General features: G+C 59.8%; 83 protein-coding genes, 2 tRNA genes and 3 rRNA genes (2 of these 88 only partly in view). 50 read left to right on the top strand and 38 right to left on the bottom strand.

What is annotated here, in order from left to right; genetic code table 11:
* Positions 1–206, top strand: the end of a protein-coding gene (locus tag AUC43_RS06095) for a DUF6503 family protein (RefSeq protein ID WP_068191042.1). The gene continues 616 nt to the left of window position 1, outside the view; the window shows 206 of its 822 coding nt (coding positions 617–822); its start codon lies beyond the left edge, outside the window; the stop codon is at positions 204–206.
* A gap of 41 nt (positions 207–247) precedes the next feature.
* Here the strand turns inward: AUC43_RS06095 and AUC43_RS06090 are convergent, their stop codons facing one another.
* Positions 248–988: a DUF3891 family protein gene (locus tag AUC43_RS06090; protein WP_068191040.1), complete on the bottom strand. Its 741-nt coding sequence runs from the start codon at positions 986–988 to the stop codon at positions 248–250.
* Between the two features lie 193 nt (positions 989–1181).
* Between AUC43_RS06090 and AUC43_RS06085 the strand changes: the two genes are divergently transcribed.
* Entirely contained in the window at positions 1182–2108 is a 927-nt protein-coding gene (locus AUC43_RS06085) for an alpha/beta fold hydrolase (protein ID WP_068191038.1), read from the top strand.
* Here AUC43_RS06085 and AUC43_RS06080 read toward each other — a convergent pair.
* Complete coding sequence (locus AUC43_RS06080) at positions 2105–3382, bottom strand: sensor histidine kinase (RefSeq protein WP_068191035.1); 1278 nt, start codon at positions 3380–3382, stop codon at positions 2105–2107. The two genes, AUC43_RS06085 and AUC43_RS06080, sit on opposite strands and share 4 nt — an antisense overlap.
* Before the next feature lie 236 nt (positions 3383–3618).
* Positions 3619–4305 (bottom strand): response regulator transcription factor, encoded by a 687-nt coding sequence (locus AUC43_RS06075; RefSeq protein WP_068191034.1) that lies wholly within the window; start codon positions 4303–4305, stop codon positions 3619–3621.
* Positions 4306–4501: 196 nt separating this feature from the next.
* Between AUC43_RS06075 and AUC43_RS06070 the strand changes: the two genes are divergently transcribed.
* The 3 genes from AUC43_RS06070 to AUC43_RS06060 all read left to right on the top strand — a co-directional run bounded on the left by AUC43_RS06070 (position 4502) and on the right by AUC43_RS06060 (position 9758).
* Positions 4502–7213 (top strand): TonB-dependent receptor, encoded by a 2712-nt coding sequence (locus AUC43_RS06070; protein WP_068191032.1) that lies wholly within the window; start codon positions 4502–4504, stop codon positions 7211–7213.
* Between the two features lie 275 nt (positions 7214–7488).
* A complete protein-coding gene (locus tag AUC43_RS06065; RefSeq protein ID WP_068191030.1) occupies positions 7489–8850 on the top strand; it encodes a CitMHS family transporter in 1362 nt (453 codons plus the stop codon).
* 101 nt (positions 8851–8951) lie between these two features.
* Positions 8952–9758: a DUF475 domain-containing protein gene (locus tag AUC43_RS06060; protein ID WP_068191029.1), complete on the top strand. Its 807-nt coding sequence runs from the start codon at positions 8952–8954 to the stop codon at positions 9756–9758.
* A 151-nt stretch (positions 9759–9909) separates the two neighbouring features.
* On the opposite strand, the gene AUC43_RS06055 is transcribed toward AUC43_RS06060, so the two are convergent.
* Complete coding sequence (locus AUC43_RS06055; protein WP_068191026.1) at positions 9910–10902, bottom strand: NAD-dependent epimerase/dehydratase family protein; 993 nt, start codon at positions 10900–10902, stop codon at positions 9910–9912.
* Positions 10903–11015: 113 nt separating this feature from the next.
* On the opposite strand from AUC43_RS06055, the gene AUC43_RS06050 reads away from it, so the two are divergent.
* From AUC43_RS06050 to kbl, 3 genes are read left to right on the top strand one after another with little or no spacing between them, the layout of a single operon-like run.
* Positions 11016–12104: a patatin-like phospholipase family protein gene (locus tag AUC43_RS06050; RefSeq protein ID WP_082684943.1), complete on the top strand. Its 1089-nt coding sequence runs from the start codon at positions 11016–11018 to the stop codon at positions 12102–12104.
* A gap of 15 nt (positions 12105–12119) precedes the next feature.
* The gene (locus AUC43_RS06045; RefSeq protein WP_068191021.1) at positions 12120–12776 is read left to right on the top strand and encodes a PH domain-containing protein; all 657 of its coding nucleotides are present in this window, start codon (positions 12120–12122) and stop codon (positions 12774–12776) included.
* A 13-nt stretch (positions 12777–12789) separates the two neighbouring features.
* A complete protein-coding gene (gene kbl / locus AUC43_RS06040) occupies positions 12790–14037 on the top strand; it encodes a glycine C-acetyltransferase (protein WP_068191018.1) in 1248 nt (415 codons plus the stop codon).
* Between the two features lie 145 nt (positions 14038–14182).
* On the opposite strand, the gene AUC43_RS06035 is transcribed toward kbl, so the two are convergent.
* The 3 genes from AUC43_RS06035 to folP all read right to left on the bottom strand — a co-directional run bounded on the left by AUC43_RS06035 (position 14183) and on the right by folP (position 16493).
* Positions 14183–14545, bottom strand: coding sequence for a hypothetical protein (locus AUC43_RS06035; RefSeq protein WP_068191016.1), 363 nt, complete (start codon positions 14543–14545; stop codon positions 14183–14185).
* A 137-nt stretch (positions 14546–14682) separates the two neighbouring features.
* Positions 14683–15519: a diadenylate cyclase CdaA gene (gene cdaA, locus AUC43_RS06030; protein ID WP_068191014.1), complete on the bottom strand. Its 837-nt coding sequence runs from the start codon at positions 15517–15519 to the stop codon at positions 14683–14685.
* A gap of 107 nt (positions 15520–15626) precedes the next feature.
* Entirely contained in the window at positions 15627–16493 is an 867-nt protein-coding gene (gene folP, locus AUC43_RS06025; protein ID WP_233254120.1) for a dihydropteroate synthase, read from the bottom strand.
* A gap of 123 nt (positions 16494–16616) precedes the next feature.
* Here folP and AUC43_RS06020 point away from each other — a divergent pair, with 123 nt between their 5' ends.
* From AUC43_RS06020 to AUC43_RS06000, 5 genes are all read left to right on the top strand, one after another.
* Positions 16617–17162 (top strand): DUF1599 domain-containing protein, encoded by a 546-nt coding sequence (locus tag AUC43_RS06020; protein ID WP_233254119.1) that lies wholly within the window; start codon positions 16617–16619, stop codon positions 17160–17162.
* Positions 17163–17430: 268 nt separating this feature from the next.
* Positions 17431–18579 (top strand): BT_3928 family protein, encoded by a 1149-nt coding sequence (locus AUC43_RS06015; protein WP_233254118.1) that lies wholly within the window; start codon positions 17431–17433, stop codon positions 18577–18579.
* A 138-nt stretch (positions 18580–18717) separates the two neighbouring features.
* Entirely contained in the window at positions 18718–19776 is a 1059-nt protein-coding gene (locus AUC43_RS06010) for an ABC transporter permease (RefSeq protein ID WP_068191007.1), read from the top strand.
* Between the two features lie 102 nt (positions 19777–19878).
* A complete protein-coding gene (locus AUC43_RS06005; RefSeq protein ID WP_068191005.1) occupies positions 19879–20406 on the top strand; it encodes a shikimate kinase in 528 nt (175 codons plus the stop codon).
* 58 nt (positions 20407–20464) lie between these two features.
* A complete protein-coding gene (locus tag AUC43_RS06000) occupies positions 20465–21139 on the top strand; it encodes a sterol desaturase family protein (RefSeq protein WP_082684942.1) in 675 nt (224 codons plus the stop codon).
* Between the two features lie 83 nt (positions 21140–21222).
* Here AUC43_RS06000 and AUC43_RS05995 read toward each other — a convergent pair whose 3' ends face one another.
* The 4 genes from AUC43_RS05995 to AUC43_RS05980 form a co-directional block, all read right to left on the bottom strand.
* On the bottom strand, positions 21223–21402 hold the full coding sequence (locus AUC43_RS05995) for a hypothetical protein (protein WP_068191003.1): 180 nt from the start codon (positions 21400–21402) through the stop codon (positions 21223–21225).
* Between the two features lie 227 nt (positions 21403–21629).
* Complete coding sequence (locus AUC43_RS05990; RefSeq protein WP_082684941.1) at positions 21630–22490, bottom strand: TPM domain-containing protein; 861 nt, start codon at positions 22488–22490, stop codon at positions 21630–21632.
* Positions 22487–22945: a TPM domain-containing protein gene (locus AUC43_RS05985; protein ID WP_068191001.1), complete on the bottom strand. Its 459-nt coding sequence runs from the start codon at positions 22943–22945 to the stop codon at positions 22487–22489. The genes AUC43_RS05990 and AUC43_RS05985 overlap by 4 nt, the downstream gene beginning before the upstream one ends.
* A gap of 93 nt (positions 22946–23038) precedes the next feature.
* On the bottom strand, positions 23039–23617 hold the full coding sequence (locus AUC43_RS05980) for a LemA family protein (protein WP_068190999.1): 579 nt from the start codon (positions 23615–23617) through the stop codon (positions 23039–23041).
* Positions 23618–23801: 184 nt separating this feature from the next.
* Between AUC43_RS05980 and AUC43_RS05975 the strand changes: the two genes are divergently transcribed.
* The 4 genes from AUC43_RS05975 (at position 23802) to AUC43_RS05960 (ending at position 29417) form a co-directional block, all read left to right on the top strand.
* Positions 23802–24803: a sugar phosphate nucleotidyltransferase gene (locus tag AUC43_RS05975; protein ID WP_068190997.1), complete on the top strand. Its 1002-nt coding sequence runs from the start codon at positions 23802–23804 to the stop codon at positions 24801–24803.
* A 59-nt stretch (positions 24804–24862) separates the two neighbouring features.
* Positions 24863–25951, top strand: coding sequence for a hypothetical protein (locus AUC43_RS05970; protein WP_068190996.1), 1089 nt, complete (start codon positions 24863–24865; stop codon positions 25949–25951).
* A gap of 74 nt (positions 25952–26025) precedes the next feature.
* On the top strand, positions 26026–28257 hold the full coding sequence (locus AUC43_RS05965; protein ID WP_082684940.1) for a prolyl oligopeptidase family serine peptidase: 2232 nt from the start codon (positions 26026–26028) through the stop codon (positions 28255–28257).
* Between the two features lie 86 nt (positions 28258–28343).
* On the top strand, positions 28344–29417 hold the full coding sequence (locus AUC43_RS05960; protein WP_068190992.1) for an LLM class flavin-dependent oxidoreductase: 1074 nt from the start codon (positions 28344–28346) through the stop codon (positions 29415–29417).
* Positions 29418–29486: 69 nt separating this feature from the next.
* Here AUC43_RS05960 and ahcY read toward each other — a convergent pair whose 3' ends face one another.
* Complete coding sequence (gene ahcY, locus AUC43_RS05955) at positions 29487–30803, bottom strand: adenosylhomocysteinase (protein ID WP_257721724.1); 1317 nt, start codon at positions 30801–30803, stop codon at positions 29487–29489.
* Positions 30804–30943: 140 nt separating this feature from the next.
* Positions 30944–31699, bottom strand: coding sequence for a DUF4397 domain-containing protein (locus tag AUC43_RS05950; protein WP_068190990.1), 756 nt, complete (start codon positions 31697–31699; stop codon positions 30944–30946).
* Between the two features lie 155 nt (positions 31700–31854).
* On the opposite strand from AUC43_RS05950, the gene AUC43_RS05945 reads away from it, so the two are divergent.
* The 3 genes from AUC43_RS05945 to metK all read left to right on the top strand — a co-directional run bounded on the left by AUC43_RS05945 (position 31855) and on the right by metK (position 35170).
* The gene (locus tag AUC43_RS05945; RefSeq protein WP_068190988.1) at positions 31855–32466 is read left to right on the top strand and encodes a hypothetical protein; all 612 of its coding nucleotides are present in this window, start codon (positions 31855–31857) and stop codon (positions 32464–32466) included.
* A 29-nt stretch (positions 32467–32495) separates the two neighbouring features.
* Positions 32496–33707: a class I SAM-dependent methyltransferase gene (locus AUC43_RS05940; RefSeq protein ID WP_068190985.1), complete on the top strand. Its 1212-nt coding sequence runs from the start codon at positions 32496–32498 to the stop codon at positions 33705–33707.
* Between the two features lie 200 nt (positions 33708–33907).
* Positions 33908–35170, top strand: a complete 1263-nt coding sequence (gene metK, locus AUC43_RS05935) for a methionine adenosyltransferase (RefSeq protein ID WP_068198281.1) — start codon at positions 33908–33910, stop codon at positions 35168–35170.
* Positions 35171–35256: 86 nt separating this feature from the next.
* On the opposite strand, the gene hpf is transcribed toward metK, so the two are convergent.
* The 4 genes from hpf to AUC43_RS05915 form a co-directional block, all read right to left on the bottom strand.
* Complete coding sequence (gene hpf, locus AUC43_RS05930) at positions 35257–35556, bottom strand: ribosome hibernation-promoting factor, HPF/YfiA family (protein WP_068190984.1); 300 nt, start codon at positions 35554–35556, stop codon at positions 35257–35259.
* Positions 35557–35594: 38 nt separating this feature from the next.
* On the bottom strand, positions 35595–36473 hold the full coding sequence (locus AUC43_RS05925; RefSeq protein ID WP_068190981.1) for a tyrosine-type recombinase/integrase: 879 nt from the start codon (positions 36471–36473) through the stop codon (positions 35595–35597).
* 165 nt (positions 36474–36638) lie between these two features.
* Positions 36639–36833 (bottom strand): 30S ribosomal protein S21, encoded by a 195-nt coding sequence (rpsU, locus tag AUC43_RS05920; protein WP_035564799.1) that lies wholly within the window; start codon positions 36831–36833, stop codon positions 36639–36641.
* A gap of 120 nt (positions 36834–36953) precedes the next feature.
* Positions 36954–38099, bottom strand: a complete 1146-nt coding sequence (locus AUC43_RS05915) for an acyl-CoA dehydrogenase family protein (protein ID WP_068190980.1) — start codon at positions 38097–38099, stop codon at positions 36954–36956.
* A 247-nt stretch (positions 38100–38346) separates the two neighbouring features.
* On the opposite strand from AUC43_RS05915, the gene AUC43_RS05910 reads away from it, so the two are divergent.
* From AUC43_RS05910 to AUC43_RS05885, 6 genes are all read left to right on the top strand, one after another.
* Complete coding sequence (locus AUC43_RS05910; protein WP_071886044.1) at positions 38347–39285, top strand: polysaccharide biosynthesis/export family protein; 939 nt, start codon at positions 38347–38349, stop codon at positions 39283–39285.
* A gap of 77 nt (positions 39286–39362) precedes the next feature.
* On the top strand, positions 39363–41870 hold the full coding sequence (locus AUC43_RS05905) for a GumC family protein (RefSeq protein WP_068190976.1): 2508 nt from the start codon (positions 39363–39365) through the stop codon (positions 41868–41870).
* 12 nt (positions 41871–41882) lie between these two features.
* A complete protein-coding gene (locus tag AUC43_RS05900) occupies positions 41883–42653 on the top strand; it encodes a tyrosine-protein phosphatase (protein ID WP_068190973.1) in 771 nt (256 codons plus the stop codon).
* Positions 42654–42741: 88 nt separating this feature from the next.
* Positions 42742–43764, top strand: a complete 1023-nt coding sequence (locus tag AUC43_RS05895) for an NAD-dependent epimerase/dehydratase family protein (RefSeq protein ID WP_068190972.1) — start codon at positions 42742–42744, stop codon at positions 43762–43764.
* Positions 43765–43932: 168 nt separating this feature from the next.
* A complete protein-coding gene (locus AUC43_RS05890) occupies positions 43933–45330 on the top strand; it encodes a tetratricopeptide repeat protein (RefSeq protein WP_068198278.1) in 1398 nt (465 codons plus the stop codon).
* A gap of 120 nt (positions 45331–45450) precedes the next feature.
* On the top strand, positions 45451–46281 hold the full coding sequence (locus AUC43_RS05885) for a phosphosulfolactate synthase (protein ID WP_068190971.1): 831 nt from the start codon (positions 45451–45453) through the stop codon (positions 46279–46281).
* A 109-nt stretch (positions 46282–46390) separates the two neighbouring features.
* Here AUC43_RS05885 and AUC43_RS20340 read toward each other — a convergent pair whose 3' ends face one another.
* Entirely contained in the window at positions 46391–48718 is a 2328-nt protein-coding gene (locus AUC43_RS20340) for a T9SS type A sorting domain-containing protein (RefSeq protein ID WP_082684939.1), read from the bottom strand.
* Positions 48719–48913: 195 nt separating this feature from the next.
* Between AUC43_RS20340 and AUC43_RS21700 the strand changes: the two genes are divergently transcribed.
* Positions 48914–49042, top strand: a complete 129-nt coding sequence (locus tag AUC43_RS21700) for a hypothetical protein (protein WP_257721717.1) — start codon at positions 48914–48916, stop codon at positions 49040–49042.
* Between the two features lie 109 nt (positions 49043–49151).
* Here AUC43_RS21700 and AUC43_RS20335 read toward each other — a convergent pair whose 3' ends face one another.
* Together AUC43_RS20335 and AUC43_RS05870 are read right to left on the bottom strand one after the other, a co-directional pair.
* Positions 49152–52562: a T9SS type A sorting domain-containing protein gene (locus AUC43_RS20335; RefSeq protein WP_082684938.1), complete on the bottom strand. Its 3411-nt coding sequence runs from the start codon at positions 52560–52562 to the stop codon at positions 49152–49154.
* Positions 52563–52732: 170 nt separating this feature from the next.
* The gene (locus AUC43_RS05870) at positions 52733–53656 is read right to left on the bottom strand and encodes a bestrophin family protein (protein WP_071885827.1); all 924 of its coding nucleotides are present in this window, start codon (positions 53654–53656) and stop codon (positions 52733–52735) included.
* 489 nt (positions 53657–54145) lie between these two features.
* Between AUC43_RS05870 and AUC43_RS05865 the strand changes: the two genes are divergently transcribed.
* From AUC43_RS05865 to AUC43_RS05840, 6 genes are all read left to right on the top strand, one after another.
* Positions 54146–54808, top strand: a complete 663-nt coding sequence (locus AUC43_RS05865; protein ID WP_068190966.1) for a DedA family protein — start codon at positions 54146–54148, stop codon at positions 54806–54808.
* A gap of 117 nt (positions 54809–54925) precedes the next feature.
* Complete coding sequence (locus tag AUC43_RS05860; protein ID WP_068190964.1) at positions 54926–55684, top strand: shikimate dehydrogenase family protein; 759 nt, start codon at positions 54926–54928, stop codon at positions 55682–55684.
* A gap of 244 nt (positions 55685–55928) precedes the next feature.
* Complete coding sequence (locus AUC43_RS05855; protein WP_082684937.1) at positions 55929–56579, top strand: RNA polymerase sigma factor; 651 nt, start codon at positions 55929–55931, stop codon at positions 56577–56579.
* Positions 56569–58281 (top strand): porin family protein, encoded by a 1713-nt coding sequence (locus AUC43_RS05850; RefSeq protein WP_157780954.1) that lies wholly within the window; start codon positions 56569–56571, stop codon positions 58279–58281. Before AUC43_RS05855 ends, AUC43_RS05850 begins: the two co-directional genes overlap by 11 nt.
* A gap of 98 nt (positions 58282–58379) precedes the next feature.
* Positions 58380–60422 carry an excinuclease ABC subunit UvrB gene (uvrB, locus tag AUC43_RS05845; RefSeq protein ID WP_068190960.1) on the top strand — a complete coding sequence of 681 codons (2043 nt, stop codon included), beginning with the start codon at positions 58380–58382 and terminating at the stop codon, positions 60420–60422.
* A gap of 79 nt (positions 60423–60501) precedes the next feature.
* On the top strand, positions 60502–60972 hold the full coding sequence (locus tag AUC43_RS05840) for a hypothetical protein (RefSeq protein ID WP_068190958.1): 471 nt from the start codon (positions 60502–60504) through the stop codon (positions 60970–60972).
* A 135-nt stretch (positions 60973–61107) separates the two neighbouring features.
* Here AUC43_RS05840 and AUC43_RS05835 read toward each other — a convergent pair whose 3' ends face one another.
* The gene (locus AUC43_RS05835) at positions 61108–61656 is read right to left on the bottom strand and encodes a hypothetical protein (protein ID WP_157780953.1); all 549 of its coding nucleotides are present in this window, start codon (positions 61654–61656) and stop codon (positions 61108–61110) included.
* A 325-nt stretch (positions 61657–61981) separates the two neighbouring features.
* On the opposite strand from AUC43_RS05835, the gene AUC43_RS05830 reads away from it, so the two are divergent.
* The gene (locus tag AUC43_RS05830; RefSeq protein WP_071885826.1) at positions 61982–62695 is read left to right on the top strand and encodes a head GIN domain-containing protein; all 714 of its coding nucleotides are present in this window, start codon (positions 61982–61984) and stop codon (positions 62693–62695) included.
* A 23-nt stretch (positions 62696–62718) separates the two neighbouring features.
* On the opposite strand, the gene AUC43_RS05825 is transcribed toward AUC43_RS05830, so the two are convergent.
* The 3 genes from AUC43_RS05825 to AUC43_RS05815 all read right to left on the bottom strand — a co-directional run bounded on the left by AUC43_RS05825 (position 62719) and on the right by AUC43_RS05815 (position 66459).
* The gene (locus tag AUC43_RS05825; RefSeq protein WP_068190954.1) at positions 62719–64830 is read right to left on the bottom strand and encodes a tetratricopeptide repeat-containing sensor histidine kinase; all 2112 of its coding nucleotides are present in this window, start codon (positions 64828–64830) and stop codon (positions 62719–62721) included.
* Positions 64831–65038: 208 nt separating this feature from the next.
* Entirely contained in the window at positions 65039–65308 is a 270-nt protein-coding gene (locus AUC43_RS05820) for an amidohydrolase family protein (RefSeq protein ID WP_068190953.1), read from the bottom strand.
* Between the two features lie 158 nt (positions 65309–65466).
* Positions 65467–66459 carry an IS3 family transposase gene (locus AUC43_RS05815; RefSeq protein ID WP_068190952.1) on the bottom strand — a complete coding sequence of 331 codons (993 nt, stop codon included), beginning with the start codon at positions 66457–66459 and terminating at the stop codon, positions 65467–65469.
* Between the two features lie 357 nt (positions 66460–66816).
* On the opposite strand from AUC43_RS05815, the gene AUC43_RS20330 reads away from it, so the two are divergent.
* A complete protein-coding gene (locus AUC43_RS20330) occupies positions 66817–68058 on the top strand; it encodes a T9SS type A sorting domain-containing protein (protein WP_157780952.1) in 1242 nt (413 codons plus the stop codon).
* A 422-nt stretch (positions 68059–68480) separates the two neighbouring features.
* On the opposite strand, the gene AUC43_RS05810 is transcribed toward AUC43_RS20330, so the two are convergent.
* Entirely contained in the window at positions 68481–69821 is a 1341-nt protein-coding gene (locus AUC43_RS05810; protein WP_082684934.1) for a metal-dependent hydrolase family protein, read from the bottom strand.
* A 148-nt stretch (positions 69822–69969) separates the two neighbouring features.
* Between AUC43_RS05810 and AUC43_RS05805 the strand changes: the two genes are divergently transcribed.
* Positions 69970–71088 carry a mandelate racemase/muconate lactonizing enzyme family protein gene (locus AUC43_RS05805; RefSeq protein WP_068190951.1) on the top strand — a complete coding sequence of 373 codons (1119 nt, stop codon included), beginning with the start codon at positions 69970–69972 and terminating at the stop codon, positions 71086–71088.
* Positions 71089–71253: 165 nt separating this feature from the next.
* Here AUC43_RS05805 and AUC43_RS05800 read toward each other — a convergent pair whose 3' ends face one another.
* Positions 71254–83970, bottom strand: coding sequence for an MBG domain-containing protein (locus tag AUC43_RS05800; RefSeq protein WP_199243502.1), 12717 nt, complete (start codon positions 83968–83970; stop codon positions 71254–71256).
* 1637 nt (positions 83971–85607) lie between these two features.
* Here AUC43_RS05800 and AUC43_RS05790 point away from each other — a divergent pair.
* Together AUC43_RS05790 and AUC43_RS05785 are read left to right on the top strand one after the other, a co-directional pair.
* Positions 85608–86036 carry a LytR/AlgR family response regulator transcription factor gene (locus tag AUC43_RS05790; protein WP_157780950.1) on the top strand — a complete coding sequence of 143 codons (429 nt, stop codon included), beginning with the start codon at positions 85608–85610 and terminating at the stop codon, positions 86034–86036.
* Positions 86017–86346, top strand: a complete 330-nt coding sequence (locus AUC43_RS05785) for a LytR/AlgR family response regulator transcription factor (RefSeq protein WP_068190943.1) — start codon at positions 86017–86019, stop codon at positions 86344–86346. Before AUC43_RS05790 ends, AUC43_RS05785 begins: the two co-directional genes overlap by 20 nt.
* 439 nt (positions 86347–86785) lie before the next feature.
* Here AUC43_RS05785 and AUC43_RS05780 read toward each other — a convergent pair whose 3' ends face one another.
* The gene (locus AUC43_RS05780) at positions 86786–88327 is read right to left on the bottom strand and encodes a response regulator (RefSeq protein WP_082684933.1); all 1542 of its coding nucleotides are present in this window, start codon (positions 88325–88327) and stop codon (positions 86786–86788) included.
* 282 nt (positions 88328–88609) lie between these two features.
* Here AUC43_RS05780 and AUC43_RS05775 point away from each other — a divergent pair, with 282 nt between their 5' ends.
* From AUC43_RS05775 to AUC43_RS05765, 3 genes are all read left to right on the top strand, one after another.
* Positions 88610–89107: a carboxypeptidase regulatory-like domain-containing protein gene (locus tag AUC43_RS05775; RefSeq protein ID WP_157780949.1), complete on the top strand. Its 498-nt coding sequence runs from the start codon at positions 88610–88612 to the stop codon at positions 89105–89107.
* Positions 89108–89290: 183 nt separating this feature from the next.
* Complete coding sequence (locus AUC43_RS05770) at positions 89291–90742, top strand: amidohydrolase (RefSeq protein ID WP_068190938.1); 1452 nt, start codon at positions 89291–89293, stop codon at positions 90740–90742.
* Positions 90743–90777: 35 nt separating this feature from the next.
* On the top strand, positions 90778–91632 hold the full coding sequence (locus AUC43_RS05765; protein ID WP_068190935.1) for a DNA/RNA non-specific endonuclease: 855 nt from the start codon (positions 90778–90780) through the stop codon (positions 91630–91632).
* Positions 91633–91816: 184 nt separating this feature from the next.
* Here the strand turns inward: AUC43_RS05765 and AUC43_RS05760 are convergent, their stop codons facing one another.
* The 3 genes from AUC43_RS05760 to AUC43_RS05750 all read right to left on the bottom strand — a co-directional run bounded on the left by AUC43_RS05760 (position 91817) and on the right by AUC43_RS05750 (position 95207).
* On the bottom strand, positions 91817–93310 hold the full coding sequence (locus AUC43_RS05760) for a TSUP family transporter (protein WP_068190933.1): 1494 nt from the start codon (positions 93308–93310) through the stop codon (positions 91817–91819).
* A gap of 126 nt (positions 93311–93436) precedes the next feature.
* Entirely contained in the window at positions 93437–94489 is a 1053-nt protein-coding gene (locus AUC43_RS05755) for a ferredoxin--NADP reductase (protein ID WP_068190931.1), read from the bottom strand.
* A gap of 421 nt (positions 94490–94910) precedes the next feature.
* Positions 94911–95207, bottom strand: a complete 297-nt coding sequence (locus AUC43_RS05750) for an integrase core domain-containing protein (protein ID WP_068190930.1) — start codon at positions 95205–95207, stop codon at positions 94911–94913.
* 71 nt (positions 95208–95278) lie between these two features.
* On the opposite strand from AUC43_RS05750, the gene AUC43_RS05745 reads away from it, so the two are divergent.
* Together AUC43_RS05745 and AUC43_RS05740 are read left to right on the top strand one after the other, a co-directional pair.
* Positions 95279–95539, top strand: coding sequence for a transposase (locus tag AUC43_RS05745; protein WP_068190928.1), 261 nt, complete (start codon positions 95279–95281; stop codon positions 95537–95539).
* A gap of 114 nt (positions 95540–95653) precedes the next feature.
* On the top strand, positions 95654–96451 hold the full coding sequence (locus tag AUC43_RS05740) for an IS3 family transposase (protein WP_068190926.1): 798 nt from the start codon (positions 95654–95656) through the stop codon (positions 96449–96451).
* Between the two features lie 129 nt (positions 96452–96580).
* On the opposite strand, the gene rrf is transcribed toward AUC43_RS05740, so the two are convergent.
* The 4 genes from rrf to AUC43_RS05720 all read right to left on the bottom strand — a co-directional run bounded on the left by rrf (position 96581) and on the right by AUC43_RS05720 (position 101582).
* Positions 96581–96692 (bottom strand): 5S ribosomal RNA (gene rrf / locus AUC43_RS05735).
* A gap of 105 nt (positions 96693–96797) precedes the next feature.
* Positions 96798–99720, bottom strand: a 23S ribosomal RNA gene (locus AUC43_RS05730).
* 179 nt (positions 99721–99899) lie between these two features.
* Positions 99900–99973, bottom strand: a tRNA-Ile gene (locus AUC43_RS05725).
* Positions 99974–100066: 93 nt separating this feature from the next.
* Positions 100067–101582: ribosomal RNA gene (locus AUC43_RS05720) — 16S ribosomal RNA — on the bottom strand.
* The 16S, 23S and 5S rRNA genes sit together here with 1 tRNA gene alongside, the layout of an rRNA operon.
* Before the next feature lie 873 nt (positions 101583–102455).
* Here AUC43_RS05720 and AUC43_RS05715 point away from each other — a divergent pair.
* From AUC43_RS05715 to AUC43_RS21465, 4 genes are all read left to right on the top strand, one after another.
* Entirely contained in the window at positions 102456–103514 is a 1059-nt protein-coding gene (locus AUC43_RS05715; RefSeq protein WP_068190924.1) for a LacI family DNA-binding transcriptional regulator, read from the top strand.
* Between the two features lie 143 nt (positions 103515–103657).
* Positions 103658–106120, top strand: coding sequence for a glycoside hydrolase family 31 protein (locus AUC43_RS05710; protein WP_157780948.1), 2463 nt, complete (start codon positions 103658–103660; stop codon positions 106118–106120).
* 145 nt (positions 106121–106265) lie between these two features.
* Complete coding sequence (locus AUC43_RS21470; protein WP_233254117.1) at positions 106266–107345, top strand: hypothetical protein; 1080 nt, start codon at positions 106266–106268, stop codon at positions 107343–107345.
* 9 nt (positions 107346–107354) lie between these two features.
* Positions 107355–109031 carry an MGH1-like glycoside hydrolase domain-containing protein gene (locus tag AUC43_RS21465; protein WP_233254116.1) on the top strand — a complete coding sequence of 559 codons (1677 nt, stop codon included), beginning with the start codon at positions 107355–107357 and terminating at the stop codon, positions 109029–109031.
* Positions 109032–109254: 223 nt separating this feature from the next.
* On the opposite strand, the gene AUC43_RS05700 is transcribed toward AUC43_RS21465, so the two are convergent.
* Together AUC43_RS05700 and AUC43_RS05695 are read right to left on the bottom strand one after the other, a co-directional pair.
* Complete coding sequence (locus tag AUC43_RS05700) at positions 109255–109791, bottom strand: 2'-5' RNA ligase family protein (RefSeq protein ID WP_071885824.1); 537 nt, start codon at positions 109789–109791, stop codon at positions 109255–109257.
* 142 nt (positions 109792–109933) lie between these two features.
* Positions 109934–110009: transfer RNA gene (locus tag AUC43_RS05695), tRNA-Gly, on the bottom strand.
* 102 nt (positions 110010–110111) lie between these two features.
* Between AUC43_RS05695 and AUC43_RS05690 the strand changes: the two genes are divergently transcribed.
* The 3 genes from AUC43_RS05690 to AUC43_RS05680 are packed head-to-tail and all read left to right on the top strand — an operon-like array spanning position 110112 to position 112038.
* Positions 110112–110381, top strand: coding sequence for a hypothetical protein (locus AUC43_RS05690; protein WP_068190918.1), 270 nt, complete (start codon positions 110112–110114; stop codon positions 110379–110381).
* Between the two features lie 29 nt (positions 110382–110410).
* Positions 110411–110956, top strand: a complete 546-nt coding sequence (locus tag AUC43_RS05685; protein ID WP_068190916.1) for a GNAT family N-acetyltransferase — start codon at positions 110411–110413, stop codon at positions 110954–110956.
* Positions 110957–110979: 23 nt separating this feature from the next.
* The gene (locus AUC43_RS05680) at positions 110980–112038 is read left to right on the top strand and encodes a hypothetical protein (protein ID WP_068190914.1); all 1059 of its coding nucleotides are present in this window, start codon (positions 110980–110982) and stop codon (positions 112036–112038) included.
* 29 nt (positions 112039–112067) lie between these two features.
* Here the strand turns inward: AUC43_RS05680 and AUC43_RS21460 are convergent, their stop codons facing one another.
* Positions 112068–114476, bottom strand: coding sequence for a B12-binding domain-containing radical SAM protein (locus tag AUC43_RS21460; protein ID WP_068190913.1), 2409 nt, complete (start codon positions 114474–114476; stop codon positions 112068–112070).
* Positions 114477–114544: 68 nt separating this feature from the next.
* Positions 114545–115343, bottom strand: partial view of a hypothetical protein gene (locus tag AUC43_RS05670; RefSeq protein WP_099092879.1) — the final stretch only. 893 nt of this gene lie beyond the right edge of the window; only the last 799 of its 1692 coding nucleotides appear in the window; its start codon lies beyond the right edge, outside the window; the stop codon is at positions 114545–114547.

The following is a 115343-nucleotide window of genomic DNA, read 5'->3' as shown; positions in this document are numbered from 1 at the left end:
ACGAGTGGGCGTATTTCGCCACTGCCACCGACGCGCAACCGGCCTTCCGCCGCCGCTGGAACGAGTACGGGAAGCACGGCAGCATCCTGCTGGCCGCCGGCCGCAGCGAGGCCGCCAAGCCCGGCCGCCTCGACAACATTGCCGCCACCCAGACCCTGCCCGCCGACGTGATGACGAGCAAAACGCCGGTGGCCAAACTCAAGTAGCCGGTACCGGCCAGCCGCCCGGCGGTTTTCTAGCCGTGGCCTTAGGGCCGGCGCAGCGTCCAGCGCAGGGTTTCGATAGGTGCCTCGCGCAAGGCAGCCGCTAGCTCGGCATCGTCGCGGTATTGCAGCTGCGTCAGCAGGCTGGCTTCTACGGTTACCTCTACTTCGTCGAGTACAAAGGGCCAGGGCTCCACGTGGATGGGGCCGCCGGGGTGGGGCTGGCGCACGTCGTAGCGCTGCCCGTCGGGCCCGCGGCTGATTTCGAGGGAGCGGCCCATTTCCGGCAGTTCGCCCCGGCATAGGATAAGTGATAGCCGGTCGGCCCAGTGCAGCAGGTCGTAGGCCGATTGGGCTTCTTCCTTCTTCACCTTCAAGGCGCGGCGCCACTGCTGCTGCCCGGTGCGCAGCTCGTCGAGAAAGTCCGTGATGGCTGGGGTGCTGCCCCGCAGGCTCTCGTACAGGCAGCTCAGGTGCATGCTGGTGAGCAGACTGCGCCACTGCCCCTGGTAGCGGGCGGCGGCCATCACGCCGCGGGCCTGGGCCATGGAGAATTCCTTTTGGGTGAAGTTGGCGGGGGCGCCGGCGGGCGTCAGGCCGTGGTGGCCGCCGCGCTTGTGCCATTCTTCCTGCTCGTCGTCGTGCTGAGCGGCCGCGGCCAGCAGGCCCATCCAGCGGTCGGGGGCGAGGGTGGGCGGCCACAGCCAGGCGAGCTGCGCCGCGAGCAGGGCATGGGCCTGCTGGTAAATAATTTGCCAGCCGGCAGGAGTGGAATTAACTATCATAGAATGCAAAAAGGCTTGAGCAGCCACCTTTCAACTGGAAAGGCCGCCGGGGGGTTGCCGTAGTGCCGGGGGCCGCTCCAGCTTGGCCCATTTTAGCTCAACTACCCTGGCTAGCGACCGCAGCGGCATTGCCAAGTATCACCGAAGAAAAAGGCCGTTGCCAACCCGCCCGCTCGCCCACCGTATCCCGGCCATGCCCGACGCCCATGGAGCCAGCCCCACCCAAGCCCTGTTTACGCCCCTCACCGTGAAGCTGCCCGATGGCCGCACCCTGGGCCTGACGCGCTACGGCAACCCGGCGCACCAAGTCGCGGTGTTTCACCACGGCTTTGGCTCCTCCAGCCTGGAGCTGCCGCCCACCGTGGCCCTGCTCGACCGCCTGCAGCTGCAGATCCTCGCCCCCGACCGGCCAGGAGTGGGGGCTTCCAGTGTGTACCGCCCGCTCACGTTCCCCTCTTTTGCCGACGACGTGGTGGCCATGCTCGACACGTTGGGCGTGGCGGGGCCGGTGGCTGCCCTGGGCTGGTCGGTGGGTGGGGTGCATGCCCTGGCCCTGGCGGCCCGCTACCCGGAGCGGGTGGCGGCCGTGCAGCTGCTCAGCACCTGCCTGCCGCTGGGCGAGCCCGCGGCATACCGCCAGCTTACCCCAACCTGGAAAGCCCTGCGCTGGGGCCAGACCGGTTTTCCCTGGCTAAATCGGGCCTCTTTTCTTTGGCTCAGCCGGCAGTGGGCCCGCAATCCGGACCGGGCCATCGACTGGTGTATCCGCCTGATGCGCCAGGCCGAGCAAGACGTTACGTCCAAGCCCGGGTTCCGAGAGTTGCTGCGCGATGCGGCCGTGCAAGGCTTCGCGCACCACGGCCGCGGCGTGTTCGACGATGCCCAGGCATGGTGCCGGCGGCCCGGCTTTGCCATTGAGGATGTGCGTGCACCCACTACCCTTTGGCACGGCACCGCCGATGGCGTATGGGACCCCATCAACATTCCCTACCTGGCCAGCCGCATTGCCGGAGCGCGGGTGCACTTGCTGCCCGGCCAAGGCCACATGATGTATCTGGAAAATTGGGCTGAAATTCTGGAAGAAACACGCCGCTTGCTGGGCCCGCTCCGGCCGGCTTAATGAATGCGCACCCGCATGGAATGCCGACCCGGCGCCTCGTAGTGGTAGCTCAATAAAAAGCCGTAGGTCTCGCAAATCTGGCGGGCAATGGCCAGCCCCAGCCCCACGCTGCCGGGCGGCCGCTCGGGGCCGGGCCGGAAGCGCACAAAGAGCTGGTCGGCGGGCAGGGCCTGCGGGCGGCCGGTATTTTCCACCGTAAGCGCCTCCGGCGTGAGCTGGACGCGCAGCTCACCGCCGGGCACGTTGTGCCGAATGGCATTGCTGAGCAGGTTGCTCACCAGGATTTCGATAAGCGACCGGTTGGCGGCCACGGTGAGCGTGGGCGCCAGGCCCTCGGTTACCAGCGTGAGGTTGGCCGCTTCGAGCTGCTCGCGCAGCTGCCCCAGCTGGGTACGGACGACGGCGGCGAGGTCCACCGTTTCGGAAGGAAAAAACAGCTGCTGGTCGAGGTGGGCCAGCAGCAGCAGGCTGCGGCTGAGGTGGGTGAGGCGCTGCGTCACGTCCAGCAGGGGCTCGATGTGACTGGCCTGCTCCTCGGTGAGGCCCGGCTCCTGCACCAGCAGGTCGAGCTTGGTGCGCAGGATGGCCAGGGGCGTTTGCAGCTCGTGAGCCGCGTTTTCGGTGAATTCTTTCTGGCGGTGGTAGATGCGCTGGTTGCGGTTCAGCACCCGGCTCAGGGCCGAATTGAGCTCTTTGAACTCGGGAATGCGCGTGGGGGCCAGGTGCACGGGCTGGTGCTGGTCGAGCTTGTATTGCTGCAGCTGGCCCAGCGTGTGGTAGAACGGCGCCCAGAGCCGGCGGGCCAGGAAGTGCTGCAACACCAGCAGCCCCACCAGCAACACGCCAAACAGCAGCGCGCCGGCCATTACGATGCGCGCCAGCAGCTCCTGGCTATCGAGCATGGTGGTGCGCAGCTCCAGCCGGTAGGGCCGGCCCTGAAACTGCACCGGCGCCGCCAGTTGCCGATAGGGCACCACTTGGCCGGTCAGCTCATTATACATCATGCGCTGGCTAAACCGCGTGGGCGGGCCGGGTGCCGGCAGCGGCACAAACTCCACGTTGTGGTCGAGCTTGTGCCAGAAGGTGAGGTCGGAGGGCGTGCGCAGGTGCAGGCGCAAGGCCTTGTCGACGCGCAGCTTGCGCCGGCTCAGCGTGCGGTCAACGTAGGCGTAGTAGATTTTGCGGATGAACTCATAGTACACGAACGTGCCCGCTGCCGCCACCACGCTGGCGTAAATCAGGAAGATGACGGTGGTGCGGGCCAGGAGCTTCATGCGGGAGCGATGGAGTAAATGCAACTCCCCTCCTTGGATAAGGAGGGGATGTTCGAACCGCAGGTTCGGACGGGGGTGGTTGGATTCGTTGCACGACACCCGAACGATACCCGAACGATGCTACCGCCAGATGTTCCAGCACAAGTCGTTCTACTATCGTTCAACGATTCAACCACCCCAGCTGGCGCGTTGCGCCAGCGTCCCCTCCTTGGTAAGGAGGGGAGTGTGAGGGTCGGCTAGGTAGCTGGGTTGGGGTCGAAGCGGTAGCCCAACCCGTACACCATTCGAATATAATTCGGCGCGCCCGCCTCGGTCAGCTTGCGCTTGAGGTTTTTGACGTGGGCGTAGACTTTTTCGTACGTATCGAACTGCTCGGCCACGTCGCCGGAGAGGTGCTCGGCGATGGCGCCTTTGGTGATAACGCGGCCCTGGTTGGCCAGCAGCAACAGCAGCAAATCGAATTCCGTGCGGGTGAGGGTGAGGGGCTGGGCGGCTACGCTGGCGCGGCGGGCCGATACGTCCACGCTCAATAGGCCCACCTGCAGCAGGTTGGTGCCCTGGTAGTGGCGGCGGCGTACCAGCGCAGCAATGCGGGCGCTGAGCTCGGGCAGGTAGAAGGGCTTGGGCAGGTAGTCGTCGGCGCCCAGCTCCAGGCCGGTGATGCGGTCATCCACGGCGGCGCGGGCGCTGGTGATAATGACGCCGGCCGCCTTCTGGTGGCGCTGCAGCTCGCGCAGCAAATCGAGGCCGTCGCCGCCGGGCAGGGTTAGGTCGAGCACGATGCACTCGTAGTCGTGCAGCAGCATTTTCTCCTGGGCTTGGTCGTAGGTGGTGGCCACTTCGCACACGTAGTGCTGCGCCTGCAGGTAGCTCACCACGCTGGCCAGCAGCTCGGGTTCGTCTTCGACGAGAAGCAGTTTCATGCCGGAGTGGGAAGGGAGTTAAATAAGGACCGGCAAGGTAGCAGCATTTGCCCGGGGCGGGCCGCGGCTCTCCGCAGCTCAATTTTTCCGCAAACGATTTTTTGAGCAAAGCGGGCATTATTCTAAATGTATTCTAAATCGACGGGCACCTTCGCCATCCAATTCTCACAATCATTCCCACCTCACCACTACTTCCATGAACGCACGCCTACCTTACCTGAACTGGACCAAAGGCGCCGGGCTGCTGCTGGCCGCGCAACTGGTCGTTGGGCCGGCGCCCGCGGCTACGGCAGCCATGAGCGCCACGGCGCTGGAGCACCCCGCCGCCCGCCGCCCCCTCACCGGCCGCATCCTCGACGGCACCGACCAATCGCCGCTGGCCTTCGCCTCGGTGGCCGTGAAAGGCACCAACCGCGGCACCACCACCGATGCCAACGGCGCCTTCACGCTCGACGTGGAAGACGGTGACGTGCTGGTGGTATCCTACGTAGGCTACGAACTGCGCGAAATCGAGGTGCCCGCCGGCGCTACCACGCTCAACGTACCCATGAAAACCACCACCCACACCATCGCCGACGTGATAGTAGTGGGCAACCGGGCTTCCGAAGCCCGCACCAACGTGGACCTGCCCGTGCCCGTGGACGTGCTCACGGCCAAGGAAATCACCAAAACCGGCCAGACCGAACTGGGCCAGATGATTCACTTCACGGCCCCTTCCTTTAACTCTACTAAGCACGCCATCAGCAACGTGACGAGCTACGTGGACCCGGCCACCCTGCGCGGCCTCGGCCCCGACCAGACGCTGGTGCTCGTAAACGGCAAGCGCCGCCACCAGTCCTCGGCCCTGAACGTGAACAACGTGGTGGGCCGCGGCTCGGTGGGCACCGACCTGAACGCCATTCCCACGGCCGCCATCGAGCGGGTGGAGATTCTGCGCGACGGCGCAGCCGCCCAGTACGGCTCCGACGCCATTGCGGGCATCGTAAACATTGTGCTCAAGAAAAACCCGCGCGGCGGCGTGGTCACCGGCAACTACGGCATCACCCAGAAGGGCGACGGCGCTACTTATGATACAGGCATCAACTTCGGCCTGCCCGTGGGCAAGCGCGACGGCTTCCTGAACCTCACGGCCCAAGGCCACCACAACGACCCCACCGACCGCTCGGGCAACTACACCGGCCGCGTGTACAACTCTAACCAGCGCAAAGACGACTCGCTGGTGGCCGTGAAAGGCTTCAACCGCGACGTGACCACCTACGGCACGGCCAAAAACACCATGGGCCAGTTTTTCTACAACGGCGAGGTGGCCCTGGGCGAAAAATGGCGCCTGTATTCCTTCGGCGGGTATTCCTACAAGGACATGACGGCCTACGGCTTCTTCCGCAACCCCAGCAACAAGGCGCGCGCAGTGCTCTCGCTGTTCCCGAACGGCTACAACCCCGTGTTTCCGGCCACGGTGCAGGACGTGGCCTCTACGGTGGGCGTGCGCAGCAAAACGGCGGGCGGCTGGAACGTGGATTTGAGCGCCGGCTTCGGCCAGAACGTCATCAAGACCTACGCCAACCACACGGTAAACCCCTCGTACGGCAGCAATTCGCCCACCAGTTTCTACACCGGTACCAACAAATTCGGCCAGGTCCTGGCCGATGTGAACGTGTCGAAATCCTTTGAGGTAAGCGGCCTGAAATCGCTGAGCTTGGCTTACGGCAGCGAGTTCCGCGTGGAGCAGTACCAGCTGCTGGCCGGCGACGAAGCTTCCTGGAAAAAGGGCACGGTGAACCCCGGCGTGGCCGACGTGGGCAGCAGCGGCCGCGAAGGCATCGGGGCGGCCAACGCCGTGAAGCGCACCCGCAACAACGTGGGCGTGTACGTGGACGTGCTCAGCGACATTAGCGACAAATTCCTGGTGGGCGTGGCCGGCCGCTTCGAAAACTACTCCGATTTCGGGGCCAACGTGAGCGGCAAGGTCTCGACCCGCTACAAGTTCACGGAGCTGTTTTCGGTGCGTGGCTCCATCAACCGCGGCTTCCGAGCCCCGTCGATGCACCAGCTCTACTACTCTAACTACGCCGACGCTCAGTGGCTGACTCTCAACGGCGTGTTTGACTCCTACCCCATCGCCCACCTGCGCAACGACAACCCCTACGTGCAGCAGCTGGGCGTAGGCAAGCTCAAGGCCGAAACCACGCTCGACTACAACCTCGGCCTGACAGCCCAGGTCACGCCCGACCTCGTGTTCACGGCCGACGCCTACCAGATTGACATCACCGACCGGGTGGTGATTTCGGGCCAGCTCGACGCCACCAAGCCGGCCCTGGCGCCCACGTTTGCCGGCTCCGGCTTTGCCCAGGTACAGTTCTTCTCCAACGCCCTGGATACCCGCACCCGCGGCCTCGACGTGGTGGCCAGCTACCGCAAGCGCATGGACCGCGACCAGGAAGCGGGCCTGAACCTGGCCATGGCCCTGAACGAAACCAAGGTACAGGGCGAAGTACGCAGCCCCGCCAAGCTCTCCAGCCTGGGCACCCCGCTGGTGGACCGCGTGATGATTGGGCTGATTGAGAAGGCCCAGCCGCGCTCTAAGTTCATCGGCTCGGCCAACTACCGCTACAAGAAAATTGAAGGCCTCGTGCGCGCCACCCGCTTCGGCGAAGTAACCGCCATCCAGACCACGCCCGAGTTGGACCAGACGTTCTCCGCCAAAATCATCACCGACGCTTCGGTTACCTACGGCTTCACGCCGCGCATCGGCCTCACGCTCGGCGCCAACAACCTGTTCAACGTGTACCCCGACCAGATTGCGTTCCCCCAGCTCACGGCCTCGGGCCAAACGCCCTACACGCGCTTCACCTCGCAGTTCGGCTTCATGGGCGCGTATTACTTCACGTCCCTGCGCTTAAGCTTCTAGTAGCTGCTTGAGCTAACGGCTGAACACTAGCCGATGAAAAAAGAACGTCATGCTGAGCTTGTCGAAGCATCTCTACCACGAGAGTAAATCATTCGCTGCAACGAATGAGGCAAATAACTCGCAGTGGTCTGGTTGGTGAGCATCCCCGCAAAGAAGCGGTAGAGATGCTTCGACAAGCTCAGCATGACGTTCTTTTTGGCATAGAGTCATTTTTGGCTTAACAACGCCTTAGCGGCACCCTTTCTACCCTCCCACACCCAAATCCCACCCACGTCATGCTCGCACTTGCTGGCTTTGCCATGATTCTCACCTTCATGGTGCTGATTATGACGAACCGTCTTTCGGCCATCACGGCGCTCCTGCTGGTGCCGGTGGCGTTTGCGGTGGCCACCGGCTTCGGCGCCACGATGGGGCCGATGATGCTCGACGGCATCAAGAACATTGCCCCTACCGGCATCATGCTGGTGTTTGCCATCCTGTACTTTGGGCTGATGACGGACGCGGGGCTGTTCGACCCGGTAATCAACCGCATTCAGCGCGTGGCCCACGGCGACCCGCTCAAAATCATTGTGGGCACGGCCTTGCTGGCTCTGCTAGTATCGCTGGACGGCGACGGTGCCACTACCTACATCATCGTGGTCACGGCCATGCTGCCGCTATACCGGCGCCTGGGCATCAACCCGCTGATACTAACATGCATGAACATGCTGGTGGGCGGCGTGATGAACATCCTGCCCTGGGGCGGCCCCACGGCCCGCGCCATGAGCGCGCTGCACCTCGACAGCACCCAGCTCTTCAACCCCCTGATTCCGGCTATGGGCGCGGGGCTGGTGTGGGTGTTTTACGTGGCCTGGCGCTTCGGGCAGCAGGAGCGCAAGCGCCTGGGCCTGCACCAGGCCGCCGCTTCCGATTCCAAAAAGAAAACCGCTGTGCTGGGCCTGGCGGCGGGCCTGCCCACCCCAGTGGGCGAGCCCGCCGAAGCCCTGGACCTGACGCTTTCGCCCGAGGAAAAAGCCCTGCGCCGGCCCCGCCTGCTGTGGATAAATGCCCTGCTCACCATTGGGCTGATGGTGGCGCTGGTACGCGAGCTGCTGCCGCTGCCGGTGCTGTTTATGCTGGCGTTTGCGCTGGCCGCGGTGCTCAACTACCCCAACCTGAGCCAGCAGCGGCAGCGGTTTGCGGCCCACGCCAGCAACGCGCTGTCGGTGGCGGCGATGGTGTTTGCGGCGGGCATTTTCACGGGCATTCTCAGCGGCACCCACATGGTCGATGCCATGGCCCAGACGTTTGTCCAGCTGGTGCCCGCTGAGCTGGGGCCGCACTTCCCGGTGCTGACCGGGGTGGTGAGTGCGCCGCTCACGTTCTTTATGTCGAACGACGCGTTTTACTTCGGTATCCTGCCGTTTTTTACCAAAGCGGCCGCCCAATTCGGGATACCGGCCGCTACCATGGGCAAGGCCTCGCTGGTGGGGCAGCCAGTGCACCTGCTCAGCCCGTTGGTGCCGAGCACCTACCTGCTGGTGGGGCTGGCCGGCGTCGAATTTGCGGCTCACCAGCGCTTCACGCTGAAATGGGCCTGCGGTACGGTTCTGGTAATGCTGATAACTTCGCTGCTGCTGGGCATCATCTCCTGGTAGCCGGCCAAGTTCAGTTGCGCCCCTGAACAATATTTGTCGGTGGCTTTTTAAGCCTTTACCTCCTCTGTGAGGTAGCCGGCCCCCGTCTCTACCTGTTGCCCATGAACCAATACATCCAGCAAATTCTTGACAACCCGATGGCCTCGGCGGCCATTGTGGGCAACCTGGTCATCATCGAAAGCCTGCTGTCGGTGGATAATGCCGCGGTGCTGGCCACCATGGTGGGCGACCTGCCCCGCGAGCAGCGCCAGAAGGCCTTGCGCTACGGCATCATCGGGGCCTACGTGTTTCGGGGGGTCTGCATCGTGTTTGCCTCCTTCCTCATCAAGTTCTGGTTTCTGAAACCCCTCGGCGGCCTGTACCTGCTGTACCTGGTGTACGACCATTTCAAGGCCCGCCCTTCCCACGACGATGAAACCGTAGACAAGGAAAAAAGCTGGATTTACAAGCGCACACTGGGCTTGTTCGGCAAGTTCTGGGCGACCGTGGCCCTGATTGAGCTGATGGATTTGGCCTTTTCCATCGACAACGTGTTTGCCGTGGTCGCCTTCACCAACAACCTGATACTGGTAGTGGTGGGCGTGTTTATCGGCATTCTGGCCATGCGGCTGGTGGCGCAGGCGTTCGTGCTGCTCATGGGCCGCTACCCGTTTCTGGAAACCGCCGCTTTCGTGGTTATCGGCATTCTGGGGCTGAAGCTAATGCTTTCGCTGGTGGCCCACTTCCTGCCGGGCCACCCGCTGAGCGAGGCGCTGGAAAGCGAAACCGCCGATGTGGCCCTCACCGTGCTTACGGTGGCCGTGTTCCTGGTACCGTGGGCGACGTCGATGCTGTTCAACGTGCCCCAGCGGCCCGGCGGCAACCGCGCCGCCGAGGCCAAAGAAGCTGAAAAAGCCAAAGCTGCTTAACGCGCAGCTACAGCCCATAAAGCCGGTAAAAAAAACGGTCATGCTGAGCGCAGTCGAAGCATCTCTACCGCGGAAGTAATCTATTTACTATTGCAGTAGAGATGCTTCGGCTGCGCTCAGCATGACCGTTCAGAATGTATCCTAACCAGCCCTACGCCGGCTGCAGTTCCTTTAAGTGCACCAGCATGTCCTGGGTCATCTTGTCGAGGTCGAACTCCGGCTGCCAGCCCCAATCCTGACGGGCCTTCGAATCGTCGATGCTAGCGGGCCAGGAGTTGGCGATTTGCTGGCGGCCGTCGGGCTTGTAGGTTACCTGGAAATCGGGGATGTGCTTCTGTATGCTGGCCGTGATTTCGGCCGGCGAGAAGCTCATGGCGCCTAGGTTGTAGCTGGTGCGCACCTTGATTTGGTCGGCCGGGGCGTGCATCAAATCCAAGGTGGCCTTGAGCGCGTCGGGCATGTACATCATCGGCAGGTAGGTGTCTTCTTCGAGGAAGCACTCGTAGTTCTCGCCGGCAATGGCCTTGTGATAGATGTCGACGGCGTAGTCGGTGGTGCCGCCGCCGGGCAGGCTCTTGTAGCCGATGAGGCCGGGGTAGCGCAGGCTGCGTACATCGAGGCCGTGCTTGCGGTGGTACCACTCGCACCACTGCTCGCCGGCCAGCTTACTGATGCCGTACACCGTATTGGGGTTCATGATGGTGACCTGCGGCGTGTTTTCGCGCGGCGTGTCGGGGCCAAATACGGCAATGGAACTGGGCCAGTACACCTGGGCCACGCCGTGGGCCACGGCGGCTTCGAGCACGATGAGCAGGCCGTCCATATTGAGCTGCCAGCCGAACAGCGGATTCTTTTCTGCCGTGGCCGAAAGCAGCGCGGCCAGGTGATAAATCTGCTTGGGGCGGTACTGGCGGATGAGCTTGTCGAGGCGCGAGCGGTCGAGTACGTCGAGCAGCTCGAAGGGGCCGCCGGCGAGCATGTCGGGATTTTTCGGGGGCCGCACGTCGGCCGCTACCACGAGGTTGGGGGCGTAGCGCTGGCGCAGGGCGGCCACCAGCTCCAGGCCGAGCTGGCCGCAGGCGCCAATTACCAGCACGGAGCCGGGTAAAACAGTGGTTTCGGTGTCGCCGGGAGTGGAGGACATGCTAGGAAGTGGTGGGGTGGGACGGTGGGATTGATTCTGGGCTGCAAAGATACCGGGACGGCCGTGGCCCGCGCGCCATCGGCTGCGTCCGGCTCTACGGTATCTTTGGCGGCATGTTTACACAGAATGCTTTGCTTCGCTTGGGCCTCGGCGTGCTGCTGTGCTTGAGCGGAGCCGCCGCGCGGGCCCAGGCCCCGGCCCCGCGCTACCGCAACCTGGTGATGGAAGGCGGCGGCATCCGCGGCATTGCCTACGGCGGTGCGCTGCAGGAGCTCGAAACCCAAGGCCTGCTGCGCGGCATCGAGCGGGTGGGCGGCACCTCGGCGGGGGCCATTCAAGCGGCGCTGCTGGCGGTGGGCTATTCGGCCAGCGAAATTATTGAGGTGGTAAACGCCACGCCCGTGCAGCGGCTCAACGACGGCCGCTTCATCTTTTTCGGAGGCAGCCACCGGCTGGTGAAGCAGTACGGCTGGTACCGCGGCGATGAATTCGCCACCTACCTCAGTGAACTGGTGGCCCGCAAAACCAAGCAGCCCAACCTCACCCTCGGCGAGCTGCACCACCTAGCCCAACAACAGCCCACTCGCTTCCGCGACCTCTACACCACCGGCACCAACCTCACCACCCAGCGCGTGCAGGTGTTCAGCTACGAAACCACGCCCACTATGCGGGTGGCCGATGCCGTGCGCATCAGCATGAGCATCCCGCTGTATTTCCGGGCGGTGCTGCTCGATGCCCAGAACCACGTGATTACGGGCACTCCCGCACCGGGCCAGCCCGTGCAGGTACTGGTAGATGGCGGCTTGCTGGCTAACTACCCCATCGATTTGTTTGACAAGCCGCGCTACCTGCCCGCTGGGGCCACCGGCGAGCCCGATACGCGCGGCAACGTCTTCAACCCCGAAACCCTGGGCCTGCGCCTCGACCGCGCCGAGCAGATTCCGCTCGACACCGCGGCGGCCGGCCGCCAGCAGCTCGCGCCCTACGACATCCAGGATTTTAACACCTACATGGGCGCCCTCTACACGGTGGCCCTCGAAAACCTCAACCCCATCCAGCCCGCCGATTGGAAGCGTACGGTGAGCATCAATTTTCTGGGTTTCAGCCCCAAAATCAAGCGGGTTTCCAATGCCCAGAAGCAGCAGCTGATGGACAGCGGCCGGCAAGGCGTGCAGGCGTTTCTGGCCCGGCAGCCCAAATAGAAAGGTCTGCAACTTATGATTTACTGGTTGCTCACACCTTTCATCCTATTGCTTTTGGCGTGGCCTTATATGCTTTTTCTGGAAGCAAGAAGGCTTGACACGCCTGTAAAAGCGTTTGCTTATCGGTTTGGCCGCGAGGATATTTCAATATTGCTGACGCTCCTGCTTTACAATGGAGCTGCGGCTTTTGCTCTATACATGGCCTTCACCAAGATTATCCCGCTCGAATCCGCTCAAGAGGGTGTATCCTTAAAGGTACAATTCGTCTTTTGCTTGATTGTCATGCCTTGGCTGGCAATAGCCTTTATTGTGAATCGTCTACACTATAGCTACTGGCGCCAGGACCGCCACACACGGCTTGAAGTCGACAAGCTACAGCAGCGGGTGGTGTATACGAACCAAGACCAACAGCTAACTTTCGCCGTGTCGGAGGTGGTGAGTATAGTGCAGTATTCTGCCCGGTACTACAGCCGGGCGCCCTGGAACGCGTATGAGTACGAGGTGTATACTTTACAGGACGGCACGGAGATTATCATCACATGCTTGCTTTATTATTCAACTAGTCCAACAGCGCTGTTTCCGGCCGCGCAGCGCGAAACGGTGCGACGCCGTATCTGCTGGCTGCCTAAAAGCCGCTCCTTGAACCATACTTCTTTAATTCAAAATTCTTAATTCCCACCAACTCATGTACGCCACCCTCCAGCCCGACCTCGAACAGCAGCTTCAGGAAATCAAGGATGCCGGCCTTTTCAAAAAGGAACGCATCATCACCTCGCCCCAAGGCGCCGAAATTGAAACCGACGAAGCCGGCGAGGTGCTGAACTTCTGCGCCAACAACTACCTGGGCTTGTCGTCGCACCCCGAGGTGATTAAAGCCGCCAAAGAAGCTATTGATTCGCACGGCTACGGCATGTCGTCGGTACGCTTTATCTGCGGCACGCAGGACATTCACAAACAGCTGGAAAAGAAGCTGGCCGAGTTTCTGGGCACCGAGGACACCATTCTCTACGCCGCCGCTTTCGACGCCAACGGCGGGGTGTTTGAGCCGCTGTTCAACGAGCAGGACGCCATTATTTCCGATGCGCTGAACCACGCCAGCATCATCGACGGCGTGCGCCTGTGCAAAGCCCAGCGCTACCGCTACCAGCACAACGACATGGCCGACCTGGAAAAGCAGCTCCAGGACGCCCAGGCCAAGGGCACGCGCCACCGCATCATCGTCACCGACGGCTCATTTTCCATGGACGGCACCATCGCGCAGCTCGATAAAATCTGCGACCTCGCCGACAAGTACCAGGCCCTGGTAATGGTGGACGAATGCCACTCCTCGGGCTTCCTGGGCAAGACCGGCCGCGGCACCCACGAACTGCGCGACGTGATGGGCCGTATCGACATCATCACCGGCACGCTGGGCAAGGCGCTGGGCGGCGCCATGGGCGGCTTCACCTCGGGCCGCAAGGAAATCATCGATATGCTGCGCCAGCGCAGCCGGCCGTACCTGTTTTCCAACACGCTGGCCCCTGCCATCGTGGGTGCTTCGCTGCGCGTGCTGGAGCTGCTCACCGAAAGCACCCAGCTGCGCGACCAGTTGGAGGAAAATACCCAGTACTTCCGCGAGAAGATGACCGAAGCCGGTTTCGACATCCGGCCCGGCCAGCACCCCATTGTGCCCGTCATGCTCTACGACGCCAAGCTGGCCCAGGAATTCGCCGCTAAAATGCTCGACAAGGGTATTTACGTTGTGGGCTTCTACTACCCCGTGGTACCGCAGGGCCAGGCCCGCATCCGGGTGCAGCTCAGCGCCGGCCACACCCGCGCGCATCTGGACAAGGCCATTGCGGCCTTTATAGAAGTGGGCAAAGAGCTGGGCACGCTCAAGGAGCCGGGCGCCGCGCAGTCGGCCATGGGCCAGGTAGTGACGAACACGCCGTGAGGTGATGTAGCGCGGAATGTGTAGTCCGCGTTGGCGCGAACAATACGCGGACTACAGAGTCCCTTCCGGGCACGGCCGCGCTACATAAAAACACCCGCGGACCATCTGGTCCGCGGGTGTTTTTATTGCTGGGGTTAGGGGCTGCTTACGCGGCCCGGAAGCCGGTGGCTTGGCGCAGGGTGCGCTCGTTGCCAGTGGCCGGGTCGGCATAGGAATGGTCGCTGACTTCTACCGACAGGCGCTTGCCAATGAGCTGCTTGGTATCGAGGCTTTTGCCTTCTTCGGGCTTGATGCCCACCGCCGAGTAGAGCTGCAGAATGATGGGGTGGCCGGCTTCCGAATTATAAAAGCGCTGGCTCACGAAACCGTCCTCGTTTTCCATGCGGGCCGCGAAGAAGGGCACTTGCTGGTGCTCGCTGATGCCTTCTTCGATGTCGGTAATCTCGACCGTGTGGCGGCCGTCGGGCAGAAACCCTTTGTCCTGTCCTTTTGCAACTTCGATTTTCATAACGCTAACTTTATTAGAATGAATAAACTAACTTTTTTAGTTTAAACGAGCCAGGAGCGTCAGGGTTGTGCAAATACGCCGTCGCTTTTAGCAACAGCATGAATTGCAGTGTTCAACAATCTAAATCGCGGGGCGAATCAGGCGGCCGCTTCAGCGGATAAGGCGGCTGGGGAGGAAGAAGCGCTGGGGGCTTTCAGCAGCCACTCGTTGAGCCGGATGCGTAGCTCGGCCGTGGCCAGGTTGCGGTACACTTCGCCGTGGTACACGAGGCTCATGGCGCCGGTTTCTTCGCTTACAACCAACACCACGGCGTCGGTGACTTCGCTCAGGCCGATGGCAGCGCGGTGGCGCAGGCCGAGCGAGGCGGGCACGTCGGGGTTCTCGCTTACTGGCAGAATGCAGCGGGCAGCCAGCAGGCGGCCGTTGGCCACAATCACGGCGCCGTCGTGCAGGGGGCTGGTTTTATTAAAGATGGAAAGCAGCAGGCGCTTGCTGATTTCGGCATCGAGGCGGTCGCCGGATTCGGCAAAAGCCGTCAGGTCCGATGCCTGGGCGAAGCAGATGAGGGCGCCCGTGTACTTATTCGACAAACTTTTGGCCGCCTCCACGAACGGGCCCACCGACATGGGCTCCACTTCCAGCGAGCGGCCCCGGGCCCAGCCGCGCACCCGCTCCAGGGTCGTGGCCTTGCCCACGCTCAGCAAAAACCGCCGGATTTCCTGCTGAAACAAAATGATGCTGGCCAGCACGCCCACGCTCATAAACTGGCCCAGAATCTTGGTGAGCAGCTCCATGCCCGTGGCTTTCACCACCAGGTACAGCAGGTAGAAAGACACCAGGCCCAGGGCTACGTTCAGCGCCACCGAGCCGCGCAACAGCTTGTATAGCTGGTACAACAGCACCGTTACCAAAAGCACATCGGCCGCGTCAATCCAGCCAAAATGCAGGAAGTTGATGGGGAAAGGGCCGGACATGGAGTGGGGCTGAAAGAGGAAGCGGAAGACAAAGCACCGCCAACAAAAGAGACGCGCTAACGCGCGGCCGTTGCACGGCTAGCTTTCCATTTCTCAAATTACGGCCTTTATTCCGCCATTGAAAAGGTATTGGCAAATAATTGTATGGTTTGACGAGCTTCGGGCACGTCGTGGGCGCGCAAGAGCCGGGCGCCGCCCTGCAGGGCCACCATGTGCAGGGCCGTGGTGCCGTTGAGCGCGGCCTCGGGGCCCAGGCCCAGCGGGCCGTACACCATCTTTTTGCGCGACAGCCCGGCCAGCACAGGCAGGCCCAGCACGTGCAGCTCGGGCAGGCGGCGCAGCAGCTCGTGGTTTTGGGCCGCGTTTTTGGCAAAGCCGAAGCCGGGGTCGAGCAGCACGTCGACCGCGCCGGCGTGGCGCAGGGCGGCCAGGCGGTCGCGGAAGTAGCGCAGCAGCGTGAGCACCAGGTCGTCCTCGTAATGGGTGAGGTGGGCCATGGTTTGGGGCGTGCCGCGCAGGTGCATCAGCACGTAGGGCACGCGCAGCTGGCCCACGGTGGCAAACATGGTGGGGTCGAGCAGGCCCCCGCCCACGTCGTTTACCAGGTCGGCCCCAGCGGCCACGGCGGCTTGGGCTACCCGGGCCCGAAACGTATCAACGGAGAGAAAGGCGTGGGGAAACGCGCGGCGCAGCAGCTGTAGCGCCGGGAGCAAGCGCTGCGTTTCTTCCGCTTCCGGGATGTCTTCGGCGCCGGGGCGGGTGCTGTAGGCGCCCAGGTCCAGCACGGCCGCGCCAGCAGCGAGCATGGCTTCGGCACGGGCCAGCAGGTCGCGTTCGGACGACACCCGGCTGCCGGCAAAAAACGAATCGGGCGTGAGGTTGAGGATGCCCATCACCTGCGGCTGGCGCAGGCTGAGCACGCGGCCGTGGGGCGAAAGCAGCGTGGCGGGGGCGGGGAACAAAGTATCTTGCACGTTGTAGGGGCGGGGCTCGCCCCCGCCTGGCTGGTGAAACGCCCCGAAAGGTACTCGCCGGCCTAAAGAAACTTTCCGCAACCCCGTTCAACGACGGGCGGGGGCAAGCCCCGCCCCTACTCTGTGCCCGACCTGTCCACTCCCGAACACTACGACCTGCTGCTGGCCCGCTGCCGCACCTTATTCCTAGCCAAAACCCACGACTACGGCACGGCTTGGCGCATTCTCCGCCTGCCCTCGGTGACGGACCAGATTTTTATCAAGGCCAACCGCATTCGCACCATTCAGGAAACCGGCGTGCAGCTCGTGGCCGACGACGTGAACGAGGAGTTTGTGGCCATCATCAACTACTGCCTCATTGCCCTGATGCAGCTGCACTTGCCGCCCGACACCCCGCTCGACATGAGCCTGGAAGCCGTGGCCGTCGCCTACGACCACGAAGCCGCCGAAAACCGCCGCCTGCTGCTGGCCAAAAACCACGACTACGGCGAGGCCTGGCGCCAGATGCGCGTGGCCAGCATCACCGACCTGATTCTGATGAAGCTGCACCGCGTAAAGCAGCTCGAGGACATCGGCGGCGATGCCTGGGTGAGCGAAAGCGTGGAAGGCAGCTACCGCGACATGCTAAACTACGCCGTGTTTGCGTTGATTTTGCGCGGAGAAAAGTAGCCCACCCAGCAGAACAACCACTCCCCTCCTTAGCAAGGAGGGGATGTTCGAACCAACGGCGAGAACGGGGGTGGTTGGAGTCGTTGCACGATAGGCGAACGATTCCAGCCCAACTCGTTCTACTATCGTGCAACGATTCAACCACCCCAGCTGGCGCGTCGCGCCAGCGTCCCCTCCTTGGTAAGGAGGGGAGCTTATTGGGCTATGATTCTGTTTCTGCCCAACCCAGGGCGTTGCCTGGCCGTTTGCCACGGGCTTACTTTGTCTTATGTCAATACCCAGCTCCATTACCGCAACTGCTCCTGCACCCCACCCCTTGCGCACGGTCACCCGGGTGTCGTGGTTTTTGCTGGGAGCCTTGTTCATTTTCTCCGGCCTCATCAAGCTGAACGACCCGGTGGGCACGGCCTACAAGCTGGAGGAATACTTTGAGGTGTTTGCCGCCGACTTTGGCTCGTTCTTCCTCTTTTTTAAGAGCAGCGCCCGCACGCTTTCCATCATTCTGTGCTCTTTGGAGGTGATTCTGGGCGTGGCGCTGCTCCTGCGCTGGCACCTGCGCATTACGCTGTGGCTACTGTTTGGCCTGCTGCTGTTCTTCACCTTTCTCACCTTCTACTCGGCGGCTTTCAATAAGGTGACCGACTGCGGCTGCTTCGGCGATTTTATCAAGCTCTCGCCCTGGACTTCGTTTATCAAAGACCTGTTTTTGATGGCGCTGTGGGGCATTGTGTTTTTCCATCAGCGGTTTTTGCGCCACGCCTTTGTACAGGGCACCACGGGCGTCATGGTCATGACCTTCGCCTCGGCCATTGCCATCGGCATTGGGGTGCGGGCCCTGGGCCACTTGCCGTATTTCGACTTTCTGCCCTATAAAGTGGGCAACGACATCGGCAAGTTGATGAAGCCCAGCGAGCCAATCCGCTACAAGTACATCATGGAGAAAAACGGGAAAACCCAGGAGTTCACCACCTACCCCGATTCCACCTGGACCTACAAGAGCATGGTGGCCCTCAACCCCGAAGCCGCGCCCAAAATCACCGATTTCCGGGTGTGGAACGACGAAGGCGACTACACCCCCGAGCTGCTGCGCGGCAACAAGCTGGTGCTCGTGGTGCAGAACACCGACAAAACCGACCGCGACCGCTACGAACAAATCAACAAGCTGTTTGAAGACGCCAAGCAGTCGCGCCGCAACATCACGCCGCTCATCATCACGAGCAGCAGCCCCGAAGAGTTCGACGTGTTCCGCCACAACGCCAACTTCGCCGTGCCCTTCTACTACGCCGATGCCACGGTGCTCAAATCCATAATTCGCTCCAACCCCGGCTTTGTCCTGCTGAAAGACGGCGTGGTGAAGGGCAAGTACCACTACCACGACATCCCGAGCATCGGGAAGGTGGAGGAGAAGCTGCAGTAAGTAAAAAGAACGTTATGCTGAGCTGGTCGAAGCATCTCGCGGGCAGCAATAACTCAATCGTTCAACGAGGCGAGCGAAATGCCTCGGCTGCGCTCGGCATGACGTTCTTTGTTTAATACGCCTGTTCCTTCCCAATTAATGCTCTCTTTTATCCTCCGTCGCTTGGCCCAGGGCCTGCTGGTCCTTGTGGGCGTGGCGTGCACGGTGTTTCTGCTGTTCAATGTGCTGCCCGGCGACCCGGCCGCCCTGCTGGCTGGCCAACGCACCGACCTGGCCACCAAAGCCGCCATCACCGCCGACCTCGGCCTCGACCAGCCCCTGCCCACCCGCCTGGCGGGCTACCTCAACGACGTGTCGCCGCTCGGGCTGCACCCGCGCGATTCGGCCGGCCAGGCCCGCTACGGGGGCGTGGCGCTGCTGCCGCTGGGCAGCCGGGTCCTGGTGCTGAAAAAGCCGTACCTGCGCCGCTCCTTCCAAAGCAATAAGGATGTGCTGCGCATCCTGCTCGACTACTTCCCCGGCACCATGTGGCTGGCGCTGGCGGCCATGGTCATTGCCAGCATCGGGGGCGTGGCATTTGGCGTGGCGGCGGCGCTGCGGCCCCACTCGGCGCTGGACCGCTCGCTGGTCACCACGTCGGTGCTGGGCATCTCGGTGCCGTCGTTTGTGGCGGCCATTGCCATTGCCGTCACGTTTGGCTTCTACTGGAGCCGCTGGACCGGCCTGAGCCTCACCGGGCAGCTCTACGAAACCGACCCCTTCACAGGCGAACGCCACCTGGTGCTGCGCAACCTGCTGCTGCCGGCCATTGCGCTGGGCATCCGGCCGCTGGCCATCATCACGCAGCTTACCCGCTCGAGCATGCTCGACGTGTTGAGCCAGGACTACATCCGCACGGCCCGGGCCAAGGGCCTAAGCAAAACGGCCACCGTGCTGCACCACGCCCTGCGCAATGCCCTCAACCCCGTGGTGACGGCTGTATCCGGCTGGCTCGCTTCGCTCATGGCGGGCGCGTTTTTCATCGAATACATCTTCAACTGGAAAGGCCTGGGCACCGTGACGCTACGTGCAGTAGAAAACCTGGACTTCCCGGTAGTAATGGGCGCCACGCTGTTTGTGGCCGCCCTATTTGTGTTGATAAACATCGTGGTAGACGTGCTCTACGCCGTGCTCGACCCCCGGGTAAAGCTCAGCTAGTCATTTATCAATTAACACTTAACAGTTGTTCTGATGGCGCCAAGATGCGCGGCAGTGAGCTTTCGAGTGTTAACTGATAAATGTTAATTGTTAAATGAAAAAATGAAGCTTTACCTCATTGGCATGCCGGGCTCGGGCAAAACCACGTTGGGCCGCGCCCTGGCCGCTCACTACGCGCTGCCCTTTCTGGACCTCGATGCCGAAATCGTGGCCCGGGCCGGGCAGGTGATTCCGGCCATTTTCCTGCAGCACGGCGAAGCCCATTTCCGGCAGCTGGAAGCTGATGTGCTGCGCGAAATAGCGGCTCGGCCGGGGCCACTGGTGCTGGCCACCGGCGGCGGCACGCCCTGCTTCCACAACAACCTGGCGGTGCTCAACGCCGCCGGAATCACGCTGTGGCTGGATGTGTCGGTGGATACCCTGGCTGCCCGCCTGGCCGCCGCGGCCGAAACCGCCAGCCGCCCCCTGCTGGCCACCGCGGGCCCCACCGAAGCGTGGCTCCGCAAAACCCTGGACGCGCGAAAGCAGTTTTACGAGCAGGCCCGGCTGCGCTGCACCGAAGCTGCCTGCTCGGCCTCTGCCGTCGCGGCCCAATTCGCAACAGCGGGGGTTGCTTTACCTCCGGCATAAGAATTGCCGCGGGAAGCGTAATTTTGTTAATTCCTATAGTTCGAAGTTCGCTACCCTTATGCAACCAGTATCCACCAAAGAACCAGCTGCTACGCCTGCCCAACCCACCGCCACGGCCCCCGTGCGGCCCAAGCACAAAGGCTCAGCCCAACTGTTCCAGAACCCGGTATTGGAGCGGCTTTCGCATACCCACATTGCCCTGCCGGTGGGCATTTTTGTGCTGACTGCGGTGATGAGCCTGTACTACGGCCTGACCCACGGCTTCATGTCGGGCGCCTCGGCGCTGGGGCTGTTTTTGGTGGGCTTGTTCGCATTCACCTACGCTGAATACGCGGTGCACCGCTACCTCTATCACATTCCGGCCACCACGCCGGGCCGGGCCAAGTTTCAGTACACCTTCCACGGCGTGCACCACGAGTATCCCAAGGACAAGACGCGCCTGGCCATGCCGCCCATCGTCACGGTGTTTGTGGCCTCGCTGCTGTTTTTCATCTTCCGGCTCAGCTTTGGGTCTTATGCGTTTGGCCTGCTGTCGGGCTTCACGTTTGGCTACGCCATGTACCTGTTCGTGCACTACGCCATCCACGCGTACTCGCCCCCCAAGAACTTCCTGAAAGTGTGGTGGACGCACCACAGCCAGCACCACTACCGGCAAGATGAGGTGGCGTTTGGCGTATCCAGCACGCTCTGGGACCACATCATCGGCACCATGCCCAGCAAGAAAGCCAGCTAGCTTTTATTGAGCTGATAAGCAACCAAAAAAGGCGGCCCTGTTCTGGGGGCCGCCTTTTTTTATGATGATATCCAAACGTCCGATTAACTCCGTGGGCCGCGCATCTTGCTCACGATAAACCACAGCAGCGCGATGACGATGAACACGGCAATGATGCCCGTGTACGCGCCAGCCTTGAAGATGCTGCCGATGGCTTCGCAACCGGTGAGCGAGGTAGCCAACACGCAGAGAAACAGGAACAGGGAATAGCGGGAAAGAGTCATGGCTGAGAAAGGAAGGGAGTGAAAGAAGTGCCAGCAGCATTAGCACCGCTGAATATTTGCTAATACTGAGGCAGCGGCAAAAAGGTTGAGTTCGAGCACCTAGCACCGGCTCAACGGTGGCTGGGCTGACTGGCCGCCTGCCTTCGCGGCGTGCACAGCAAGTAGCTGGCGTTTGCAGGGGCTACCGATACAAACGAAGAAGAAAACAAATTGAGCTAAAGGTCGGCTTACCAGCTGCCGCTGGCGCCGCCGCCGCCGCTGCTGCCGCCGCCAAAGCCGCCGAAGCCCCCACCGCCTCCACCACCAAAACCGCCGCCTCCGCCACCGCCGAAGCCGCCCCCGCCGAAGATAATGGGCGGCACAAAGCCCCCACCAAAGCCACGGTTGCCGCGCCCGCCCCGGCCACCGCCGCGGTTACGCAGCATGATGAACACCAGCACCAGAATACCGATGATGAGCCAGAAAGGGGGGCCGGAGCCCCCGCCGCTGCGCCCGCCTTGCTGCTCCATGTCGGCTGGGTCGGCCTTGTACTCGCCTTTGGCCAGGGCAATGAGCTGGTCGGTGGCACGGTTGAGCCCGGCGTAGTATTGGTTCTGGCGAAAAGCCGGCACCAGCGTGTTGCTGATGATGCGCTTGGCAAGGGCATCGGGCACGGCGCCTTCCAGGCCGTAGCCGGTTTGGATGCGGGCCAGATGCTCCTGCTTCGCCACCAGGATGAGGATGCCGTTGTTGGTGCCTTTCTGGCCGATGCCCCAGCTTTCGTAGAGCTTCTGGGCGTAGTCGGCAATGTCGTCGCCGTCGAGGTCGGGCACGGTCACCACCGCGATTTGCGAGGACGTGCTGTCGTTGTAGGCCACCAGTTTCTGCTCCAGCGCCTCGGCTTCGCCGGGCTGCATCAGGTTGGCCAAGTCGTTCACCAGGCGCGGCGGGTTGGGCCGCGGCGGAATGGCCTGGGCCGATACCCAAGCGGGCAGGAGCCACAGCAGCGCCAGTAAGAGCAACCCGGCCCGGTGCGCCCGGCCAGCCCACGCGCTGGCTCCCGAGCGAAGTGGCTTTAACAACTGGGCGTCAGCCACAGGATTTTTCATGCGTCGGAAGACGGTTTAGAACCGCCAAAAGAAATGGAATCGTCCAGCTCGTTCTGGTCGGTGGTGGCGTTGTAGGGAAAGTAGCGCTTAAGCTGCTCGCCCACCATGGTGATGCCGCGCTCGAGGCCCAGCACGTACCGCTCGTGCCGGAATTGCTCCAGCACGGCCTCTTTGGTGGTTTCCCAAAAATCATCGGGCACGGCCGCGTTGATGGCCGCATCGCCGATGACGGCAAACTGCCGGCTTTCCCAGGCCAGGTAAAACAGCACCCCGTTGCGGGCGGCGGTTTTGTGCATGTCGAGCTCAGCAAACACCTGGGCGGCCCGGTCGAGGGGCTCGGGCGTGGGGCAGGTGTCTTCCAGGTGCACCCGGATTTCGCCCGAAGTCATCACCTCGGCTTTGCGAATGGCCGCCACCAAGGCCGCGTCCTGCTCGGGGGTAAGGGGAGATGTCATGTTTGAATGAAGAATGAGGAATGAAGCGTGATGAATTAAGAAGAGGCTAGTTGAGCCAATTCTCCATTCATCACGCTTCATTCCTCATTGAGACTAGAACTGAACGACAGGTGCCTTGCTGGCAGCCGGGTCGGCCTCGAAGTACGGCTTGGGCTGGAAGCCGAACATGCCCGCAAACAGGTTGTTCGGGAACGAGCGGGTGAACGTGTTGTAGTCGTTGGTGACGGCGTTGAACTTGTTTCGCTCCACGTTGATGCGGTTTTCGGTGCCTTCAATCTGGGCCTGCAGCTCCTGGAAGTTGGCGTTGGCTTTCAGGTCGGGGTAGTTTTCCGACACGGCCAGCAAGCGGCCGAGGCCCGCCGAAACCTGGCTTTGGGCTGCCTGGAACTTCTGGATGTTTTCGGGCGTGAGGTCGTTGGGGTTCAGCTGCACGCTGGTGGCCTTGGCCCGGGCCTCGATAACGGCCGTGAGCGTGCCCTGCTCAAATTTGGCGGCGCCCTTCACCGTATTCACCAGGTTGCCGATGAGGTCGTTGCGGCGCTGGTAGGCGCTTTGCACGTTGCCGGCCTGGGCTTTCACGGCTTGGTCGCGCTGCACCATGCCGTTGTAGCCGCACGATGACTGGGTGAGCAACAGGGCCAGGCCCGCGAAATAAAGAAGAAAGCGTTTCATGGTGGTACTAAGGTGAAAGAGAAAGTGGTAAGAGGATGGTTTATTAGCAGCGGCAAAACTTGCCGTTGCTGGGCCGGTTTGGGTGCCGGCTCGGCGCAAAGTACGCAGCTTGGCCCTAGTAGTTGTAGCTTGCTTCGTAGCTGGGCTTGCCTCAACCATAACTCTTCGCGCTTCCCCGTCTGAAATGAAAGCAGTAATTCCCGTTGCCGGCATTGGCTCGCGCCTGCGCCCCCACACCCACACCCAGCCCAAAAGCCTGGTGCCGGTGGCCGGTAACACCATTCTGGGCCACATCATCGACCGCCTGCAGGGCGCGGGGCTCACCGAGTTTGTGTTCATCGTGGGCTATCTGGGTGATAAAATCGTGCGCTACGTGCGCCGCCACTACCCCAACCTGCAGGCCACTTTTGTGGTGCAGGAGCCCCGCGAGGGCCTCGGCCACGCCCTGTGGCTGGCCCGCGAGGAGTTTCGCCACGACCCCGACGGCGTGCTCATCCTGCTCGGCGACACCATCGTGGACGTGGACCTGCCCGCCCTGCTCGCCACGCCCGGCTCGGTATTGGCCGTGAAGGAAGTGAAGACGCCCAGCATGTTTGGGCTGGTGGAAACCGGCGCCGGCGGCCGCGTGAGCAAGGTGGTCGAAAAACCGAAGATTCCGAAGTCGAACTACGCCATGGTGGGCCTCTACAAGCTGGCCTACCCCGAGAAGCTGGCCCAGGCCCTGGAGTGGCTGCACGATACCGACGTGCGCACCCACGGCGAGCTGCAACTCACCGACGCGCTGATGCACCTCATCGAGGAAGGCGAGGCGATGACGACCTGCCCGGTCGACAACTGGTTTGACTGCGGCCGCAAGGAAACCCTGCTCGAAGCCAACGCCCGCCTGCTCAACCGGCCCGAGTTCCTGGAAGACCGCGACTACTCCGAATTTCCCGACACCGTAATCATTCCACCGGTCAGCATTGGGCGCGGCTGCCAGATTTCGCATTCCATCATCGGGCCTAACGTGGCCATTGGCGACAAAACCATCATCAAGAGCACCATCCTTAGCGACTCAATTATCGGGTCGTATTCGGAGTTGAGCTCGGCGGTGCTGCACGACTGCATCGTGGGTTCCGACGCTTCGTTCCGGGGCATGAACCACTCCCTGAACATCGGGGACAATACCGAGATTGATTATAGCTAAGTGCGACGGTAGTGGGCGGCCCTTTCGTACTTTTCGGTCTCCAACTTCTTTCGTTGCGTATGATGTTCCGCCGTTTGCTATTTGCCTGCGCTGCCGCGCTGCCCCTGCTGGCCTCGGCCCAAACGCCCCTGGGCCAGCCTTCCATCGACGAGGCAAAGGTCCAAATCTGGTGCGCCACCGTGCGCTTTGTGTATGACGACGCCGGCCGGCCCAACCTCAAAAGCACGGTGCGCTGCGAAGGCGCCAACCTCGACGCGCTGGCCGCCAGTATCCGGCCCGACAGCCTGCGCGTGTACAGCCTGCTTTATCAGCCCATTGAGGGCCGGGGCAGCATTTATCAGGGCAAGAAAGACAACCCGGCCCGGCTCGCGGCCCTGGCCAAAGCCATTATCGGCAAGCTGAAAGCCTCGCCGGCGCGCCGGCGTGACCCGGCCCGCATGGTCCGCGTGGCCGCCCTCGAAACCGCCCTGACCAACTACGTGGTGAGCGGCACCCCACCCGGCGATGTGCCCGAGGCCATGACGCCCCAGGCCCCCGATACCACGGCCAGCGCCGGCGCCTCCATGGGCGCAGCCGAAGCCGCCGAAGCTCAAGTAGCCGCCGAACGCGCCGCCGGGGCGGGTACCCCCTCGGCCGCGCTGCCCGCCACGGGGCCGGGCAGCCTGCTCAACCGCTTTGCTGCGCCCCTGGCGCTCATTCTGGGCATTCTGAGTTTGGTGCTCTACATCATGTTGCGCGTCACGCTGGGCCAGTGGCGCCGCCAGCAGCGCCGCGAAACCCTCACGGCCAAGCAAGCCGCCACCGCCGCCCAGGCTGCAGCCGCCGAAACCAACGCCGCCGTGGCTGACTCCGTAGCCCGGGTGAAGCGAGCCGAAGCGCTGGTGCTGGCCGCCGCGCCCGACCCCAACGCGCCCACTGCCACTTCTACTGCCACCGCCAACCTTTCGCCGGCCCAGCGCCTGGAAGTAGAACGCTTGGTGAGCCAGCGCGTAGACGAGGAGCTGCGCTGGCTGCGGGCCAACCTGCCGGAACTTATCGCGGCCGCCGTAGCGCAGCCTGTGGGGGCCGATGACCGGGCGCCCACTACCCCGGCGCCGGCCACGGCCGGCTCCACCGGGCCCGTTGCCGATGACGTTCAATTAGATTAACTTACGTTGGTCTAACCGACAAGGTCCCGAGGCCGCTGCTAGCCCGCCTCGGGCATCATTTATTCTTGTTTCTTATGAAAGCTGCCATTCCCCTGTTTGCCGCGTTGGCAGCTTTGGCAGCCTGCCGGGCCACCACGGGGCTCGACCGCAACACGCTCCCCAGCAAACGGGCCCTTACCGAAATGACCAGCCCCGAAAAAGGCGAGCCCAGCCGCCTCGACGGCCTCGCCCTCATCGTTCCGCCCCCCGTGAAATACCCCGCAACCCGCAAAGCCGACGTGGCCGACACCTACTTCGGCACCGTCGTACCCGACCCCTACCGCTGGCTCGAAGACCTCGACTCGCCCGAAACCAAGGCCTGGGTCACGGCCCAGAACGAAGTCACGTTTGCCTACCTGAGCCAGATTCCGTTCCGGGACAAAATCCGGGAACGGCTTACCAAAATCTGGAACTACGAGCGCTACGGCGTACCCGGGCAGGTGGGCCAGGACCTGGTGTTCAGCAAGAACGACGGCCTGCAAAACCAGGCCGTGCTCTACCGCCAGCGCGGCCCCGGCGAGCCCCAGGTACTGCTCGACCCCAATAAGTTCTCGGCCGATGGCACCACGGCGCTGGCCAGCACCGAGTTCAGCAACGACCACCGCTACCTGGCCTACGCCACCAGCAGCGGCGGCTCCGACTGGAACAAGGTGCGCATCCTGGACCTGACCACCAACCAACTGCTGCCCGAGGAATTGAGCTGGGTAAAAGTATCGAGCACCTCCTGGACCAAGAAGGGCTTCTACTACAGCCGCTACGATGCGCCCAAAGCCGGCGAAAACGACCTAGCCGGCATGAACGAGTACCACAAGGTGTACTTCCACCAGCTCAACACGCCGCAGAGCGCCGACCGGCTGGTGTACGAAAACCCGAAAATGCCCCTGGGCTTCCGCATCGCCAGCGCCACCGAAGACGAGCGGTTTTTGAGCCTCTACCTCACCGATGGCAAGTCGGACGGCAACCGCCTGCAGGTGCGCGACCTCACCGACCCCAAACAGGCCGCTACCTGGACCACGCTCATTGCTTCCTACGAGTTCAATAACACCGTCGTCGGCAACGTGGGCGGCGAGGTGCTGGTGCACACCAACTACAAGGCCCCGCGCTACCGCGTGGTGCGCATCGACCCCAAAAAACCGCAGGAAGCCAACTGGCACGACGTGCTGCCCGAAGGCCCCAACAAGCTGGAGAGCGTGAGCCAGGTGGGCGGCCACCTCATTGCCGATTACCTGCACGATGCCAGCTCGCAGGTGAAGGTGTATTCGGAGTTGGGCCAGTTTCAGCACGAGGTGCAGCTGCCGGCCATTGGCACGGCCAGCGGCTTTGGGGGCCGGCGCACCGATAAGGTGGTATACTACGCCTTCACGTCGTTTACCTACCCCACCACCATTTACAAGTACGACCTGGCCACCAACACCAGCACCGTGTTTCGGGCCCCGAAAGTGGACGTGAACCCGCAGGACTACGTGACCACGCAGGTGTTTTACCCGAGCAAAGACGGCACGAAAATCCCCATGTTCATCGTGCACCGCAAAGGTGTGGCGCTGACCGGCAAGAACCCCACCTACCTCTACGCCTACGGCGGCTTCAACGTGTCGCTCACGCCGGGCTTCTCGGTGGCGCGCCTGCTGTGGCTGGAAAATGGCGGCGTACTGGCCATTCCCAACCTGCGCGGCGGCGGCGAGTACGGCGAGGCCTGGCATCAGGCCGGCATGACCCCACACAAGCAGAACGTGTTCGACGACTTCATTGCCGCCGCCGAGTACCTGAAAGACAATAAGTACACCGACTACGACCACCTGGCCATTGCGGGCGGCTCCAACGGCGGCCTGCTGGTGGGCGCCACCATGAACCAGCGCCCCGACCTGTGCCGGGTGGCCCTGCCCGCCGTGGGCGTGATGGACATGCTGCGCTACCAGAAGTTCACCATTGGCTGGAACTGGGCGCCCGAGTACGGCACCTCCGACAATCCAGCTCAATTTCAGAACCTGCTGGCCTTTTCGCCCCTGCACAACCTCCGACCCGGCACCAGCTACCCCGCCACGCTCATCACCACCGCCGACCACGACGACCGGGTGGTGCCCGCGCACTCCTTCAAGTTTGCCGCGGCCCTGCAAGCCGCCAACGACGGCCCCAACCCCACCCTCATCCGCGTGGACGTGAACGCCGGCCACGGCGCCGGCAAAAGCACCAAGCTGCAGATTGACGAGTGGGCCGACGTGTGGAGCTTCTGCTACGCCAACATGGGCGTGACACCCACGCTGCAGTAGCTCCGGGCACGTTTTAGCTCAACTGGGCGCAAACAATTGCCAGCTTCCAGGATTCTCAGTTTTCCATAAACTGAATTGTACATCTCATGCAATTAGGAATTAGCTCTTTTGGGGAAGTAGCCCCGGCCCACGTAGCGGGCAGCGACCACACCGCCGGCAAGCGAATGCAGGAGCTGCTGGCCCTGGCCCGGCTCGCCGACGAAGTTGGGCTGGACGTGCTGGCCCTGGGCGAGCACCACCGGCCAGATTTTATCATCTCCGCGCCCGAAGTCATTCTGGCGGCGGTGGCGGCCGTTACCCGGCGCATCCGCCTGTCCAGTGCCGTCACCGTGCTCAGCTCTGCCGACCCGGTGCGGGTGTTTCAGAACTTCGCCACGGTGGACCTGATTTCCGGCGGCCGGGCCGAGATTATCGCCGGCCGCGGCTCATTTATTGAGTCCTACCCGCTGTTTGGCTACGACCTCAACAACTACGACGAGCTATTTGTCGAGAAGCTCAACCTACTGCTCAAAATCAATGGCAGCGAAGTGGTTTCGTGGCAGGGCAAGCACCGCCCCGGCATCGCGGCGCAGGGCGTATACCCGCGCCCAGCGCAGCCCAAGCTACCCGTCTGGATTGGCATCGGCGGCACGCCCGAGTCAGCGGTGCGGGCCGGAAAATTGGGCTTGCCCCTGACCATTGCCATCCTGGGTGGCGCGCCTGCCCGCTACGTGCCGTTTGCGGAGCTCTACCGCGAATCCGCCCAACAAGCCGGCCACGACGCCGGTCAACTTCCGCTGGCCCTCAACTGCCACTTCCACCTAGCCGATACTTCCGAGCAGGCCGCCGACGAGTTTTTCCCGCCTTACTCGCAGCTCATGAACCGCATCGGCCGCGAGCGGGGCTGGTCGCCCATGGACCGCCGCCACTTCGATTTTCTGCGCGGCCCCGAGGGCCCGCTGTTCGTTGGCACGGCCCAGGAAATCACGGAGAAGCTGCTGTACCTGCACGGGCTATTCAACCACACCCGCTTTCTGGCTCAACTGGTGCTGGAGGGGATTTCGCACCAAAGCGTGATGCATTCCATCAACCTGTTTGGCACGCAGGTAGCCCCAGCCGTGCGCGAAGCCCTGGCCCGCCAAAAGGAGCAGCGACCTGCTTCCAGCCCAACAGGAGCTTAACATTGGCCTAAAGCAAACGGCCGCTGGAGCAATGCTCCAGCGGCCGTTTCTGTTAATGCCTTCCGGCTACTAGTAACGGTACAAATCCGATTTGAACGGACCTTCTACCGGCACCTTAATGTAGTCGGCTTGCTTGGGGGTCAGCTCGTCGAGCTCCACGCCGATTTTGGCGAGGTGCAGGCGGGCTACTTTCTCGTCCAAATGCTTGGGCAGGGTGTATACCTGGTTTTCGTACTGGTCGCCACGCTCCCACAACTCAAGTTGAGCCAGGGTTTGGTTGGTGAACGAGTTCGACATCACAAACGAGGGGTGGCCGGTGGCGCAGCCCAGGTTCACGAGGCGGCCTTCGGCCAGGATGATGACCTCTTTGCCATCGATGGTGTAGATGTCCACCTGGGGCTTCACCGTGTCCTTGGTGTGGCCGTAGTTGCCGTTGAGCCACGCCATGTCGATTTCATCGTCGAAGTGGCCGATGTTGCAGACAATGGCTTTATCCTTCAGGCTGCGGAAGTGCTGCTCGGTGAGGATGTCGCAGTTGCCGGTAGCCGTCACCACGATGTCGGCTTCCTTCACGGCGTTGGTCAGCTTCTTCACAGCGTAGCCGTCCATGGCCGCCTGCAGGGCGCAGATGGGGTCAATTTCGGTCACGATAACGCGGGCACCGGCACCGGCCAACGAGGCAGCCGTGCCTTTTCCTACATCACCGTAGCCAGCTACCACGGCCACTTTTCCGGCCATCATCACGTCGGTTGCGCGACGGATAGCGTCCACGGCCGACTCTTTGCAACCGTATTTGTTATCAAACTTCGACTTTGTTACCGAGTCGTTTACGTTGATGGCGGGGAAGGGCAGCGAGCCGTTTTTCACCCGCTCATAGAGGCGCAGCACACCGGTGGTCGTCTCTTCCGAAACGCCTTTGATTCCGGCCGCCAGCTCGGAGTACTGGTTCAGCACCATGTTGGTCAGGTCGCCGCCGTCGTCCAAAATCATGTTTAGGGGCTGGCGGTCTTCGCCGAAATACAGCGTCTGCTCGATGCACCAGTTGAATTCTTCCTCGTTCATGCCTTTCCAGGCATAGACCGGAATGCCGGCAGCGGCAATGGCTGCCGCGGCATGGTCCTGGGTCGAGAAGATGTTGCACGACGACCACGTCACCTCAGCGCCCAGCGCCTTGAGGGTTTCGATGAGCACCGCCGTTTGGATAGTCATGTGCAGGCAGCCGGCAATGCGGGCCCCTTTGAAGGGCTGGGCCGCGCCAAACTCCTCGCGCAGGCTCATCAAACCGGGCATTTCGGCTTCGGCGAGACGGATTTCCTTGCGGCCCCACTCGGCCAGGCTCATGTCCTTTACTTTGTACGGAACGTACGTTTTCGTCGTGGTTTCCAACGTAATGTGGGTTAGTTTGTAGTATTCGGGGTTCAACTGCAAAGATACGATATTTGTTCAGGGCCAAACGCGGAAAAGCCCGCACCACAACGGTACGGGCCTTTCGGAATAAACGAGCGAAAGTGTCCGGCCAGGCCGGCTTAGTTGTTCTGCGACAGGAAGGCCTTAACCTTCTGGTCCTGGTTGAGGCTGCCTTTGGTTCCGCTCACCACCACGGTGTAAATTTTACCGGCTTCGTAGGTTTTGGTACCCGAGCCCGAGCCCGAGCCATCGCCTACTTGCGCAATCGGCGTGGCGCCGGCAGTAGCCGAGTTATCCAGAATGGACAAGGCGTAGGTGCCGGGCGCAAACTCGGTAAAGGCCGACGCCGAATTGACGCCCACGTTGGTCACCACATCGGCCACCACGGGGCCCGTCACGGTGCTGGTCACCTGGGAGAGACGTAGTGGAGTACCCACGCTCTGCGCCAGGTTGATGAGGCGGATGCGCGCTTTGCCCGTGGCTGGGGCCGTCAAGTCGTCGGGAAAGAGCAGGCCGTTAACCGTCGAGGGAGAAGTAGCGGGCGTAGCGACAAAAGTGTACGTCTTATCTTTTTCCGGCGCCAACGTCATTGTAAAGGCCGCTTGCGTACCGGCCGTTACCTGCAGCGAATGGCTGCCGGTTTGAATGCCCTGATAGCCACTGCTGGCCCCGTAGGCGAGCGACGCTTTTTCCGTGTTATCCACCAGGAATTTCAGCGTGGTGGGGGCGATGTGCGACGCGGCGTTTACAAAGGCTACTTTTCCCTGGTCGACAGGTGCAGGAGCGGGCGTGTCGCTTTTGCTGCACGAGGCCAGCAGCAAGGTAGCCGGCAGAAGGGCCTGGCAGGCGCGGCGTAGGATGAAAGAGGTCTCCATAAGAAATAGCAACTATTTAAGTGAAGCAGGCCGCCCGGAATTGCCCGGCCGGCCCGGCCTGAACGTACAAGTACCCAGCTTTGTTGAGTTGGGCTGCAGAAATAAGAGGCGCTGGGCCCAAAACTCAACCTTAACTGCGCTATTATCTTTGTTATATGCACGAAATAAACCGACTAGCCGCGCTGCCGTGGCGGCTACGCGGCGTGGCTACGGTAGCATTGTCTATTAGCCTGTTGGGTACCGCCCAGGCCCAAAAAGCCCCCGCCACCATTCGCTTGCCCCCCCAGGATGCCGAACGCGGCCTGAACGGCCCGCAGCACAACTTCGACTTCCTGCCTCCCGGCGAGACGGGCAATCATTACCAGTCGGCCGGCTTCTTTGGCCAAAAGCTGCGGCCCTACCTGGCCGGCAACCCCGAGGCGCTGGCCCACCTCGACGACTACCGCCGCCAAAAAACCATCTTCCTGATTGACCGGCTGGTGGCGATTGGCGCGTTTGGCCTGTACGGGCAGCAGATTTTTGCCCACGGCGAAGCCGTTTATTTCAACGATACCCAAAAAGCGGCCATTGGCGTGTTTGCCACCAGCGTCCTGGCCACTGTTCTCATCAACCGTAACACCAATACGCACCTGCTCCGCGCCGTCACGGCCTACAACGCCGGAGTGGCCCACATTAGAGGATGGCAACGCCTGCAGCCCACCACCGTGGGCCTGGGCACCGCGCCCACAGGGCATCCGCTGCTGGCTTTGCGCTGGGCCTTGCGCTAAAGGTCTCGTTTATCCGTATAGGTTTCTTCATGGACTACCCCTTGCCCGAAGCGGCCAGGCGCTACGTGGCCGCGCACCTGCACGACGACCCCGCCCACCTGGCCCTCCAAGCCCGCCGCCACCCCGGCCTGCCCGTACCCGAACTGGTGCGCCAGATTCAGGCCCGCCAAAAAGCCCGCGCCAAACTGCCGGCCTGGGCCGATAACCCCGAACTGATTTTCCCACCGGCGCTCTCCGTCGAGCAGGCCTCCTCGGCCCGCACGGCTGCCTTCAAAGCCAGTCTGGTAGAAGGCCAGCGGATAGCCGACCTGACCGGCGGCTTTGGCGCCGACACGGCCCATTTCGCGGCCCGTGTCGCCCAAGTAGATTATGTGGAGCGCGACCCCAAGCTGGCGGCTATAGTGCGCTACAACATGGCCCAACTGGGCATAGCCAACGTGGCAGTGCACGCGACCGATGCGCTGGAGTTCCTCAAAAGCACGCCCAAGCACTTCGATTGGCTCTACCTCGACCCGGCCCGGCGCGACACGGCGGCGCGCAAGATTTTCCTGCTGCGCGATTGCGAGCCCGACGTCGTCAAGCTCTTGCCCTTGCTGCTGCACAAGGCCGACAAAGTCCTGCTCAAGACCTCGCCCATGCTTGATATAGAGCACGCCGTGCAGGGCCTGGCCCACGTGCGTCGCCTCTGGGTGGTAGCCGTGGATAATGAGGTGAAAGAGGTGTTGTACGAATTGGGCCAGGAGCCCGCCGTGGACCCCGAGCGCTACGCCCTCAACCTGCGCCGCGACGGTACCCAGCAGGAATTCCGCCTCAACCGGGCCCGCGAAGCCCGCGCCATTCCCCGCTACGCCGAAGCCCAGCAGTACCTCTACGAGCCCAACGCGGCGGTGCTCAAAGCGGGGGCTTTCCGCAGCATTGGCACCGCCTTCGAACTATTGAAACTGCACCAGCACAGCCACCTCTACACGTCCGATGTGTTACGGGCCGATTTCCCGGGCCGCATCTTTCGCGTTTTAGCAGTCGAAAAGGCCGACGGAGCCGCTCTCAAGGCGCACCTGGGTCCGGAAGCGCGCGCCCACGTCACCACCCGCAATTTCCCGGACTCTGTGGCCGACTTCCGGCGGCGGACGGGCATCCGCGAGGGCGGCGAGGTATATCTCTTTGCGACTACCGACCTGCGGGGCCGGCCCGTGGTGCTGGTGTGTGAAAAGGTGCACGCTCAGCCGCCGGAACACGCCTAAGGGCAGGCTGTTTTGTTTCTCCTCTGCTATCAGGATTCAGAGTATCGGGCCGTATTCGGCTGCTGCGCATTACCATGTTCACAAGGACCACGCGCAAGGGCTAATAGCCCGGATTTCCGTAGTTTTGTTCTGTGCCTGCCCATTGGCTCTTGCCCGGCAACCACACTGCTTTGTTCTTTTTCGCCCTTTTCGCGCTTTCAATGCCCTATCTGTTCACTTCCGAGTCAGTTTCGGAAGGCCATCCCGATAAAGTTGCCGACCAGATTTCCGACGCCATCCTCGACGAGTATTTGCGCCAGGACCCTACTGCCAAAGTCGCCTGCGAAACGCTTGTTACCACCGACTTTGCCCTAGTTGCCGGCGAAATCAAGTCCACCGCTCATGTGGATGCGGAGCCCATTGTGCGCGAAACCATCCGCCGCATCGGCTACAACAAGGCCGAGTACCTCTTCAACGCGGATACCTGCGAGGTGATGAACCGCCTGCACGAGCAGTCGCCCGACATCAACCAGGGCGTGGAGCGGGCCAAGGACGAAGACCAGGGCGCCGGCGACCAGGGCATGATGTTCGGCTACGCCAGCCACGAGACGGCCAACTACATGCCCCTCGCGCTGGACCTCTCGCACCGCTTGCTGCAGGAACTGGCGGCCATCCGCCGCGAAAACCGCGACATGACCTACCTGCGCCCCGACGCCAAAAGCCAGGTCACCATCCGCTATTCCGACGACCACCGTCCCGAGGCCATCGACACCATCGTTATCAGCACCCAGCACGACGAGTTCGACCCTTCGGAAAGCGCTATGCTGGAAAAGATTAAGGCCGACGTGCTGTCGGTGCTCATCCCGCGCGTGCAAGCCGGGCTCAGCGCCGATGTGCAGGCCCTGTTCACCGACCAGATTACCTACCACATCAACCCCACCGGTAAGTTTGTCATCGGCGGTCCGCACGGCGATTCTGGCCTCACTGGCCGTAAAATCATCGTCGATACCTACGGGGGCAAGGGAGCCCACGGCGGCGGCGCCTTCTCGGGCAAAGACTCTTCCAAGGTAGACCGCTCGGCCGCTTATGCCGCCCGCCACATCGCCAAAAACCTGGTGGCCGCCGGCGTGGCCGACCAAGTGCTGGTGCAGGTGGCCTACGCCATCGGCGTGGCTCAACCCGTGGGCGTATTCGTGACCACTTACGGTACCACCAAAGCCAAAAACGAAGCGGGTGCCGCCCTCACCGATGGGGAAATTGCCGAAAAGGTAAACAAGCTGTTCGACCTGCGCCCCTACGCCATTGTGCAACGCTTCGGCCTCCAAAACCCCATTTTCGCCCAAACGGCGGCATACGGCCATATGGGCCGCCAGCCCGGCACCGTGCAAGCTACCATGAAGGACGGCAGCGTGAAAACCTTTGAAACCTTTACCTGGGAAAAGCTAGACTACGTGCCCCAGATTAAAGCGGAGTTTGGCTTGTAATACTTGCCGAACCTAGTTTTTAAACAAGCAGCCCTGCCAGATGCATCTGGCAGGGCTGCTTGTTTAAACGTAATATACAGTTATGCTTAGTGGGCCAGCGTCTTCTCCTTGTGCCGCGTGATTTGGCGGCGCAGGTTTTCCGTAGCTGCATCTGCGGCAGCTTCAAACGACGCGGCATCTTCTTGACTGAACAGCGTAGTACCAGGTACCAGTAGCTTTATTTCAACAGTTTTGTTATCGATTCCGTCCTTATTGTTAAGGCGCAGAATAACTTCGCCGCCGGTTACTTTATCGTAAAAAGTCTCGAGCTTATTGAGACGTTGCTGCACGAAATCAAGCAGTTTTTTGTCGGCGTCGAAGTGCACCGAATGCATCTGTACTTTCATAAAGCAGTTGATTAAGAAGGTAAAAGGGTAAAAGAAGCTTACGCCCGTGGATGGGCTTGTTCAAATACGGATTTTAGCCTATCGACGGACAGGTGCGTGTAAACTTGCGTGGCGGCCAGGCTGGCGTGGCCCAGCAGCTCTTTAATGGAATTGAGGTCGGCTCCCTTGCCCAACAAATGGGTTGCGAAGGCGTGCCGCAGCGCGTGCGGGTGCTGCTGGGCTGCCGATGTGGTAATCTGGCTCAGGTACTGCTTCACCGTCCGATACACAAACTTTTCGTACATCGGCTCGCCCTTGTCCGTGAGCAGCAACGGGCCCGCTACCGGGCCGAACTCATGCGCCCGGCGCGCCTGATAGTGCTCAATCACCAGCTTCAGCGACGGATTCAACGGCACCAAGCGCTGCTTATTGCCCTTGCCGGTCACGCGCACGGTACTGGCGCCCAGGCTCACGTCGTCGGCATGAATGCCGATGAGCTCCGACAGGCGAATGCCCGTGCCGTACAGCATTTCGAGCACCAGCTGGTCGCGCTGCCCGGCAAAGTCGTCGCCAAATTGAAACGAATTCAGTAGGCCATTCAATGCCTCCTCGGGCACGAACTCGGGCAGCTTTTTGGCCATCTTCGGGGCTTTGATGCGCAGCATCGGGTTGGCCTCGATGCGCCCGGCCCGCAACAAGAACTTATAGTAGGAGCGCAAACACGCCACCTTGCGATTCACGGTGCGGGGGTCCAGGTTTTGCTGCATTAGCTCCACTACCCAGCCGCGGATAAGCGGGTGCGTCGCTTGAGCTGGCTCGGCCAGGTCATAAGCCGATTTGAGGTAGGCGGCAAACTGGCCCAAGTCTGTTTGGTACGAGGTGACCGTGTGGGGACTATAGCGCCGTTCAAACCGCAAAAAATCTAGAAAAGCATCCATACCAACACCAAAAATGCCCGGCGGTTGGGCCGGGCATCCAAATTACATTTTTTTTATTCTCCAGCAAGAAATGCCTGCCGGTACAGACGCGAAAAAACCGGCCGGCTTGCCACACGGGGCAAACCAGCCGGTTTTAGCACTGCTAACGCGACTTGAAACGTCCGACTATTCGTTGGGCTGGCCGTAGGTGGCGAGCTTGTAAACAGCCTTCTGCTTCATTTTGCGCTCCGTGATGCTGGGCTTCTGGAAGAAGGTGCGACGACGCAGCTCTTTCAGCACGCCGGTGCGCTCAAACTTCTTTTTGAAGCGCTTCAGGGCGCGGTCAACCGATTCGTTGTCTTTGATTTGAATGATAATCATATCAGGGAATGAGGGAGATTTTCAGGAGGGGAGCCGAGTAAATCGGGCCGCAAAGATAATAACAATTGTTAGGCTAAACAAGAAATTACCCGCGCAACTCGGTTGAAGCCACGACAATTACTACTTCAGCAGCGCCCGGGCAATGACCAGTTTCTGGATTTCGCTGGTGCCTTCGCCGATGGTGCACAGCTTGGCATCGCGGTAGTATTTCTCGGCCGGATAGTCCTTGGTATAGCCGTAGCCGCCGAAAATCTGCACGCCTTCGTTGGCCACGCGCACGCTTACCTCCGAGGCATAGAGCTTGGCCATGGCCGATTCTAAGTTCACGTTCAGGCCGCGGTCTTTCATGTCGGCGGCGCGGTAGGTAAGCAGGCTGGCCGCTTCTATTTCGGTGGCCATATCGGCCAGCTTGAAGGCAATGCCTTGGAAGCTGCTGATGGGCTGGTTGAACTGGTGGCGCTCCTTGCTGTACTGGGTAGCCGCCTCGAACGCCCCTTGGGCAATGCCCAAGCTAAGGGCCGCAATGCTGATACGGCCACCATCGAGCACCTTGAGCGACTGCACGAAGCCGTCGCCCACTTTGCCAATGACGTTCTCCTTGGGCACCTTGCAATCGGTTAAAATCAACTCCGTGGTCTCGGAAGCGCGCATGCCCAGCTTGTCTTCCTTGCGGCCGGCTTCAAAACCCGGCGTGCCGCGCTCGATGATAAACGCCGTCATGCCGTGCGAGTCGCCCACCTCGCCGGTGCGGGTAATCACGACCGCCACGTTGCCGGATTTGCCGTGGGTAATGAAATTTTTGGCGCCGTTAATAATATAATAGTCGCCGCTCTCGTCGAGCACCGCCGTGGTGCGCATGTTGCCGGCGTCGGAACCGGTGTTGGGCTCGGTAAGGCCCCAGGCCCCAATCCATTCCCCCGAGGCAAGCTTGGGCAGGTACTTCAACTTTTGCTCTTCGGAGGCGTGCTGCAGGATGTGGCCGGTGCACAAAGAATTGTGCGCCGCCATGCTCAGGCCAATGCTTCCGTCAATCTTAGCCAACTCGGCAATGGCCGTAACGTATTCCATGTACCCGAAGCCGGAACCGCCGTATTGCTGCGGCACCAGCACGCCCATCAGGCCCAGCTCGCCTAGCTTATGAAATACCTCAATAGGAAACTCTTGGCTCTCATCCCACTTCATCATGTTGGGTTTGATGTGCTGAGCGCCAAAATCGCGCACCATTTGCGCAATCATGGTTTGGTTTTCGGTGGCTACGGCTTCCATGGAAGAGGAACTAGGGGTGGGATTTAAAAGAATGTCAGGTCAACGTTACCCACAACCCACAACTCGGGGGTTTGGGTACGCGAAAGTACGATTCAAGTGGCTTCGAAATCTAACCTGGCTTCACGCCGTAACGACCTGTAGTTGAATGGGCACGGCAAAAGCGTTACTTTTGAGGCTTTTTGGAGATAATCTGACTTTGGGGGTCGTTTTTCATTTTCTCCTTTTGTTTTCGTACTAATTGGCCTTCATGCCTTCATTCTCTTTTCGTCGCCTTGGGCGCCTGTGGCTGCTGACGCTTCCTGCCCTGCTGCTTTTCTCGTCGTGCGCGACGACCAAATACTACAACCAACGCACCCTGTTCCGGCTCACCGACCGCCAGGGCCGCCAGCTCGACAGCACGAAGTTGCGGATTGCCGTGAACCGGTCGGAGCGCAATTATGTCATTCAACCCAATGACTTTCTGGAAGTGCGGGTGAATACGAATAGAGGCGAACGAATCCTGGACCCCAACGGGGAGTTGCAGTTTGGCCAGCCCAGCGGCGGATTACCCAGCCGGGGCGGGGCGACTGCGCCCACCTCAGGCCGCGGGACAAGCACCCCGACGCGTAATACGAACCAGGGCGGCACATCCACTGGCGGGTCAGAGTTTCTAGTACAAGCCGATGGTACGGTGGTGCTGCCTATGGTGAACCGGATTCGGGTGAGTGGCCTCACGCTACTGGAAGCGGATAGCACGCTGGCTATACGCTACAATGAGTTTTACAAAGAGGCATTTGTTACCACTCGTGTTACCAATAACCGCGTAATCGTGCTGGGCGCTACCGGTGGCCAGGTAATTGCTCTCAACAATGATAATATGAACTTGCTAGAGGTACTGGCCCTAGCAGGTGGGGTTGATGGAGGTGGTGGCGGAACTGGAAGCGGGAATCTATACCGAAATGGCGGCAAGGCGAACAATATCCGTATTATTCGAGGCGACTTGAAAAACCCTCGTGTGCAGCAAATTGATTTATCCACCTTGGATGGAATGCGGCGGGCCAACCTACAAATCGAACCCAACGATGTAATCTATGTGGAGCCAATACGGCGCCCACTCTTAGATGCTTTAGTTGATGCTGGCCCTATTCTAAGCTTGTCTTCACTACTGCTTACTACCACATTCTTTCTTATCAGTCAGTTTAAATAGCAAAATCGGTTAATTAGACGCTATGCCTGGTATCAGCGTATATTATAACATGTTGCCTTAGCTGCACTATCAATACAATGGCCATAAACGAGAATACGGAACTAGAGGAACTTATCCGCAACGCCACTGGCGGCACGGCCTCTCCTCCAGAAGCGCCCTCAGCTAGCGGAGGTGATGCAGATGACGACGCTCCCGGGCTGGACATAGCGACGCTCGTGCTGGTAGCGCGGCGCAGTCTGCTGTGGATGCTTTTGCTCGTGGGACTAGGGGTAACGGCTTCGTGGCTGTATTTGCGCTATACCAAGCCCGTGTATAAATCAGCCTCTCTCCTTAAAATAGATGAACGAAACGAAGGAAGCGCCCTTGGGTTAGCAGGCCAGGCGGCGGCCCCAGCCGTGATGGATAAAGGCCGCACCAAGCTTGCTGGGGAGGTTGAGCTGATTAAATCTAATATCATTTATCGCCGACTCAAGGACTCGCTAGCTCTGGACATAAATTACTATGTTCAAGGTACAGTTCTGGAATCAGAGCTTTATGGAATAGCTCCATTTCGTGTCAAATACCATATTACAGACCCCAGTTTATACAATCACAAGTTCGATTTAAAGTTTGTGGGCCCGCAACGTTTTGCGCTCGAGTTTACGGGGCAAGGACGCCCACTCGGTGGAGAATACAGCTTAGGGCAGGAAATCAAATTGCCGGGCATAACCCTTGCGGTCCTGGGAACAAATGAGTTGACAAACGCGGCGCAGGATGCAAGCTACCATTTCACGATTCTTGACGACAGGACCGTTAACGAATACTTAGACAAGAACCTTACGGTTGAAATTGTCAACCCTGAAGCCAGTACCATTCAGATTTCTTTTAATGACTTTAACCCGAGCAAAGCCCAGGACATTGTCAACAAAATCGACTCCGTGTACTTGGCGGAAAAGCTAGCTCAGAAATCAGAAACCACCACGCGAAAGCTCCGTTTTCTAGATCAGATTCTGGACCAAAACGGTCAAAACCTGGAACGTGCGGAAGACCGGCTGCAAAACTTTGTGCAGCAAACGGGCACCTACGACAGCAAAGGAGAATTCTCGGCAATAACGGAGAAACTTGAAAAACTGGAGGCTGACCGGCTCAAGCTTACAGACAAGATTAACATGTTGGGCGAAATCGCTCAGATGGCTAGCCAGGGCAGCCTAACTCGTGACGAGACGCAAACCGTGGAGCAGAGCATACCGGCGCTCGCGGGCATAGAAGACCCTCAACTAGCGCAGCAACTCAACGAGTTGAATGATTTGCAATGGCAATTGCGCCGCGCCTCCCGTTCTTATACAGATAAAACCGAAGCCATTCAGAGCAAACAGGCCAACATTGAGTATACACGGGCTTCAATCAAGCGCTTGCTCCAGCAAAACCAAAAACTGCTCCGCAACGAGCTCAGCCGGCTCGACCAACAGCGCAGCAAACTCACTGGTGCCTTACAAAGCCTGCCCGCCAAAAGCACCCAACTAGAGCGCCTCAAGCGCCCACTTGACTTATATGTCACCTCCTACTTGCAGTTGATGGACCGCAAGGTTCAATTCAACATCGAGAAAGCAGGTGCTACGGCCGACTTCCAGATTTTATCTCCTGCTTCGCCCCCAGCAGCCCCCATTTCCCCTAATCGACTAATTGTGTATGCAATAGGATTAGCAGGAGGCTTGTTTATGGGGCTGGGGCTAATTGCGGTTCGCTATTTCATGCACAATACCGTCTCGAACGTGCGGGAATTGGAACGCAATACCAAAGCATCCGTTCTGGGCATTATCCCGACCTACGACAAGGAGAAGATGGAAGTGTCGCGGCTGGTGGTTGACAAGAATCCCAAATCAGCTATTTCCGAATCCATCCGCTCAATTCGAACGAACCTGGACTTTATTAGCTCTGCTAAAAAGAAGCGCCTGATTTCAGTAACGTCCACTATCTCAGGTGAGGGCAAGACCTTTGTGACGGTAAACTTGGGTGGCATCATTGCCTTATCCGGGCAGCGGGTTATCATTCTGGACTTGGACATGCGGAAGCCCAAGGTCAACTTGGCTTTTGGCGCCGAAAACGTGAAAGGCGTGAGCACCATCCTGATTGAGCGACACAGCATTCAGGAGTGCATCCAGCCCACGTCCATCGAATCAATGCAGTTTATCTCGGCTGGACCGACCCCGCCTAACCCTTCGGAGCTGATTCTTAGCGATAAGTTCGACCAGATGATTCAGGAGTTGTTTCAATCCTATGATGTAATCCTGATTGATACTCCGCCAGTAGGCTTGGTGACTGACGGTATCCTTATCATGCGCAAGGCGGATATTCCACTTTACATCGTACGGGCCGACTATTCCCGGAAGGCGTTCATTAAAAACATGAACCGGCTCATGCGAAGCAACAATTTCACGCGCATGTGTACTATTCTCAACGATGCCAACTCGCGCGGTTCCGGCTACGGCTATGGATATGGCTACGGGTATGGCTACGGGTATGGTGCTTACGGACAAGGGTATTACGAAGAGCCAGAAACCAAGGCGCTTACCTTTGGCGAGAAGATCAAGAAGTTCTTCAACTAGCTCGTTTTCTGAATGGCTACATTCCTGCAGCGGCTCTTTGGAAATAAGCCGGCGGAAGGGGCAGCGGTGCCCACGTTGTCGGAGTTGGGAGCGGATATGCACTCGCACCTGCTTCCCGGCCTTGACGATGGCGCCGAAACCCTTGAGCACGCGCTTGACCTGATACGGGCGCTGAGTGGGCTGGGCTTTCGCAAGCTGATAATGACGCCCCACATCATGGGCGACTTTTATAAGAACACGCCGGAGAGCATCCGGGTGGCGCTGCAATTGCTGCGAGATGCCGCGGCCCAGGCCGGCTTGGAGGAAATAGCCCTTGAATGCGCAGCAGAATATTACCTCGACGAGTTTTTAGGCCAAAAGTTGGCCGATGGCACTGAGATGCTCACCTTCGGCGGAGACAAGAAATACCTGCTGTTCGAGACGTCGTACATGAACGAGCCGCTCAACTTGTTCGACATCATCTTTGAGCTAAAAGCTCAGGGCTATACCCCGGTTTTGGCTCACCCCGAGCGCTACACCTACCTCTACGGCCGATTTGCTGAGATTGAAAAGCTTCGCCGCGACCACGGCGTGCTGCTTCAGCTCAACCTCAATTCTTTGGCGGGCTACTACTCGCCGGCCGCCCAAAAAGTGGCCGAACAACTGATTGACGGCGGTCTGGTGGATTTTGTGGGCACCGATACCCACCACCTGCGCCATACCGAAACTCTGCTACGTCGGGCACTCCTGCAGCCGTACATGCAGAAGCTGCTTCAGCTGCCGTTATTAAACAAAACGCTTTAATGGCTGGTCATTGGTTTCTAGCTGCGTGATGGGCACATTGGCGTAGTTTAGACAAGAATAAGGCATCCCGAAACCAGCAAGCTCGTTCATGATTTTTGTTACCGGTGGCACGGGCCTCATTGGCTCCTTTCTGTTGCACACATTGCGAGAGTTGGGGCTGGCCGTGCGGGCCCTGCACCGGGGTGCAATACCTGACAACGCGGCGCCGGGAGTGGAGTGGCTCGCGGGCGAATTGCTGGACACTGATTTGCTGCGGTCGGCGATTACTCCCGATGTCACGCATGTTTTTCATTGCGCCGGCTTGGTTTCCTACGCTCCTCAAGACGAAGATTTATTACTCAGAGTGAACGTGCAGGGCACTGCTGCAATAGTGGATGCCTGCCTGGAACATCCCGGCGTGCGGCTGGCGCACGTGTCGTCGGTGGCAGCGCTGGGCGGCCCGGCAGCAGGGAGCTTGGCAGACTCTACCCATGCCGCGGTTGTAACGGAAGCGAGCACCTGGGACCTGGGAGCAGCGCATCCGGCGTATGCCACCTCTAAGTATTTGGGCGAGCTGGAAGTGTGGCGTGGCGTTGCCGAAGGGTTATCAGCGGTTATTGTCAATCCTTCGGTAGTGCTAGGGCCGGGCGATTGGCACCGCAGCAGCACCCGGCTGCTGCGCTACGCCCACCAACAACACCGTTTTTATACCCGGGGGCTGGTCAACTTTGTGGATGTGCGCGACGTGGTGCAGCAACTACTGGCATTGGCCCTCGACCAGCCAGACCTGCGAGGCGAGCGATATATTTTAAGTGCCGAGGCCGTGCCGTTGGCTGATTTTTTTCGGCAGGCGGCCGCCGCCATGCACCGCCGGCCACCCACGGTAGCCGTGCCCAGCTGGGCGGCCGAAATCATTTGGCGGCTCGAGCATGCGCGTGCCGTACTTACTGGAGCCCGGCCACTTATCACCAAAGACACGGCGCGGGCCGGCCGGCAGCCGGTGCTGTACTCACACGCCAAAGTACAAAGCACTACCGGCCTCGCCTTCCGCCCATTAGCCGAAACGCTGGCGTGGTGCGCAAGTGAGTTGGCAGTGAACTTGACACACTCCCCTGCGGTTATCGTATCTTAGCAACAGCCGAATTGCACGGTTTTGGCTAACGTTTGTTATCATTGGAGAGAACTTATAAAGTGGAGTGGGTTAGCGTTTGCGGGAGGCCTGGCAACAAAAGCCAGTCCATGCATCCGACAAGCCACAAAACCGGATTAATCCACTTACATTAACTGCGATTTTATGCGCATGAACGAACATTTTGAAAACCACCGGGCCGTGTTGGATATCGTGCGTCGCTTCGAGCGCATGGTGGACAGCCAAGAGCCCGTATTTTTTGATCTAGAGGACTTTGAAAACATCATTGACCACTACGTTACCAATGCGGAGTTTGAAAAAGCCCTGCAGGCCTGCGAGGCGGCCCTGGGCCAGTACCCTTTCTCTACTGAGCTGCTGATTGACCGGGCCCAGGTAACGGCCATGCGCGGCGACTACCAGGAAGCCGAACGCCAGATTGATGAAGTGGCGGCGTTGGACCCAACCAATGCCGATGTAGCCGTCACGCGGGGCATTATCAGCACCCAGCGGGGCGAGTTTGCGCTGGCCATCGAGTTTTTCCGGGCAGGCCTCGAGCAGGAGCCCGAGCGCGAAGACATCCATTTTAACCTTGGCTTGGCTTTCCAGAGCTGGCAGAAGTTTAAGAGCGCCGCCAAGCACTACAAGCAGAGCCTACGTCTAAACCCCGACAACGAAACCGGGGTGCAGGAGCTGCTGCACTGCCTGGATGTGACGGGCCGACTTGAGGAGCACGAGGACTTCTTCAAAGGCTTTACCGACGACGACCCGTATTCGGCCACAGCGTGGTACAACCTGGGGCAGTATTGGTACCGTCGCGAGGACTTCGCCAAAGCAGCCGAGTCGTTTGATTACGCCGTGGTCATCAGCCCCGATTTTCACGACGCCCACCACTGGCTGGCCGATACGTTTGTGTGCCAGCAGGAATACAAGAAGGCCATTCCAGAATTTGAGCAAGCGTACCCGCTTGGCGAGCCCACCGACGAAGCCCTGTGCAACATCGGCGAATGCTACGAGAAGCTGCGCGAGTGGGAACCCGCCCGCCGCTACTACCGCCAGGCCCTGGAGATTAATCCCGAGATGGATGAGGCCTGGTTTGGCCAAGGCGTGCTATTGCAAGAGCAGGGACGTTGGTTTGAAGCCATTCACTACTTCCGCAAAGCCACCGAGCTGTACGCCGAAAGCGGCGAGTATTGGTCGGCCCTGGGAGCGGCCGAAAATCAGGTTGGCAACGTGGTAAGCGCGCTCGAATCGTACGAAAAGGCCACGGAGGTAGCCCCCGATGACGTGCAGGGCTGGATAAGCTGGAGTGCCATCCTCTACGAGCAAGGCCATTTTGCCGAAGCCGTGGAGCTGGTGCACCACGCCGTGAACCTGCACCCGCACGAGGCGCATTTCCACTACATGCTGTGTGCTTACTTGCTGGCCGATGGCCGCATGCGCGAAGCGTACAACACCCTGGAAACGGCCCTTACCCTCAATTTCGACCAGCACACGCTGCTGTTCGATTATTTCCCGGCACTGCGTGAGCAGCCGGGTCTTAAGAAATTAATTGAGCAGTTTCGGAAATAAGATTTCGCCCCAGAGCCAGTTACTTTTGCAACCGCCCGTCATCCGACGGGCGGTTTTTGTTTGCCGGTACCACCCCTTGCGGCCGGCAGCTTCCTCTTCACCCCTTTATCCCAATAGTTGATGAATTACGAACTTTCCCAACTCCCCGAGCGCCCCCCCAAACCCCGCGAACAAGGCTATACCATGGTTATGGACAAGGGCATGAGCTTGCGTGAAGTGGAAGATTTCCTTGAAGTAGGCGGTGAATACACCGACGTGGTAAAGTTGGGCTGGGCCACGTCGTATGTGGTGCCCAACCTCAAGCGCAAGCTGGAAATCTACCGGGCGGCCGGCGTGCCGGTCTATTTCGGCGGCACGCTGTTCGAGGCCTTCATCATCCGCAATCAATACGACGATTACCGCCGCCTACTGGACACCTACAGCATGGAGTACGCCGAAGTATCCGACGGCAGCATTGACCTCGACCACGACCGTAAATGCGAGTACATTCGCGACTTAAGCAAGTCGGTACAGGTACTGAGCGAGGTGGGCTCCAAGGATGCTGAAAAAATCATTCCGCCTTATAAGTGGATTTCGCAAATGGAGACGGAGCTGGCCGCGGGCGCCATTAAGGTTATTGGGGAAGCCCGAGAGGGCGGCAACGTGGGCCTGTTCCGCAGCACCGGCGAAGTTCGCTCCGGCCTGGTAGAGGAAATCCTGACCAAGATTCCTTCGGAAAAGATACTGTGGGAAGCCCCCCAGAAGGCCCAGCAAGTGTGGTTCATTAAACTACTGGGCGCCAATGTGAACCTGGGTAATATTGCGCCCAATGAGGTCGTGAGCCTCGAAACCATCCGGCTCGGCCTGCGTGGCGACACCTTCTCGCACTTTCTGGACATGGACGCCGTGGACCCCATGTTCCGGCCAGCTGCCAAAACGGGCAAGCCCGGCACGTCCATGCCACGCGGCTAAACAGCCAGCCCTACGCCCCTGCTCCCACCGTTAATCACGAAGGAGAATACACACAAAAAAGCCGGCCTCCTCACGGAGACCGGCTTTTTTATTGCTGCAAGCAGTCGAATTATTGCTTCACTATTTTCAGGTTCTTCACCTCGCCCGTGGGCAGGGTAAGGTTAACGATGTAGATGCCGGCTTTGAGGTCAGCCAAGCCGTTCACCGACAGGTCAGTCAGGCCCGAATTCAGCTCCACGCTCTCCTGACGGATAGTACGGCCGGTCATGTCGGTGATGCGCAGATGGCCTTTGCCACCTGCAATCGACGTCAGGGCTACATGCAGTTTGTCAAAGCCGTTGAAAGGGTTCGGATAAGCCACCAATGTGGTTTCGGCCACTTTGCCATCGAAGCTTACAGACACCGGAGCAAAAAATGTCTCTTTGCCGTCGAGGTCAACCTGCCGCAGGCGGTAGTAACGCGTGCCGGCCTTGTTCTTCTCAGTATCCAAGTAGCTGTAAGAATTCAGCTTCATGGTGTTGGGGTTAGCACTCGGCACCGAAGCCAGCATGCGGAACACCTTACCGTCGGTCGAAACCTGTACGTCGTAACCCTTGCTGTTCTCTTCACTTGCCGTTTGCCACGTCACCAGGACATCAGCGCCCATACGCTTGGCATCGAATGCCGTCAGGCGAACGGGCAGTGGGTTTGCTCTATCGCCCAATGTAAGCGTGAAGCGAGTTAGGCTAGATAAGCCGGGACGGGCAACGGTATTATTAAGGGTATTTAGCGTACCGTATACTGGTGCGTAAGGAGGACCATTCGACCTTGACCGGAACATTAACAAGTTGTCCTCCGGAATGCCATTTAGCTCGCTATCCGAATCCAAGTAGTGAAATACTACCGATAGAGTTGCACCAGAAAAGCTAGGGTTTTCGCTATCCAATGCATTGTCTACCAAATACTGACGTTTAATGGGCACAGCAACCTTCCCATTGGTTGAAGTTGGGCTCTGTAGTGGGTCGTCAACAATCCGGAAAACAATCAGATTCTGAGGAGAGGTGTAATTGGCATTTATATCAAGGCCAATATTACCAAATATCTCCATTACCCCAGTATTAACTGCATGGTCAGCGCGTAAGACACCTCTTACATAAGAAGCATTCGTTTCTGCAAAACCGGGCTCTTGGTTAATTTTTCCGGAAGACCCTAAATTAATTAGCGTTAGCAGGGTTGTATCAAAAATGGGTCCCACTGAACCATTGGTTTGGTCTTCGTAAGCCGACTGAACTATCACCCCATTTGCTGGGCTAGCCGGCTGAAAGGAAAGCGTGTTGCTTGCAGATAATTCGCCGGTTACGGATTTGATACCTGAGCCCGCAATAATAACATCGGAAACCCCCAAACGACCAGTAATAATCTGGTCTGCACCTGCAAGCACAAGAGTAGAGTTCAGTAGAGAATTTCTAACGCCCGGTGCAAGAGTAACAGTGCCCCTGAGGCCACCTGCGTTTTGGCGCAAATTTCCATATACCCTGAGGGTGGCCTGCTCTATGGTTATTTCACCGCGTGACGAATTGCTTTGGCCCACTAAGGTGAGGTTCCTCACAGCAAAGTTATAGGTTGGGTTGTCTAGAATTGGATAAACCCTGAATACCCCCGTTGAACGGTCCGGAATAACAGCATCTGAGGTAGCCGTAGGTACGCCGTTGCTCCAGTTTCCAGGGTTCGTCCAATCAGTGTTCCCGCTGCCGACACCGGCTGCCGTTGCTGGCTGTCCTGTAGCGGGGGCGGTGCTAATCCACGTAGAACTCCCTCCGCTTGGAGTAGTTAGCGGAGTTTTAACCATAAAACTGGCTTTATAACCGACAGGAGGAATGCTGTTACTCGAAGCCGGGTCAGAGAATGCTCCTGTTGTGCCAGCATCATCGTATTCGCCCCTGAAATAAACCTCAACCGTGTAAGTACCCCCACCTAATACCGACGGTTGATTAAGCAGGTCGATAGAAGTAGTAGCCGTATGGGTTATAATCGAACCATTAGTACCCGCTTCGTTCAAAAATGCGCGTGAAAAAGCCGGGGCAATTCCCGCTCCTTGCAAATAGACCCGGTAGTAGATGGCAGAGGAGGTTATTCTCGTACCCCCGTCGTTGGCTGTGGTGGAAGCAGCCGTAATAACCAAACTTCCCTGTCCAGGACCAGCAGCTTGGTTAAACTCTGCTCCGTTGCCTAAATCTGCGCCGCTTATTTTAGGATTTGCCGTAAATCCACGATAAGTTGTAGATGTAGGAGCTCCGCCTGCTGGTGAAGCACTAACAGTTAAGTTTGTTGATGTATACCGTTGAGCCATGGCCGTTTGGGATGTACCCAAACTGATAACCAAGGCTAGTAGCGGGATAATGCGTTTAAGGAAATGTTGCTGTCGAAACGGCTTTCGGGTAGAGAGTAAAGCTTGCATGTATCTGTGCTAAAGAGATGAAATTGATAGGTAAACGTCGCCATGAAAGAGAATATATCAAATATAATGCTCAGTTTAAACAATTCATAAAATATTCATATAAATCAAATATTTTGTTTAAATAATACTAATTGTGGAGCTATAATTTGTTAAGACCATGACTAAGCAGGGCTAAATAATCCTACAGAGGGGAAAATGGTGAGCCTGAAAACCATCCGGCTCGGGCTGCGCGGCGACACCTCCTCGCATTTTCTGGATATGAACACCGTGGGCCCAGTATTCCGCCCAGCCGCCAAAACTGGCCCCTTCATGCTTCGCGGCTAACTGGCCCGCTCAACCCCTCTCACTACGCGGTTGATAACTTGGGAGAGTACACCACAAAAAAGCCAGTCTCCTCGCGGAGACCGGCTTTTTTATTGCCAAAGCAGCAAGTTTACTGCTTCACCACTTTCAAGTTCTTCACCTCGCCCGTGGGCAGGGTAACATGGACCAAGTAAATGCCACTTTTCAGCTCGCCTAGATTAGGCAGCTCCACCTCGTTCACACCGTTGACAAGTGTGATTTGACGTTGAGCCACAAGACGGCCAGTCATATCGTTGATGCGAACAGAGCCTTTGCCTTCTGAGACAGAAGCAATGTTGAGACGAACGTCGCTCGTGAATGGGTTAGGATAAGCGAAGGCAGTAGCACCACCTTCCGTAGCTTTTCCATCGAATGATACGGCCCGAGGGGCAAAGTAATTTACTTTGCCATCTATATCCAATTGCTCCAAGCGGTAGTAACGCACGCCCACTTTGTTCTTTTCGGCGTCGGTGAAGCTGTAGTCGGTAACCCGCGTGCTGTTTGGCGTTGCACTGCCCACAAAGCCAATGGTACGGAAATCCTTACCGTTTGTCGACACTTGGATGTTGTACCCCTTGTTGTTTAGTTCGGAAGCAGTCTGCCAAGTAACCAAGGCATCGGCACCAGTACGCTTGGCATCAAACGTTACCAACGTTACGGGCAATGGCAATAGGCCTTGCTGCTCACTGAGGGTAAACGTTGCAAAGGTGGTGACTCCGTTCTTAACCAAGATATTGCCACTGTTTGAATCGCGACCGAGTTGAGTAAAGGTGTCTCCACCTGTCGTCGAAACATAAAGTGAAAGCTTGCTTTGATCCACGCTGCCGCTAAAGTCGGCAGGCGTACCGTTATTGGTACGAAGATTTACAAGCTCATTGCTCAAGTAACGAAACTCTAGCCTTCCGTTCAACCCACCGGTATTGGTATTGGGGTTGGTGGGCTGCACACCAAACACCCGCCGGATGCCCGGCTTCGGTGGGCTAGCACTGAACGCGGTAGGTGGGTAATTGTCCGCGTTATTACGAGTTACAGTTACGGCACCAGGCTCGTTGCCAGTGAACGTAATAGTAATACCAATATTACTAAACGGCTGACGGGTACCAGCAGTTGCAGTCTGCGTAGTCGTTAAGAAGCCTCGGAAAAAACTCTTTTCTGTTTCTCCTAACAACTGAGCAGCTGGCAATATAACCCCCGTATTGGGGTCCGTCGTAGTTGGCTCGAAGGAAATAAAGTTGGTGCTTACCATTGCGGTATTCGTCTGCAAAATACCATTAATGAATTTCAGGTAGCCTCCCGACTTAACGGCAAAGCTGTTGGTCAAGGTCTTGATGCTATTAATGCCACCATCAATCTCAACATTTACGAAGCCGTTGATTGAGCCACTAATCGTTTGGTTACCGGAGCTTTTGAAGCTGATAATACCAGCCGCACGTTGAATAAAGCTTCCTTGTGGGTTGTCAAAGTTGCCAAAGACATCCAATCGACCAATAATCAAACGTAGTATGCTTCGGTCCAACTGTGAGTTAGCCTGTAAGGTCAGGTTGCGCACCATTGCATTACCGGAACCTATGTTGCTATATCCTGGGTCTGCTGGAATGGTTGTGTAAGTGACTCCGTCTGGGTTAAGCTGTTGCTTTGCAGCCGTGGGGGCCTTTACTGCATCACTGTAAATATTGGGATAAGGGGCGGTAGTGCCACTGGCGAAGTTAGGAATCAATGCATTTTTGGTGGCAGTGGGTACACCGTCAGTCCAATTCCGTGGGTCAAACCAGTTGTCATTGAATCCGCCGGTCCAAACCGTTGTAATGATAGGGGTACCATTCACCGTGAAATTAGCGGTGTAAGTCCCATTATTATCTGGGTTGTTAATGGTGAAGTTTGAACCGGTCGTGCTATTGGAGCCACTAGCCTGCAGGTATGCGTCAACGCTATAGCCACCAGTCGCCGTCACCGAGGCTAGCAGATTCTGAGCAGATGTGGACAGCGCAAAAGTCCGCGTCCGGGAGCCATCTGCGTTTGTTGTGATATTGGTTTGGGTGAGGGCCAACGGAGTAAATCCGCCTCCACCGGCTCCAACCATCCGGACACGATAATATAGTGTCACACTACTAATAGTGTTGGGGCCATTCTCATTCGTTGTCGCGGTACCTCCGTTGAGCACAAGTTGTCCGCTAACTATATCAAACGTACCCAAGTCTGCCGCATTAAAGTCTGGGTTTGGCGAAACGTTAGCAGCATCATACGATACAGTAGGCCCACTATTGGGCGTAACAAGAATCGTCGTATTCGTGAGGGTTGGAGTAATTACAGGCGAACCCGTTGCGGTGAATACTGAACGCTGTCTTGCGCCAAGTAAGCTAATTGGATTCCCACCCTTATCCATGCCAGATGCTGACACAGCAATGTCGAAACGGTAGCTAGTACCAGCTCCACCGGTGGTTGCGAGGGTCAGAATGTTACGAGCTGCATTGCTAAGCGAAAAAGTCCGCGTCATTGTAGCAGCATCATACCCCGTCTGTGTCAAGGGCAATGTCTGCCCTGCCCCGAACGGTGTGTTAGCGCTATTTAAATCCCCTGGTGATACGACAAAAGCAATAGCGGCAGCATCAAACGTATCCCCATTCTTTTCTGCAATTTGAATGGCTCCACCTTGCAACAGAAGATGGCTGCTATTAGCATCTAAAATCCCAAAATCTGTACCGTTGAACACGCCTGGGGCCGGAGTCGTAGCATTGGCATCGTACGTCTTGGTAGTTGCATTAGCAGCAGTAGTGCCCGAGGTAACAACAACATTGCGAAGAGTTGCAGTTGATGTTTGGGGAGGAGAAGAAATAGCCGTAAATGTTGATTGACGTGCACCGCCGTCTAATACCAGTGGAGCACTGCCCCTTACACCGCTCGTGCCCACAGCCCGCACTTTAATATCGAAGCGGTATTGTGTACCTGGAGTACCAGCAGTAGTAGCAAGCGCCAGTACGTTGCGGGCCGCACCATTTAGGGTAAAGGTGCGAGTATTGGTAGCGGCATCAAAGCTTGTCAGTGTCAGCTGCAGCGTTTGTGTTAATGGAATATCGGGCCCTAGGAATACACCAGGGGCTACGCCGTAGTCAACAAATGCTTGGGAGTAAGTTTCGCCATTGGTCTCCTTGATTTGTATGGTACCACCTTGGAGCAAGAGCATACCAGAATTGGTATCAAGTGATCCAAAATCAGTACCGTCGAAGATTCGGTCACTCGGAGTCCTGGCGCTATTGGAAAGAGGTGCTGCATCGAAGGTTCCAGTAGCTGTAGTGGCAGTACTAGTCCCATAGGTGACTGCCACATTGCGTAAAGTCGCAGTTGATTGCTGGGCGCTTACAGTAGTTGCTGCGCCCAAACCTACAAATAAGGCTAATAGCGGGATTAGGGAACGAAAGAAGTTTCGCTGTCGAAACAGCTTTTGAGTAAAGGTTAATGATTGCATGAAACTGTTGAATTGGATGTAAACGAGAGGGAAAAGCACTACCTAGGCATGCTAATGAGGCGCATATACGCACGAGTATAAAAAAGGTCTAAAACATCATCATAAATTAAATATTTTATTTAAATTATACAAATTGTCTTGTCTTCAGAATTTTGTTTTTTCCCTGTTGAACTATGGCATATTCTGGGTGAACACCTAGGAAAACCCGACTAATGAATGACGCTGTAGGGCACGGTGGCCAAGGCCTTTTTTTCGGCTGGGAGCTCCACGCCAAGCAGGTCGTGTACGCTCACCCGGATTTTGTTAGAGAGTTGGGTAATGGGCAAGTCGTTGCTGTCGTACCCAAAGGGGTTTTCGATTTCGTTGCCTATCATCTCGAGGCCTAGCATGGCGTAGGCTCCAATCATGGTAATGGGCACCATCCACCAGCCGCAGGAGTCGACCAGCACCAGGGGCATTATCATGATGAAAATGGTGATGTAACACTTGATAAAGAAGCTGTAAGAATACGGAATGGGCGTGGCCTTGATGCGCTCGCAGGTTCCGTTGACCGACATCATGCTCAGGTAGTGCTGCTTGATGTTGATGAGATGGATGGGGTCGAAAATCTGGACTTGGCGCAGCTGCTCCACGCTCTCCATGAGGACGGCGATGATGGTAGAAGCCACGTTTTCGGATTTCTGCAGGCGCTCTAGAATGTCGGGCGTGGCTTCCATCTTGTCGAAGCGCACCTTGTTGCGCAGGCTGCCTTCTACCGCAATGGGAAAATTGGAGATGAGGGCGGCGAAGTAGCGGCGGCTGGACTTGGCCTCGCGGGGTAGCAATGCATTCATCTCCATGGCCAGGCCGCGGCACTGCGAGACGAGCACGCCCCACACCTTGCGCCCCTCGTAGTACCGGTCATAGGCGGTGTTGGTGCGGAACACCAGCAACAGGCTGAGCAGAATACCCAGAATGGACAGGTATTCGCGGCCAATCTTGACGTTGAGTGTATGAAAATCGAGGCTGATAACGGCTATGGCGGAACCATACAGGCCCACCAGCGCCACGCGCTTTAGCAGCAAGCGAATAACAGCAGAGGTCTGAAAGTGCCGCAAGGCCTTCCACCAGTCTCCACCCTGATAAACTATCATGCTATAAGTATAGATTTAGTCCTGCAACGGGGAAGTATTGGTTGAGGTTGAGTAGTAAAACCTAATCGGTAGAACGGGAGTAGCACAGCGCCAGGTCAGGTATGGCGCGGAGCCAAACAGAGGCAATGCCAACTTTCACATGGGTTGCCATTAGTGGCAGGTGTGAGTGACTCAACAGCAGCATTTCGCTACTGACACGAGAGCCAATCTCTATCTAAGCCACTGAATATAACAAACTCACAATAAGCACGTTTTTAACCTCGACACTACCCGCAACAGGGGCGGCAAAGGTACAGGTACTATTGCCGAGGCCAAGAGGGATTTATAAAAGAAAATTTCTTTTGCTGCTGCGCTACGGAATTGAGCCAAAACCCTTAGGCTGTTGCCCAGAAGGGGCGTCAATCGGGGCGGTAGAAACTACCGTCGTAAGGCCCGGGAGCGGGGACTTCGGCGGGGGGCGGTTTTCTTTGTGGTTCATTTACGCCTGGCATGGAATCCCTCAAGCACTTTTTCGACCTCTTCCTTCACCTCGACAAAACCCTGGTGGACGTGGTGTACAACTACGGCACCTGGACTTACCTCGTCCTCTTCCTTATCGTTTTCACCGAAACGGGCATCATCGTGTTTCCCTTCCTGCCCGGCGATTCGCTGCTGTTTGCAGCCGGTGCGCTGGCGGCCCGCCCCGAAACGGGCCTGAGCTTGTGGATACTGATTCCGCTGCTGATTGCGGCGGCCTTTATCGGCGACAACGTGAACTACCTGGTGGGCGACTACCTCGGGCCGCGGGTGTTCCGGGAAGATTTTCGGTTCCTCAAACGCAAGTACCTGGACCAGACCCAGGCGTTCTATGCCAAGCACGGCGGCAAGACCATCATCATGGCCCGCTTCGTGCCCATTGTGCGCACGTTTGCGCCGTTTGTGGCCGGCGTGGGCACCATGACGTACCGCTACTTTGCCTCGTACAGCATTGTGGGGGCGGTACTGTGGGTGGTGTCGCTGTCGGTGGTGGGCTATTTGTTTGGCAACATCGAGGTGGTGAAGAAGAACTTTGAGCTGGTAATTCTCGGCATCATTGCGCTGTCGGTGCTGCCGCCGCTGGTTTCGTTTGTGAAAAGCAAAATGGCCAGTACCTCGGCCGCCAGCTCGCGCTAGCAAAGTTGGGCTGACACGAAAATTGTAGTTTGCTTGCAAAGCCGCCCCCAGGCACAATGCTCGGGGGCGGTTTTTTGTGTTATTTTGAAACTGCTTCTTATATCTAGTTGAAATATCATGCGTCAGTTTGGGCTTATTGGCCGCACCCTTAGTCACTCCTTTTCGCAGACGTTCTTCACCCAAAAGTTCTATTCGCTGGGGCTGGCCGAGCATCAGTACGACCTGTTTGAGCTGGCCACGATTGGCGAGCTGCCGGGCCTGCTGGCGGCCCACCCCCACTTGGTGGGCCTGAACGTGACCGTTCCGTACAAAGAAACCGTGGTGCCGTACCTCGACGACCTGGCCCCGTCGGCCAGCCGCGTGGGCGCTGTGAACGTGATTGAGCGCACCGCCGCCAGCCGCCTAGTGGGCCACAACACCGATTACATCGGCTTTCGCAACTCGCTGCGCGCTTTCTTTCCGCACCGAGGCGAGGCAGCGCGCGCACTGGTGCTGGGCGCCGGCGGGGCCGCCAAGGCGGTGGAAGTAGCCCTGCAGGAGCTGGGCATTCCGTATTGGACCGTGACCCGCGACCCGCTGGGTCCCGGCCTAACGTACGACGACATCACCCCACAGCTGCTGGCCGCCCACCCCCTCGTGGTGAATGCCACGCCGGTGGGTACGTTTCCGAACGTGGACCAGTGCCCCCGCCTGCCCTACGAGGCGCTCACCGAGCGCCATTACCTCTACGACCTGGTGTACAACCCCATGGAAACGCTGTTTATGACCAAGGGCAAGGAAGCCGGCGCCCAGGTGAAGAACGGGTTTGAAATGCTGTGCATGCAGGCCGAAGCTGCCTGGGATATCTGGAATGCCCAGCCCCCGAAAGGAAGCTGAGCTAATCAGCTCAATTTTAGCATATAACTTAGAGGCATGTTATAGTTCCCCAGAGAAATCAGCTCCATTTATTCGAGCAGCGCACCTGTTTATATAGTGGTTGCAACCTTTTGGCGCCGGCGTGCATCCACAAGAAGCAGGCCGCGTCGGGGCGGGCCATTGCTTGGTTGATGTTCTTATCTATGCTGCAGAAAATGACCTTCTCTACCTCTTTCCCCGCCGGCAGGGGTTCCCGGCTGCCGGCATGAGCACTGCTACCTGGTTTGCTTTTGGTGCCGACGACGTGCTGCCCGACCAAACGCCCGTGGCGCCGCGCCTGACGGCCAGCCGGGCCACGGTCACCGGCGCGCCCACCGAAGCCGAGCTGATTGACGGCTGCCTGCGCGGCCGCCAGTTGGCCCAAAAGCTGCTGTATGATAAGTACGCCGGCAAAATGATGGCCGTGTGCTTGCGCTACGCCCAAACCACCTTCGAGGCGGAGGACGTGCTGCAGGAAGGCTTTCTGACGGTGTTTCGCACCCTGGCCAGCTTTCGGCGCGAGTGCCCGCTGGAGTTTTGGATTCGCCGTATTATGGTGAACGCAGCCCTGCGCCAGCATCGCCGCAATGCGTCGTTGGTGGCGGTGAGCGACGGCGAGTACCCCGAAACCCTGGCCAGCGAAGAATTTACCCTGAGCAATTATAATTTCCAGGAGCTGTTGGAGATGGTGCAGGAGCTGGCTCCGCGCTACCGCATGGTCTTCAACCTGTATGCGATAGAAGGATACAACCACAAAGAAATCGGAGAATTATTAGGTATCACGGAGGGCACGAGCAAGTCGCAATATTCCCGGGCCCGGGTCATCTTACAAACTAAACTGGAGCGCCTGGGCACTCCAATCCGCCATGTCAGTTAATCCTATCGAGGACAATTCTACGCCCAAACCCACCGGTAGCTTAGAGGACTTATTTCGCCATCACCTGGGCGAGGAGGCCGCCGTGCCCCCGCGCCCCATGCTGTGGGACCAGATTGATAATTCTCTGCTCATTCGCCAAAACGAAACCTACCGTCGCCGCCTTGCCGCCACGCGGTGGGTGGCTGCGGCCAGCCTGCTTTTGGCCACGCTAGCCGGTACCGGCTGGTGGGCCCACCGTGCCTCCGACATGGCCGGCACGGAAGTAGCCACGGCCACGCGCGCTACAGGTGCTTCGGCTACTAGTAACGCAAACGCGCCGAAGGGAAAAGGCGGGGTAACGGAATTTGGCGCAGTTGCAATAACCGATGCATTGGCTACCAACAACGCGGCCGCGACTTCTGCTAACGGTTCCGCAAACGGTTCCTTAAACAACGGTGGCTCAACGGGCAGTGTGACGTATGTCGCAGGCAAATATTCGGTTGCCGCTAATTCGGCGAGCCGGGCTACGGGCTTTGGCTCGGCATCGGTTCGCAACGAACTGGAAAATGGACCTGTAGCTTCCAGCAATGCGGAACAGTCCACCGGCGCCAACGCTACCCGAAATACTACTGCAAGCTCAACTGCTGAAAGAGCCGCTGCCAGCAGCACCGCAGCTATTACGGCTCGCACCACGCCCGCGACCAGCGGCCAAACGCCCAGCCTGAACGGCAATTTCAGCCGGGTTGCGGCAGTTACTGGAGCCACGGCAGCCAGCGTAGCCGCCACGGCTGCCACCACGACAGCTGGCAGTGCGCTGGCCGGTGCCGCTACGGCGTCCCCAGCTTTGGCGGCGCTCACGCAGGCCTCATCCGTTGCCATTCCGGAGCAGGTGGGCCTGCTTGCTTTGAGCCCGGCCTCGTTGGCTATGCCCACTGCGGCCATGCTGCCCAACGGCCTGACCCTGCTTCCCGCCGCAGAGCCTCTGCCCACGGTAGATGTGCAGAAATGGCACTACGGCGCCAGCTACACGGCGGGCGTGTTTAACCCCAACATCAACTTCTCACGGGCCGGCATTGCGCCCGAGTATGGCTACAATCCCGCGCTGGGGGCCGACTCCCCGGCGCTGACTGAATTTGCCGCTGCCCAATACCGCGAAAACCTGCGCCCCGGCCTGAGCCAGCGTCTTGCCTTGCTGGCCACGCGCCACCTCGGCGGGCACTGGTCATTGAGCACGGGGACCGAATTTGGCCAAGCCACGGCTAAGTCGGCGTCGAGTGCCGCGTTTGTGGGCGAGCAGATTCTGGACCTCGGCCAGATTAGCACCGGGCGGCTGCGCACCACCAATTTCCGCTACCGCACGGCGGGCATTCCGGTCGAGGTGCGCTACACCAACCCCGTGAAACGCGGCTGGAGCCTCTACGGCCGGCTAGGCGGCGCCGTCACGGCGCTACTGGGCGTGCGGAGCGAGGTAGAAGACAATCCGGAAGCCACCCGCACGTATTCGCTCACTTCGGCCGGCACACCCTACCGCCGGGTGCTGGCCAATGTGCGCGGCGGCGTGGGCGCGCAGTTTCGGCCCGTGGCGGGCAAGTGGGCCCTTACTGTGGGCCCTACGGCCGAAGTGGGCCTGCTATCGCTCAATGCCCACCCGGCCCACAGCTTCATGCACGAGAGCCGCCCCTACGGCTTTGGCATAGATGTGGCGGTGGAATTTGGCAAGTAGCCCGCTGGCGGCTCCCGACTGTTTTACTTCCCGCGAAACCCAAAATACCGGTTTGTGGTTAAGGTAGGCTGACCTTTTCGGCCTACCTTTCCCGTTGCATGGAGTACCACCTGACCTCTGAATTTAAGCCGACTGGCGACCAACCCACGGCCATTGCCAAGCTCGTGGAGGGCGTAAACAACGGCGAGCATGCCCAGGTGCTGCTCGGCGCCACCGGCACCGGCAAAACCTTCACCATGGCCAACGTCATTGCCCAGACCGGCAAGCCGGCCCTGGTGCTCTGCCACAACAAAACCCTGGCCGCGCAGCTCTACGGCGAATTCAAGGCGTTTTTCCCGAACAACGCCGTCGAGTACTACATCAGCTATTACGACTACTACCAGCCCGAGGCCTACATCGCCAGCTCCGATGTGTTCATCGAGAAGGACATGGCCATCAACCAGGAAATCGAGAAGCTGCGGCTGCACGCCACTTCTACCCTGCTCAGCGGCCGGCGCGACATCGTCGTCATCGCCTCGGTGTCGTGCATCTACGGCATTGGCAACCCCGAGGAATTCGCCAAAAACGTCATTTTCCTGAAGCCGGGCATGCGCTACACGCGCAATAACCTGCTGTATCAGTTCGTACAGATTCTTTATTCGCGCACCGAGGTAGAGTTTACGCGCGGCACTTTCCGGGTGAAGGGCGACACGGTGGACGTCTTTCCGGCCTATGCCGACCACGCGTTCCGCCTCTACTTCTTCGGCGATGAAATTGAGTCGGTGCACAAGATTGACCCGGTGAGCGGCAAGAAGCTCTCGGACGAAGCCAACGGCGTGGCCCTGTACCCGGCCAATCTGTTTGTGACCGGCAAGGAAACGCTGAACACGGCCATCAAGCAGATTCAAGACGACATGGTGCTGCAGCACGCGTACTTCGAAAAGGAAGGCCGCGACGCCGAAGCCAAGCGCATCATGGAGCGCACCGAGTTCGACCTGGAGATGATTCGGGAATTGGGCTACTGCTCAGGCATCGAGAACTATTCGCGCTACTTTGATGGGCGCACGCCGGGCTCGCGGCCCTTCTGCCTGCTCGACTACTTCCCCGACGACTACCTGCTGGTGGTGGACGAAAGCCACGCCACCATGCCCCAAATCCGGGCCATGTGGGGCGGCGACCGCAGCCGCAAAACCGCTCTCATCGAGTACGGCTTCCGCCTGCCCTCGGCGCTCGACAACCGGCCGTTGACCTTCAACGAGTTCGAAAGTATGTACCGGCAGGCTGTGTATGTGTCGGCCACGCCTTCGGATTATGAACTGACCCAAGCGGGTGGCGTGGTGGTGGAGCAGATTATCCGGCCCACCGGCCTGCTCGACCCCGAAATTGACATTCGCCCCAGCGTCAATCAGATTGACGACCTGCTCGACGAAGTGGACGAGCGGGTGAAGCAGGGCGACCGGGTGCTAGTGACCACCCTCACCAAGCGCATGGCCGAAGAGCTGAGCAAGTACATGGACCGCCTCGGCATCAAGGTAGAATACGTGCACTCCGACGTGAAGACGCTGGACCGCGTGGAAATCCTGCGCAAGCTGCGCCTGGGCGAAATCGATGTGCTCATCGGCGTGAACCTGTTGCGCGAGGGCCTCGACTTGCCCGAAGTGAGCCTGGTGGCCATCCTCGATGCCGACAAGGAAGGATTCCTGCGCGACCAGCGCAGCCTGATTCAGACCATGGGCCGTGCCGCACGAAACGACAAGGGCAAGGTCATCATGTACGCCGACCGCATCACGGGCTCCATGCAGCGCGCCATCGACGAAACCAATCGCCGCCGCGCCACCCAGGCCGCCTACAACGAGGCGAATGGCATCACGCCGCGCACGGTGCGCAAGAGCCACGCCGAAATCTTGGGCCAGACGTCGCTGTCCGACTACCGCGTACTCGACAACCAGGCCTACGCCGGCCCCGATTCCGACGGGGCCGCCCTGGCGCTGGCCGCCGAGCCCGTGGTGGCCATGATGACCCGCCCCGAGCTGGAAAAGCTCATCAAAACCACCGAGAAGCAGATGGAAGCCGCGGCTAAAGAGCTCGACTTCCTGCAAGCCGCCAAGCTGCGCGACGAGCTGGCGGCCTTGAAAACCATGCTCAAGGGCAAGCGTGACTAGCCAGTTGGCATGATATTCGAAAAAAGGGTTAACAACGCAGATGAGCTGCGTTGTTAACCCTTTTTCTGCCTATACCATTATGAAAGTCTTGCTACTCTTTACATGCCTAATGGTGGCTCGATTGGCTGCAGCCCAGGCGGTTCCCGTGTCGCTGCCCTTTCCCGAGTCCGGCCGGCTGTGTACAGTGAACACCACAGCTTTTAAGGAGACTCCGGGAGTACTCTATCAGTACCAGTTGGTATCCCCTGGTGCATACTGCGTTTGGCTCGCGCCCGCGTGGCGCGGGCAAATCAAACTCGAGCCCAAACGCTACATGTTCAACTCTAATTACTTTGGCGAGCTGCAAGTACTACTGATGCAAACAATCAACGAACTTTCCGCCGATGGGTGGGAATTTGTTGAAATGCGCACGGAATCCTGGACAACGGGCGCAACGCAAAAAATCGAGAAAGATTCGAAATCAACCGACGCTAACAACCCCATTTATAAGGCTACTACGTCATTTCACGGTTCCTCAGAGACCCGCTATCTTTTTCGCAAAGCCCTTTAATCGATTTGCAGCCGGGCTTCGAGCGGACCGCTGGCTTCTGCGTTAGCGGCCCGCTCTTTGTGTTTCAGCCAGACCCGCCGCTTCGTAGCCGCCCATCCGACGCACGGCCCGATTCAGTGCTTCCGAAAAGCCGTCCTATTGGTAGTCCGACTTGCCGAGCTTCGCTACTACGTAGCCGGGCAGTTTGTGGGTCTTATCGTACTCCCGGAGCATTTTGTACAGCTCGCCATTGTTGAAGCGCGAAAACTTGCCGATGGCAAGCGCAACGGGCAGGCCTGCGAATACGAGGTACCCGAACGGCGAGATGGTGAACGTAGTAGTCATACCGTTGGCATCGGTCTTGGTGCCGGTCTGTGAAGTTAAAAAGCCAAGAAAGGCTCCGCCTCCCACCAGCCATACCACCCCCCCGGTTTGCTTGCGGTTAAACATGTGCACGGCAGCCCGGGCTTCTTTGTCGGCGGCGTAGCGCACGTTCAGATAATCCTTGTATTTGCCTTTTGCGAGCTCCGGCGAAAGCAAGGGCTCGACGATGGGGGTCGAGGCCACCGGAGCGGCCGGCACGGCGCTGGCGGGCGCAGCTGCCGCCGCGGGCTCGGCGACGGGCGGGGCCGTTTGGGCGTGGGCCGACACAACGGCCATTTTCAACAAAGCGGCAACCAGTAGACTGCGTAGAGTAAGCTTCATCAATGAAAATAATTATTTGGAGAGAAGAGAATAGCAGTAAAACTATGGATCAACGGGCATTTGTATTAGCCCCGCGCTGTTTTTGTACATAGTAAGCTGAGCATTAAAGCTTCGCAAAGCGGTTATTGAACGCGAATTATTAGCTGGTCACTAAACAGCTCAATTTTAGCTCAACTGCTGCATCGGGCGGGAGTTGGCATAGGATTCAGCCGCTTTCAGGCGTAATTTCCATGCGCTAAACCCGTACCGACGAGCCCGAAACCATCAGGCAACCCCGGGGCGCATTCAGGCATCAATCGCACCACACCTTTATTCTGCTTTTGCTATGAAAATCTCTGTTTGGTCCTCCGCGTTGGCCATTGCGGCCGTCACCCTTGCTTCCTGCACGGCGCAGGCCCAGGTAAAGCAGCCCCGCCAGGTGGGCAGCTTCCAGGCGGTGCAGTCCGGCGGTGGCATTGATGTCTACCTGACCCAAGGCCCCAACACCAAGGTGGTGGTGGAAGCCTCGCCGGAAGCCCAGGAGCACGTGGTGACGGAAGTGCAGGACGGCACCCTGAAAATCGGTTGGGAGCGGAATTACTCGTTGAAGAACCTGCTGAAAGGCAAGGGTAACGTCAACGTATACATCACCTGCCCCCGCCTTACCGGCTTGGCCATGAGCGGGGGCGCCGATGCCAAAGGCGAATCCAATTTCACCGCCGACGATTTCAACCTGGAAGCCAGCGGCGGCTCCGACGTGAAGCTCACCCTAACCGCCAAGACCTTGCGCAGCGTGGCTTCGGGCGGCAGTGACGTGGACCTGGCCGGCCGCGTCGACCGCCAGAAAGTAGAGGTAAGCGGTGGCTCCGACTACAACGCATTTGCCCTGCAAAGCAACACTGCCAGCGTCAACGCCAGCGGCGGCTCCGTTGTCAAGATATCCGTCGAAGGCGAGCTTAACTCCAGCGCTTCCGGTGGCAGCGACGTGCGCTACAAGGGCAACGCTCGCCTGGTCAACGCTTCGCACAGCGGCGGCAGCAGTGTGCGCCGGGTGCAGTAAAGCAACATAGTCGTGGGCACCTATCAAGTGGCCTGAGCCAATGGAAATGCGAGCACCACTTCGGTGCATTCTCCTTCCTGAGATTCTAAGCTGAGCGTACCGCCGTGGCCTTGGGTAATGATGTCATAGCTGAGCGAGAGGCCCAATCCGGTGCCCTCGCCCGCAGGCTTGGTCGTGAAGAAGGGCTGAAACGCCTTTTCCTTCACCGCCGCGGGCATGCCCACTCCATTATCGCGCACCCGGATTTCGACCTGCGCCGCGCAACGCCGCGTGCTGACTACGATTTCGGGGTGGTACGTTGGGCCGAGCGTGGCAGCTTTTTGCTGCACGGCGTAGAGGGCATTGGCGTACACATTCAGCAGCACCCGCCCTATTTCCTGAGGCACGACCTCAACCAAGCCCAAATCGGCCGCAAAGTCGGTGATGAGCGTAGGGTGGAAGGCGGGGGCCGTTGTGTGGGGGCCGTGGGCCGCGAGCCGTAGGTATTCTGCTACCAGTGCATTTAGGTTGGTGGGCTGGCGCACGCCGCTGATTGGGCGGGCGTGCTCCAGCATGCCGGTCACGATGCGGGCCGCCCGCCGCCCGTGGCCGCTGATTTTGTGCAGGTTCTGCCGCAAACTGTCCATGAGCTCGGTTTCCAGCGCCGTATCGCGGGCGATGCGTTGGTGCTCCTCCGCCAACTCTTCGACAAGCTCCGCCGACACATCGGCGAAGTTGTTGACAAAGTTGAGCGGGTTCTGCATCTCGTGGGCAATGCCGGCGGTGAGCTCGCCCAGCGAGGCCATCTTTTCTTTTTGAATGAGTTGGGCTTGCGCGGCCTTGAGGGCCTGCTGCTGCTGTTCGAGCCGGGCATTGGCTCGCTGCTTCGCCCGGTTGTTGCGCCAGAGCAAGCCGCTCAACCCGCCTACTGCCGCCAAGCCCACCATGGCCCCGAGCAGCAGCCAGCGCTGCTGCTGGTTTTTCTGCCGAATCAGCTGCTCGTTGCGGGTCAGCAACCGGATTTGGGACTGCTTCTTATCCAGCTCAAACTGGTATTGCAGCGCGGCCGTGCGGTGGCTGAGGTCCTGGCTATTGAGGCTGTCCTGATACGCTTTAAACGACACGTGGTAGCGGTAGGCATCGGCGAAGTGCCCCAGCCGAGCGCTGGCTTCCGCTAGTACCTCGCTGGCGTCACGGCTGGTGCTTTTGGTGCCGCTGCGCTGGCCGGCCCGCAATGCCTGCCGCCCGTACACCAAGGCGCTATCGAGCCGCCCCGCGTGCAGGTGTGCCTGGGCCAGGAGCAGCTGGGCCTCGGGCAGGCTGCCCACGTCACTCAGTCGCTTTATCCGGCGCAAAATCCGGAAGCCCGTAGCGAAGGCTTCCCGGTAAAGCCCCATTCGCTCGTCCATGGCCCCAATTCGCAGAAGGGTCAGGGTAATGCCTTTATCTGCGGAGTTCCCAGTGGAAGTTGCCAAGCCCCGCTCGTAATACCGACGGGCCTGCGCCCAGTGGCCTTGCTGGCGGTACACGTCGCCCAGAATCATGGCGCAGTGGCCAATTCCGCTCAGGTCACCCGCCGGTTCGGCCAAGCGCAAGCCCTGCACCAAGTACTGGTGGGCCTTATCGTATTCCCCTAGCTGCAGGTAGGTATTGCCCAGTTGGCTATAGAGCAAAATGGCCCAGTGCTTATTGTGCAGGGCTTCGGCCTGGCGCAAGCCGTCTAAGCTGTAGGCCATAGCTTGTGCAAAATGGCCTTGCCCAAATTCGATATACGATAGGTTATACAGGCATTTCACCAGGTTCAGGCCGTCGCCGAGCCGCCGGAATATCTGCTGCGCTTGTTGCGTATAGGCTATTGCGGGCCCGTACTCGTTTCGAAACCGGTGATAAAAGCCCAATCCCAGCAGTGCTTCCGCTTCCCCGGGGGCATAGTGCAATCGGCGGGCAAGGGGCAGGACTTCCTGGTAAGCCGCGAAGGTTTGCTGGGGCGCAGTCGCATATTGAGCCAAAGCCAGCGCATTGAGCAGGTTCACGCGCCCGGTATCGGCCTGCACGTGGTTCCGCACGGCAGCCTGCAGGCGCGCCGTGACCTGGGCCTGCACCTGCGCACTTGCTGCCAGTGCCATGAGCCAGCAGAGGAAGAGCAGTTTTTTCATACGGAACGGTCAGTACCAGCAAATGCAACCCACCGTTAAGATATTGATTTTAATCTATTAAGCCGTTAAAAATTCTCTTTATAAGGCAATTACAATAACAGCGCGAAGCGTGGCTTTCCTGGCCTTCAGTATTAGCCCATTTTCACGCACTATTCAGCTCAACTTCAGCTCCGGTAAGTAGCAGCGGTTTTCGGCTTAGTTCAACGGCTCAGGGCTGTTTGTAGAGCACACCGCCTTTCATCACCAGCTGCACTTTGCGCACGGCGCCCACGTCCTGGGTGGGGTCGCCGGCCACGGCCACCAGGTCGGCCAGGAGGCCGGGGCGGATGCTGCCGCGGTCGATGAGGTGAAAAATCTGGGCGTTGCCGCTGGTGGCCTGGCGCAGCACCTGCAGCGGCGTGAGGCCGAATTCCTTCACCAGCTGCTCCATCTCCCGAGCGTTGTCGCCGTGGGAGAAAACATTGCCAATGGCGTGCATTGCACCGAGAAACCAGCTGTTTCTTGAGGTGGTCCAGTTACGCTGGAATAGTCGGCGACGCTGCGTTGAGCATCAGCAAAATCAGCAAAATCAGCAAAAACGGGCCGATCGCGGACTTCGAGTACTTCGGTTTTGAGGCGCGACCAAAGGCTTTTGGCTTAGGCATTATCGTAGCAATCGCCGCGGCGATTCTGCGAGCGCAGGGCTTCGTGGTCGTGCAGCAGTTGCCGGTAAGCGTTGCCACAATTCTGTCCACCCCGGTCGGAGTGCACGAGTAGGCCCGGCATGGCCGGCTGGGACCAAAAGGCCCGTTGTAAGGCACGGGTCACTAATTCTTCGGGCATGGTGGCCCCTACTTGCCAGCCCATTACGTGCTTGCTGGCCATATCTTGAAAGGCGGACAGGTAGGCCCAGTCGCCGTTGGCCAGCGGCAGGCACGTGATGTCGCTCACCCAGAGCTGGTTGGCCTGGGCGGACTTGGGCTGGTCGAGCAGCCAGTTCGGCGCGCAACGCAGCCCGCGGATGAAATCGGTCGTGCGCGGCGTAAACGCTTTCGGCTGGAGCGCGTGCAAGCCCCGTCGGCGCATGGCCGTTCGTAGCCGCTGCCGCCCAACGCGATAGCCCTTGCGGCGCAGTTCGACGCGCAGCCGACGCGTCCCATAACAGCGCTGATGCATCCCAAACGCCTTGAGCAACGCCGTTTCCCAAGCCGGCTCCTGCTGCTCGGCCTTGTGTTGCTGCGCTTGTTGCCACGCGTAGTAGCCGCTGGCCGGCACCGCCACCAGTTGGCAGAGCAGCCGCACGGGGTAGTGGTCCCACTGCGCTTCGATGAAACGGTAACGGCTCATTGGTCTGGTGTGTGCGAGAAGATGGCGATGGCTTTTTAAAATTTCCAGCTCCTGCACCCGCCGCCGGTTGGCGGCGCGCAGCTGGCGCAGCTCGGCGGCGGTGACCGGGTCGAGTGCTGCGCCGCGGGCCGCCACCACCGGGGTAAGAGACTCTTTCTGCCACTTGTAGAGCAGCTTCGAGCTGATATTTAAAGGGCGGGCGGCCGCCTGCGTGGAGTGGCTTTCGCCGGCTAGGCGAAACGCTTCCGCTCGGAAGGCGGCATCGTAACGGCGGCGTTGAACAAGTTGCGGGCTGTCTTTCATGACGAAGGAAAGATAAGACCCCATTCTGTCCTGATTTACCCGACCACCTCATAATTATCCGCTCACATAGGGCATTCGAGTAAGACTTTCTCTCAACACAACACGTCCCAAACTATACATGTGACCCTAAAGTGCTTCACTTATTTATATTCTGAGAGAAATTAGTCCTTATATTGTAAATGGATATCGCTCAATCTCAAGGATAGGCTTTCTACCGAGTCTAGTGCGGTTTGCTTAATGCTATAGTTTTTGAACTTTCATTTCTACCTGTTCTCATAAATCAGAGATAATTTTTTTATGACTTCCAATTTTTCATGAACAACCATGTTTTTACAAAATACTAATTTCTATTTTTCTATGCAAAAACAATTCGCATCCTTTGCACGTCAGCTTAGCTCTGACAACTGGAAATGCATAATAATAAGAACTTTACTCCTTGTTATCATTCCTTCCTTTTCCTTTTCGCAAACCAGCCCTTTGACGCAGAATTTTGACAGCAAATTTCCCACGGCTTCAGAATGGCGGTTTATTTCTACGGACGGTGGATACTTTAATCGAACAGGAGGTACGTTTACAGAGGCAGACGGTACAGGTGCATATGGAGTACAAAAGACTAATAACGGAAACGGCCCTACTTCAGCCTCAACTACAACCCTAAACTTTTCGGAAAGAACCTTTACTATAGGTTCAGGAGCATTAGCCACTAATAAGCTATCCTTCGACTTAGCAAACCCTGTCGCAACTTTCTCAGATGCATCAAGAATAGATGTGTACCTCAATATTAACCGCACTGGGTTTCCAACGATACCACAATTGAGCATAACAGCACCTAGTTCTGGCCCACGATTTTTCTTTGATAGTAACCCAATCTTATTTTCAAGTAGCTACAACGTATCGAAGTCAATAGAAATGACTTCCATTAACTCCTATATTAATCGAATAATTATAACCTTGCCCTCATCTTCAACTGCTGGAACGCGAGTTGAGGTCCGAATAGTACTTACTGCAGGAACTGGGGGAGTAAGGAATGTACTCTTGGTTGACAATGTTACATTAACTTCTGGCGACGCTTCTCCCCTTCCAGTTACATTAACACGCTTCGAAGCCACCCCGAAGGTGCAAGGAATTGCCATTAATTGGGCTACAGCTTCCGAAAAAAACAACGACCATTTCGATGTACAGCGCAGTGCAAATGGCGAATTGTTCCAAACTATTGGAATCGTGCGAGGGCTGGGCAATAGTAGTAGCGCACACGAATATTTATTTTCGGATAGCCGGCCGCTCTCTTGCACAGCTTATTACCGTCTCCGCCAAGTAGACACAGACGGAACAAGCATTTTCTCTCGTGTTGTGGCTGTTCAAAATACCATGCTGAACGATGTAAGCGTGTACCCAAACCCCACCTCTGGCACAGTTATACTTCCAACTAACATGGGCGCTGTACATTACCGTATCCTCAATAGTACAGGCCAAGCTGTGCTTTTTGGTGAAGCAATCGGTAACGACAAGCTTGATTTAACTACGCTTCCCAAAGGAACATTTTTCCTGGAACTGAGCAATAAATCGGACCGTAACATCCAGCGATTAATTCGTCAATAGACTATCTGGACTGGTTTTCAGGTTTGGAGCATAAAGCTTGTGGGAGCCTAGGACACTGTATTTCAACTAACTGTGTGCCTTTTCGAGGGGCATCGTTGGCTTATAATTGGAAGCTTGCGAGCTATGGCTCGCAAAAGCTAAGCGCAGCGCTCCGACCTTGAAAACATCGTGAGTATTTACGCCGGTTGTCGGGCGACTCTAAATTCTATTTACGGTTATGATGCAGGAAATGTACGTCCTGATTCTGTTCGACCTAGTTAGTAGCCTTATCCAGTGGGCTGTCGCTGCTTTCGGCTAAACCAACCACAAAATAAATCTATCATATTCCCGGGGTCCGTTTAGACCTGATAAATCGCTTCGCTCACCTTATTAAGCAGGAGAGGTCGATGAATGAACGCACAAGTTATTGCGGCAGTACTTCCTCACGGCTGTTTGTAGAGCACACCGCCTTTCATCACCAGCTGCACTTTGCGCACGGCGCCCACGTCCTGGGTGGGGTCGCCGGCCACGGCCACCAGGTCGGCCAGCAGGCCGGGGCGGATGCTGCCGCGGTCAGCGAGGTGAAAAATCTGGGCGTTGCCACTGGTGGCCTGGCGCAGCACTTGCAGCGGCGTGAGGCCGAATTCCTTCACCAGCTGCTCCATCTCCCGGGCGTTGTCGCCGTGGGGGAATACGCCCACGTCGCCACCCATAGCCAGCGTTACGCCAGCTTTGAGGGCCGCTTGCACGCTCTGGTGCTTCTGCTCGATGCGAACCGGCACGGGGCCCTGCCCTTTCTTCCAGCCCCGGTACTGGGCAATGGCATCGCCAGCGGCCACGGTGGGGCACAGCGCCACGCCGCGCTGCTTCATCAGCTTAAAGATTTCGGGGGTGCCATCGTCGCCGTGCTCAATGGTTTCGACGCCGGCCAGGATGGCGCGCCGCATGCCTTCGGGCGTGCTGGCGTGGGCCACCACGCCGCGGCCCGCCGAGCGCGCCGTTTGCACGATTAACGTCAGCTCTTCCTGCGAAAACGTGGGCTGGGCCGTGCTGTTCAGGCCCCAGCGGTAGTCGGCGTACACCTTGATAAGGTCGGCGCCCTTGCCGATTTGCTCGCGCACGGCCCGCACGATGCCATCCACGCCATCGGCCTCCTGCGCGCCCTGGGGCACGTCGACGTCGGTCGAAAGCTTGGGGCCGTAGCTGCCCGTGGCTACCAGCGCGCGGGTGGCCACCAGCAGGCGCGGCCCCGGAATGATGCCCTGGTTGATGGCCTGCTTTAGCCCCACATCGGCGTAGTCGGCGCCCTCGGTGCCCAGGTCGCGCGCCGTGGTGAAGCCGGCCAGCAGCGTGCGCTGGGCATGCACCGTGGCCCGCGCCACCCGCAGCGCCTGCGGCTCAAGCAGTACCTGGTCGTTCCAGGGGGTTTCGTTGTAGGGGTGCAGCAACAGGTGCGAATGGCCCTCAATCAGGCCGGGCATCAGGGTCAGGTCCGGCAGGTCGAGGGTACGCCCACCGGCCGGCAAAGCCACTTGCGCCGCGGGGCCTGCCGCCGTAATCTTATCGTTTTCGACCAGCACGGCCCAACCAGCGTGCATGGCCTGGCCATCGAACACGGCGGCCGGCCGCAGCAGCGTAGCGGGCTCGGGCAAGGTTTGGGCACGCAGTGCACCGGCAAAGCAAAGCAAGAGCACGCTCCAGCTCAATTTCTTAAAGTGAGTGCCTTTTTTGAGGGCAATGCGGCAGTTGGGCTTTCGGGGGCACCAGCCAGTGGTCGACAACATCAGCACTTTCGGTTAGCGTAAACAGGATGATGGAACGAAGCTACTGGATTGGCTTCGTCCATTACATTGTATTCTTTGTAAAAAGCCGGCTTGCTTGGTATCATTCACGGCATCCGGCAGCTTTGTGCACCCCGCCTTATCCCGCGCCATGCTGAATTCCACCATCCAATCCATTGAGATTTTCAAACTGTTTCTCCCGCTGAAGGAGCCGTTTGTTATTTCCCTGGGTCCCATCAACGAGGTGCAGAATGTCGTCATCCGGATTCGGACGGCCGACGGCTGCACCGGCTACGGCGAATGCAGCCCCTACCTCACCATCAATGGCGAGAGCATTGATACCTGTTTTGCAGTGGCTCAATATTTAGCGCGGGGCTTGCACGGGCACGATGCGCTCGACATTGCCGGCTGCGTGGCTCTGATGAACCGCATCATCTACGGCAACAGCAGCATCAAAAGCGCCTTCGACATGGCCCTGCACGACGTAGCGGCCCAGCACGCCGGCGTGCCGCTCTACGCTTACCTGGGCGGGCACGCCGATAAGGTACTCACCACCGACATGACCGTGAGCCTCGGGCCGCCCGGAAAAATGCAGGCCGACGCCATTCGATTTCAGCAGCAGGGCTTTCCGGCCATCAAAGTTAAGCTGGGCGAAACCCTGGAAGCCGACGTGGCGCGCATTCGGGCCATCCGGGAAGGCATCGGCCCCGACCACCCCTTGCGCATCGACGCCAACCAGGGCTGGCACACGGCCGACGCGGCCATTGCCATGCTCCAGGCCTTGGCCCCCTACCGCATCGACCACTGCGAAGAGCCCATTTCCCGCCACCTGTACATGGACATGGGCCGGGTATCGGCGGCCTCCCCCATTCCCATCATGGCCGATGAAAGCTGCGGCGACGAACACGACGCCGCACGCCTGATTCAGCTGCGCGCCTGCCCGCAGTTCAACGTCAAGCTGGGCAAGGCCTCGGGACTGCACAAGGCCCAGAAGATTGTTGAGCTGGGCGCCGCGGCCGGCATGACCCTGCAGGTCGGCGGCTTCATGGAATCCCGCCTGGGCATGACGGCCGCCGCGCACCTGGCCCTCACCAACGACGCCATTCACCACTGCGATTTTGATACCCCGCTCATGTACGCCGAAGACCCAGTGGTCGGCGGCATTCAGTATCTGTCCCAGGGCGTGATTGACGTCCCCTCCACCCCTGGGCTGGGCGCGGTTATCGACGAGCAGTACCTGCGGCACGCCGAGAAACGGGTGTTTGACTGATTTTAAAGCTTATGTGACGCAGCCGGTCAAGCTGAGCGCAGTCGACCTAACTACACCGCGCAAGCAACTACAGCTTATCCTACCGCCCCTAGCAACGAAAAAGGCAGCCAGGAATATCCTGGCTGCCTTTTTAAGCGAATAGCTTAGCTACTCAAGTAACCTCCGCTACCGCATGATGGTAATGCGCTGGTTTACCACTTTGCCATTCGTAATCATGCGGCAGAAGTACACCCCATCCGCAATGTTCTCTCTCGAGAGCGGCAGGTAGTATTCGCGGCCACTTTCAACTTCGGCGTTGTAAACCGTGGTTACCAATTCACCCAGTTGGTTGTAGAGGTACACCTGAGCTTTGCCACCTTTCACCGTATGGAAGTGGATGGTGGCCTGCTCAGCCATGGGGTTCGGGTAGATTTCCAGCAGGTTGGTAGCTGGCTCATTAGTAGTAGCATTGAGCTGAGTGCTTGCTGTCTGTGCGGGAGCAGAAGTCGGCGAGCTCTGGGGCTCGTTTGCAGCAAGAGCAAAGCCCTGTTTGTACACTTTCACTGTCACGTCGTCGGAGCTCGAGTTGCGGGTATAGTAATTACTTACCCGAGTGCCGATAGTGTAGGTAGCCGAGTTAGCGGAGCCAAGGTCTACACTCCACGTGAAGCTGGCCGTGCCCTTGGTTGGGTCGGTGTTATTTATCAGCGTAACTGATACCGTACCGAGGTCAGTGCTGGTGACGCTACCATTTTTAGCGGTAGTGCGAAGCATGAACGTAACCTTCGCGTTGCTAATATTGCCAGCATTTGCATCATAGCTAGCGTCATTCGACACGGCGCTGATGTCAAACACGTTAGTAGACAAGACCACATTCACTTTCGATGCAGTAGTGCTACCAGTAGAGACGGCAGTGGGGCCCGTGTAGCTGACCCGAGCATCTTCCGGAGTTACTGTGAGCACATTGGTGACTACGCTAGGAATGTAGTTACTCAGCGTCGCCCCGCTCACAGTGGGAGTAATCGTGTAAGAGGCTGGTGCGCTAGTGGTAGTAGCTAGCGTTGTACCACTCACCACGAATACTTCCCCGGCTACGTTCCCGCTGTATGTACCAGTAAATGCTGGGTTCGGGTCGCTGTACTGCCGAGTGGCTGGGTTTGCCGTTATCGTCAGCGCCTTGGCCGTGATGGTGGCCGTGGTCGTGGCGGTGGCGTTGACGCTGTAGTTGCCAGCGGCCGTACCGGTCAGGGCAATGCTGGCCGTAACCGTCTTGCCCGTGCCCACGTTGGCGTCGGCAAACAGGCCGTTGCTGGCTGTTGCCCCCACCTTATCACTGCCAACCACGCCGGTCAGCGAAGCCAGAGCAACCGTCGCCGTCCGGGTGCCATCGTACACCTTGCTGTTGGCCGTAATGGTGGCCGTCAGCGCCTTGGCCGTGATGGTGGCCGTGGTCGTGGCGGTGGCGTTGACGCTGTAGTTGCCAGCGGCCGTACCGGTCAGGGCAATGCTGGCCGTAACCGTCTTGCCCGTGCCCACGTTGGCGTCGGCAAACAGGCCGTTGCTGGCTGTTGCCCCCACCTTATCACTGCCAACCACACCGGTCAGTGAACCCAGAGCAACCGTCGCCGTCCGGGTGCCATCGTACACCTTGTTGCTGGCCGTAATGGTGGCCGTCAGCGCCTTGGCCGTGATGGTGGCCGTGGTCGTGGCGGTGGCGTTGACGCTGTAGTTGCCAGCGGCCGTACCGGTCAGGGCAATGCTGGCCGTAACCGTCTTGCCCGTGCCCACGTTGGCGTCGGCAAACAGGCCGTTGCTGGCTGTTGGCGTTACATCATCGCCGGAAATCACACCGCTGTTTTTTGCCAGAGCAGAAATCACGTCGGCTGTCCGGGTGCCATCGTACACCTTGTTGCTGGCCGTAATGGTGGCCGTCAGCGCCTTGGCCGTGATGGTGGCCGTGGTCGTGGCGGTGGCGTTGACGCTGTAGTTGCCAGCGGCCGTACCGGTCAGGGCAATGCTGGCCGTAACCGTCTTGCCCGTGCCCACGTTGGCGTCGGCAAACAGGCCGTTGCTGGCTGTTGCCCCCACCTTATCACTGCCAACCACGCCGGTCAGTGAACCCAGAGCAACCGTCGCCGTCCGGGTGCCATCGTACACCTTGTTGCTGGCCGTAATGGTGGCCGTCAGCGCCTTGGCCGTGATAGAGAACGTATTGCCTGTGAAGCTCAGAATATAGTTAGCGCTGAGTCCTAAGCTGCCTTGGGTAATGGCGTAGCTACCCACGTTCTCGCCGCTGGCCCGCGTTAACGAGCCAATGAAGGCATCTGAACCCACCAAGCTGCCACTGGTCACAATATACGTCAACACTGGGTCTGCAGTGCCGTAAACCTTGGTCTGTCCAACAGAAGCTGCAACAGTAACATTGCGCTTGCCAATCACCAGCGTGCCCGTCACCGGCGCGGCCGTGTAGTTGGCGTTGGTCAGCGAAGCAACCACAGGGTAAGAGCCAGCGGCCGTCGGCGCCGTGGCCGAGCCGTCGTAGGTCACCGTGACCCCGTTGAGCGCAAGCGGGTCCGTGGTGAAGACTACGGTCTTGGCCGTCCCGTCGTATTGCTGGCTTAAGCTGCTAGTAACCAGGGCCAGCGTTGCGCTGGCTTTGGCAATAGTGAACTTGCCCGAAGCCGTGCCCGTGAAGTTGGCGTTGTGCAGCGTGGCTACGACGTCGTAAGTACCTGCGTTGATTGGGCTGGCTACCACCACACTTCCTTGTTTGTAGGTGAAGGTGAAGGTGCTCGTGCCCGTGGCCGTCGTGGTGGCCGTGGCCGCCAGGGCCGAACCCGTGTACTCCTGGCTCAGGTCGGCCAGCGTCACCGTGGCCGAAGCCGGGGTGATGCTCAACACACCCGTGGCCGTGCCCGTGTAGTTGGCGTTGTGCAACGTGGCCGTTACCGAGTAGTCGCCCACGTTCTTCACGTCGGCCGCCAACACTGGCGAGCCGTTCTGGCTATACACGAACGTGTAAGTGCTCGTGCCCGTGGCCGTCGTGGTGGCCGTGGCCGCCAGGGCCGAACCCGTGTACTCCTGGCTCAGGTCGGCCAGCGTCACCGTGGCCGAAGCCGGGGTGATAGAGAGCGTGCCCGTGGCCGTGCCCGTGTAGTTGGCGTTGTGCAGCGTGGCCGTTACCGAGTAGTCGCCCACGTTGGTGGGGCTGCTAACCGTTACCCCACCTTGCGTGTAGGTGAAGGTGAAGGTGCTCGTGCCCGTGGCCGTCGTGGTGGCCGTGGCCGCCAGGGCCGAACCCGTGTACTCCTGGCTCAGGTCGGCCAGCGTCACCGTGGCCGAAGCCGGGGTGATAGAGAGCGTGCCCGTGGCCGTGCCCGTGTAGTTGGCGTTGTGCAACGTGGCCGTTACCGAGTAGTCGCCCACGTTGGTGGGGCTGCTAACCGTTACCCCACCTTGGCTATACACGAACGTGTAAGTGCTCGTGCCCGTGGCCGTCGTGGTGGCCGTGGCCGCCAGGGCCGAACCCGTGTACTCCTGGCTCAGGTCGGCCAGCGTCACCGTGGCCGAAGCCGGGGTGATAGAGAGCGTGCCCGTGGCCGTGCCCGTGTAGTTGGCGTTGTGCAGCGTGGCCGTTACCGAGTAGTCGCCCACGTTGGTGGGGCTGCTAACCGTTACCCCACCTTGCGTGTAGGTGAAGGTGAAGGTGCTCGTGCCCGTGGCCGTCGTGGTGGCCGTGGCCGCCAGGGCCGAACCCGTGTACTCCTGGCTCAGGTCGGCCAGCGTCACCGTGGCCGAAGCCGGGGTGATAGAGAGCGTGCCCGTGGCCGTGCCCGTGTAGTTGGCGTTGTGCAGCGTGGCCGTTACCGAGTAGTCGCCCACGTTGGTGGGGCTGCTAACCGTTACCCCACCTTGCGTGTAGGTGAAGGTGAAGGTGCTCGTGCCCGTGGCCGTCGTGGTGGCCGTGGCCGCCAGGGCCGAACCCGTGTACTCCTGGCTCAGGTCGGCCAGCGTCACCGTGGCCGAAGCCGGGGTGATAGAGAGCGTGCCCGTGGCCGTGCCCGTGTAGTTGGCGTTGTGCAACGTGGCCGTTACCGAGTAGTCGCCCACGTTGGTGGGGCTGCTAACCGTTACCCCACCTTGGCTATACACGAACGTGTAAGTGCTCGTGCCCGTGGCCGTCGTGGTGGCCGTGGCCGCCAGGGCCGAACCCGTGTACTCCTGGCTCAGGTCGGCCAGCGTCACCGTGGCCGAAGCCGGGGTGATGCTCAACACACCCGTGGCCGTGCCCGTGTAGTTGGCGTTGTGCAACGTGGCCGTTACCGAGTAGTCGCCCACGTTGGTGGGGCTGCTAACCGTTACCCCACCTTGCGTGTAGGTGAAGGTGAAGGTGCTCGTGCCCGTGGCCGTCGTGGTGGCCGTGGCCGCCAGGGCCGAACCCGTGTACTCCTGGCTCAGGTCGGCCAGCGTCACCGTGGCCGAAGCCGGGGTGATGCTCAACACACCCGTGGCCGTGCCCGTGTAGTTGGCGTTGTGCAACGTGGCCGTTACCGAGTAGTCGCCCACGTTGGTGGGGCTGCTAACCGTTACCCCACCTTGGCTATACACGAACGTGTAAGTGCTCGTGCCCGTGGCCGTCGTGGTGGCCGTGGCCGCCAGGGCCGAACCCGTGTACTCCTGGCTCAGGTCGGCCAGCGTCACCGTGGCCGAAGCCGGGGTGATGCTCAACACACCCGTGGCCGTGCCCGTGTAGTTGGCGTTGTGCAACGTGGCCGTTACCGAGTAGTCGCCCACGTTCTTCACGTCGGCCGCCAACACTGGCGAGCCGTTCTGGCTATACACGAACGTGTAAGTGCTCGTGCCCGTGGCCGTCGTGGTGGCCGTGGCCGCCAGGGCCGAACCCGTGTACTCCTGGCTCAGGTCGGCCAGCGTCACCGTGGCCGAAGCCGGGGTGATAGAGAGCGTGCCCGTGGCCGTGCCCGTGTAGTTGGCGTTGTGCAGCGTGGCCGTTACCGAGTAGTCGCCCACGTTGGTGGGGCTGCTAACCGTTACCCCACCTTGCGTGTAGGTGAAGGTGAAGGTGCTCGTGCCCGTGGCCGTCGTGGTGGCCGTGGCCGCCAGGGCCGAACCCGTGTACTCCTGGCTCAGGTCGGCCAGCGTCACCGTGGCCGAAGCCGGGGTGATAGAGAGCGTGCCCGTGGCCGTGCCCGTGTAGTTGGCGTTGTGCAACGTGGCCGTTACCGAGTAGTCGCCCACGTTGGTGGGGCTGCTAACCGTTACCCCACCTTGGCTATACACGAACGTGTAAGTGCTCGTGCCCGTGGCCGTCGTGGTGGCCGTGGCCGCCAGGGCCGAACCCGTGTACTCCTGGCTCAGGTCGGCCAGCGTCACCGTGGCCGAAGCCGGGGTGATAGAGAGCGTGCCCGTGGCCGTGCCCGTGTAGTTGGCGTTGTGCAACGTGGCCGTTACCGAGTAGTCGCCCACGTTGGTGGGGCTGCTAACCGTTACCCCACCTTGGCTATACACGAACGTGTAAGTGCTCGTGCCCGTGGCCGTCGTGGTGGCCGTGGCCGCCAGGGCCGAACCCGTGTACTCCTGGCTCAGGTCGGCCAGCGTCACCGTGGCCGAAGCCGGGGTGATAGAGAGCGTGCCCGTGGCCGTGCCCGTGTAGTTGGCGTTGTGCAGCGTGGCCGTTACCGAGTAGTCGCCCACGTTGGTGGGGCTGCTAACCGTTACCCCACCTTGCGTGTAGGTGAAGGTGAAGGTGCTCGTGCCCGTGGCCGTCGTGGTGGCCGTGGCCGCCAGGGCCGAACCCGTGTACTCCTGGCTCAGGTCGGCCAGCGTCACCGTGGCCGAAGCCGGGGTGATGCTCAACACACCCGTGGCCGTGCCCGTGTAGTTGGCGTTGTGCAACGTGGCCGTTACCGAGTAGTCGCCCACGTTCTTCACGTCGGCCGCCAACACTGGCGAGCCGTTCTGGCTATACACGAACGTGTAAGTGCTCGTGCCCGTGGCCGTCGTGGTGGCCGTGGCCGCCAGGGCCGAACCCGTGTACTCCTGGCTCAGGTCGGCCAGCGTCACCGTGGCCGAAGCCGGGGTGATAGAGAGCGTGCCCGTGGCCGTGCCCGTGTAGTTGGCGTTGTGCAGCGTGGCCGTTACCGAGTAGTCGCCCACGTTGGTGGGGCTGCTAACCGTTACCCCACCTTGCGTGTAGGTGAAGGTGAAGGTGCTCGTGCCCGTGGCCGTCGTGGTGGCCGTGGCCGCCAGGGCCGAACCCGTGTACTCCTGGCTCAGGTCGGCCAGCGTCACCGTGGCCGAAGCCGGGGTGATAGAGAGCGTGCCCGTGGCCGTGCCCGTGTAGTTGGCGTTGTGCAACGTGGCCGTTACCGAGTAGTCGCCCACGTTGGTGGGGCTGCTAACCGTTACCCCACCTTGGCTATACACGAACGTGTAAGTGCTCGTGCCCGTGGCCGTCGTGGTGGCCGTGGCCGCCAGGGCCGAACCCGTGTACTCCTGGCTCAGGTCGGCCAGCGTCACCGTGGCCGAAGCCGGGGTGATGCTCAACACACCCGTGGCCGTGCCCGTGTAGTTGGCGTTGTGCAACGTGGCCGTTACCGAGTAGTCGCCCACGTTGGTGGGGCTGCTAACCGTTACCCCACCTTGGCTATACACGAACGTGTAAGTGCTCGTGCCCGTGGCCGTCGTGGTGGCCGTGGCCGCCAGGGCCGAACCCGTGTACTCCTGGCTCAGGTCGGCCAGCGTCACCGTGGCCGAAGCCGGGGTGATAGAGAGCGTGCCCGTGGCCGTGCCCGTGTAGTTGGCGTTGTGCAGCGTGGCCGTTACCGAGTAGTCGCCCACGTTGGTGGGGCTGCTAACCGTTACCCCACCTTGCGTGTAGGTGAAGGTGAAGGTGCTCGTGCCCGTGGCCGTCGTGGTGGCCGTGGCCGCCAGGGCCGAACCCGTGTACTCCTGGCTCAGGTCGGCCAGCGTCACCGTGGCCGAAGCCGGGGTGATAGAGAGCGTGCCCGTGGCCGTGCCCGTGTAGTTGGCGTTGTGCAACGTGGCCGTTACCGAGTAGTCGCCCACGTTGGTGGGGCTGCTAACCGTTACCCCACCTTGGCTATACACGAACGTGTAAGTGCTCGTGCCCGTGGCCGTCGTGGTGGCCGTGGCCGCCAGGGCCGAACCCGTGTACTCCTGGCTCAGGTCGGCCAGCGTCACCGTGGCCGAAGCCGGGGTGATGCTCAACACACCCGTGGCCGTGCCCGTGTAGTTGGCGTTGTGCAACGTGGCCGTTACCGAGTAGTCGCCCACGTTGGTGGGGCTGCTAACCGTTACCCCACCTTGGCTATACACGAACGTGTAAGTGCTCGTGCCCGTGGCCGTCGTGGTGGCCGTGGCCGCCAGGGCCGAACCCGTGTACTCCTGGCTCAGGTCGGCCAGCGTCACCGTGGCCGAAGCCGGGGTGATAGAGAGCGTGCCCGTGGCCGTGCCCGTGTAGTTGGCGTTGTGCAACGTGGCCGTTACCGAGTAGTCGCCCACGTTGGTGGGGCTGCTAACCGTTACCCCACCTTGGCTATACACGAACGTGTAAGTGCTCGTGCCCGTGGCCGTCGTGGTGGCCGTGGCCGCCAGGGCCGAACCCGTGTACTCCTGGCTCAGGTCGGCCAGCGTCACCGTGGCCGAAGCCGGGGTGATGCTCAACACACCCGTGGCCGTGCCCGTGTAGTTGGCGTTGTGCAACGTGGCCGTTACCGAGTAGTCGCCCACGTTGGTGGGGCTGCTAACCGTTACCCCACCTTGGCTATACACGAACGTGTAAGTGCTCGTGCCCGTGGCCGTCGTGGTGGCCGTGGCCGCCAGGGCCGAACCCGTGTACTCCTGGCTCAGGTCGGCCAGCGTCACCGTGGCCGAAGCCGGGGTGATAGAGAGCGTGCCCGTGGCCGTGCCCGTGTAGTTGGCGTTGTGCAGCGTGGCCGTTACCGAGTAGTCGCCCACGTTGGTGGGGCTGCTAACCGTTACCCCACCTTGCGTGTAGGTGAAGGTGAAGGTGCTCGTGCCCGTGGCCGTCGTGGTGGCCGTGGCCGCCAGGGCCGAACCCGTGTACTCCTGGCTCAGGTCGGCCAGCGTCACCGTGGCCGAAGCCGGGGTGATAGAGAGCGTGCCCGTGGCCGTGCCCGTGTAGTTGGCGTTGTGCAGCGTGGCCGTTACCGAGTAGTCGCCCACGTTGGTGGGGCTGCTAACCGTTACCCCACCTTGCGTGTAGGTGAAGGTGAAGGTGCTCGTGCCCGTGGCCGTCGTGGTGGCCGTGGCCGCCAGGGCCGAACCCGTGTACTCCTGGCTCAGGTCGGCCAGCGTCACCGTGGCCGAAGCCGGGGTGATAGAGAGCGTGCCCGTGGCCGTGCCCGTGTAGTTGGCGTTGTGCAACGTGGCCGTTACCGAGTAGTCGCCCACGTTGGTGGGGCTGCTAACCGTTACCCCACCTTGGCTATACACGAACGTGTAAGTGCTCGTGCCCGTGGCCGTCGTGGTGGCCGTGGCCGCCAGGGCCGAACCCGTGTACTCCTGGCTCAGGTCGGCCAGCGTCACCGTGGCCGAAGCCGGGGTGATAGAGAGCGTGCCCGTGGCCGTGCCCGTGTAGTTGGCGTTGTGCAACGTGGCCGTTACCGAGTAGTCGCCCACGTTGGTGGGGCTGCTAACCGTTACCCCACCTTGGCTATACACGAACGTGTAAGTGCTCGTGCCCGTGGCCGTCGTGGTGGCCGTGGCCGCCAGGGCCGAACCCGTGTACTCCTGGCTCAGGTCGGCCAGCGTCACCGTGGCCGAAGCCGGGGTGATAGAGAGCGTGCCCGTGGCCGTGCCCGTGTAGTTGGCGTTGTGCAGCGTGGCCGTTACCGAGTAGTCGCCCACGTTGGTGGGGCTGCTAACCGTTACCCCACCTTGCGTGTAGGTGAAGGTGAAGGTGCTCGTGCCCGTGGCCGTCGTGGTGGCCGTGGCCGCCAGGGCCGAACCCGTGTACTCCTGGCTCAGGTCGGCCAGCGTCACCGTGGCCGAAGCCTTATTAACTGTTAGTGTGGCTACAGCACTTGTAACCGCTGGGGAGCAAGTACCGCTAGCCACTACATAATATGCACCGGCATCGGCCATGGTGGCCGATGCAATTGAGTACGTGGAAGCAGTAGCGCCACTAATGGGGCTACCAGAACCTGCTGTGCCCTTGTACCACTGGTAAGTAATACCGGTTCCAGTAGCCGTTGCGGTAAAGCTGGCTGGCTCACCAAAGGTGGTAGTTGTTGACGAGGGCTGACCTACGGCAGCTATGGCGGGCACCTGGTTAATTACTACCGATGCCGTGGCGGAAGTAGCAGCACAGCCGTTGCTGGCAGCAATGGAGTTGGTTACCGTGTAGGTGCCTGCTGCACTCGAGCCAGGTGTGATTTCTCCGGTTGAGGCATTTAAGGTCAGGCCTGCTGGGGATGCGGTGAAAGTACCGGCCGTGGCACCCGAAGCGAGAGTGGCGGAGGCAGAAGAGACCGAGGAGCAATATGGAGTAGATGCGTACGAGAATGTTGCTATCGGAGCATTGGTGATAGCAACCGTAGCCGTTGCGCTATTCGTGCAGGTACCAGTCACCGTATAAGTGACGGTATATGTTCCTGCCGTGCTGGTGCTAACGTTGATTTCACCCGTGCTGGCATTCAGGGCCAGGCCGGTGGCAGCGGAGAATGTTCCGCCAGTTGCTCCGGTTACGGTTGGCGTCGGATTAACACCAGATTTACAGTACGAGCTGCCACCATAAGAGAAGGCAGCGCTTGGCTGTGGGTTTACTGCAACAGCCACGCTCCCGGTATGGGTGCAACCGTTGGCCGCTAACGTATAAACATAAGTGACGGTGACGGGCGAAGTCGTCGTGTTAATCAGTGTTTCGCTGATTGCGGCCGTAGTGCCCGAACCAGCTGCGTTGCTAATTCCTGCTACAGCGGCACGGCTCCAGCTGAAGGTGGTGCCGGCAACGGTGCTGGTAGCGGTGTAAGCAAATGCGGTGTTGCTGCAGACAGTAGCCGTAAGAGCACTGCTCAGAGTGGGCTGGTCGTTCACGGTGACAACGGCATTGCCGGTATGCGAAGTACCCGTGCAATTAGCGTCGGAAACTGCCGTTACCGAATAGGTTTTGCTACTGCCTGGGCTTACCGACACGGTATAGGGCGAGGCCGTAATATTGGTAACCGGGAACGAGGTTGTGCCATCGGAATAGGTCAGCGCCCAGGGGCCGGTTCCGGTAAGGGCCACGCTCAAGGTGGTGTTATCGCCAGCACAGATTGTGGCACTGCCGCTAAGCACTGCAGTAGGCAGGGTGTAGGCATCAACATCCACAGACCCGGTCATCGGGGCAGAGCAGCTACCGGTTGTTGCCGTGGCCAGAACCGTATAAGTACCCGCCGCCGTCTGGTTGCCAAAGGCGAGGGCCGAACCCGTGCCGGCAACTGGCGCGCCCACATTGGCTGTGCCGTTCTTGAGCTGGTAGTTCACACCGGCTTCCGAACTCGACAAGCCCACAGCTACTCCGCTGCCGCCTGCGCAGAAACGGCCTCCACCGGTTACAGTGAAAGCCGTTGGGTTGGTGTTAACCGTAACAGTAGTAGCCGACGAGGTGGCCGGGCAAGCGTTGGCGGTTACCGTGAGGGTGTAGCTGCCACTAGCCGTGGCCGAATACGTGGCGGCTGTGGCGCCCGTGATGGCAGCACCATCTTTGTTCCACTGGTAGGTGTAATCTGTGCCGGTCGATGCGCTAAGCAACACGCTGCCGCCCTGGCAGAAGGTTGTTGGCGTGGTGGTGGTAATTGTGGCAGTTGGTGCGCTGGGTTGAGATTGTAGCGTGCCCGAGGCGGCCAGTGAAGCGCAGCCCGTGCCGATTTTGTAAGTGATGCTGTACGAGCTGCCCGCCGCCAGGCCCGAGAACACGCCGCTCGTGTTGGTGTAGGTCGTCCCGTCGTTGCTGTAGGTAATGCCCGTGGCCGGGGCCGGCGAGCTCACCGTCACCGTGCCCGTGCTACTCGAGCACGTGGGCTGCTGCGTCACGCTCGCCGTCGGCGCCGCCGGGGTGGCGGGCTGGGCGTCAACGTTGAGGCTGGTAGCCGGGGATACACAGCCAGCGCTGTTCTTGGCCGTCACGCTGTACGTGGTGTTTGCCGTCAGGCCTGAAAACACGCCGCTCGTATTAGTGTAGTCCGTGCCGTTAAGGCTGTAGCTAATGCCCGGAGCCGGAGCCGGCACCGTGACCGTGATGGTACCCGTGGCGGTGGTGCACGTGGGCTGCTGTGTTACGCTAGCCGTCGGCGCCGCGGGCACCGCCTTCGGCGCCGGGGTCACGGAGTTGCTGGCCACGCTCGGGCAGCCGCCCACCGTTTGCGTAGCCGTCAGGGCCGTGGTCGCCGTCACCGTGCGCGGGTTGCCGCTGCCCGCGTCGCTCCACGTCAGCGTGCCGGCGGTAAGCAGCGCGCCGGCCGCGTCTTTGGCCGTCACCGTCGAGTTGCCGCAGTTGTCCACCACGCTCAGCACCGGCGCCGCGGGCACTGGCGTCACCGTCATTGTGACGGGGCTGCTCGTGGCCGGGCTGCCCGTGGCGCAGGCCGCGTTGGAGGTCAGCACGACGCTCACCGCGTCGTTGTTGGCCAGCGTGGTGCTGGTGAACGTGCCCGACGTGGCGCCGCTGACAGCGGTGCCGTTCACCTTCCACTGGTAGGCCGGGGCCGTGCCCCCGTTGGTGGGCGTGGCCGTGAAGGTCACCGACGTGCCCGCGCAAATGGTGCCCGAAGGAGAAGCCGTGATGCCCACGCTCACCGCTACAGTTGGAGCAATGGTCCAGCCAACTGTTACGGCGGTGGAGGGCGAAGTGCACCCGGGGCCAGTTGCCGTCCGGTAGGTTTGGATGTCAACGCTGGTGTGCCCCGCGGTGGTTAGAGAAGCGGTTGAAGTGTAGGTTTGCCAAGCGCCGCCATCGTACCGGTACTGCAGTACATCGGCCGTGGTGCCCGCCCCGCCCGAACCGGCCGTCGCCGTGGCCGACACCGAAGTGCCCGCGCACACTGAAGCCCCCGTTACGCCAGCGCCCTTTGTCAAAGTGCCGGATACCGGCTGCGATACCGCAGTACTGGTGGCAGAACCAGTCATGGGGGTTGAGCAACCACTGGTGGCATTCGTTCCAACAACTGTGTAGGTTCCCGCGACCTGACTGCCAAACGTGATAGCAGCGCCCGTACCGCTTACTGCTGAGCCTACGTTAGTTGCTCCGTTCTTTAACTGATAGTTGACCCCCGTTTCGGAGTTTGACAACCCAACGGGAACGCCTGCCCCGCCCGTGCAGTAATTACCGGTTCCTGTGACATTGTAAGCCGTGGGGTTTGGAGTAATGGTCCAGCCAACTGTTACGGCGGTGGAGGGCGAAGTGCACCCGGGGCCAGTTGCCGTCCGGTAGGTTTGGATGTCAACGCTGGTGTGCCCCGCGGTGGTTAGAGAAGCGGTTGAAGTGTAGGTTTGCCAAGCGCCGCCATCGTACCGGTACTGCAGTACATCGGCCGTGGTGCCCGCCCCGCCCGAACCGGCCGTCGCCGTGGCCGACACCGAAGTGCCCGCGCACACTGAAGCCCCCGTTACGCCAGAGCCCTTGGTCAGGGTGCCGGATACCGGCTGGGAAGTCACCGACATGGTGATGCCATTGCTCGTGGCTGGGCTTCCCGTAGCACATGGGGCATTGGAAGTCATCACACACGTGACAGCGTCATTGTTAGCCAGTGTAGTGCTCGTGAACGTGCTCGCGATTTCGCCACTCATGGCCGTACCGTTCACCTTCCATTGATAAGTCGGCGTGGTGCCGCCGTTGGTGGGCGTGGCCGTAAACTTCACAGAGGTGCCCGCACAAATAGCGCCTGTGGGCGCTGCAGCGATGCTCACGCTTGCTGCTGGGTTGACTATTATGGCTACGCTGTTAAGGGATTGCGCTTGCTTGTTAGAAGATTGAATTCTAATAACGTAGGTTCCGGAAAGAGTCCCTGAAGGTATTGTGCCAGATATAGTGTAAGGAGTAGTGCTAGCTACGCCTGTCGCGGTGCCAATAGCCGGAGGAGTGCTTGCATACGTTGTTCCATTCTGGTTTGACAGTTGCGCCGTAAAAACGTTGCCACTGTTAAATGTATTGCTACCATTACCATCTGTAGCAGTAAATGTGACAGAAATAGAGCCTCCAGGACAAAACTGAGTAGCAGAGAGAGTTGGCGTACTTATATTTTGTCCTGCACCCGGTAAACTAGCTGCCATAAATAGGAAGCCTGATAGAAATAGAAATTTAGAGTAAGGGCTATTAGAGGCACTACTAGCACTTGTAGTAAGGCGCAGCGCAGCCTTGTAGCCTGAAAGCAGGAACAGCAAGAACCGGTAGGCCCTAAATAATCTCCCGTTTGCGGTGGGGGGTATGTGTGTGTTCATAAAAGGGAAGCTTTAGGTTTACAAACGGGGATTCAATTGTCTATTAAGTGCAAATTTCTCCAGAAGACCTGTCCAGGAAAGAAGAGAATTAACTGGGCAGGACAGTTTTGTGGTTTCTACAAAACGGATTCAAATTTAGTAAGGACTTTTTCAATAAAAAAAGGTGATTTATATAATCTTTAAAGATTTTTCACAGTATATTCTTGGACAAATGCGAAATGTTGAGCTAAAAAAATATCAAATATGGCTTTTTATAACTTTAAAGGCATTAATTTGGAATAAGTTAAATATCATGAATTCCATATATTTTTTTTTGGAAAGCCACTATTATTTTGAAACAAGGTGCTCGTTGCCCTCGCTATCGGCTAAAATCACTTGATACAGGTGTTTATAAAGAGCCTATAAACTGAAGCATAAGCTCTGGGGCTGCCATCAGAAGTGATAGGCATCAGATATTGTGTCCAAAACCGACTTACTGACTTGGCCACCGCCAGCATTTGGGCTGTAGCCATCACTCGGCTTGCTCAGTTAGGCATTTGCCTCTCTCAAATTTAATCAACCTGGTAAAGTTCAATTTTATTGAATTATGCCAGCTTAAGACATATCCAGGAGCTGAACACTAACTATACTGTAATACACTGCCCTTCAATCAGCTCAATCGCCAGCCCAAGTAACGCGTCCAACTACGGCTGTCCTACCGGTTATAGAGCATACTTTGGAAAAGCTTCCAAGCTTGGGCATTGAATTGGCACCGCCCTTGCCGCCACGCTGCTCTGCGGCTTGCGCGTTGGTCATGGCCGCACAGAATGCCGGATTTAGATATCAACCCGGAAACTTAACCCGTCATTTACCGGGCTGAAAGTCAACTTTAACAGGCAATTAGTTGATTTGAACGAACTCTTCTTTGTAGCAGCCTCCAATGAAATCTAGCTTGTACTGCCAAACCGTATGGTTCCGGATTATTGAGCCGGTTCTTTTTATTGGGTAGCGCTATTTGCTGCAGCAGGATAAACGGGAAAGCCGATATGGACACGTTAACATCGCTGCTTCCCAGCTTCATGACCCCGACCGCTAAGCTTACCTGCCTGCTCGTTGACGACAACGAGATGAACCGGCTGACCCTTGAACACTTAATTGAGCTAACCCCCGAACTGGAGCTGTTGGGCTCGTTCGCTAATGCGGTGGATTGCCTGGCGTTCTTCCGCGATGGTGGCCAGGTCGACATCGCCTTTTTGGATATTGAAATGCCCATGCTTTCGGGGCTGGACCTGGTGCGCATCCTGCCCACGCCCCAGCCCGATATTGTCCTCGTCACCTCGCACCGCGACTTTGCCATCAATGCGTTTGAGCTGAACGTGACCGATTACGTGGTGAAGCCCGTAGAATTCCCTCGGTTTCTGCAGGCCGTGGAGCGCGTACTGAAGCGCCGCCAGGTGCCGGCCAGCCAGCCAGCCAGAGCCGACCCCGGTGCCGGCCCCGCCCCATGACCAGCACCTGTTCGTGAAGGTGAACAAGAAGATGGTGCGGGTGAATTTCGAAGAGCTGTTGTTCATCGAAGCCATGTCCGACTACTCGGTGCTGGTGCTGGATAAGCAAAAGCTCATTGTATACAGTACCCTCAAGAGTCTGGAGGAGCGTTTGCCAGAGTCCTTTTCTGCCCGCGTGCACCGCTCCTACATCGTCAACACCCGTCGCATCGACGTGGTAGAAGACCATATGTTGGCCTTCAGCAAGCATGAGGTACCGGTCAGCAAATCCTACCAAGAAGGCTTCTATCGCCGGCTGCGGGGAATTTAAAATTGAGCCGGATTTACTCACCTCACCCCTACCGGGCACGGCCCCGGCCCCTCTCCAAAAGAGAGGGGAGTCACGGCGGCACAATCCTGTCATTGCGAGCGCATCGCGGCAATCCGTCCACTTTGTGCGACCAACTCTAAGAAGTGATAAGCTGTTGTTTTAATTAAGACAGAAAAAGCCCCGACACTGCGTAGTGCCGGGGCTTTTCACATTAGAAGGCAAGTCGCTGAGAACAGGACGGATTGCTTCGTCCTGCGTCCTCGCAATGACAGGACTGTGCCGCCGTGACTCCCCTCTCTTTTGGAGAGGGGCCGGGGCCGTGCCCGGTAGGGGTGAGGTTCTACGGCAACCCCGCCCCTACTCACCCGGCAGCTCCACAGGCAGAGCGGCCAGCGCCCGGTTCACGGAGACCACCAGTTGGGCTACCAGAGCGCCTCGTTCAGCGGTGGCCTGGCCGGAGTTGGGGGCTTTTTCCAGAATGGTTACCACACTCGCTACTCCTGCCACTCCCAACGCCGCCAAGTTGGGCTTGACGTGGTGGGTGAGCTCGGCTACTTTTTCCCACTGCCCGGCCCATGCAGCATCCTGCATCTGGTGCAGGCTGGCTGGCGTATTGGCCAGGAAAGAGCGGATGATTTTGGTTACAAACGCTTCGCGGCCGTGGGCCATGGCACGCAGCTTGGTGAGGTCGTAGGGGAGCGTGGTGCGCGGCGCGTAGGGCATTCAGCTTGTGGTAGAGCGCTTCCTCCTCGAAAGGCTTGGCCAGGCAATCGTTCATGCCGGCGGCACGGTACCGCTCGTTGTCTTCCCGGAATGCGTTGGCGGTAAGCGCCAGGATGGGCACCTGCGCCCGCACGGGGTCGGGCAGCTGGCGCACGGCCCGGGTTACCTCCACCCCGCTCAAGCCGGGCATCTGAATGTCCATTAGCACCACGTCGTACACGTGGTCGGTGAGCAGACGCAGGCCTTTTTCGCCGTCTACGGCTTCTTCCAGGATAACGCCCCACTCCTCGAGCATAAAGCGGGCTACTTCGCGGTTGATTTCGTTGTCCTCCACCAGCAGCACGCCCAGTATCCACTGCCGCAGCTCGGCATCGGGCACGGCGGCCGGGTTTACAAACCGGTAGCGGTACTGGTGGTCGACCACGAATACCTCGGCGGGCAACTCGTTGAGGATGGTTTCGTAGAATCGCTGCTGTTCCTGCAGCTGCTGCTCGGCCCGGACGCGGGCCGTGGTTTCGAATACGTACAGGTTGATGTTGCCCTCGGCGACAAACGGCTCGGCGTGCACGCTGAACCAGCGCTGGCCGAGGGCTCCCTCCTCTTTAGAAGGAGTGCACTGGGCCAGGGCCTGCGCCGCCAGTGCCCGCTGCCAGCTTATACGCTCGGCCGGCGCCAGCCCGAGGCCCAGTTGCCGGGCGGCGCTGTTGGCATAGAGCTGGCGGCCCGAAGCCGCGAGGCGCAACACCGGGTACGGGTTCTGCTGCGGAATGCGGGCAACGGCTTCCAGCTCGGCCAGGAGCTGGAAGCGCTGGGTGGCATCGGTTTCGTCGGTAAGGCACAGCAGCTGCCGTGCCGGCCGGCCCGTGGTGGCGGGCTCGGGCTGGGTGCTGCTGGCCACCACTCGCCCGGAGCGCAGGGGTAGGGTTTCGCCGCCCTCGTGGGGCACGCGGGCCAGCACCTGGGGCTGCACGTGGGCCAGCAGTTCGGCCAGGGCCCGGCCCCGCCACTCGGCGGGGGCATCGGGCAGGTTGCATAAGGCAAAGAAGCGTTGGTTGAGGACTTCAATGCGCCCATCGGTGCCGAACAGCACCACGCCCTCCGGCAATAAGTCAAGCAGCAGGCTGAACTGCTGGGCTTCTGCTTCGCCCGCGGCGGGGAAGCGGGCCAGCGCCTCTGATAAGGCAGCGTGGATCTGTTGAGCCTGAGCAAAGGCTTCGTTGTGGGAAGCAGATGCAGGATGGGAAGTTGTAGAAAGCATAATAAAGGGCAACTACAATATCCGGCCCGCCCTCCCTTCTACTGCGCCGTACCCGCTCAACGCAAGCATATTCTGTCCCAAGCGCAGGATTTGCTAGCCCAACAACAGTTTGTGGCGGCCAACGGCAAGCTCTGCTTTCCGGCAGCCATTACGTGCCATTGCAACAGAGAATTTGCTCACCCATCGGCACAAATTGGCACTTAGCCGAGAACAAATACTCCACGGCAATGTGCAAACATACATTTGTATCGTTCAAACAAAGCCGCCAATATCATTACCGCCATGCGCTCTTTCACTGTCCTCACCGCCTCTTTTCTAACTTGCCTTTTCACCCTGATTACTGCCACCTCGCACGCTCAAATCGCCCTTGCCAGCAACCGCAGCTTGGCGTCGAGCAACCCGCGAGGCACCACCAACACCACGCCAACGCCCACCGCCGAGCCCACGAAAATGATGACGCTGGTGGGCAAAATCACCAACCCGGCCGGCGTACTGCCCGGCGCCGTGGTTATCCTGACGGGCACCAAGCAAATGGCCGTGACCAACGCCGAAGGCGAATTCCAGTTCACTGTCCCGGCCAATGCGGGCCCCCTCGCCGCCCGGGTCACCTATGCCGGCTACGCCGACGAGTCCACAACTCTAAACGCCGCCGCTTCTAGCTCAACCGTGAACCTGGCTAATGCGACGGTCATCGTGGTGCCGCGCAAGCACCAGCTCAAAGCCTACCTCAAAACTGCCCGCAAGCAGGTGAAGCGCAGCCGCAAGCAAATCCGCAAATAAGCGGCCCTCCTCTTCCTTAGGGAGTTGCAAAAGCCTTGGCCTCTCCGGCCGAGGCTTTTTTTGGATCAACAGGGGCCCACGCGGCCGCAGCGGGTCGGTGCGAAAGGGCCGTTGTGCTACATTCGCCTAACCGTGGCCGCCAGGGCCGGCGCGGGTAGTAATTACCTTGTTTGAATCGTTACCATGAAAAAGCTTTCCATCTTTTGCCTGCTGGGAATTGGGCTGCTGGCGGCCCGCCCGGCGCTGCCACCCGCCCCGGTTAAGGGGCTGAAATCCATTAAAGCGCAGGCCCTGCGGGAACTGCAGGCCCAGTACTCCGACTACAAGCAGGTGGCGCTGCGCATCTGGGGCTTCGCCGAAGTGGGGTACAAGGAAACCCAAAGCTCGGCCTTGCTGCAGAAGACCCTGCGCGACAACGGCTTCGAGGTACAGGCCGGGGTGGCCGACATTCCCACGGCCTTCGTGGCGACTTACGGCAGCGGCCAGCCGGTCATCGGCGTTCTGGCCGAGTTTGATGCCTTGCCGGGGTTATCGCAGCAGGCCGTGCCCGAGAAAAAGCCCGTGGCGGGCCTGGATGCGGGCCACGGCTGCGGGCACAATCTCTTTGGCACGGCCAGCGTGGCCGCAGGCATTGAGATTAAGAAGCTGCTGCAGGAAGGCAAGCTGCGGGGCACCATTAAGGTGTACGGCACGCCCGCCGAAGAAGGCGGCAGCGGCAAAGTGTACATGGTGCGGGCCGGGTTATTCAACGGCGTAGACGCGGTGGTGCACTGGCACCCGGGCAACGAGAACCGGGCCATGATGAACAACTACCTGGCCAACACCTCGGCCAAGTTCCGCTTTCACGGCGTGGCCTCGCACGCGGCCATGTCGCCGGAGCGCGGCCGCAGCGCGCTCGATGCCGTGGAAGCCATGGACAACATGGTGAACATGATGCGCGAACACGTGCCGCAGGAAACGCGCATTCACTACGTCATCACCAACGGCGGCAAAGCGCCCAACGTGGTGCCCGACTACGCCGAAGTGTATTACTACGTGCGGCACCCCAACCGGGAAAACGTGAAAGACATCTTTGCCCGCGTGGTGAAAGCTGCCGAAGGGGCCGCGCTGGGCACCGGCACCACCATGGATTACGAACTCATTGGCGGCACGCACGACCTGCTGCTCAACGAAACCCTGGCCCGCGCCCTGCAAACCAATCTGGAGCAGGTGGGCGGCGTGCGCTACAGCCCGGAGGAGCTAGCGTTTGGCAAGCAAATCCAGGCCTCGCTGGGCTTTGCCGTGCCGGCCGTGGAGACGGCCGGTGGCGTATCGCCCTTCACCACCCGCGACGGCGGCGGCAGCACCGACGTGGGCGATGTGAGCTACGTGGTGCCCACCGTAGGCCTGGAGGCCGCCACCTGGATTCCGGGCACGCCGGCGCACAGCTGGCAGGCGGTGGCCTGCAGCGGCCTCGAAGTGGGCACCAAGGGCATGATGGTGGCTGCCAAAACCATGACGCTGACTGCCATCGACCTTTTTGGCGACCCGGCGTTGCTTGCGAAGGCCAAAACCGAGTTCAAGCAGGACGTGGGCAGCTACGTATACAAGCCCCTGCTGGGCGACCGCAAACCGGCCCTCAATTACCGGGATTAGGCCCTAAGCTCGGCAGTAAGAGGTACCTTTAGGTTATGAATGCGCTCCATCAGCTGCTGCGTTGCGGCCTGCTCCTGCTGGCCTTGGCCGGCGCCGCGGCTTGCGAATCGGCGGAGCCAGCCCCGCAGGACGGCTTGGTCGAACACCTGGCCCTGGGCAATCCCAGCGGCGCTACGACTGATGCCAGCTTTCCGAACAACTACCTGTTGGTGAAGCCCCAATACGTGGTGGGGTACAGCCGCGACCAGGGCAAGCCCAACTGGGTGAGCTGGCACCTCAGCGCCGACTGGCTCGGGAGCGCCGCGCGGCAGGACGACTTCCGGCCCGATGCCGACCTGCCCGCCGGCTGGTACCAGGCCACGGCCAGCAGCTACAGCGGCTCGGGTTTCGACCGCGGCCACAACTGCCCCTCCGCCGACCGCACGCGAACGGCGGCCGACAACTCGGCTACGTTCCTCATGACCAACATGATGCCCCAGGCCCCGCGCAACAACCAGCAAACCTGGGCCAGCCTGGAAGAGTACTGCCGCACCTTGGTGGGCCAGGGCAAAGAACTCTACATAATGGCTGGCAGCTACGGCCGCGGCGGCACCGGCGCCAATGGCTACGCCACCACCCTCGATCAAGGCCGCATTACCGTGCCCGCCCACTGCTGGAAGGTGGTCGTCGTGCTCACGAGCGGGACCAACGACGCCAGCCGGGTAACCAGTGCCACGCGGGTAATTGCCGTCGACATCCCCAACGACAACGGCCTGAATGCCAGCTGGGCCCAGTACCGAACCAAGGTTGATGCCATTGAAGCCGCCACTGGCTTGGATGTTCTTTCGGAAGTAACTCCCGCCGTTCAGAAAGCCATAGAAGCCCGAGTAGATACCGGCCCGACGAATTGAGCTGATTCCGCCGCACGTTGCATGGCCGCCGTTCGCGGCTCAGTGCTTCTTAGAGTAGCTTTGGAGTCGCTGTCCCGTAGCGCGGACTTTTAGTCCGCGAGGCAGTTGCTTTACGGCCCCGCGGACTAAAAGTCCGCGCTACTGCCCAGCCTTACACTTAATTTTAAACGCTCTAAATCAGCCTTTAGAAAAGCTTGCGCAGGGCCCAGAGGCTCCAGCAAATAACCATCAGGCCCACGCCCTGGAACATCCAGCGGGTGGGGATGCGCCCAGCCAGTCGGGCTGCAATCGGGGCCGCCGCCACGCCGCCGACAATCAGGCCGGCCACAATCTGCCAGTGGGAGATGCCGATGAGCGTGAAGAAGGTGAAGGCGCTGGCGAAAGTCACAAAGAACTCGACCAGGCTGACCGTGCCGATGACATATTGCGGCGTGCGGCCCGTGGCGATGAGCGTGCTCGTTACCAGCGGGCCCCAGCCCCCGCCGCCAAACGAATCCAAAAAGCCGCCGGCCCCGGCCAGCCAGCCGGCGTGCTTCACTTTGCGCCGCTGCTGCGGCTGCGTGCGCAGCGCCTTGTTCAGGATGCGGATGCCTAGAATAAGCAGGTAGACGGCCAGCAGCGGCTTCACCCAATTGGCATACTGCTCGCCAAAATGCGCCAGCACCAGGGCCCCACTAATGGAGCCGGCCACGCCGGGCAGCAGCAGCACCCGAAACAGGCGCTTGTTGACGTTGCCGAAGCGGTAGTGCTGGTAGCCCGAGGCCCCACTGGCAAATACCTCGGCCGTGTGGATGCTGGCGCTCACCGCCACCGGGTTCAGCCCCAGCGACATGAGGCTGATGGCCGACACCACCCCGTAGCCCATGCCCAGCAGCCCGTCAATTAATTGGGCTGCGAAGCCGACGGCCACGAACATATAGAAGGTACCCGAGCCCCGCAGCACCGCCACTACCTGCGCCAGCGTGACGTAGTAAGACGCAATGTTGATGAGAATAAACAGGGCAAACGTGAGCAGCGCGCCCGTGGCAATGCGCCGCCAGTAGGCCGTGGCCGGCGACTCGTAGGCCGGGCCATAGGCCAGCTCGGCCGTGGCGGCGTTCAACGCCTTGATTCTGCTGGCGAAATCGCCGGTGAGTCGGGTGCGAATGACGGTCATGTGCTGCAGGAGCGTGTGCAGCTCGCCGGGCAGGGCTTCTTCCAGCACGCTGCGCAGGCGCTTGGCCACGGTGGGCAGCATGCCGTTGGTGGAGATGGCCACTTTCAAATCGCCTTTCTGCACCACCGAGGCCATGTAGAAGTCGCAGGCCTCCGGCGCGTTGGCTACGTTGGTGAGAAGGTGACGAGTGGCAGCAGCGGCTTTGATGCGGTGGTTGAGCGCCTCGTCGTCGGTGGCCACAAACAGGAAATCCTGGCCTTCCAGGTCGTCGTCTTGGTACGGACGGGCGTGGAGCTGCACCCGTGGATGCTGGCCCACCAGGGCCTGCAGCGCGGGCAGCGGGTCTGGCGCTACGACTGTCACGGCCGTTTCGGGGCTGTTGTGCAGGATGGCCGTGAGCTTTTCGAGGGCCACCTGCCCGCCGCCCACCAGCAGCACCCGAAACTTCTCCAGCCGCAGGAACACCGGAAACAGCGCATTGGCCGTCGTCGGGGAAGCATGGGGCGATTTCGGTCTGGTCACAACGGAAGCGGGTGGGCAGTATGGGTCAAGGGCTAAAAGGTACGGCGTTGGGCTGGCTTAGCAGCCGTGCCCGGTCGGAAGACGGGCTTCCGGCTGAGCCAAATTATACTGATAGGAAGCCGACCCTTAATGGCCGTCAAAATCAAGCTCAACGTCGCCGCCCACGGGGTAGCCAGTGCAGGTCAGGACCAGGCCGCGGGCCAGCTCGCGGTCGGTCAGCACTTCGTTGGTGGCCATCCACACGCGGCCTTGGGTGCAGCGCACGGCGCAGTTGCCGCACTGGCCCACCTCGCAGCTGTAGGGCAGGTGCAGGCCCTGGCGCTTGGCCGCCTGCAAAATGGTGTCGGGGTATTGCACAAGCAGCTCGTGGAGCTGGCCGCGCGCCCGTACCCCCACCCGGTGCGGCGCGGTATCGGGCGGTAGCACCGGGGCCCGCACATCGGCCCCGGTGTAAAACAGTTCCCGGCGGATGTGGCTGAGCGGCAGGCCGGCCTCGTGCAGGCCGTAGGTGCCCATGCGCATGTAGTTCAGCGGCCCGCAGAGGTAGCCCAAGGTGCGGCCGGGCGCGTACGGGGCTTGCTCCTTCACCAGCGTTTCGAGCAGCTCTTTGTGGAGGTGGGCGCGGTACAGCAAAGGGTTATCGCTGTAAAACAGCTCAATATGCAGCTGCCCGGGGAGTCGTTGAGCCAAATCCTCGAGCTCCACCAGAAACAGGGTTTCGGCCGCCGAGCGGTTGCTGTAGAACAGCAGCACCCGCAGGTGCGGGTGGGCATGAAGCGCCGTTTTGAGCAGCGAGAAAATCGGCGTGATGCCGCTGCCGGCCGCCAGCAGAATGAGCTGGTCGTAGTCGTCTGGGTTAGGCGGCAGGGTGAAGAAGCCCCCGACCCCGCTGGTGTGTACCTGGTCGTCCACCTGGATTTGGTCGACGAGCCAGCGCGAAAACAAGCCGTTGTCAACGCGCTTCACGGTGATGGCGGGCGGCTCGTGCAGCACCGGCGTGGAGTTGAACGAGTACGACCGGCGTACTTCGCCTCCATACTGCGGGTGCACCAGGGTCAGGTACTGGCCGGGCTCGTAGCGCAGGGTTTCGCCGGGCTGGGGCTCCAGCACCAGCGTCCGGGCCCGGGGCGTGGGCGAGTGCACCTCCCGCACAGTCAGCACCTGATAGATATCCTGCATGAATCGGTGGGAGAGCAATTCCCTAAATTAAATTATTTCAAGAAATTCTTGATACAAGATTCGGGCAACGGACCCATTAAAAATTTCAATAACAAAAAATAACACCGCTGTGGGTACGAGTTCAACCCAACTTTGGGCAGCCTGCTTACGAAGCAAAAAGAGCCGGGGTTCGGTGCCAAATGCCCGGTTTGGGCGGAGGAAAACTTACTTTTTAAGCACAAGATTAAGGCATAAAAGACCGCCTTCAGATAGCATAAACCCAGCTGTAGTGGCGTAGGGCTGACTTGTTACTGTTGTAGTTGAATATTTATACAATTCCGTTATTTTATAGATACAAAACCAGCCACCATACAATGCCGTATGCGTTTCGTTTTACACTTAGCAAAGGTTTATTGAGGTGGTCCAGCTAAGCCGAACACAATTAGGACATGGTTTGGAGGTGGGATTCGAAGTGGTTGGGTGATTGGTAGCCGAGGGCGGTGTGGCGGCGTTCGGCGTTGTAGTAAGCGATGTAGTGGCTGATTTCGAGCCGGGCTTCGGCCAGGCCGGGGAAGACGCCGCCGTCGAGCAGTTCGGTTTTCAGCCGGCTCCAAAACGATTCGGCGTGGGCGTTGTTGTAGCAGTTGCCACACCGGCTCATGCTCGGCAAGGCCCCGTGCCGGGCCAGCAGGTCCTTGAATCGGGTGGCCGCGTACTGGCTGTCCTGGTCGGCGTGCACGATCAGGCCGGCCGCCGGCTTGAGGTGGTCTAGGTAAAACGGACAGCGAGACGTCTTAACTTCCGCTGCCCATGACTGAAAAATCGAATCTTGGAGGAAGCCCCTCCACCCGCAAGAAATACACGCCGGCGTTTAAAGCCGAGTGCGTCCGCCAAGTAGCAGCGGGTACGCGGCAAAGCGACGTGGCCCGTGCCCAGGGCATTTCACCAGCCCTGCTGGGGCGCTGGCAACGCCAGGCCCTGGAAGCCGCCGTGCCCAGCAGCGCGGAGCGCGACGAAATCAAGCAGCTGCGGGCCGTGCTCAAGCGCGTGGAAATGGAGCGCGACATTTAAAAAAAAGTCGTGACCATCTTCTCCCAACCGCCTCAGTGATGAGCCGCTACGCTTTCCTCGCGGCCTGCACCGAGGCGTGGCCCGTGCAGCTGCTCTGCCAGGTGCTGGCCGTGCGTGAGCCCCGCCGGGTATTACCAGTGGCGGCACCGGCCGGCCGCCGCGCCGGCTCCGTGGCAAGTGGCGGCGCAAGCGGCCTTTACGCGCCACGCCCGACGCTACGGCACGCGGCGGCTACGGGCCGAGTTACACGCGGAAGGGCACGCCGTGGGCCGCTACGCGTTGCGCACCTGGCTGCACCGGCACGACTTACACGCCTTGAGCACCCGCCCGCACCGGCCGCGCACCACCGTGGCCGGCCCGGCGGCTGTGGTGGCGGAGAACCGCTTGCTGGGTCAGCCGTTCCCCACCGCCCCGAATCAGGTCTGGGTCGGCGACATCACCTACTTGCCGCTGGTGGGCGGGCGCTGGTGCTACCTGGCTACTTGGCGCGATGCCTGCTCGCGGCGCGTAGTGGGCTGGCACCTAGCCGCGCAGATGCCCACCGAGTTGGTGCTCCACGCCCTGGAACAGGCCCTGACGCTCCGCCAGCCCGCGCCGGGGCTCATCGTGCACGCCGACCGCGGCAGCCAGTACACTAGCGCGGCCTGTCGCGCCCGCATCGCCCAAGCCGGGGCCGTGCCCAGCTTCAGCCGGCCGGGCAACCCGTATGACAACGCGCAGGCCGAAGCCGGCTGGAGCACGCTTAAAACCGAATTATTGCCTCCAGGCTCCACTTTCGCCTCGCTCGAAGAAGCCCGCTTGGAAGTGGCCCATTATCTCGACACCTACTTCAACCTCGACCGTCGCCACTCCGCGCTCGGCTACCGCTCGCCTCACCAATTTGAACAGGAATTCAAAGCCAACCTACCTTAGCTAACTGTCCGTTTTTACTGAACCACCCCATACTATGCCGTACCTGCGGAGTGACGTGCGTGGGGCGCTACACGCAAAACGCCCCCCGCTCGGCTGGTAAAAGCGGCGGGGGGCGTTGTTGGACAATAAGGTTGGCGGCGACCGACTCTCCCACCGGTGAAGGCAGTACCATAGGCGCACCGGGGCTTAACGGCTCTGTTCGGAATGGGAAGAGGTGAACACCCGGGCTAAAGCCACCATTGCTGGCGGGTCACTGCGTGTTCGTGCAGGACTCAATAACGTTGACATAAGGGGACAAAAACGAAGCGTGTGTTGCGCGCTCGACGAATGAATTCAATTGCTTGAAGTAGCGAAGCCCTCGGCCACTTAGTACGGCTCAGCTATTGCATTTCTGCTTGTTCACCTGCCGCCTATCCACGTCGTCATCTCCGACGGGCCTTCAATTGGGAAATCTCATCTCCAGGTGAGTTTCGCACTTAGATGCTTTCAGCGCTTATCTCGTCCCAGCGTAGCTACCCGGCGCTGCACCTGGCGGTACAACCGGCGCACCAGCGGCTGGTCCATCCCGGTCCTCTCGTACTAAGGACAGGTCCTGTCAAATTTCCAACGCCCACCACAGATAGGGACCGAACTGTCTCACGACGTTCTGAACCCAGCTCGCGTGCCACTTTAATCGGCGAACAGCCGAACCCTTGGGACCTTCTCCAGCCCCAGGACGTGACGAGCCGACATCGAGGTGCCAAACCTCCCCGTCGATATGAGCTCTTGGGGGAGATCAGCCTGTTATCCCCGGCGTACCTTTTATCCTTTGAGCGATGGCCCTTCCATGCGGAACCACCGGATCACTATATCCGTCTTTCGACCCTGCTCGGCTAGTCGGCCTCACAGTCAAGCCCGCTTCTGCTATTGCGCTCTGCGTACGGTTACCAAGCGTACTGAGCGGACCTTTGAAAGCCTCCGATACTCTTTTGGAGGCGACCACCCCAGTCAAACTACCCAGCAGCCACTGTTCTCTGGAATCCAGAGTTAGGCATCAGGCACGGCAAGGGCGGTATTTCAACGGTGGCTCCCCGAGAACTAGCGTCCCCGGCTCAGCGCCTCCCGCCTATGCTACACATGCCGAACCCAACACCAATGGCAACCTATAGTAAAGGTGCACGGGGTCTTTCCGTCCCGTGGCGGGTACTCGGCATCTTCACCGAGACTACAATTTCACCGAGCTCACGGCTGAGACAGCGCCCAGATCGTTACACCATTCGTGCAGGTCGGAACTTACCCGACAAGGAATTTCGCTACCTTAGGACCGTTATAGTTACGGCCGCCGTTTACCGGGGCTTCGATTCAAACCTTCGCACCTTGCGGCACTAAGTTCCCCTCTTAACCTTCCGGCACCGGGCAGGTGTCAGGCCTTATACGTCCGCTTGCGCGTTAGCAAAGCCATGTGTTTTTGTTAAACAGTCGCCTGGGCCTTTTCACTGCGGCTTCTCTTGGTTGCCCAAGAGGAAGCGACCCTTCTCCCGAAGTTACAGGTCCATTTTGCCGAGTTCCTTGGCCGTGATTCACTCGAGCGCCTCAGGATACTCTCCTTGACTACCTGTGTCGGTTTGCGGTACGGGTGATAATGACATTAAAACGCTTAGCAGGTTTTCTTGGCAGTCGGATTAGGCACACTATCCGCGTGTCCCGAAGGACGTGCGGTACTATCAGCGTTCGGCTAGGTGGGCGTACTTAACTACCCTCCCAATACCTACGGCCTTCAACGGGCACTTCCGTCCGCCCGCGGTGCTTTCACTTCTGCGTCACTGCATCACTTGTCATCATCAGTACAGGAATATTAACCTGCTGTCCATCGAGTTCACCTTTCGGCTGCCCCTTAGGTCCCGACTAACCCAATTCCGATTAGCGTTGAATTGGAAACCTTAGTCTATCGGCGTGGGGGTTTCGCACCCCCATTATCGTTACTCATGCCTACATATGCTTTTCTCCACGCTCCAGCACGCCTGACGACGCACCTTCACCGCAAGGAGAATGCTCCCCTACCACGTAACCGTCTTGCAGGTTACATCCATTGCTTCGGTACCAGATTTGATGCCCGCGTATTATCGATGCCCGGTCGCTCGACCAGTGAGCTGTTACGCACTCTTTAAAGGAATGGCTGCTTCCAAGCCAACCTCCTGGCTGTCAAAGCAACTGGACCTCCTTTGTTCAACTTAATCTGGATTTAGGGACCTTAGCAGATGGTCTGGGTTCTTTCCCTCTCGGCCGGGGACCTTAGCACCCCAGGCCTCACTGCCGTGTATAGCCGCTGGCATTCGGAGTTCATCAGGATTCGGTAGGCTCTGACACCCCCTAGTCCTATTGGTAGCTCTACCTCCAACGACCTCACCACGACGCTGTACCTCAATACATTTCGGGGAGTACGAGCTATTTCTCAGTTTGATTGGCCTTTCACCCCTACCCACAAGTCATCGAAATCCTTTTCAACGGAAACTCGTTCGGTCCTCCAGTGCGTGTTACCGCACCTTCAACCTGCTCATGGGTAGCTCACCAAGTTTCGCGTCTACCCCCCCGACTCCGCGCCCTGTTCAGACTCGCTTTCGCTGCGGCTCCTTGACTCAAGTCAATTAACCTTGCCGGGGAGGAGTAACTCGTAGGCTCATTATGCAAAAGGCACGCTATCAGGAGACGAACTCCCTCTAACTGCTTGTAAGCACACGGTTTCAGGTTCTTTTCACTCCGGTATTCCCGGTTCTTTTCACCTTTCCCTCACGGTACTAGTTCACTATCGGTGTCTGAGGAGTATGTAGCCTTAGCGGATGGTGCCGCTCGCTTCAGACGGGGTTTCTCCGGCCCCGCCCTACTCAGGGTATCGCTAGCGTGAATCAGAAGTGTCGCCTACGGGACTTTCACCCTCTCTGATGTGCTTTCCCAAGCACTTCGGCTACCTCGATTCAATCACATGTCGCGACCCTACAACCCCGGACTGGCCGTAACCAACCCGGTTTGGGCTCCTCCCCGTTCGCTCGCCACTACTTGGGGAATCATTGTTATTTTCTTTTCCTGCCGGTACTTAGATGTTTCAGTTCTCGGCGTTTGCCGCCGCGGGTCAAGCCCGTCGGCTCTTGGTTCTTCCAACCAAGGGGTTGCCCCATTCGGAAATCTCGGGATTAACGGGTATGTGCCCCTCCCCCGAGCTTATCGCAGCTTATCGCGTCCTTCGTCGCCTCTCAGACCCTAGGCATCCCCCGTGTGCTCTTGCTTACTTCGCTTTCGTAACACTGTCTGGTAAACCAGACTGCTTGTCCCTTGCGGAACCAAGCGCGCTACGCTTCGTTTTTGTTACCCCTTACGTCAAAGAACGTGTATCACTCTGGTGTTTAGTGATGTCGAGGTTCATTTCCTATTGAAATAAACCGGTATGCTTAACAACTGGTCGTTGTTGTTAGAGTGGGCCTGCCTGGACTCGAACCAGGGACCTCTACATTATCAGTGTAGCGCTCTAACCACCTGAGCTACAAGCCCAAAACCAGTGTTTAAATTATTTGAATGAAGGAAAAGACAACGGTGACAACCGTAACATGTTATTATAAAAACTCACGAGTCGAACTGCTCCAGAAAGGAGGTGATCCAGCCGCACCTTCCGGTACGGCTACCTTGTTACGACTTAGCCCTAGTTACCTGTTCTACCCTAACCGGCTTCTGTGACGAGCACCGGCTTCAGGTCTACCAAACTTCCATGGCTTGACGGGCGGTGTGTACAAGGCCCGGGAACGTATTCACCGCGTCATTGCTGATACGCGATTACTAGTGATTCCAGCTTCACGGAGTCGAGTTGCAGACTCCGATCCGAACTGAGAACGGCTTTTCGGGATTGGCGCACCATCGCTGGTTGGCAACCCGCTGTACCGTCCATTGTAGCACGTGTGTAGCCCTAGGCGTAAGGGCCATGATGACCTGACGTCGTCCCCGCCTTCCTCACTGCTTGCGCAGGCAGTCTGTCTAGAGTCCCCGGCATGATCCGCTGGCAACTAAACATAGGGGTTGCGCTCGTTGCGGGACTTAACCCAACACCTCACGGCACGAGCTGACGACGGCCATGCAGCACCTTGCTTTGTGTCCCGAAGGAAAGCCTCATCTCTGAGGCGGTCACGCGCATTCTAGCCTAGGTAAGGTTCCTCGCGTATCATCGAATTAAACCACATGCTCCACCACTTGTGCGGGCCCCCGTCAATTCTTTTGAGTTTCACCCTTGCGGGCGTACTCCCCAGGTGGGATACTTAACGCTTTCGCTAAGCCACCGACCTTGTATCGCCGGCAGCGAGTATCCATCGTTTACGGCGTGGACTACCAGGGTATCTAATCCTGTTCGCTCCCCACGCTTTCGTGCCTCAGCGTCAGTTACAGTCTAGGCAGCTGCCTTCGCAATCGGGGTTCTGGAGGGTATCTATGCATTTCACCGCTACACCCTCCATTCCGCCGCCCTCGTCTGTACTCAAGCCGACCAGTTTCCAGGGCAGTTCCACTGTTGAGCAGTGGGCTTTCACCCCAGACTTAATCGGCCGCCTACGCACCCTTTAAACCCAATAAATCCGGACAACGCTTGCACCCTCCGTATTACCGCGGCTGCTGGCACGGAGTTAGCCGGTGCTTATTCACCAGGTACCGTCAGTGGAGGACGCATCCCCCTTTTTCTTCCCTGGCAAAAGCAGTTTACGACTCAGAAAGCCTTCATCCTGCACGCGGCATGGCTGGGTCAGGCTCTCGCCCATTGCCCAATATTCCCTACTGCTGCCTCCCGTAGGAGTCGGGCCCGTATCTCAGTGCCCGTGTGGGGGACCAGCCTCTCAGCTCCCCTAGCCATCGTCGCCTTGGTGGGCCGTTACCCCCCCAACTAGCTAATGGCACGCAACCCCATCCAATTCCAATAAATCTTTAACCACTGAGCGATGCCACTCTATGGTCTTATGCGGTATTAATCCGCCTTTCGGCGGGCTATCCCCCAGAACTGGGTAGGTTGGTTACGCGTTACGCACCCGTGCGCCACTATCTCCATTGCTAGAGACCGTTCGACTTGCATGTATTAGGCCTGCCGCTAGCGTTCATCCTGAGCCAAGATCAAACTCTCCATTGTAAAATGTTCTACACCCCGGCGAACCGGGGCTGATGTCGAGTGCGAATCCGACTCGTATTTGACGAGTTTTTATTCAATGTTACGTTTGGTTGTCAACTTGCCGAAGCAAGTCTTACCATTTGTCTTTTCCAAGCATTCAAAGAACGTGTGCCCGCTCCTGTTGAGCGAACCGTGGGGCCTGGCGGCCGGTCATCTTCTCTTCTGTATTTCCCTTCTTTCGATTTGGGAGTGCAAAGGTAAGGAAGTTATTTGTAAATCCAAAAACTTGCTGACTTTTTTTTCTGACTAAGGTTACAACCTTAAAGAGAAATGTCAGCTAATTCGACTGGCTCAGATTTTAAAATCTTTGCTGCCTTTTGGCTCACCCTTTTCAGATTGCGTTTCCGTTCGAAGCGCTTTTCTTATTGGGGGTGCAAAGGTAGAAACAATTTCTGAGCGTGCAACGCCAACTCAATAAATACTTCTCTTTTTTTGCCTTTGCAGCCATGACAAGGCCCATTAAGGTGGTAGCGGATCGAACGAACCTAGAAGTTAACTCCGCTTTACCGGCCTTAGGATGAGGCCAGTTCCTGTGTAGACTGCGTTAGGACTGGCACAATCATGTGCTCTTTATAGTAGAGCATCCTGGAAAGGAATTATTCTGCGTAGGGCCAGGCTGGCTTACGAAAGCAACTGTAGAGCACTCGGTGAAGTGGGGCTGAAAGAGGTGGAGCTGTTTCTAACCCTAATCCTCCTACAGTGGCTGGAGGTAGCGTGCGCACGTGGGCGATTCGGGCCTGCTGATGCTATTTTACGCAGGAATTGGGTGCGGCTGTGCCCTTTTCGAGCATTTGAGACCTGTGGGCAGCGGCTCCTTATATAATACACTGACTTATGGCAGCGAAGAAGCAGCAGACTTCCATCCGGGATTTAGCCCAACAGCTCAACTTATCCATCTCGACGGTTTCGCGGGCGCTGGCTGACCACCGGGATATTAGCGAGGCCACCAAGCAGCGCGTGCGGCAACTGGCTCAGGAGTTGAGCTACCGGCCCAACCAGCTGGCAGCGGCGTTGCGCAAAGGCCATAGCAAGACACTGGGGGTTATTGTGCCGCACATCAAGGGCTACTTCTTTCCGGCCGTGATGAATGGCATTGAGAAAGTGGCGACCTGCGAAGGCTTCAACGTGATGATGTGCCAATCGAACGAGGACCTGCACCGGGAGCAGCGCAACGTGGAAACCTTGATTGATGCGCAGGTGGAGGGCATACTTATTTCGGTCTCAGCTACTACGCACCTCGATGTCCAGCACTTTGAGCAGGTGCGACGGCAGGGCATTCCGTTGGTTTTCTTTGACCGCGTGCCGGAGCTGCCGCAAAGCATGGCCGTTATTCTGGATGACTTTCAGGGCGCCTTCCAAGCCGTATCCCACCTGATTGCGCAGGGATGCACCCACATCGCGCACATGGCCGGGCCGCAGCACCTGAATACTACCCGCAACCGGTACCTGGGCTACCGCGAAGCCCTGCGCGCTCATGGTCTGGCCTATGAAGAGCACTGGAACTACTCCCTACCCGCGCTGACGCACGAGGCCGGCCGCCTGGGCATGCAGCATTTGTTGGCCTTAGACTCTTCCCTGGATGCGGTTTTTGCCGCTTATGCCATTCCCACGGTGGGGGCGCTGGAGGTACTGCGGGAGCAGTCGATGCGCGTGCCGCAGGACATTGCCCTGGCGTGCTTCAGCAACGACCCATTTACGGCTATGACGCAGCCGCAGCTAACGGTTATCGACCAGCGGCCTGAGCAGATGGGCGAGACGGCGGTGCGGCTTTTTCTGCAGCTGCTGAAGCGAGGGCCGGTTTATACACCGCCCCACCTCATTCTTAAGCCTGAGCTGGTTATCCGTAACTCATCGCTGCACCGCTCGCAAGAGAGCATGGTGCCGATGCGCTAACAGTGCCGGCACTGCTGCAGCTACTATAACCGGCCTGCGGCTATTGTTACTAACAATAGCCATTCTTACTGTTTGCTTTGCAGTGCCAGTCTGGCACCGCGCACCGCTTCTTATTCTGATTCTCCATCCCCTTGGCTTTGAAAATGCCTTACCTCGTACCGCGCCCTTGGCTTTCCAGCCTCCTATTTGCTACCGGCCTGCTGCTGCGGATGCCGGCTCAAGCTCAATTTTCTAAGGTGGAATCGCTGGGTGCGGTGCAGCGCACGGAGGCGGCCGGCAACACGCTGCGCCTGACTTTTGCCAACGCAACTGCCGAAGTGACGGCCTACTCGCCCACCATTCTGCGGGTACGGCTCAGCCAGCATCCTTTAGCGGCCGATTTCTCTTATGCGGTGGTGGCCTCGCCAAGCACGGCGGCCCTGCGGGTGCAGGAGGCGGCCGAAAGCGTAACCATTACCACCGACTCGGTTCGGCTGGTGATTCAGAAGAACCCGGCGCGCTTTGCTTTTTACAATGCGGCGGGACAGCTCTTGAACCAGGACGAGGCGGGCCTGGGCACGTCGTGGGTGGGCGACGAAATCACTACGTATAAGCTGCTGCTGCCCGGGGAGCGGTTTGTGGGCCTGGGCGAAAAGACCGGGCCGCTGGACCGGCGCGGCCAGGCCTACGTGCACCAGAACACCGACAGCTACGCCTACCCCACCGGCAGCGACCCGCTCTACAGCTCCATTCCCTTTTACATGGGGCTGCACGATGGACTGGCTTATGGCCTATTTTTCGACAATTCGTACGTGGGGCAGGTCAACTTCGGGGCCAGCAACGACGACCGGTTCTCGTCGTTTGGCGCCCGGGGCGGGGAGATGAACTACTACCTGATAGGACGCCGGAAGCCCGCGGGCATTCTGGAGGACTACACCCATCTGACCGGCCGGATGCCCATGCCGGCGCTCTGGGCCATCGGCTTTCAGCAGAGCCGGTACACGTACTACCCCGATACGGAGGTGAAGCGCATTACCCAGACGTTCCGGGAAAAGAAGATTCCGCTCGATGTGCTTTATCTGGACATCCACTACATGGATGCCTACAAGATTTTTACCTGGAACCCGCAGCGCTTTCCGCAGCCTGGCAAGATGCTCAAGGACCTGAAGGGCCTGGGCGTGCACATGGCGGTGATTGTGGACCCGGGCATGAAAACGGAGGCGGGCTACAAGCAGTGGGAAGACGGCAAAGCCCGCGACCTGTACGTGAAATACCCCGACGGCACCAACTTCCGTGCGGCAGTGTGGCCGGGCCTGTGCAACTTTCCGGACTTCACCCTGCCCGCCGCCCGCCAGTGGTGGGGGCAGCAGTTTCAGGGCCTGGTCCGGGACGGGGTGGAAGGGTTTTGGAACGACATGAACGAGATGTCGACCTGGGGCAACCAACTGCCCAGCAACATGCTGTTTAACTACGACGGCCACGGCGCGACCACCAACGCCGCCCGCAACGTGTACGGCCTGCAAATGGCCCGCAGCACCTACGAAGGCACCCGCAAGCTGATGGGGGGCCGCCGGCCGCTCATTCTGACGCGGGCCGGCTACGCGGGCCTGCAGCGCTACACCGCCATCTGGACGGGCGACAACGTGAGCACCGATGACCACATGCTGGCCGGCGTACGCCTGGTAAACAGCCTGGGACTGAGCGGCGTGGCCAACGCCGGCATGGACGTGGGCGGCTTTGTGGCATCGCCGCCGCCGACGGGCGAACTGTTCACCCGCTGGATGTCGATTGGCACATTCACGCCCTTTTTCCGGGCTCATAGCGCCGTGAATACCAAGGCGGCCGAGCCGTGGGCGTTTGGCGAAGACTATACGGACATCAACCGCGACTACGTGCAGCTGCGCTACAACCTGCTGCCTTACGTGTATTCGGCCTTCTACGAAGCCACGCAGAACGGCCTGCCGGTGCAGCGGTCGCTGGCGCTCGACTACCCGTACGACGGCCAGATTTACGACGGGCAATTCCAAAACGAGTACCAGTTTGGGCCGGGGCTGCTGGTAGCGCCGGTGGCCAGCACGCTGCAAGCCGCCAAGGTGTACCTGCCGGCCGGCCGCTGGTACGATTTCTACAGCGACGAGCTGCACGCCGGGGGCAAGGCGGCTTACGTGCCCTCGCCGCTCGACCGCCTGCCCGTGTTTGTGCGTGGGGGCAGCATCATCCCCATGCAGAGCCCGGTGCAGTACACCGCCCAGGCTCCGCTCGATACGCTGTACCTGCACGTGTACCAGGGCGAGGCGCCCAGCTCTTACGTGTATTACGAAGACGACGGCACGACCTATAACCACGAGAAAGGCCAGTTCTTCAAGCGCACCATCAAGCTGGACCCCACGGCGCATACCCTGGAGCTGGGCCCGGTGCAGGGCTCGTCGAAATCGAAGTTCAAGCACGTGGAGGTGCTTTTTCACGGGTTTGGTGCTTTGCCCAACCTGCAGGCCGACGGCAAAGCCCTCAAGCCGCAATCGCGCGTTTCCTACCTGCAGAAGCCCGCTAGCCTCTCGGGAGAGCATACCACAACCCCGGCGGTGACGGTGCGGAATGCCTTGGGAGCTGTCCGCTTGAAATGGTGAGAGCGGGCCGCTGGCTCAATCGTTCAGCCGGCTGAATTTTAGCCCAATTAAGTAGGCTCGGCCCTCCTGCCCCACGGCAGCCTGGCTTGCGCCACGGCCCGAAACATTGCCGCAGCCGGCGCCCTTTTGCTATTACTCTTATCTTATGAAATACTTTCCCGGCCTCGCGAGCCTCGTGCTGGTGCCTGTCATGCTGAGTTCCTGTCAGATGCAAAAGTCTACCACTGCTGCAACAACTGCTCCGGCGGCCGGCGGGGCCCAGCCCCAGCCAACGGATGCCCCCGTGTGGCAGTCGGGCCAGTATGCGCTCTACCGCGACCGGGTGGTGCAGGGCCCCTACACGGCCCGGGCGCTGTCGGCCACGGAGCTCACTTCGGATTACAAGAGCCCGGCCAACGCGTTTCAGAGCCCACGGATAGAATTCAAATTCAGTCTCAACGGCAAGGACAACGAGCTGGCGCCTGGCCAGAACCACCTGTTTGTGGCCCTGCCCAATGCCGGTGAGGCGGCCCAAGCGCTGGAAACGCCCGTGCTCACCTTCGGTAAGCATTTTGTGGACCCCACGCCGATGCCGGCCAATACGTACCTGGCCCCGAATACCGCGCTGAAAATCAGGCTGGACCTGCGGCCGGTGCTGGCGGCGTTTAAGCAGCAGGGATTTTACACGACTTACAAAGGCGACAAGCTGTACCAGCAGGACTTCAAGCACGTGTTTGTGGCGGGCAGCACGGCGCCGTTGAGCTGGGACTTCGACAACCTGGTGAACAAGCCCGAGCTGGAGCTGAAGGACCCCGACGGCAACGGCATTTATGAAGTAACGCTGCTGCTGAACGCGCCACAGGATGCCAAAAGCACGGCCGGCCAGTGGAAGCAATCCATTAATACAGCCGACTTCCCGCAGTACACATCGGAGTACCCGCTGGCCGATGCCCTCTACAACCTGGCCCTGGAAGAAGCCCGCCGGGCGGTGGAGCCCGACAGCACGTTCCGGACCGGCAAGGAGTGGGCCGGCGTCTGGACCCGCGACATCAGCTACAGCATCATCCTGGCGCAGGCGGCGCTGCAGCCCCGCTCGGCCATGAAAAGCCTGATGCGCAAGGTGAGCCCCGAGGGGCGCATCATTCAGGATACGGGCACGGGCGGGGCGTACCCCTGTTCCACCGACCGCATTATCTGGGCCACGGCGGCCTGGGAAATCTATAAAGTAACCGGCGACCAGGCCTAGCTGCGGCAGGTGTACCCCATCATCAAGCAGTCCATCGCCGACGACCAGCTCAACGCCTACGACGCCGCCACGGGGCTGGTGCGGGGCGAGTCGTCGTTTCTGGACTGGCGCGAGCAGACGTATCCGCGCTGGATGCAGCCGGTGGACATCTACCAGTCGGAAAACCTGGGCACCAACGCCGTGCACTACCACGCCAACGTGGTGCTGGCCCAAATGGCCCAGCAACTGGGCGAAACGGCCGTGGCCAGCGCGCACGAAAAATTAGCCCAACGCATCAAGCAGAGCATCAACGAGCACCTCTGGCAGGCCGACCGCGGCTACTACGGCCAGTATCTGTACGGTCGGAACTTCCTGGTGCTATCGCCGCGGGCCGAGGGCCTGGGCGAAGCCCTGAGCGTGCTTTTTGGGGTGGCCGATGGCGAGCGGGCCCAGCAAGTGGTGGCCAAGACGCCCACCACGCCCTACGGCATTTCCTGCATCTACCCGCAGATTCCGGGCATTCCGCCCTACCACAATAACGCGGTGTGGCCCTTTGTGCAAAGCTTTTGGGCGCTGGCGGCGGCCAAGGCAGGCAACGAGCCGTCGGTGATGGAAAGCATTGCGGCCGTGTACCGCCCGGCGGCGCTGTTCCTCACCAACAAGGAAAACTTTGTGGCCGCGAACGGCGACTACGCCGGCACCCAAATCAACTCCAGCAACATGCTCTGGAGCCTTTCGGGTAGCCTCGGCCTGGTGTACAAGGTGCTGTTTGGCATGGAGTGGCAGCCCAACCGTCTGGTGTTTCATCCCTTCGTGCCACAGGCCTTGCAGGGCACTCGCCAGCTCACCGGCCTGCACTACCGCGGGGCCGTGCTCGACATCAGCCTGCAAGGCTACGGCAACCAGATTAGCTCCATCACGCTCGACGGCCAGCCCCTGCCCGAGGCGGCCGTACCCGCTACGCTTACCGGACGCCACGCCGTGCGTATTGAGCTGCGCAATGAGGCGCCGCAACCTACCTCCGTGGCGCGGGTTGCCAACCTGTTCTCGCCCGAAACGCCAGCCGTGGCCTATGCCAACGGGCGCCTGCACTGGGCCGCGCTGCCCGACGCGAAATCGTACAAGGTGTTGAAAAATGGCCAGCTGTTGACCACCGTTGCCACAACGGAGCTGGCGGTGCCGGCCACCGCCACGTATGCCGAATACCAGGTTGTTGCCGTGGGCCCTACCGGGCTGGAGTCGTTTGCCAGCGAGCCCTTGGTCATGGAAAAAGCGGGCCTCCACCGGCAATACCAAGTGGAAGCGGTGGCCCCGAAAGCTGGCCATCCCTACAAAGGCTTCAGCGGCACCGGCTTCGTAGAAACCAGCAAGTCGCTGAATACCGCCCTGACTTTGCCCGTGCTGGTGCCCGAGACGGGCCTCTACGCCGTGGATTTCCGCTACGCCAACGGCAACGGCCCCACCAATACCAACAACCAGTGCGCCATTCGCACCCTGCGGATGGGCGGGCAGCGGCTGGGTACCATCGTGCTGCCCCAGCGGGGCGTGGCCGAGTGGTCGAACTGGGGCTTTACCAATGCCGTGCTGGTGCACCTCGACAAAGGCAGCCACCGCCTCACCCTGACCTTTGAGCCCGCCAATGAGAACATGAACGGTCAGGTAAATCAGGCCATGCTCGACTACCTGCGCCTGACGCGGGTGCAATAAACGCCCTTGTTGCGGCTCAAGGCACTACCTGAGGAGTATGTATTTCGGTTAATATTCAGCACGCTGTAGAGACGCGACACTTCGCGTCTCCGGGTCCGCGCCGTTTGCCAATCGTTCGGGTGTAATCGTTCAACGCCGAGACGCGAAGTGTGGCGTCTCTACAGCGTGCAGGCATCCCGACAAGTGGAGCTAAATCACCGCGTAGCTCGCCTCCCGATTCAACTCAACCCAGCTCAAAAGTTGCACAGGGCTGCCATTGCCGTCCGTCGTGGCGGAAGAGGGTGAGGCTGTGCACCGGGAACGTGGCCTCGTAGGCGCGGGCCGCAAATAGCTGGCGCAGCTCCGGCACCTGCGCGCGGGGTAGGTCGCGGGTGGCCAGCGTAAGGTGGGGCGTGAATGGGCGGCTCTCCACCGGAACCTCCGGCAGGTGAGCGGCGCACCAATCGTTAAGGGCCTCGTGCAGCTTTTGCAGCGCAGCCGCCTCGCTCACCCGCACAAACAGCGTCCGGTTTCCAAACCAAGCAAACCCCTTTAGACCAACGGACAGGGCGCGCTGGGTCTGGGCAAAAGCGGCAAGGGCGGCGATGCATTTTTCCTCAAACTCCGCGTTCTGGCGCAGTGGCGGGATAAGCGTGATATGGGGCGGCAGATTCACGGCGTTGCGGCTGCCGGTGAGGCGGTGCACCTCCTGCTTCATGGCCCAGACTTCCGAAAAAACAGGTTCTGGTGGTAGCAGCGCCAGCAGGTAGAGCGTAGTCATGGGTTAGCGGTTGGGTGCTCTGACTTGTACGCGCATCCTCGGGTACGGATAGGCTACTGCTCAACATCAAGCCGTAAGTCTACTTGCCCAGAGCTATAAGCAAAACAGCCACCCAGCCTTGCGGCTAAGTGGCTGATTCTACTGGAGCGAGAAACGAGGTTCGAACTCGCGACCCTCAGCTTGGGAAGCTGATGCTCTACCAACTGAGCTACTCTCGCGGGGACTTGGTAAGGCAAAATTACGTTAAAGAACCGGATTCGCAACCTACGGGGGCCGCGGCCTCAACCCCGCCTTTCACGGCTTCGTATGACCGGTAAACGATGGCCACTCCTCCCCTGCCCCCGCCCATAAACCGCTTGGTAGGCCTGCTACTCATCTTGAGCGGTGGGCTATTGGGCGTGGGGCTGTTGCTAAAAGTTTATGTGGGGGTGTACAGCTGGACCACCGGTGGCTACCAAACCCCCTCGGCCGTGATGCTGACAGTCAACCTGGTAGGGCTGCTGGCCAGTGGGCTGCTGATGCGCATGGGCCTGCGCATGCGCCGGGGCGACCACTCCGAACGCGACCCCAACGCCGATGAAATACTGTAAATAGGCGGCCGCTGCTCGACCTTTGCCTTATGTCATCACCCCTGCGCATTTCCCTGGCCAAGGCCAACCCCGTTACCGCTGCCCAACTCGCTGACCTGGGCCGGCGCACATTTCTCGACACGTTTGCCGCCACCAATACGGCGGCGGACATGGACGCCTACCTGAACGAAAACTTCGGCCCCGACATTCAGCTGGCCGAGCTGCAAGACCGCGAAAACACCTTTTTGCTGGCGCACATGCAGGCCGAGCTGGTGGGCTACGCCAAGCTGCGCGACAATTCCACCCTCGGCTTGCCCGAAGGCGAAAACCCGGCGGGCCGCCTCGAAATCGAGCGGCTATATGTGCGCGACGACTGGCAGGGCACCGGCCTGGGCGCGGCGCTGATGCGCGGCATTCTGGCCCTGGCCGAACAGCTGCACTGCTCGGCCGTGGTGCTGGGCGTGTGGGAAAAGAACGACAAGGCCCGCGCTTTTTACCAGCGGTTTGGCTTCCGCGAAGTTGGCCAGCACGAATTCCGTCTGGGGCAAGACGTGCAAACCGACCTGATTTTGCGCAAGGGCATGGCCGGGCGGTAAATCGGCTACTTTTGGGAATGCCTATGTTCGCTTTGATGCGCTTGATGATTGACCGAGGCCGCGGCCTGGGCTGGTTTCTGGTTCTGCTGGGGCTGGGGGCCAATTTATCGGCCTGCCAGCCGCACACCGAGGCCGAAGTAGCCACCACGCCTCCCGTGGGCCACTACGAGGGCAGCCTGAGCGTGGCCGGGCAGCCCGAAGTGCGCGCCGCCCTCGACATCCGCCATCCCAGCCACGGCCACTACGAGGCCGAACTCACGGTGCCCACGGCCGGCACCCTCAGCTTCGTGGCCGACACCATCATCTACCGCAACAACCAACTGCGCCTCACCCGCCCCGCTCGCCCCAGCGAGGTACTGACCCTGAGCCTGGATGGCGACTTCTGGCGCGGCGCCCTCACCCTGGATACCACCAAAGTCAAGGCCATCCTGGTGAAGCGCAGCGTGCCCACCCCCAGCACCTACCGCATCGAGGAGCTGCCGCAAGCGGCTGGCTCGGCCTGGCTTTTTGCGCCCTCCGACACGGGCACGCCTGGGCCCGCGCTCATTCTGCTGCCCGACTCTACGGCGGCTCCCACGGCGGCCCTCTGGGGCGATGCCCTGGCCCGCGAAGGCATTATCGTGTTGGTACTTCCAGCGACTGACTCGGCCACGGCTACGGCCGAAACCCCGCGCCTGCGGGCCGCGGTGCGCCTGTTGCACAACACCCCGGGCGCCGATACGTCGAACGTAGGGGCCTGGGTCGCCGGGGCGCGGGCTACCGCTCTGGCGCAGGCATTGGCAGCGCCGGGCAGCCCGCGCGTGGCGTTCGTTATTGCTCAAAATGCCGACCTCTCCCCGGCGGGCAAGGCAGCTTTCCGGGAGCTGAAGGAGGGCCGCAAGCTGCCGCTGCTGGGCTTGTACAGCGGCCCCGCTTCAGCCCAACGGGCGGCTGCGCTGCGCAATGCTTTGGGTGGGCGGCGCGGGGCCGCGGTGCGGGCCTACCGCACGGCGGGGCCTGACTTGTTTGTGCCGGCTGGCTTGAACCCCCAATTTGGCCCGGGCCTGCCGGGCGACATTCTGGAGTGGATGCGGGCGCGGTAGCTAGGCCTTCGCCGCGTTAGCTCAATTTTCTAAATTAGCAGCAAGCCCTTTTCGCGCAGCAGCTGCCAGGCTGGGCTTTGCAGAAAGGCTTCAAACGTGCCTTCGCTGGCTGGGAACGTGGCTGCTGCTTCCTTTAGCAGCACCTTGGTGTCGTAGTCGTGGCTGAGCTGGGTGAGCAGCTGGTGGAGCCAGCGCCCGGCGGCCTCGCTGGTTTTGACTTCGAAGTCTTCGGCCTGTTCGTAGCAGGTGAGTACCGCGCGGGGCGCTTTTTTGCCGGCTTCGACGCGGATTTCCGAGGCGTTGCCCAGCCAGAACAGGCGCTGGTTTTGCCGGGCAAAATCGGGCTTCTCGGGTGCCTGCAGGGCCTGCTGGATGAGGTGGCGCGGGGTGGTGGGCCGGGGCGTTTTGAAGTCAAACCAAAAGCTCAGGGGCTCGTCGAGGGCCACGCCGTGCAGGTAGTTGTAGAGCGACTTGGCCAAGCCGGGGCCGAAGGCTTCGTGGTCGGTGCCGAGCGGGTCGTCGTGCCAGAGGTCGTTCCAGGCAAAGCCGGCTGGCTCGGGGCCGATGGCGGCCACCTGGTACTTCGCCGGGTTTTTACCCACCGGCGAGTGCGCCGTCATCGAGAAGCGGTGCCAGTAGCCGCTCTGCACCACGCCCGCCGCAAACAGCTGGCGCACTACTTCGAGGCTGTCCACGGTTTCCTGGGCGGTTTGGGTGGGGAAGCCGTACATCAGGTAGGCGTGCACCATGATGCCGGCCTGGGTGAAGCCATCGGCCACGCGGGCCACCTGAGCAATGGTCACGCCCTTTTCCATTAGGGCCAGCAGGCGGTCGGAGGCCACTTCCAGCCCACCGGAAATGGCGATGCAGCCGGAGGCCGCCAGCAGCCGGCAGAGGTCGGGCGAGAAGGTTTTTTCGAAGCGAATGTTGCCCCACCAGGTAATGGGCACGCGGCGCTTGAGCAGTTCCACAGCCAGGTCGCGCAGGGCCAGCGGCGGCGCGGCTTCGTCCACGAAGTGGAAGCCGGTCTGGCCGGTTTGCTGGATTATTTGCTCGATGCGGTCCACGAGCAAGGTGCTGGGGGCCGTTTCGTAGCGCGAGATGTAGTCCAGGGTTACGTCGCAGAACGAGCAGCGCTTCCAGTAGCAGCCGTGGGCCACGGTGAGCTTGTTCCAGCGGCCGTCGCTCCAGAGGCGGTGCATGGGGTTGAGCACTTCCAGCACCGAGAGGTACTCGGTCAGGGGCAGGTCGGAATAATCGGGTGTGCCCACTTCGTGGTGCGGCACGTCGGGGTGCGGGTAGTTGATGTACTCGATTTGCCCTTGCGTATTGCGAAGAAAGGTGCGCTGGAGGAAGCTGTTGTCGGGCTGGCTGTATAGCACACCTTGTAGGGCGCAGTGTACTTCATCTTCGGCTTCGTTGCTATCCAAAGCGTGTCCGTTACTATCCTGAACGTCATGCTGAGCTTGCCGAAGCATCTCTACCGCTTCGTTGAACATCACCCCCGGCCCCTCTCCAGCAGAGAGGGGAGCCTGACGAAGCGGTAGAGATGCTTCGGCAAGCTCAGCATGACGTTCTTTTTTCTTGCTCAGATACTCCAGCAGCCGCAGCCACGGGCCTTCGCCGTCGTCCAGCGTGAGGTAGTCGATGTAATCGAAAAACCGCGGTTCCTGAATGGTGCGCAGTTCGGTGTTGGGGTAGCCGCCGCCCATGATGGTGGCGGTAGTTGGGCTGATTTGCTTGATGCGCCTGGCCAGGCGCAGCGCGCCGTAGAGGTTGCCGGGAAAAGGGACGGTAAAGCCCACCACATCGGGCTGTACGCGCGCCAACAGGGGCTCGAGCTCCTCGAGCAGCATTTGGTCGAGCAGGTTGGGGGCGGCTTGCAGGGCCTCGTGCAGGGGCTCGAAGCTGGTGGCCGAGAGGGCCAGCTTTTCGGCGTAGCGCGAGAAGCCGAACTGCGGCCCCACGGTTTCCTTGATGAGGTCGGCGAGGTCTTCGAGGTAGAGCGTGGCCAGGTGACGGGCCTGGTCGGTGAGGCCCATGGTGCCGAAGGCAGTTTCCAGGTCGGCTACGTTGTCGAAGCGGCTGGCTTCGGGAAGGAAGCGGCCGTGGCAGATGCGCGGGGCCAGGGTCAGGTCCTTGTTTTGCAGGAAGCGGATGACCGGCGTGATGGTAGCCAGGTAGCGGTTCTGCAGCCGCACCATCCGCTTAGCATTGTCGCTGAGGTAGAAATCACCGGCTTCTATTCCGGCAAAAACCCGCTTCAGCCCGTCTACCGACAGCAGCCGCAGCACCAGCTGCAAGCCCAGGTCGGCCTGCGTCACGGCATAGCCGCGGCCGCCCAAAAATCCCTTGATGTAGGCCGTGGCCGGGTACGGGGTGTTGAGCTGCGTGAGCGGCGGGGTGAGCAGCAGGATGCGGGGAGTAGGAGACGACACAGCAGCAAGTAACCCAACCGGGGCGGTTGGGGTTCATTTGCAGCAAAGGTCGGCACGGCGGTGCCGAATCACATTTTCATGTTGCCCATGCCTTTTGCGCTCATGCCTTTCATACTCATCCATGGCGCGGTGAGGCGCAGGTACACCGAGGCCGAGAGCGGCAGCTTGCCATAGCCGGGCCCGGCGTAGGTGGCACCACCGTAGGGGCTCACTTGCAAGGCATTGGGAATGAAGTAGCCCGTCAGCTGTCCGCCCACGCTCAGCTCCGGGCCGCGGGCGCCGCCCAGGCTAGTAAGCCGGTAGCTAGCGCCGAGCGTGAGGGCGTTGATATTGTAAACGCTGCTGACAAGGTTGTCCGTTGAGCCGGCAGAGTAGAATTCCAGTTCCTCGCTGTCTTTCTGCACAAACTCGTAGCGGCCGTAGAAGGTGGGCCGGCCCAGCGTGAGGTTGGTTTCGGCCAGTACAGCGTGCTCGGCGTGGTGACCGGTGCCTTCGTTCAGGCCCCACACCAGCGCGGAGGCCAGGTAGTGGCGCTCGCCCCAGCTGCTGCTGTGCAGTACCGAGGCCGTGGTGCGGGTCACGTTTTCTTCGGGGTGCAGGTCTTCGGGGCTTTTGATAAAGGCGCGGCTCACTTGCAGGGCCAGGCTGCCGGTGGGGTTCCAGTTGAGCCGGCCGGCCCAGGAATCGGCGCGGGGGCGGTCGAAATCGTAGCGGTACTGGTCGGGCTCGCGGCCGGTGAAGTTGCTGCCTTCCAGCTTAAACTGCTTGTAGCGCACACCCACCGTGGCTACGCCAAAGGTGATGTGCGTGGCATCGGTCCAGTGGTGCGACAGCGGCGCATCGGGGTTGGGCATGGCCGAGATGCGG

The organism is Hymenobacter sedentarius, assembly GCF_001507645.1.
In the GTDB taxonomy this organism is placed as follows: Bacteria; Bacteroidota; Bacteroidia; order Cytophagales; family Hymenobacteraceae; genus Hymenobacter; species Hymenobacter sedentarius.
This window is presented reverse-complemented; position numbering and strand designations above follow the sequence as displayed.

Excerpts from the sequence above, each read along its gene's own strand:
- AUC43_RS06090 (WP_068191040.1), bottom strand. The coding sequence starts at position 988 with ATGATAGTTAATTCCACTCCTGCCGGCTGGCAAATTATTTACCAGCAG.
- AUC43_RS06085 (WP_068191038.1), top strand. The coding sequence starts at position 1,182 with ATGCCCGACGCCCATGGAGCCAGCCCCACCCAAGCCCTGTTTACGCCC.
- AUC43_RS06080 (WP_068191035.1), bottom strand. The coding sequence starts at position 3,382 with ATGAAGCTCCTGGCCCGCACCACCGTCATCTTCCTGATTTACGCCAGC.
- AUC43_RS06075 (WP_068191034.1), bottom strand. The coding sequence starts at position 4,305 with ATGAAACTGCTTCTCGTCGAAGACGAACCCGAGCTGCTGGCCAGCGTG.
- AUC43_RS06070 (WP_068191032.1), top strand. The coding sequence starts at position 4,502 with ATGAACGCACGCCTACCTTACCTGAACTGGACCAAAGGCGCCGGGCTG.
- AUC43_RS06065 (WP_068191030.1), top strand. The coding sequence starts at position 7,489 with ATGCTCGCACTTGCTGGCTTTGCCATGATTCTCACCTTCATGGTGCTG.
- AUC43_RS06060 (WP_068191029.1), top strand. The coding sequence starts at position 8,952 with ATGAACCAATACATCCAGCAAATTCTTGACAACCCGATGGCCTCGGCG.
- AUC43_RS06055 (WP_068191026.1), bottom strand. The coding sequence starts at position 10,902 with ATGTCCTCCACTCCCGGCGACACCGAAACCACTGTTTTACCCGGCTCC.
- AUC43_RS06050 (WP_082684943.1), top strand. The coding sequence starts at position 11,016 with ATGTTTACACAGAATGCTTTGCTTCGCTTGGGCCTCGGCGTGCTGCTG.
- AUC43_RS06045 (WP_068191021.1), top strand. The coding sequence starts at position 12,120 with ATGATTTACTGGTTGCTCACACCTTTCATCCTATTGCTTTTGGCGTGG.
- kbl (WP_068191018.1), top strand. The coding sequence starts at position 12,790 with ATGTACGCCACCCTCCAGCCCGACCTCGAACAGCAGCTTCAGGAAATC.
- AUC43_RS06035 (WP_068191016.1), bottom strand. The coding sequence starts at position 14,545 with ATGAAAATCGAAGTTGCAAAAGGACAGGACAAAGGGTTTCTGCCCGAC.
- cdaA (WP_068191014.1), bottom strand. The coding sequence starts at position 15,519 with ATGTCCGGCCCTTTCCCCATCAACTTCCTGCATTTTGGCTGGATTGAC.
- AUC43_RS06015 (WP_233254118.1), top strand. The coding sequence starts at position 17,431 with ATGTCAATACCCAGCTCCATTACCGCAACTGCTCCTGCACCCCACCCC.
- AUC43_RS06010 (WP_068191007.1), top strand. The coding sequence starts at position 18,718 with ATGCTCTCTTTTATCCTCCGTCGCTTGGCCCAGGGCCTGCTGGTCCTT.
- AUC43_RS06005 (WP_068191005.1), top strand. The coding sequence starts at position 19,879 with ATGAAGCTTTACCTCATTGGCATGCCGGGCTCGGGCAAAACCACGTTG.
- AUC43_RS06000 (WP_082684942.1), top strand. The coding sequence starts at position 20,465 with ATGCAACCAGTATCCACCAAAGAACCAGCTGCTACGCCTGCCCAACCC.
- AUC43_RS05995 (WP_068191003.1), bottom strand. The coding sequence starts at position 21,402 with ATGACTCTTTCCCGCTATTCCCTGTTCCTGTTTCTCTGCGTGTTGGCT.
- AUC43_RS05990 (WP_082684941.1), bottom strand. The coding sequence starts at position 22,490 with ATGAAAAATCCTGTGGCTGACGCCCAGTTGTTAAAGCCACTTCGCTCG.
- AUC43_RS05985 (WP_068191001.1), bottom strand. The coding sequence starts at position 22,945 with ATGACATCTCCCCTTACCCCCGAGCAGGACGCGGCCTTGGTGGCGGCC.
- AUC43_RS05980 (WP_068190999.1), bottom strand. The coding sequence starts at position 23,617 with ATGAAACGCTTTCTTCTTTATTTCGCGGGCCTGGCCCTGTTGCTCACC.
- AUC43_RS05975 (WP_068190997.1), top strand. The coding sequence starts at position 23,802 with ATGAAAGCAGTAATTCCCGTTGCCGGCATTGGCTCGCGCCTGCGCCCC.
- AUC43_RS05970 (WP_068190996.1), top strand. The coding sequence starts at position 24,863 with ATGATGTTCCGCCGTTTGCTATTTGCCTGCGCTGCCGCGCTGCCCCTG.
- AUC43_RS05965 (WP_082684940.1), top strand. The coding sequence starts at position 26,026 with ATGAAAGCTGCCATTCCCCTGTTTGCCGCGTTGGCAGCTTTGGCAGCC.
- AUC43_RS05960 (WP_068190992.1), top strand. The coding sequence starts at position 28,344 with ATGCAATTAGGAATTAGCTCTTTTGGGGAAGTAGCCCCGGCCCACGTA.
- AUC43_RS05950 (WP_068190990.1), bottom strand. The coding sequence starts at position 31,699 with ATGGAGACCTCTTTCATCCTACGCCGCGCCTGCCAGGCCCTTCTGCCG.
- AUC43_RS05945 (WP_068190988.1), top strand. The coding sequence starts at position 31,855 with ATGCACGAAATAAACCGACTAGCCGCGCTGCCGTGGCGGCTACGCGGC.
- AUC43_RS05940 (WP_068190985.1), top strand. The coding sequence starts at position 32,496 with ATGGACTACCCCTTGCCCGAAGCGGCCAGGCGCTACGTGGCCGCGCAC.
- metK (WP_068198281.1), top strand. The coding sequence starts at position 33,908 with ATGCCCTATCTGTTCACTTCCGAGTCAGTTTCGGAAGGCCATCCCGAT.
- hpf (WP_068190984.1), bottom strand. The coding sequence starts at position 35,556 with ATGAAAGTACAGATGCATTCGGTGCACTTCGACGCCGACAAAAAACTG.
- AUC43_RS05925 (WP_068190981.1), bottom strand. The coding sequence starts at position 36,473 with ATGGATGCTTTTCTAGATTTTTTGCGGTTTGAACGGCGCTATAGTCCC.
- rpsU (WP_035564799.1), bottom strand. The coding sequence starts at position 36,833 with ATGATTATCATTCAAATCAAAGACAACGAATCGGTTGACCGCGCCCTG.
- AUC43_RS05915 (WP_068190980.1), bottom strand. The coding sequence starts at position 38,099 with ATGGAAGCCGTAGCCACCGAAAACCAAACCATGATTGCGCAAATGGTG.
- AUC43_RS05910 (WP_071886044.1), top strand. The coding sequence starts at position 38,347 with ATGCCTTCATTCTCTTTTCGTCGCCTTGGGCGCCTGTGGCTGCTGACG.
- AUC43_RS05905 (WP_068190976.1), top strand. The coding sequence starts at position 39,363 with ATGGCCATAAACGAGAATACGGAACTAGAGGAACTTATCCGCAACGCC.
- AUC43_RS05900 (WP_068190973.1), top strand. The coding sequence starts at position 41,883 with ATGGCTACATTCCTGCAGCGGCTCTTTGGAAATAAGCCGGCGGAAGGG.
- AUC43_RS05895 (WP_068190972.1), top strand. The coding sequence starts at position 42,742 with ATGATTTTTGTTACCGGTGGCACGGGCCTCATTGGCTCCTTTCTGTTG.
- AUC43_RS05890 (WP_068198278.1), top strand. The coding sequence starts at position 43,933 with ATGAACGAACATTTTGAAAACCACCGGGCCGTGTTGGATATCGTGCGT.
- AUC43_RS05885 (WP_068190971.1), top strand. The coding sequence starts at position 45,451 with ATGAATTACGAACTTTCCCAACTCCCCGAGCGCCCCCCCAAACCCCGC.
- AUC43_RS20340 (WP_082684939.1), bottom strand. The coding sequence starts at position 48,718 with ATGCAAGCTTTACTCTCTACCCGAAAGCCGTTTCGACAGCAACATTTC.
- AUC43_RS21700 (WP_257721717.1), top strand. The coding sequence starts at position 48,914 with ATGGTGAGCCTGAAAACCATCCGGCTCGGGCTGCGCGGCGACACCTCC.
- AUC43_RS05870 (WP_071885827.1), bottom strand. The coding sequence starts at position 53,656 with ATGATAGTTTATCAGGGTGGAGACTGGTGGAAGGCCTTGCGGCACTTT.
- AUC43_RS05865 (WP_068190966.1), top strand. The coding sequence starts at position 54,146 with ATGGAATCCCTCAAGCACTTTTTCGACCTCTTCCTTCACCTCGACAAA.
- AUC43_RS05860 (WP_068190964.1), top strand. The coding sequence starts at position 54,926 with ATGCGTCAGTTTGGGCTTATTGGCCGCACCCTTAGTCACTCCTTTTCG.
- AUC43_RS05855 (WP_082684937.1), top strand. The coding sequence starts at position 55,929 with ATGAGCACTGCTACCTGGTTTGCTTTTGGTGCCGACGACGTGCTGCCC.
- AUC43_RS05850 (WP_157780954.1), top strand. The coding sequence starts at position 56,569 with ATGTCAGTTAATCCTATCGAGGACAATTCTACGCCCAAACCCACCGGT.
- uvrB (WP_068190960.1), top strand. The coding sequence starts at position 58,380 with ATGGAGTACCACCTGACCTCTGAATTTAAGCCGACTGGCGACCAACCC.
- AUC43_RS05840 (WP_068190958.1), top strand. The coding sequence starts at position 60,502 with ATGAAAGTCTTGCTACTCTTTACATGCCTAATGGTGGCTCGATTGGCT.
- AUC43_RS05835 (WP_157780953.1), bottom strand. The coding sequence starts at position 61,656 with ATGAAGCTTACTCTACGCAGTCTACTGGTTGCCGCTTTGTTGAAAATG.
- AUC43_RS05830 (WP_071885826.1), top strand. The coding sequence starts at position 61,982 with ATGAAAATCTCTGTTTGGTCCTCCGCGTTGGCCATTGCGGCCGTCACC.
- AUC43_RS05825 (WP_068190954.1), bottom strand. The coding sequence starts at position 64,830 with ATGAAAAAACTGCTCTTCCTCTGCTGGCTCATGGCACTGGCAGCAAGT.
- AUC43_RS05820 (WP_068190953.1), bottom strand. The coding sequence starts at position 65,308 with ATGCACGCCATTGGCAATGTTTTCTCCCACGGCGACAACGCTCGGGAG.
- AUC43_RS05815 (WP_068190952.1), bottom strand. The coding sequence starts at position 66,459 with ATGAAAGACAGCCCGCAACTTGTTCAACGCCGCCGTTACGATGCCGCC.
- AUC43_RS20330 (WP_157780952.1), top strand. The coding sequence starts at position 66,817 with ATGCAAAAACAATTCGCATCCTTTGCACGTCAGCTTAGCTCTGACAAC.
- AUC43_RS05810 (WP_082684934.1), bottom strand. The coding sequence starts at position 69,821 with ATGTTGTCGACCACTGGCTGGTGCCCCCGAAAGCCCAACTGCCGCATT.
- AUC43_RS05805 (WP_068190951.1), top strand. The coding sequence starts at position 69,970 with ATGCTGAATTCCACCATCCAATCCATTGAGATTTTCAAACTGTTTCTC.
- AUC43_RS05790 (WP_157780950.1), top strand. The coding sequence starts at position 85,608 with ATGACCCCGACCGCTAAGCTTACCTGCCTGCTCGTTGACGACAACGAG.
- AUC43_RS05780 (WP_082684933.1), bottom strand. The coding sequence starts at position 88,327 with ATGCTTTCTACAACTTCCCATCCTGCATCTGCTTCCCACAACGAAGCC.
- AUC43_RS05775 (WP_157780949.1), top strand. The coding sequence starts at position 88,610 with ATGCGCTCTTTCACTGTCCTCACCGCCTCTTTTCTAACTTGCCTTTTC.
- AUC43_RS05770 (WP_068190938.1), top strand. The coding sequence starts at position 89,291 with ATGAAAAAGCTTTCCATCTTTTGCCTGCTGGGAATTGGGCTGCTGGCG.
- AUC43_RS05765 (WP_068190935.1), top strand. The coding sequence starts at position 90,778 with ATGAATGCGCTCCATCAGCTGCTGCGTTGCGGCCTGCTCCTGCTGGCC.
- AUC43_RS05755 (WP_068190931.1), bottom strand. The coding sequence starts at position 94,489 with ATGCAGGATATCTATCAGGTGCTGACTGTGCGGGAGGTGCACTCGCCC.
- AUC43_RS05745 (WP_068190928.1), top strand. The coding sequence starts at position 95,279 with ATGACTGAAAAATCGAATCTTGGAGGAAGCCCCTCCACCCGCAAGAAA.
- AUC43_RS05715 (WP_068190924.1), top strand. The coding sequence starts at position 102,456 with ATGGCAGCGAAGAAGCAGCAGACTTCCATCCGGGATTTAGCCCAACAG.
- AUC43_RS05710 (WP_157780948.1), top strand. The coding sequence starts at position 103,658 with ATGCCTTACCTCGTACCGCGCCCTTGGCTTTCCAGCCTCCTATTTGCT.
- AUC43_RS21470 (WP_233254117.1), top strand. The coding sequence starts at position 106,266 with ATGAAATACTTTCCCGGCCTCGCGAGCCTCGTGCTGGTGCCTGTCATG.
- AUC43_RS05700 (WP_071885824.1), bottom strand. The coding sequence starts at position 109,791 with ATGACTACGCTCTACCTGCTGGCGCTGCTACCACCAGAACCTGTTTTT.
- AUC43_RS05690 (WP_068190918.1), top strand. The coding sequence starts at position 110,112 with ATGGCCACTCCTCCCCTGCCCCCGCCCATAAACCGCTTGGTAGGCCTG.
- AUC43_RS05685 (WP_068190916.1), top strand. The coding sequence starts at position 110,411 with ATGTCATCACCCCTGCGCATTTCCCTGGCCAAGGCCAACCCCGTTACC.
- AUC43_RS05680 (WP_068190914.1), top strand. The coding sequence starts at position 110,980 with ATGTTCGCTTTGATGCGCTTGATGATTGACCGAGGCCGCGGCCTGGGC.